Raw genomic sequence first — 107040 nt, 5'->3', positions numbered from 1 at the left:
CTTCGGTCTTGCGTTTCCGACTCTATCAGATCTTTTCTCGACCCGATTTCCTCGGTGCTTTCCAGGTTTCCGCTTCCGCGTTTCCCTTTCCGGCGACTCCGACTCTATCAGTGATTTTCCGTCTCTCTGACCACCGTCCTGCAGGCATGCAGAAGATGACCCCGAGATAGGATCTGACAAGTTGGGTTCCGCTGAGCGAGGGCGTCGAGTGGCGCCGCTCGTTCTCAAGCAGGGGTACGACTGTACACGGGGCTGCGGAGCGGGTGCAAATCGATTCGGGATGTGGTCTAGACCATGATTCCGGAGCTCTCGTGCGGAACCGGCACTTCATATGACATACCCTGCTGCCCAGTGCGCCGTTCGATACAAGCCGGGACGGCCCCTATGCAGCTCCATCTCCCGGGAGGCTTCCCATGACCACCGTGACGTCCCCTATCGCAGGACGCGCCATCGGACTGGCGGCTGTGCCGGATCCGGTCTTCTCCGGGGCCATGGTCGGCCCGGGGACCGCCATCGACCCCGTGCGCGAGCCTTCGGAGGCGGTCGCTCCGGTGGACGGAGTCATCGTCTCCCTTCACCCGCACGCGTTCGTCGTCGTCGACGAGAGCGGTCACGGGGTCCTCACCCACCTCGGGATCGACACCGTGCAGCTCAACGGCGAGGGCTTCGAACTCCTCGTCAACAAGGGCGACACCGTTACTCGCGGCCAGGCCGTGATCCGCTGGAACCCGGCCGCCGTCGAGACCGCCGGCAAGTCCCCGATCTGCCCGATCGTGGCACTGGAGGCCACGGCCGAGGCGCTCTCCGAGCTCCGTGACGACGGCGACGTCAAGGCCGGCGACAGCCTCTTCCTCTGGAGCTGACGTCCGTGCCGTCGTACGACGGCACGTAGGACAACCACCGCGGCGGCGGGACCCGCCGCACTATCGGAGACGGGTGAGATGGAGACAACGCTGCGAGGCGTCGGCGTGAGCCACGGTGTGGCGATCGGCGAGGTTCGGCACATGGGAACGGCGGTGCTCGAACCGCCGGCCAAGCAGATCCGGGCGGAAGAGGCGGAGCGCGAGCAGGGGCGGGCCCGACAGGCCGTCGAGGCTGTGGCGGCCGACCTGATGGCGCGCGGCAATCTGGCGGGCGGCGAAGCGCAAGCGGTGCTCGAGGCGCAGGCCATGATGGCCCAGGACCCCGAGCTGATGGCGGACGTGGACCGGCGGGTGGCCGTCGGCAGCACCGCCGAGCGGGCGGTGTACGACGCGTTCGCTTCCTACCGCGAACTGCTCGCGAACGCCGGTGAATACCTGGCCGGCCGGGTGGCGGACCTCGACGACGTGCGGAATCGTATCGTCGCCCGGCTTCTGGGGGTGCCCATGCCGGGTGTCCCCGACAGCGACGAGCCCTACGTGCTGGTCGCGCGTGACCTCGCCCCGGCCGACACGGCTCTGCTGGACCCGACCCTGGTGCTCGGCTTCGTCACGGAGGAGGGCGGGCCGACCAGCCACAGCGCGATCCTGGCGCGGGCGCTGGGCGTTCCGGCCGTAGTGGCGCTGCCGGGTGCCGGTGAGCTGGCCGAGGGAACGCTGATCGCCGTCGACGGCAGCACCGGCGAGATCTTCGTGAACCCGAGCGACGAGAAGAAGGCTCAGTTGCGGGCCGCGGCCGCCGAGCGCACGGCCGCGCTGGCGGCCTCGACCGGACCGGGTGCCACCGCCGACGGTCACAAGGTGCCGCTGCTGGCGAACGTCGGAGGTCCGTCCGACGTGCCGGCCGCCGTCGCGGCCGGTGCCGAGGGTGTCGGCCTCTTCCGGACCGAGTTCCTCTTCCTGGACGACAGCAAGAACGCTCCGTCCGAGGAGAAGCAGATCGAGGCCTATCGCCAGGTCCTCGAAGCGTTTCCCGAGGGACGGGTCGTCGTCCGTGTGCTGGACGCGGGTGCGGACAAGCCGTTGGACTTCCTGACCCCGGCCGACGAGCCGAACCCGGCGCTCGGCGTGCGCGGCCTTCGGACCCTGCTGGACCATCCCGACGTGCTGCGCACCCAGCTCACCGCGCTGGCGAAGGCGGCCGAGGGCCTGCCCGTCTACCTCGAGGTGATGGCCCCGATGGTGGCGGACCGTGCCGACGCCAAGGCGTTCGCCGACGCCTGTCGCGAGGCCGGGCTGCGGGCCAAGTTCGGCGCGATGGTGGAGATTCCCTCTGCTGCGCTTCGGGCGCGTTCGATCCTTCAGGAGGTCGAGTTCCTGTCGCTGGGGACGAACGATCTCGCGCAGTACACGTTCGCCGCCGACCGTCAGGTGGGCGCGGTGTCCCGGCTCCAGGACCCGTGGCAGCCCGCGCTGCTCGACCTGGTCGCGATGTCCGCGGAGTCGGCGACTGCCGAGGGAAAGAGCTGTGGTGTCTGCGGTGAGGCGGCGTCCGACCCGCTGCTCGCCTGTGTACTGACCGGTTTGGGCGTCACCTCCCTTTCGATGGGTGCGGCGTCGATTCCCTATGTCCGCGCGGCTCTGGCGAAGTACACGCTGGCCCAGTGCGAGCGGGCCGCGGCGGCGGCGCGGGCCGCGGACAGCGCCGAGGAGGCGCGTGAGGCGGCTCTGGCGGTGCTGTCCGGCGAGTAGTCGGACCGCGTCGGCCGTCGGCTCTTCGTCAGGGGCGCCCCACCCTCGGGTGGGGCGCCCCCGCCGTGTTCAGTGGTGGTGGCCCTGCTTCGGCTCCTCGTCCCCTAGGCCGGGTGGTTCGCAGTAGTCGACGTCGGACTCCGGGGAGATGAGGTCGCCGTTCTCGACGTCCGTGCAGTAGGCGTCGAACACCTCGCCCGCGGTCAGGGGTGCGAGACCGTCACCGCGCAGCCGCCATCCGTAGATCCGGTCGGGGCTGCCGGGTGCGCTGGTCCTCATGACCAGTCCGCCGGGGCTGTGGGTGGCGATGCCCAGGGCGAGCACCGTGGTGAATTCGAGTGCTTCCACCTCGTCGAGTTGTGCGGTGCCGTCGATGTCGTCGTCGGCGTGGAGTACGGCGGCGAGTGTTTCCGGAGTGCCCGAGACGCTGCACACGAGGTGTCGGTCGCCCGGTGGGGCCGTGTCGAGGATGCGGGCCAAGAGGTTCGACGCGTTGGTGAAGGCCGCGCGGCCGATGTCCTCGCCGCAGGACGCGCAGGCGCCGAGACGGGCGAGGAGCGTCGTCGCGTACTCCCAGGTGGCCTGCCGGACGGCTTCGTCGACGAGGTCCGGCACCAGGTCGCTGAGGGGCTGGCCCTCGTAGGCGACCGTGGGGCCGGTGGCCGCGAGTTCGGCGGTGAAGCGTGTGCGGCTCGACGGGGTGTCGGGGTCGAGGCCGCCGGCCGTGCAGTACTCGGCGTAGTCCTGTGGGTCGAAGAGGGCGATCGTGGTGTGGTTGCCCTCGGCCGCCCGGGTCTTGAGGAGCGTCTCGACCTGTTCGAGGTAGGTCGTGTGGTCGTCGAAGGTGAAGCTGCGGTAGTGCCGCATGGCGTGGAAGTCGTGTTCGTCGGTCAGCAGGCCGATGGTGCCGGCGATTTCGCGGCGCAGGACGCGTCGCATGGTCTGGTGGTCGGTGTGCGCCATGTTTCCCCCTGTGCACGGTCGATCAATGCTCACTCACAGTAACCGGCGGCACTGACAGTGAGACTCCGGCCAGGGGGTCACGGCCTGCTCGACGCGTGATCGTGCAGGTCGGAGGGCCGACGTGCGTCGGACCGCGTCGGACTTCGCCGTCGGGCTCAGCGCGGTCCGACGCGGGCTGCGGGAGGTGACCGACCGCCGCTCGGCGGAACGGTCAGGCGCGTTTGCGGGCCAGGTCCTCGTAGAAGTGCAGCAGGTCCAGGTTGTCGATGGAACCCGGGTTGACCGCCTTCTCCAGCGGAGTGCCCTGCAGCAGGCGCTTGACCGGGACCTCGATGCGCTTTCCGGTCAGGGTGTGCGGGATTCCCGGGACCTCGATGACCTCGTCGGGGACGTGGCGTGGTGAGAGCTGTTCCCGGATGGTCCGCTTGATGCGCTCCAGGAGGGCGTCGTCGAGCGCCGCGCCGGGGGCCAGGTGCACGAAGAGGGGCATCCAGTAGCCGCCGTCGGGCTGTTCGACGCCGATGACGAGGGACTCCTTGATCTCGGGGAGGCGTTCGACGGCTTCGTAGATGTCGGCCGAGCCCATCCGGACACCTTGGCGGTTGAGCGTGGAGTCGGAGCGGCCGTGGATCACGACGGAACCTCGGGAGGTGACCGTGATCCAGTCGCCGTGGCGCCATACGCCGGGATAGGTGTCGAAGTAACTGTCGTGGTAGCGGGTGCCGTCGGGGTCGTTCCAGAAGCGGATCGGCATCGACGGCATGGGGTTGGTGACGACGAGTTCGCCGACCTCGTCGACGACGGGCCGGCCGTTCGGGTCCCAGGACTGGAGGTCGGTGCCCAAGCCCGGTGCCTGGAGTTCTCCGACGTACACGGGGAGGGTGGGTACGGCTCCCGCGAAGCAGGAGCAGACGTCCGTGCCGCCGCTGACGGACGCGATCCAGAGGTCGTCGCGTACCTCGTCGTGCAGCCACCGGAACCCGTCGGGCGGCAGGGGCGAGCCGGTCGTGGCGACGCATCGCACCCGGGAGAGGTCGAAGTCCCGCGCCGGATGTACGCCCGCCTTGCGGCATGCCATGACGTACGCGGCCGAGGTTCCGTAGAGCGTGGCTCCGGTGCGTTCGGCCACCCGCCACTGGGCACCGGTGTCCGGGTAACCGGGGCTGCCGTCGTAGAGGACGATCGTCGTGCCGGTCAGCAGGCCGGAGACGAGGAAGTTCCACATCATCCAGCCGGTCGAGGTGTACCAGAAGAAACGGTCCTCGGGGCCCAGGTCGCAGTGCAGGCCGAGCTGTTTGAGGTGCTCGATCAGGATGCCGCCCTGGGACTGGACGATGGCTTTGGGCAGGCCTGTCGTACCGGAGGAGTACAACACCCAGAGGGGGTGGTCGAAGGGGACCTGTTCGAAGACGGGGTCCACGTCCGCGGCGGTCAGCGCCGACCACTCCAGCGCCCCTTCGGGGGCCTCGGTGCCGAGGAGGGGGATGTGGACGACGGCACGCACGGTCGGCAGCTCGCGGCGCAGTTCGGCGACGGTCTCGCGGCGGTCGTGCCGCTTGCCTCCGTAGCGGTAGCCGTCGACGGTGAACAGGACGACGGGTTCAACCTGCTGGAAGCGGTCCAGGACGCTGCGGGCGCCGAAGTCGGGGGCACAGGACGTCCAGACGGCGCCCACGGCGGCTGTCGCCAGGAGCGCGACGACGGCTTCCGGGATGTTCGGGAGGTATCCGCTGACGCGGTCTCCCGGGCGTACGCCGAGCGCGCGCAGCTCGGCGGCCAGGGAACCGACCTGGCGGCGCAGTTCGGTCCAGCTGACGGGGCGCGGCTCGTGGGTCTCGTCGACGTACAGGAGGGCCGGTTCGTCCGTGCGGGTGGCGGTCGCGCGCAGTGCGTGCTCGGCGTAGTTCAGCGTCGCCCCGGGGAACCACCGCGCGCCGGGCATCGACCGGTCGCCCAGCACGCGCGCGTAGGGCGTCGAGAACCGTACGTCGAACCACTCCGTGAGGGCCTGCCAGAACGTCTCGAGCTCGTCGACGGACCAGCGGTGCAGCGCCGCGTAGCCGCCCTCGGCCGGGCCCGCGTGTCGTTCCGCCGCCCAGGCCTGGAACCTTGTGACCTGGGCTTTGGCCATATGATCCGGATCGGGCTGCCAGAGAGGCTGGGGGTTCACGGTCGACATGGGGCGGCTCCCGGACTGTGCGCTTCGTGTGCGTCGGTCGCGCACGGGCAGGGGGTGTGCGCGTGACGCGGCTGACACGGACGATGCCATGTGATCGACTTCTGCACCAGGGTGCGCTCCACATAGTCCGCGCCATGAAGGTGTGGTCCCGTCACGGGTGAACGGAAGTTGAACGGCACGCATGCGTGGGGCAGTCAATGGCAGGGTGAGCAGCATGGACGGTCGTGACCTGGTGCGTTCGGTGAAGGTGGTCGGCTCCGCGGGGGCGGCCCAGAGGTTGCGTACGGTCCGGGCCGCCTGGCGCAGGAGGCGTGCCGACGCCGCCGCGCTGCCGTCGCGGGGCGCCGAGCGTGCCCGGGTACCCGGTGCCGTCCAGGGCGCGGAGCCGGGGCCCGGGGGCGGCACGGTCCGGTTCAGTCGGTCCGAGCTGCGGATTCTCGTCGCCGTCAACGGCGCGGTGTTCTGGGGGTGGGACGGGGCGGGACCCGAGCCGTCATACGCGCTGGCGGGGCGTTGCCCGGAGCCCGATCCGCGGGCGGTGCTGGAGCCGGACAAGGACGGCGGCTGGCGGGTCGTGGCCGAGCGGGTGACGGTCACCGTCTCGCGGCACGGCGCGGTCGAGGTGCGTACGCCGGGAGGCGTGACCCTGCGCCGCGATCTGCCGCCCCGTTGGTGGGAGCCCGTAGGTGGCGGCCCGGCGCGCTGGATGCAGCGGTCCGAGGTGTCCGCCGACGCGCGGTTCTTCGGGCTCGGGGGGCGGTCGTCGGGGCCCCGTCTGCGGGACGGCACGTACCGTCTGTGGAACTCCGATCCGGGTCGTCCCTTCGCGTCCGGCGACGACCCGCTGCACCTGACGATGCCGGTGCAGCTCGTGGTGGCCGACGCGGCCACCCACCTGGTGTTCCACGACACCTCGTGGGACGGCACGGTGGCCCTGCGGGAGGGCGAGGAGGGCGCGGGTTCCGGGCACGACCGGGCCGGCCGGTGCGAACTGCGCATGGACGGCGGTCCACTGCGCTGCTGGGTGATGGTGGGCACCCCCGCGCGCGTGCTGCTGGCCTGGGCGTCGCTCACCGGTGCGCCCGCGCTGCCGCCGGCGTGGGCTCTGGGTCACCAGCACGCCCGCCGGGGGTCCGGTGACGAGCAGGAGCTGAGACGGGCCGTCGCGGGTTACCGGGAGCACGGTCTGGCGCTCGACGCCGTCCACCTCGACGGCGCCCACTTCGACGAGCACCAGGGGTTCACCGTCGATCCCGGCCGCTTTCCCAAGTTGTCGGCGTTCGCCAAGGAACTGCGCCGGGACGGAATCCGTCTGGTCTCGGTCGTCGATCCAGCGGTCGGAGTCGCGCCCGGGAACTCCGTGTACGACAGCGGTGAAGCCCTGGGTGCCTTCGTACGGGACGCCTCTGGGGAGCTCGTCCACGGGGTGGCGCGGCTCGGGGAGGCGGTGTACCCGGACTTCACCCACGCGCGCGTGCGCAAGTGGTGGGGCGGTCTGTACGCGGAGCGGCTGACGGAGGGCTTCGCGGGTTTCTGGCACGACATGAACGAGCCGACCTCGTTCACCGCTTTCGGGGAGTCGACGTTGCCTCGGTCGGCCCGCCACTCCCTCGACGAGCGGGGCGGTGACCACCGCGAGGCGCACAACGTCTACGCGCTGTGCATGGCCAGGGCGGCGTATGAGGGGTTGCGTGAACTGGCTCCCCAGGAGCGTCCGTTCGTCGTCTCCCGCTCCGGATGGGCGGGCTTGCAGCGGTACGGGGGCGCGTGGTCGGGCGGGGTGGCCACGGGCTGGCCCGGGTTGCGGGCCTCGCTGGCGCTGGTCATGGGGCTGGGGCTGTGCGGAGTGCCGTACTCGGGGCCGGACGTGGGTGGCCACGACGGGACCGGGTCGCCCGAGCTCTACCTGCGCTGGTTCCAGCTGAGCTCGTATCTGCCCTTGTTCCGCACACAGGCGAGCCCGCGCGCGGGACGCCGGGAGCCGTGGGAGTTCGGTGCCGACACGCTGGAGCACGCGCGCGTGGCACTCGCCGAGCGCCGGCGGCTGCTGCCGTACTTCATGACGCTGGCGCATCTCGCCCGGCGTACCGGAGCGCCGTATGTGCGGCCGTTGTGGTGGAGCGCGCCCGAGGACCGCGTACTGCGTGACTGCGGGGACGCGTTCCTGCTGGGTGACTGTCTGCTGGTGGCGCCGGTGCTCGATCCGGGGGCGGACCGGCGTGCGGTCCAACTGCCGCGGGGGCTCTGGTACGACACGGCGACGGAGCAGGCTTACGAAGGGCCCGGCCAGGTGCTCGTCGACGCCCCCGTGGCACGCATACCGGTGCTCGCGCGCGCGGGTTCCGTCATCCCCGTGCGCGGCGAGGACGGCTCCCTGGAACTGGAGGTGTGGGCACCGGACCGGGGACGCACGGGAGGCGGCCTGGTGGTCCAGGACGGGGGCGACGGCTGGGACGAGCCGGAGATCGAGCGCTATACGGCCCGCTGGGAGGGCCGGCGCGTGGTCGTCGAGCGCGAGGGTGAGCACGGCGGGCGCGAGCCGTCCCACCCGGTGCGCGTGCGAGGGCTCGCGGGGCGCGAGGCTCAGACGTAGCGGCCCTCGAAGAACGCGCGCACGGCGAGCGTGTGCAGGGGGAAGGCGAGCTCCTCCGGCCTGCGCAGGAGATGCCAGCCCTCCGTCTCGTCCGTGGCGACCGACTCCGGAAGGCGGTCGGCCGGGTACTCCGGGAGGAGGCCGAACAGCAGCAGGTGGCCGTCGGGGGAGCTCATCGCGTCGGCGAGCCGTACCTCGCGGCTCACGGCGTCGATGCCGGTCTCCTCCTTGAGCTCGCGGACGACGGCACCCCGCCAGTCCTCACGGTCGTCCAGATATCCACCCGGCAACGCGATGCCTCCGCGCGCGGGGGCGATGGTTCGGGTGATGACGACCAGTGCGGTGCCCTTCGTGTCGTACACGGGTTGGAGGGCGACCGCCACGGGAAGCGGATTGCGGTAGGCCAGGGTGCCGCAGGCCGGGCAGGTGCGTGGCCAGCCGGAGATGCCCTCTCCGAAGGGCGATCCGCAGCTCGAACAGTGAGAGCCGAGGGCGGAGTTGGGAGCGGAGTGTTGGGTTTCGGACACGCGGCGGACTGTATCCGATCACGCAGATGACGTCTTCCCCGGGCTGCCCGGTGGTGCACGACGGGCGACTCGACGGGCGCGGGGAGGCCGTGGCGGGGGCAGGGAAGCAGAGTGGGGGGAAGCCGTCGGGTGCGGTCCTGCCCAATTCCGATGACCCGTGGCACACTGCTGACGATCCGTCAGATACGTAGCCGGGGAGGCATCGTGGGGCGTACGCGGACACCCGTGGTTCCGGGGTGGTTCACCGGCGGCGCGCAGGACTTCAGGCTGCTCGGCACCCGTTGTGCGGCCTGCGCCTGCGTTTTCTTCCCCCGCGAGGACATCCACTGCCGCAACCCCGGGTGTCCCGGGGGCGAACTGGCGGAGGTGCCGCTGTCACGGCGCGGGCGCGTTTGGTCGTACACGGACAGCAGATACCGGCCACCGTCACCCTACGTGACCGACCCGGAACTTCCGTGGGAGCCGTACGCGTTGATCGCTGTGGAGCTGGAGTCCGAGCGGATCGTGGTGCTGGGACAGGCTGCTCCCGGGGTCACCGTCGCCGATCTGACGGTGGGCATGGAGGTGGAGGTCGTCCCCGGAGTGCTGCACGAGGACGCGGAGACGACCTGGACGACCTGGCAGTGGCGGCCGACGGGGGTGTGACGGCATGACGGACGACGTGGCGGTGCTCGGCGCGGGAATGCACCCGTGGGGCAAGTGGGGACGCGGTTTCGTGGAGTACGGCACGGTGGCGGCTCGCGCGGCCCTCGCCGACGCCGGTCTGGACTGGCGGGACATCGGCTCGATCGTGGGCGCGGACACGGTCCGTGGCGGCTATCCGGGATACGTGGCGGGGGCGACGTTCGCGAAGGCACTGGGCTGGCAGGGCGCCCGGGTCACCAGCGTGTACGCGGCCTGCGCGTCCGGGGCGCAGGCCGTGAACACCGCGCGGGCGCAGATCCTCGCGGGCCTGGCGGATGTCGTGCTCGTGGTGGGGGCGGACGCCGCGCCCAAGGGGTTCTTCCGGCCCGCCGGCGGTGACCGGCCCGACGATCCCGACTGGCTGCGCTTCCGGCTGCTCGGGGCGACGAATCCGATATATTTCGGGCTGTACGCGCGCAGGCGCATGGCCCTGCACGGGGACACAGTGGAGGACTTCGCCCAGGTGAAGGTGAAGAACGCGGCGATGGGATCGCTCAATCCGTACGCACGCTACCGCGCGCGGGTCACCGCCGAGGAGGTCGCCGCCTCCGCCGTGGTGGCCGATCCGCTCCGACTGCTCGACATCTGCGCGACCTCGGACGGCGGGGCGGCTCTGGTGCTGTCCAGCATGGAGTTCGCACGCCGGAACGGGCAGGGCGAACCGGTGCGGATCCGCGCGGTGTCGACGGTGACGCCGCGCTACCCCAGTACCGTGCTGGACCTTCCGGACATCGCCACGGACTCGGCCGCGGCGGTGGAACCGGCCGCCGAGCCGTTCCGCGCGTCGATCGGACTGGCCGCCTACGAGGAAGCCGGTATCGGTCCCGAGGACCTGTCCCTGGCCGAGGTCTACGACCTGTCCACCGCACTGGAGTTGCAGTGGTACGAGGATCTGGGCCTGTGCGCCGGGGGCGAGGCCGTGAAGTTGCTGCGCGAGGGTGCGACGGGACCGGGCGGACGCATACCCGTCAACGCGAGCGGGGGGCTGGCTTCCTTCGGGGAAGCGGTTCCGGCCCAGGCGATCGCCCAGGTGTGCGAGCTGACCTGGCAGTTGAGAGGGACCGCGGGCGAGCGCCAGGTCGTGGGAGCGCGTGTGGGGATCAGCGCCAACCAAGGATTGTTCGGGCACGGCTCGGCGGTGATCGCCGTACGCTGAGCGAAGGAGGACGGGGAGACGGGGGCCGGCGAGGGACGTGGTCCCGGTCGCGCGGACCCCTTTACGCACGCTGTGTGATCACCTCGGAATCCTGCGTGAACGTCTTATGAACTGGGCCTGGGCGCTCTCCGGTAGGGCCATCATGCTTCCCGTGGCCTCCTGGACGGATACTCTCCGTTTCGCCTTTCAACCGGTGATCAACCTCTCGACCGGCGGGGTCGCGGGGCTGGAGATCCTTGCCCGACCGGAGACCGGCGACATCCTGGCCGAGGCCCGTCGTGACCCCGAACTCGACGGCAGACTGGCGGTGTTGGCGGTCCGTGCGGCGACGCGCAAGGAGACACTGCTGCCGTTGCACGTGAACGTGTTCGCCGGCACCCTGGCCGACCTCGGCGGGCTCACCCCGCTGCACGACGCGGTGCGCCAGGCCGGCCGCCTGCCCTGGGAGGTGACCGTCGACGTCGGACCACCGTTCACACATGTGCCGCGGCGCGCGCTCCTGGAGGCGGTGAACACCCTGCGGGCACAGGGATTCCGGATCTGCGCGGACGGCGTGGGCGACGGGGACATACCCCTGCGGCTCCTCGCGGACATGGCACCGGACCTGGTGAAACTCGACGCGTCGTTGCTGGCGCGGCCGGCGGCGGTACGGTCGATGCGCACGCTGTGCGACGGGCTGGGCGCGCTGCTGTGCGTCGAGGCCGTGGAGACCGAGGTGCAGTACGCCACGGCGCTCTCGGCGGGGGCCCAACTGGCGCAGGGTGCCCTGTTCGCACCGCCGTCCAGGCTGCCCGCGGTGGACGTATACGTTCCGCCGCGTTCTCCCGGCACCCTGCCCCACCCGCGGTCGGGTCCGTCGATCCGGGAGTTCGTGCGGCCGGCCGCCCTGTTGCCCCTGACGGCGTCCGCGATTCAGGTACGGACGCTGCTGACCGGGTCGCCGGACGTGTCCGGGGTGCTGCTCGTGGACCGCTCCGGGGTCCCGGTCCGCTCCGTGCACCGGTCCAGGTTCCTGCTGTCGATGTCGGGACGGTACGGACATGCCCTGTACGCCGACCGGCCGGCCGCCAAGTTGGGGGACCCGCCGCGCACGGTCGGCATCGACGCCACGGCGTGGGAGGTGCTCGACGTGGTGGCGGTCGGCGGTCAGGGCCGTACCTCGGACGATGTGGCCGTGGTCGACCAGCACGGGCGATGCGTGGGCGTCGTACGGTTCGCGGACCTGGTCCGGGCGCTGGCCGAGTCCCGGGTCGAGGAGGCGGCCGGTCTCAATCCGCTGACGCGACTGCCCGGCTCCGACGCGATCACCTGGGAGGTCGACCGCCGGATCGCGGATGGGCTGGCGTTCGCGCTCAGTTGGCTGGACGTGGACCACTTCAAGCAGGTCAACGACGGTGCCGGGTTCGCGGCGGGCGACGAACTGATCCGCTCGGTCGGACGGGCGTTGCAGCGGGCCGCGTCCGGCAGCACCCAGGTGGGGCACATCGGCGGGGACGACTTCCTGGTGCTCGCGGACCCGGAGGGTCTTGATCCGTTGGCCGCCTCCCTGCTGGACGCGCCCTGGTCCGCGGGCGGGCGTCTCGTCACGCTGTCCCTTGCCACCGTCATGTGCGTTCCGGGCAGCGTGGCGGACCATCGGCAGGTGGCCGCCTGGCTGGCCCCGCTGAAGAAGACCGCGAAGGCGTTGCACGGTGCGAGCTGGGTTCTGGGGCGGGCGGGGCTGCCGGGGCACGAGATCCTGCGGGGTTCAGGTGCGGCGCCGGCCGGAACGCGGTGGGCGGTGGCCGAACCTGGGACCGGGTGACCGGCTGACCGGCTGACCGGCTGACCGGCTGACCGGCTGACCGGCTGACCGGCTGGACAACTCCGGGGCGCGGGCCGCGAACCGGGTCGGCCGCTCAGGGCTGAGCGAGGTAGGCGCGCCTCGTCGCCGCAGGCCAGGCGGCTGTTCACGGCTGGATCTGCCTGACGGGCCCCTGCGCCCGGGGCGAGGTAGCCTGACTCTGAAGGTCGCTGCGCCACAGCGAGCTCACCGGGCGACGACGGGTTGAGGCGGCACGCTCCGCCGGGCCGGGCTCAACCGTTGCTGTCGGTGCGCTTGACGCTCCTTGGGTGCCGGTGAACACTTCCCGGTGTCAGTCGACATCGCCGTACATTCTCGGCGTATTCCGGCACTGCGCCGCGCGGGCCTGCGAGCCAAGGCTCGTTCCCTCATGGGCGGTTCGACTGCGACGGCACGCTCGTCATGGACGCCGGGCGGGGCGCGGGACTCCCTGCCCGGCAGCAGTCGCCACGGGAAGCGCACCCCGCACGGAGCACCCGGACCGATCCCCGGGGCTCGGCCTAGGAGCCGCCATGAGCAATGGAGACATATTCGTCGGCGAGACCATCGGCACAGCGATCCTGATCCTCTTCGGCGCCGGAGTCTGCGCCGCGGTCACCCTCAGGTACTCCAAGGCGCGGGCCTCGGGCTGGGTGGTGATCGCGTTCGGCTGGGGGTTCGGCGTACTGGCGGGTGCGTACACCGCCGCTCCGCTCTCCGGCGGGCAGCTCAACCCGGCCGTCACCATCGGCATCGCGGTCGACACCGGCAAGTGGGACAAGGTCTGGGTCTACCTGCTGGGCCAGATCGTCGGCGCGGTGCTGGGTGCCGTACTCGCCTATCTGGTCTACTTCGCGCAGTTCCAGGCGAACGTCCCGGAGAAGGGCGCCACCGAGGACACGGCGGACGGACCCACCCCGACGCTCGGCATCTTCTCCACGATTCCCGAGATCCGGAATCCGGCGGCCAACCTGATCACGGAGGTCATCGCGACGGTCGCGCTCGTGCTGCCGATCCTCGCCTTCGGCCTGGTCGACGGGCTCGGCGAGTCCGGCACGCTCGTGTTGATCGTGTCGCTGCTCGTCGTCGGCATCGGTCTCTCGCTCGGCGGCCCGACGGGATATGCCATCAACCCGGCGCGCGACCTCGGTCCCCGTGTCGTGCACACCTTCCTGCCGATCCCGAACAAGGGCACCTCCGACTGGGGCTATGCCTGGATCCCGGTCGTCGGTCCGCTGGCCGGCGGAGCGCTGGCCGGTCTCATCTACAACGCAGCCTTCTGAACCGAGCTCAAGGGGTAGCCATGACCGACAACGTCGAGAAGTACGTCGCCGCGATCGACCAGGGCACCACGTCAAGCCGCTGCATCGTCTTCAACCAGGACGGCGCGATCGTCGCCGTCGACCAGCGTGAACACCGGCAGATCTTCCCCAAACCCGGCTGGGTGGAGCACGACGCCACGGAGATCTGGGCCAAGGTGCAGGCGGTCGTCGCCGGGGCGCTCGCCAACGCCGGCCTGCGTGCCGACCAGCTCAGCGCGCTCGGTATCACCAACCAGCGTGAGACGACGGTGCTGTGGGACCGGGCCACGGGCAAGCCGGTGCACAACGCCATCGTGTGGCAGGACACCCGCACCGCCTCCCTGTGCCACGAACTGGGCGGCACCGACGGGCAGGACCGCTTCCGTGAGCAGACCGGGCTGCCGTTGGCCAGCTACTTCTCCGGCCCGAAGGCGGCCTGGCTGCTCGACAACGTGCCGGGCCTCAGGGACCGTGCCGAGCGCGGCGAGATCGCCTTCGGCACGATCGACTCCTGGCTGATCTGGAACCTGACCGGTGGCACCGACGGCGGACAGCACGTCACCGACGTCACCAACGCCGGCCGCACCATGCTGATGAACCTCGAGACCCTTCAGTGGGATCCCTCCATCCTGTCCGCGATGAACGTGCCGGAAGCCGTCCTGCCCGAGATCAGGTCGTCCGCCGAGGTGTACGGAACCGGCGTCGGCCAGCTCGCCGGGGTGCCGGTCGCCTCGGCGCTGGGCGACCAGCAGGCGGCCGTCTTCGGACAGGCCTGCTACGACGTCGGAACGGCGAAGAACACCTACGGCACGGGGAGTTTCCTGCTGCTCAACACCGGCAACCGGCCGGTGCCGTCCAAGAACGGGCTGTTGACGACGATGGGCTACAAGATCGGCACCGAGGCGCCGGTCTACTGTCTCGAGGGCTCCATCGCGATAACGGGTGCGCTGGTGCAGTGGTTCCGCGACCAGCTCGGCATCATCCGGACCGCCGACGAGATCGAGACGCTGGCGGAGAGCGTCGAGGACAACGGCGGCGCGTACATCGTGCCCGCGTTCTCCGGACTGTTCGCGCCGTACTGGCGCTCCGACGCGCGCGGTGTCGTCACGGGCCTGACCCGGTACGTCACGAAGGGCCATCTGGCGCGCGCGGTGCTGGAGGCGACGAGCTGGCAGACGCGCGAGGTCGTGGACGCCATGTTCCAGGACTCGGGAGTGCAGATCACGACCCTGAAGGTGGACGGCGGCATGACCAAGAACAACCTGCTCATGCAGCATCAGGCCGACGTGCTCGACGTACCCGTGATCCGGCCCAAGGTCTCCGAGACGACCTGCCTGGGCGCCGCGTACGCGGCCGGCCTGGCCACGGGTGTGTGGAACGACCTCGACGAGCTCAAGGCGCACTGGCAGAAGGACGTCGAGTGGACGCCGTCCATGGACGCCTCGGTGCGCGACCGCGAGTACCACAACTGGCGCAAGGCGGTGGAGAAGAGCTTCGGCTGGATGGAGGAGGGCGACCACTAGACACACCCGCGTACACCGGTCGTGCGGCACACGCGCGTGGGTGTACGCGCAGAGCAGCGGCCCGTACCCCGGTCGGCGGGGGTACGGGCCGCGCGCGTGCGGACGGGGTGGCGAGGGGGCGTGCGGTCGGGATGACGAGGGAACACGCGCCCAGGTGGTGAGGCCACGCTGGTCAGTCGGTGGCGGCGTGCGGTCAGGGGGTGAGGGCCTGGCGGCGCTCCGCGGCGTACGCCATCGCGTGCTCCACCACACCGATCAGGATGTCCTTGACCGACTCGCGCTCGCGGGCGTCGCACAGCAGCAGCGGCACGTCGTCGTCGAGATCGAGGGCCCTGCGGATGTCCTCGGCCGGATAACGGTCGGTGCCCTCGAAGCAGTTGACGCCGACGAGGAAGGGTATGGCCCGCCGCTCGAAGTAGTCGATGGCGGCGAAACAGTCCTCCAGGCGGCGCGTGTCGGCGAGGACGACCGCACCGAGCGCACCCTCGGAGAGCTCGTCCCACATGAACCAGAAACGCTCCTGGCCCGGCGTGCCGAAGAGGTACAGCACCAGGTCCTCGCGCAGGGTGATGCGCCCGAAGTCCATGGCGACGGTGGTGGTGTGCTTGCCCTCCACGCCACTGGTGTCGTCGACAGGACGGCCTGCCTCGGTGAGCAGTTCCTCGGTGCGCAACGGCCGGATCTCGCTGACCGCGCCGACGAGGGTCGTCTTGCCCACGCCGAAGCCGCCGGCCACCAGGATCTTGAGCGTGACGGGCTCGACCGGGTGCTTGCCGCGCTCAGTACGCCCGAAGGTCATCGATCTCTTCTCCTGCTTGATGGGGGTCAGCCGACGGGGGGCCGTAGCCGCCGCCGCCGGGGGTTTCGACGACGAGTACGTCATCGGGACGGACGTCCACCGAGTCGCTTCCGCGGAGTCGGACGATCGTGCCGTCCGCGCGTTCCACTCGGTTGGCGCCCAGGGCGCCGGGTTCGCCGCCGGCCATGCCGTACGGCGGCACCCTGCGGTGCTGGGACAGTGTGGAGACGGTCATGGGCTCGGTGAACCGGATGCGGCGCACGGCTCCGTCGCCGCCGCGCCATCGTCCGGCACCGCCGCTGCCGGGCCGGACCGCGAACTCGTCGAGCCGTACGGGCAGCCGCCATTCCAGGACTTCGGGATCGGTCAGGCGCGAGTTGGTCATGTGCGTCTGGACGACGCTCGCGCCCGGGAAGCCCTCCCCCGCACCCGATCCGGAGGCGATCGTCTCGTAGTACTGATGGCGCTCGTTGCCGAAGGTCACGTTGTTCATCGTGCCGGAGCCCTCCGCCTGCACGCCGAGCGCCGCGTAGAGGGCCCCGGTGATCGCCTGCGAGGTCTCCACGTTGCCCGCGACGACGGCGGCCGGCGGCCGTGGCGCGAGCATGGAGCCTGGCGGCACGACGATGTTCAGGGGCCGCAGGCAGCCGTCGTTGAGCGGGATGTCGTCGTCGACCAGGGTGCGGAACACGTACAGGACGGCCGCGTCGACCACGGCGGACGGCGCGTTGAAGTTGGTGGTGAGCTGCTCCGAGGTGCCGGTGAAGTCGACGGTGGCGGAGCGGTTTTCGCGATCCACGCGCACGTGCACGCGGATGACGGCGCCCGAGTCGGTCTCGTAGGCGTACTCACCGTCGTCCAGGGCGTCGATGACCCGGCGCACCGCTTCCTCGGCGTTGTCCTGGACGTGGCGCATGTAGGCCTGCACGACGTCGAGGCCGAAGTCCTCGATCATGCGGGCGACTTCCTCGACGCCCTTGCGGTTGGCGGCGATCTGGGCCCGAAGGTCGGCGAGGTTGGTCCTCGGGTTGCGAGAGGGGTGGGACGCCTCGGTGAGCAGGCGGAGCGTCTCCCGCTCCCGGAAGCGGCCGTGCTCGGTGAGCTGCCAGTTGTCGAAGAGGACGCCCTCCTCCTCGATGGTGCGGCTGTCGGCCGGCATGGACCCCGGGGCGATGCCGCCGATCTCGGCGTGGTGGCCGCGGGAGGCGACGTAGAAGAGGATCCGGTCACCCTGCGTGGTGCCGTCGGTCCCGGTGTCGAAGACCGGGGTGATCACCGTGACGTCCGGAAGGTGGGTGCCACCGTGGTACGGGTCGTTGACCGCGTAGGTGTCCCCGGGCCGCATCGCGTCGCGCCGGCGACGGATGACCTCCTTGACGCTCGTGCCCATGGAGCCCAGGTGGACGGGGATGTGCGGGGCGTTGGCGACCAGGTTCCCGTCCGGGTCGAACAGGGCGCAGGAGAAGTCCAGCCGCTCCTTGATGTTGACGGACTGGGCCGTGGACTCGAGGCGGGCGCCCATCTGTTCGGCGATCGACATGAAGAGGTTGTTGAAGACCTCGAGGAGAACCGGATCGGCTCTCGTGTCGAGATCGGAACTCTGCGTGACCGTCGCGCGTTCCATGACCAGATGCCCGTCGTCGGTCGTCGCGGCCCGCCAGCCGTCGTCGACGACGGTCGTCGCACTGGCCTCGGTGATGATCGCGGGGCCGGTGACGGTCTCGCCGGGAGGCAGTCCCTCGCGGCGGTGCAGGGGGACGTCGCGCCAGGCGCCGCCGGTGTGGAGGCGGACCGTCTCGGGTGGGACGGGGCGGCCTTCGTAGGGGGCGAGGGCGGACAGATCGGGGGGTTGGGTGATGCCGGTGGCTTCGACGGAGAGCGCCTCGACGACGATCGGGCGGTCCAGGACGAAGGAGTACGTGGCGCGATGACGTTCTTCGAAGGCGTGGCTCATGGCGTCGGGCTCGGTCAGCTCGACGGTGAGGGTGGTGTCGGTGCCGTCGTAGCGGAGTTGGGCGTGACGGGTGATGTGGATGCGCTCGGTGGGGACGTCCTCGGCGAGGAGTTCGGCGCGGGCGGCGGCTTCGAGGTCGTCGGCCGTCTTGTGGACGCCGGGCATGGCGGCGGCTTCCAGCGGCGCCTCGACGGACTGTTCGCGCATGGCCGTGGTGTCGGCCAGGCCGATGCCGAGCGCGGACAGGACACCGGCCATGGGCGGCACGAGGACCGTACGGATGCCGAGCGAGTCGGCGACCTTGCAGGCGTGCTGACCGCCCGCGCCACCGAAGGTGGTGAGCGCGTAGCGGGTGACGTCGTGGCCCTTCTGGACCGAGATCCGTTTCACGGCGTTGGCGATGTTGGCCACGGCGATCTGGAGGTAGCCCTCGGCGACCTGCTCGGGGCTGCGGTCGTCGCCGGTCTGTTCCCGGATCCCGTGCGCGAGGGTGATGAAACGGTCGCGGACGAGCCCCGCGTCGAGGGGCTGGTCGCCGTCGGGGCCGAACACCTGGGGGAAGTGGGCGGGCTGGACGCGGCCGAGCATGACGTTGGCGTCGGTGACGGTGAGCGGGCCACCGCCGCGGTAGCAGGCGGGGCCCGGGTCCGCGCCCGCCGAGTCCGGCCCCACGCGGTAGCGGGAGCCGTCGAAGTGCAGGACCGAGCCGCCACCGGCGGCGACGGTGTCGATGTCCAGCATGGGCGCGCGCAGCCGCACCCCCGCGATCTGCGTGGTGAAGACCCGTTCGTACTCGCCCGCGAAGTGCGAGACGTCGGTGGAGGTGCCGCCCATGTCGAAGCCGATGACACGGTCGAAACCGGCGAGCTTCGACATGCGGGCCATGCCGACGATGCCGCCCGCGGGGCCGGAGAGGACGGCGTCCTTGCCGCGGAACTGTCCGGCTTCGGTGAGTCCTCCGTTGGACTGCATGAACATCATGCGTACGCCGTCGAGTTCGCCGGCCACGTGCTGGACGTAGCGGCGCAGCACGGGCGAGAGGTAGGCGTCGACGACGGCGGTGTCGCCTCGGGGGACGAGCTTCATCAGCGGGCTGACCTCGCTGGACAGCGAGATCTGCGGGAAGCCGACGCGGGCGGCCAGCTCGCGGACGGCGTGTTCGTGCCCGGGGTGGAGGTGGCTGTGCATGCAGACCACCGCGACGGCCCGGATCCCGTCGTCGTAGGCCTGTCGGAGGGGGCCCGCGAGGGAGTCCAGGTCGGGGGTGCGCAGGACCGTGCCGTCGGCGGCGATGCGTTCGTCGATCTCGATGACACGTTCGTACAGCGGCTCGGGCAGTTCGATGCGGCGGGCGAAGATGCGGGGCCGGTTCTGGTAGGCGATGCGCAGGGCGTCGCGGAAGCCGCGGGTGATGATCAGCAGGGTGCGCTCGCCCTTGCGCTCCAGGAGTGCGTTGGTGGCGACCGTGGTCCCCATGCGGACGGACTCCACGGGCTCCCCCGAGCCGTCGAGCAACTCGCGTACGCCCGCCACCGCCGCGTCGGCGTAGCGCGCGGGATGGTCCGAGAGCAGCTTGTGCGTCAGCAGCCGGCCGTCCGGGCGCCGCGCGACGATGTCGGTGAAGGTACCGCCCCGGTCCACCCAGAACTGCCAGCCTGTCACGTCTTCACTCCGCTTCCGCGCTGCTCACAGCGCCCGGAGGCCGTTGATCACGTCGCGCAGAATACTCTCGTCCGGCAGTTCGGCCGGAGGAACGGGCCGGGTCACATGGACGAATTCCCCGGCGACCAGATCCCCGATGAGGACCCGCACCACTCCGATGGGCAGGTCGAGTCCGGCGGCGAGTTCGGCGACCGACTGCGGGGTGCCTCGGCACAGCTCGACGATGTCCACGTGTTCCGGGGACAGGCTGTGGTCCACCTCCGGGTCGTCCCCGTGGGGCTCGGTGACGACCACCGCGATCAGATCGAGTCGGTGCTGAGCCGCACTGGTGGTGCGGCCGCGCGTCATGGCGTACGGACGGACAACCGGTCCGGCGTCGTCGTCGAACCAGTGGCGTCTGCGCTGACCGTCTGTGCTCATGACATCTCACTACCCGCCCGAGGACAGATCGGTGCGCGGGGCGGCGCCCAGATGTACGCCCACTCGCTTCACCAGCAGCGTCATCTCGTAGGCGACCTGGCCCACGTCCGAGTCGGCGTCCGCGAGGACGGCGAGGCAGCTGCCGTCACCGGCGGCCGTCACGAAGAGGAAGGCCTCGTCGAGTTCCACGACCGTCTGACGGACGTTGCCGGCCTCGAAGTGACGGCCCACGCCCTTGGCGAGACTGTGGAAGCCCGACGCGACGGCGGCGAGGTGCTCGCCGTCCTCGCGGGTGAGGTCCTTGGACACGCCGGTGGCGAGCCCGTCGCCGGAGAGCACGACGGCCTTGCGAATGCTCGCGACGCGGTCCACCAGTTCGTCGAGGAGCCAGTTCAGCTCGCCCTTGCCGGTCGCGCTGTCGTCGGTCGCCTTCGGTGCGGTCATCGACCGTCCCCCTTTGTCGTTCGTTGTGGTGCTGTGCCGCTGTCTGCGTCGTCGCCCACGGCATTCTCCTCGCGGCCGCGTTGCCAGCCGCGCTGGAGCGAGGCCATGCGGCTGCGTACCTCGTCGGCGTCGCGCTCCGCGAGCTCCGTGCGGTCCTCGCGCCGCGCCTGGGTCTGTTTCAGCTGCGGAGCCAGGTTGGCCTGCCGTACGCGGCGGGGCAGGACGGCGCTGCCGGAGCCTGCCTCGTGAGGCGCTGTGCCGCGGGGCGGAGCGGTGTCGTCCGGGCGGTTCGACGGGAGGGCGGCGGGCCTGGTGGCCCTCCTGGGGAGCGCCGGGCCATCCGGCGACTCGTCCGAGGTGTGGGTCTGCGGGGCAGCGGGCTCGGTGAGCTCGGTGCCGTGGTCGGCCACACCGGTCCCGCGTCGCAGTGGCGTCGTGGCACCGCGGCGGCGGGTCGGCAGGGGGGCTGGGCCGTCCTGCCGGGCACCGCGCGGGCCGGGGAGCGCGGAGCGTTCCTCGTCCGCCTCCGCGCGTCGCGAGCGCTGTTCGGTGACCGGGCGTCCGTGGGAGCTGACCAGCTTGGGCGTGCTCCGGCGGGGCAGCGGGACGGGAGCGCTCAGGTGCTCGTCGGGGTCGATGCGCTCGTCCGCGCCGTGTGGGTCGGGCAGGCGGCGGTGTCGCTCGTCGGTGTGTCCGCTCGCGCCGTCCGCTACAGGGGCGACCGTGCGACGCGGACGGAACAGTCCGCCGCGCTCGCTGTCCTCGCTGTCGAGCACGCCGGGGAATCCGTCCAGGGCGTCGAGATCGACGGGTGCCTCCAGCTCGACCGGCCCGTTCAGCAGCGAGGGCAGGCCCGGAAGCTGCACGGGCAGCTGGGCGAGCGCGGCCCGTCGGCTCTCGGCGGGCGTCTCCTCCTTCGGCGGATGCGGCCGGTCGAGGCGGAAGCCGATGCCGTTGGTGTCGGGGACGTCGTCCGTCAGCAGGATGTCGGGGATGAAGACGACGGCGGTGGTGCCGCCGTAGGGGGACGGCTGGAGGGAGACCCGGACGTTCTGCCGCTGGGCGAGCCGGCTGACGACGAACAGTCCGAGCCGGTCGGTGTCGGACAGCTCGAACTCCGGCGTCTCGGCGAGCCGGAGGTTGGCGTCCAGGAGCGCTTCGGCGGTCATGCCGAGACCACGGTCGTGGATCTCCAGGGTGAAGCCGTTGGCGACGCGTTCGCCCAGCACCTGGACGGCGGTGTGGGGCGGCGAGAACACCGTGGCGTTCTCCAGGAGTTCGGCGACGAGGTGGGTGAGGTCGGTGACCGCCGGGCCGGTGATGGCCGTCCGGGGCAGTCTGCGGACCTCGATGCGTTCGTAGTCCTCGACCTCGGCGACGGCCGCGCGCACGATGTCCATGAGCTGGATGGGCTTGCGCCACTGCCGCGAGGGGGCGGCGCCGGAGAGGATCACCAGTCCCTCGGCGTGCCGACGCATGCGGGTCGTGAGGTGGTCGAGGCGGAACAGGTCGGCGAGTTCCTCGGTGTCGTCGGTCCGGCGCTCCATGGTGTCGAGCAACGTCAGCTGCTTGTGCAGGAGGACCTGGCTGCGGCGGGCGAGGTTGACGAAGACCTCGGAGACCCCGGACCGCAGCTGGGACTGTTTGACGGCGGCCTCGACGGCGGCCCGTTGCAGGGTGTTGAGGGCCCGTCCGACCTCACCGATCTCGTTCCTGTCGAACTCCAGGCGCGGTACTTCGGTCTCGACGTCGACCTGTTCCCCGGCGGACAGCCGGCGCATCACGCTGGGCAGCCGCACACCGGATGCCTCGTGGGCCTCCAGTCGCAGCTGGCGCAGGTCTCGGATGAGGCCGCGGCCGACGCGCACGGACAGGAAGAGCGAGAACATCACGGCGATCAGACCGAGCACGCCGACGGCGGCGGCCTGGACGATGACGCCCATCGCGACCGGGCGGGCCCGGTCCTGGTAGCGGTCGCCGGCCTGGGCGTCGAGGGTCCCGAGTTCGTCGAGCACGCTCCCCGCCGCGGTGTCCCAGTTCTTGGCGGTGACGCCGCGGGGCATGCGGTCGGGCCTGGCCGCGATCACGGACTGCTCGGCCGTCCGCAGCGGAGCCGTGGTGGCGTTCTTCCAGAACCGCTCGTAACGGTCCCGCTCCGCGGTGGGCAGTTGGGCGAGGCTGATGTCGTACACCGCGTCCCGCTGGGCCTCGAAGTCGGAGACGTCGCGGATCTCGTCGTGGGTGATCCGGCCGACGACCAGGGCGGAGCCGAGCAGCGCGTCTTCCCGCGAGAGCAGTTCCCGGGCGCGGGCCACGTTGACGAGCGCCCGGTACTGCTTGTCCATCTCGACGCTGTCGACCACGTCCAGGGTGGACAGCAGGGCGTAGCAGGGGTCGATCAGCCGGTTGTAGAGGTCGAGGGCCTGGGCCCGGGAGACGGTGCCCTCCTCGACGCTCCGGCGCAGGGAGTCGACTCCGTCGAAGGCGTCGAGGACGGCGGTGAGTGCCTCGGCGTCGTCCTGGTCGAGGACGTCACGGATGCCGGCGTCGTCGGCGTTGCCACGGATCTCGGCGATGGCGCGGTCCGTCGCGGCCCGGTTGCGATGGAGCGCGGACAGCGCGTCGGAGGCCCGGGGGTCGGCCAGATAGACGAGGGTCTGGCGACGCTCCTGCTGGACGACGTGGACGGTGTCCTCGATCGGGTATCCGATCTTCTCCACCACCGACGACGCGGTGAACAGCCGGTTCGCCTCGCGACCCGTGAGTACCGTGGCGAAACCCCAGACGGCGGTCAGGGACACCAGCGGCACGAGAAGCAGCGCCACGATCTTCCGACGGATCGACTTCCCGCGAAAGCGCATGGCCTCCCCCAGCTCGACCCCCGTACGGAAGGGGGTACACAGTGCGTCAACAAACGGCGCGAGCCTACTACTGACGCACAGGTAACTCGAAGGGCCGTCCGGAGGCCGAACTTCCGTACCCGCGGCAAGACATACGGAGTTGTCCGGTCATTGCGGGAGATTGCCTCCCGGGATCCCCTCGGGTCCGAGGAGCCGGATCCGCCCTACGTCTTTGGCCAGTTGGCCAGAATTTTGCGCCTGTTGGGAATCTTCGGGCGACTTCGTTCGTCTATCTCTACGGGAACCGGGGGCGGAATCGGCCACAGGAGCCGCATCCCGCACCCGGGCGGCGTAAAACAGCGCAAGCCGGGCAGCCACTGGGGAGTCGGGGTCTTCGGACCGAACACGCGGTCTGCTGGCGGTGGGGAGTGACACGGTGATGGGCACGGTGGAGCGGCACGAGGCGCCTCAGGAAAGCGCGGTGGCGCACAGGATGGCGCAGCGGCGCCCCGAGGCACCGGATCGCGACATTCCGGCGGACGGGGGCCCGGCGCGAGCGGCCGTGCCCCAGGCTCGCGGATCGGTTGAGGACCTGGCGCGGGAGCGACCTCGGTATCGGCCGTTGTGGGTCGAGGAGCCCGCGCGGCGGCGTCGGATGCCCGACCCGGTGCGTACGGCGGCCGTGCGCGCGGTGATCATCATCGCCGTGACGCTGATACAGGCGATGACGGCCTTCCTGTGCACCCTGGCCGGGTCGTGGCTGGCCTTCCCGATGGTGATCAGCAGTGTGGCCGGCACCGTGGTCGCCACGTGGGGCGCGCTCGACGTCTGGGTGACCCGCCAGGTGTGGAACCAGCGCAACGGCGTCGTGTCGGCCCCGAACAGCACCGCCCGGTCACTGCGCCGCGAGCGTCGCAGGGCTCGGCGGCAGGCACGCACCACCGAGCGGGCCAACGAGCGGATACGCCGGGCAGGAGGCACCGGGCAGTTGTCGCACTCCTGAGGCCACGGCCGTCCGCACCACGTCCCGGTATCGCGTGGCGGCCCCGGCCTCAGAGCACGGCCGACGCCACTCGGCCCTCCCCACGCGACAGCTCGCGCCGTGCGCGTGTGAAGGGGCGCGGCCGGTCCACGGAGAGCACCGCGGTCGTCCGGCCGTCCCGTTCGTAGCGCGCGAGGAAGCCGTCGTCGGCCGGTGCGCCCTCCGCGAGGGCGCCCTCGGTGATACGGACACGGTCGCCGTCCCGGCGCCGGCCGGCGAACTGGATACGGGTGCCGTACTGGTCCGACCAGAAGTACGGCACCGACCGCGCGGTCTCGACGGTTCGCCCGGCCAGCAGGTTGGTCACGGCGACGCGCGGCTGCTCCGTCGCGGAGGTCCAGTGTTCGGCGCGGATCCCGCCGACGCGGGCCACGTCGCCGACGGCGACCACCTGCGACAGCGCGGTCACACAGCCGTCGTCGCAGCGGACGCCGTCCGCCACGGCGAGCGTCGAGCCCGCCAGCCAGCCGGTGTTGGGGGTGGCGCCGATGCCGACGATCACGATGTCGGCGGGGAGGGTACGGCCGTCGGAGAGTTCCACGCCGGCGACGGCGACCGCGCCGCGCAGTCCCGCGACGCCGATGCCTGTCACCAGTTCCGTCCCGCCCCGGCGGTGCAGGGCGGCGCATACGGCGGCCATCTCGGCGCCGAGTTGGGGGACGAGCGGGAGCGGGGCGGCCTCGACGACCGTCACGCGGTGGCCGAGGGCGGCGCACGAGGAGGCGGTCTCGGCGCCGATGAAGCCACCGCCGATGACGACGACCTGGCGCGGGCCGCGGACGAGTTCCGCGCGCAGGGCGCGGGCGTCGTCGAGGGTGCGCAGGGTGTGGACGCCGGCGAGGCCATCACTGGGAAGGCGACGGGCGCAGGCGCCGGTGGCGATGACGACACCGTCGGTGGAGACGGTACGACCGTCGTCGAGGAGCACGGCGCGGCCGCGGGTGTCGAGGCTCCGGGCCCGGACGCCGAGGACCCATTCGGCGTCGAGTCCGGCCGATTCCTCGCCGTCGGTGAGGGCGAGGTCGTCCTCGCTCGCACGGCCGGTGAGAAAGTCCTTGGAGAGGGGAGGGCGGTCATAAGGGTGGTGGGGCTCGTCGCCGACGATCACGAGTCGTCCGTCGAATCCCTGAGTGCGCAGTTCCCGGGCGGCGTACAGGCCCGAGAGCGAGGCGCCGACGACGGTGACGGTCCTCACGCGGCGCTGCCCTCCCGCGCGATGAGGTGGACGTGGATGACGCCGTCGTCGACGGTGACCCGGTGGGTGCGCACGGGACGGCGGGCCGGTAGGCAGGTCGGCTGGCCGGTGCGGAGATCGAACGAGGCGGCGTGCAGCGGGCATTCGACGACGCAGCCCTCCAGCCATCCCTCGGAAAGGGAGGCGTCCTGGTGGGTGCAGGTGTCGTCGATGGCGTAGAGCTCACCGTCGTCGGTGCGGAACACAGCGACGGGCGGGGTGGTCTCGACGCGGACGGACTCACCCGCGGGGAGGTCTTCGAGGCGGCAGACGGGAATCACGGGCCCCCCTCTCGGCCCCGGGACGCACGGTCCGGGACCTGCTCGGTCCAGGCGGTCAGGGAGCTCGGACCATTGCGGTCCGGGCGGTGAAAGCAGCAGAAACGGCAACGCGGACAGCGGAGCGCGACCAGCGGAAGGCGGAGTCGGCAGACGGCAGACGGCAGACGGCAGACGGCAGACGGCAGACGGCAGACGGCAGACACGGAAGCGGAAGGGTGAACGCGTGGCAGAGCCGAAGTGCGGACGCGCGGCAGAGCGGAGATGCCGGGCGGGGGAAGCGGACGGAGCGACGGAGCGTCCTTGGTCCGGCTTGCGCGGAGCCCTTCCGAGATCCGGACGCTTCGGTAACATGATGTTTCGTATGACGCATGAACGCGCGCTATGCGCAACAGAATCCGGGCGAGGCGACCGTCGCGTCAAGGGTTTCCCGCAGATGCGGCCCAAACAGGGCTGTCAGGTGGTGAGAGTCGAGCCATGACCCGCACGCAGAAGCAGTCCGACCGCGGCGCGGAGAACGAGGCGAATCAGGAGCGGCCCGGCGGCAGAGGCGCGGCGAGCGCCGTGCAGTCGGTGGACCGCGCCGTGAGTGTGCTGGAGATCCTCGCCCGGCACGGCGAGGCCGGCGTCACCGAGATCGCCGAGGAGTTGGACGTGCACAAGTCCACCGCGTTCCGGCTGCTCGGTGTCCTGGAGAACCGTGGCCTGGTGGCCCAGGCCAAGGACCGCGGGAAGTACTACCTGGGAGCAGGCGTACTGCGCCTGGCGGGGGCGGCGGCCGTGCGGCTGGACATCTCGCAGGAGGGTGTCCCGGTGTGCCGGGAGCTCGCCGACGAGCTGGGCGAGACGGTGAACATCGCGGTCCTGGACGACGACGCGGCCGTCAACATCATGCAGGCCCGCGGCACCGCGTCCGTGACGGCGCAGAACTGGCTCGGCAGACGCACTCCGCTGCACGCCACCTCCAGCGGGAAGGTGCTGCTGGCGCACACCACGCCGACCCTGCGCGAAGGTCTGCTGGCACGCCCCCTGCCGCGCTTCACCGAGCGCACGATCACCGGTGCGTCGATGCTCCGCGGCGAACTGGAGGCCGTGGTTCAGGAGGGCTACGGAATCACCGTCGAGGAACTCGAACTCGGCCTGACCGCGGTGGCCGCGCCGGTCCGGTCCCACGACGGCAAGGTGATCGCCGCGATCAGCGTCTCGGGACCGGTGTACCGGTTGAACAGCGACCGTCTGCCGGAGCTGGCGAAGCGGACGGTGGCGGCGGGGGCCGAGCTGTCCCGCCGGATGGGGTACGGCTTCTGACGTAGGGCGCGTCCCCTGCGAAGTGCGGCACGGGGCCGGGTTTCGACCGGCCCGCCGCCGCTGTGTGTCCGTCAGGTTTCGTCCGCCCGGCTCCTTTTGCCAAGGGTTAACTCGCGCCTCTTGACGGCTGCTTGATGGCGTTCTCAAGATGTCCCTCATCGCGCAACCGATCGTGCACTGCGCAACAGCAGAGGAGCTTGGTCGTGCCTCACGAGGTCCGTGCCGTAGTCGCTGTGAAGCGGGAGGGCGCGATCACGGACGACTTCCCGTGCCTCATCGACCAGTACCTGTACCGGCTGTTGGACCTCCCCGCCTTCGTGACCACGACGCTCGACCCGTGAGTGATCCCGACCCCTCGCAATCCATGAGCCCGACTCCGCTCGACCCATGAGCCCGACCCTCGCAACGCGACTCCCCGACGGACCGCAGGGCCCCGCCCAGCCCACCAACCGCCCAGCCCCCGAACCGACTCCCCGCGCTCTCCGCAGCACCCCACCCCGGCAAGGAGGGGCATGTCCGGCATCCCCGTACACCGTGCCCACGAGAACCGCCCCCCGTCCCCGCGTGTGATCGTCATCGGCGCCGGGATCGTCGGCTGCTCCCTCGCCGACGAGCTGACCGCCCGTGGCTGGACCGACGTCACGGTCCTCGAACAGGGCCCCCTGCCCGCGCCCGGCGGCTCCACCTCGCACGCGCCGGGCCTCGTCTTCCGGACCAACCCGTCCAGGACGCTCGCGGAGTTCGCCAAGTACACGGTCGAGAAGTTCGGCGCGCTGGAGGTCGACGGCGTCCCCTGCTTCCACCAGGTCGGCGGCCTGGAACTGGCCACCACCCCCGAGCGCCTGGCCGACCTGCACCGCCGGGCCGGCTACGCCGCCGCCTGGGGCATCCGGGGCGAGGTGGTCGACGCCGCCCGCTGCAAGGAACTCTGGCCGCTCATCGACGAGTCGACCGTCCTGGGCGGCTTCCACACTCCCGAGGACGGCCTGGCCCGCGCGCTGCTCGCCTCGCGCGCGCAGCTGGACCGGGCCACCGCCCGCGGCGCCCGCTTCCTGGACCGCCACACGGTCACCGGGATCGAGCGGGAGCACGGCAGGGTCACCGCCGTGGTCACCGACCAGGGCACCTTCCCGGCGGACCACGTCGTCTCCGCGGCCGGTTTCTGGGGCCCGGTCATCGGCCGTATGGCCGGGGTCGACGTACCTCTCCAGCCGCTGGCCCACCAGTACGCGAAGACCCCGAGGCTGCCCGAACTGGCCGACGCCGCCTCCGAGGCGTCGATGCCGATCCTCCGCCTCCAGGACCGGGACCTCTACTTCCGCGAGCACACCGACCGTATCGGCATCGGTTCGTACGCCCACCGGCCGCTGCCCGTCGATCCGTTCGCGGTGCTGCCGTACGACGAGGCGCGCGCACGGCACGGGGACATGCCGTCCTCGTATCCGTTCACCGCCGAGGACTGGGCCCCGAGCTGGGAGGACTGCCGTCGGCTGTTCCCCGCGCTGCGGGACGTCGACGCGGCCGACGTCGAGGAGGGCTTCAACGGCGTCTTCTCCTTCACCCCCGACGGCATGCCGGTCCTCGGCGAGTCACGCCGACTGCGCGGCTTCTGGCTGGCCGAGGCCGTCTGGGTGACCCACTCCGCCGGGGTGGCGAGGGCCGTCGCCGAGTGGATGGTCGACGGGCGCCCGTCCCTGGACCTGCACGAATGCGAGCTCACGCGGTTCGAGGAGGCGCAGCGTTCACCGTCGTACGTCCGTGAACGCGGTGCTCAGCAGTTCGTGGAGGTGTACGACGTCCTCCACCCCCTGCAGCCGATGGAACGGCCACGCCCGCTCCGTGTGAGCCCCTTCCACGCCCGTCAGCAGCAGCTCGGCGCGTACTTCCTGGAGGGCGGCGGCTGGGAGCGCCCGCACTGGTACGAGGCGAACGCCCCGCTCGTCGACGCGCTCGGCCCCCTCCCCGAACGCGACGCCTGGTCGGCCCGGCACTGGTCGCCGATCGCGGCCGCCGAGGCGAGGGCCACGCGCGAGAGGGTCGCCCTGTACGACATGACCCCCCTGCGGCGCCTGGAGGTCACCGGCCCCGGAGCCCTCGGCTTCCTGGACCGCATGACCAGCAACAACCTCCGCAAGAAGCCCGGCGCGGTCACCTACACGCTGCTCCTGGACGAGACGGGCGGCGTCCGCTCCGACCTCACCGTGGCCCGCCTCGCCCCCGACCTCTTCCAGGTCGGCGCCAACTCCCCCGCCGACCTGGACCGGCTGCTGCGCCACGCCCCGGCGGACGTACAGGTCCGGGACGTCACCGCCGGCACCTGCTGCGTCGGGGTCTGGGGCCCGCTGGCCCGCGATCTCGTACAGCCGCTGAGCCACGACGACTTCTCGCACGAGGGGTTCGGCTACTTCCGCGCGAAGCAGACGTACATCGGGCACGTGCCGGTCACGGCGCTGCGTCTGTCGTACGTCGGCGAGCTGGGCTGGGAGTTGTACACCACCGCCGACCTGGGGCTGAGGCTCTGGGACACGCTGTGGGAGGCCGGCCAGGAGCACGGCGTGGTCGCGGCCGGGCGCTCGGCCTTCAACTCCCTGCGGCTGGAGAAGGGATACCGCGCCTGGGGCACCGACATGACCGACGAGCACCACCCGTTCGAGGCGGGCGTCGGCTTCGCCGTCCGCATGGACAAGGACGGCTTCGTCGGCCAGGAGGCCCTGCGCGCGCTCCGGACCCGGCCCGGCCCACCGCGCAGGCTCACCCCCCTCCTGCTCGACGACCCCGCCGCCGTGGTCCTCGGCAAAGAGCCCGTGTACGCCCCCGCCCCCGGCTCCGCCCGACCGGGAGACGACCCCTCCGGGTACGTGACCAGCGCCGGTTACGGCTACACGCTGGGCCGCTGCGTCGCGTACGCCTGGCTGCCGGTGCTGGCCACCGGCACCGGCGTGCACATCGAGTACTTCGGCGAGAGGATCCCGGCGACCGTCGCCGACGAGCCGCTCTTCGACCCGAAGATGACCCGCATCCGCCGATAGGAGACGCGCATGTCCCCCACGTACGACGTGATCGTGATCGGTCTCGGCGGAATGGGCAGCGCCGCCGCGCACCATCTGTCCGCGCGCGGCGCGCGGGTGCTCGGCCTGGAGAAGTTCGGCCCGGTCCACAACCGGGGTTCCAGCCACGGCGGCTCGCGGATCACCCGGCAGTCCTACTTCGAGGACCCGGCCTACGTGCCATTGCTGCTTCGCGCGTACGAGCTGTACGACGAGCTGGAGCGGGCGACCGGCCGGCAGATCGCCACCCTGTGCGGTGGGGTGATGGTCGGGCGGCCCGACTCGCGGACCGTCGCCGGCTCACTGCGCTCCGCGCGGCAGTGGGATCTGCCGCACGAGATGCTGGACGCGCGCGAGATCCGCCGCCGCTTCCCGACGCTGACGCCGAGGGACGACGAAGTGGCGCTCTTCGAGACGAAGGCGGGGCTCGTCCGGCCCGAGAACACGGTCGCGGCCCATCTCCAGCTGGCCACCCGGCAGGGCGCCGAGCTGCATTTCGAGGAGCCGATGACGCGCTGGGAGCCGTACCGGGACGGCGTTCGCGTGCACACGGCCGAGAACACCTACACGGCGAGCCACCTGGTGGTCTGCCCGGGCGCGTGGGCACCGCGGCTGCTCACCGACCTCGGGGTGCCGTTCACCATCGAGCGGCAGGTCATGTACTGGTTCGAACCCCGGGGCGGTGTCGAGCGGTTCCTGCCGGAGAAGCATCCGATCTACGTCTGGGAGGCCGCGGACGGCGTCCAGGTCTACGGATTCCCGGCCATCGACGGCCCCGGCCTCGGCGCCAAGGTCGCCTTCTTCCGCAAGGGGCGGGTCACCACCCCGGAGACGATCGACCGGACGGTCCACGAGGAGGAGATCGGGGCGATGGCCGACCACATGTCCGGCCGCATCCCGGACCTCCCCGGCACCTTCCTGAAGGCCGTGACCTGCATGTACTCCACCACCCCCGACGAGCACTTCGTCATCGCCCGCCATCCCGCGCACCCGGAGTCGGTGACCGTGGCCTGCGGGTTCTCCGGGCACGGCTTCAAGTTCGTGCCGGTGGTCGGGGAGATCCTCGCCGACCTGGCGCTGACCGGCTCCACCGCGCACCCGATCGGTCTGTTCGACCCCGCCCGCCTCGCCACCGCGTCCGCCTGAGGAGCCCGCACGTGACGACGACCCCCGGCTCCCCGAGCCTGATCGCCACCCTCCCCGGGCGCTACTACACCGACCCGGAGATCTTCCGACAGGAACAGGAACTTCTGTTCGAGTCCATGTGGTTCTGTGCCGTGCGCGGCGCCGACCTGGCCGCACCGGGCACCTTCCGCACCGTCCAGGTGGGCCGCGAGAGCGTCATCGTGACCCGCACCCGCACCGGCGAGCTGCGCGCCTTCCTGAACGTCTGCCGGCACCGCGGGGCCCGGCTGTGCACGCAGGAGTCCGGCGAGGTCCGCCGCACCCTCCAGTGCCCGTACCACGCGTGGACCTACGACCTCGACGGCAAGTTGGTCGCCGCGCCCAACCTGAGCAGGATGCCGGACGTCGACCGGGAGGCGTACGGCCTGATCAAGGTGGCCCTGCGCGAGTGGCTCGGCTACGCCTGGGTGTCCCTGGCCGCCGAACCGCCGTCCTTCGAAGAGACCGTGGAGCACGCGGCCGTCGAACGGCTCGGCGACGCGGCGGCGATCGGCCACTACGGCGCCGAGCGCCTCGCCCTCGGCCGGCGGATCACCTACGACGTGCGGGCGAACTGGAAGCTGATCGTCGAGAACTTCATGGAGTGCTACCACTGCGCGACGATCCACCCCGAGCTCACCGACGTCCTGCCGGAGTTCGCCGACGGCTACGCGGCCCAGTACTACGTCGGCCACGGCGCCGCGTTCGGTGACGGCGTCCGGGGCTTCACGGTCGACGGCAGCGAGGGCTTCGCGCGACTGCCGGACGTCTCCGACGACCAGGACCGGCGCTACTACGCGATCACCGTGAAACCGACGGTCTTCATCAACCTCGTGCCGGACCACGTCATACTGCACCGCATGTTCCCGCTCGCGCAGGACCGCACGGTCGTCGAGTGCGACTGGCTGTACGCGCCGGAGATCGTCGCGTCGGGTACGGACGTGTCGAAGTCGGTGGAGCTGTTCCACCGGGTGAACGAACAGGACTTCGAGGCGTGTGAACGCACCCAGCCCGCCATGACCTCGCGGGCGTACCGCGACGGTGGTGTGCTCGTCCCGAACGAGCATCACCTCGGGATCTTCCACGAGTGGCTCATCGACCAGCTCGGAGGCGGCCATGCCTGACCTGTTCATCGACGGTGAGTGGCGGTCGGCTCTCGACGCGCGCACCCGCGAGATCCGCTGTCCCGCCGACGGCTCGCTGGTCGGGGTCGTGGACGAGGCCGGCGGCAAGGACACGGTCGAGGCGATCGCCGCCGCGCGCCGCGCCTTCGACGCGGGGCCCTGGCCGCACACCTCGGCCGACGAGCGCGGCGCGCTGCTGCTGCGCGTGGCCGGCCTCCTGGTCCGCGACAAGGCCGCGCTCGCCCGCGCCGAGTCCCTCGACACCGGCAAGCGGCTGGTGGAGAGCGAGTACGACATCGACGACGTCGCGCACTGCTTCCGCTACTTCGGCCGGCTGGTCGCGAGCGAGACCGGCCGGGTCGTCGACACCGGCACGGAAGGCGTCGACAGCAGGGTCGTGTACGAGCCCGTCGGGGTCTGCGCGCTGATCACGCCCTGGAACTATCCGCTTCTTCAGACCGCGTGGAAGGTCGCCCCGGCGCTCGCGGCGGGCAACACCTTCGTGCTGAAGCCGAGCGAGCTGACCCCGCACACCGCGATCCATCTCATGCGGCTGCTCACCGAGGCGGGGCTGCCGCCGGGCGCGGGCAACCTGATCCTGGGCGCCGGCCCGGAGGCGGGCGCTCCGCTCGGCGATCACCCGGACGTCGACCTGGTGTCCTTCACCGGCGGCCTCGGGACGGGCCGCCGGCTGATGGCGGCCGCCGCCGCGACGGTGAAGAAGGTCGCCCTCGAACTCGGTGGCAAGAACCCCAACATCGTCTTCGCGGACGCCGACTTCGACGCGGCCGTCGACATGGCGCTGACGGCCGTGTTCCTGCACTCCGGGCAGGTCTGCTCGGCGGGGGCGCGGCTGCTGGTCGAGGATCAGCTGCACGACCGATTCGTGGACGAGGTCGTGCGGCGGGCCGCGGAGATCAGGCTCGGCGGGCCGTTCGACGATCAGGCCCGGACCGGGCCGTTGATCTCCGCCGCCCACCGGGCGAAGGTCGAGGCCTACGTGGCCCGGGGGCTGGCCGAGGGAGCCGTGCTGCGGTGCGGTGGCGCCCGCCCGACGGGGGACGGTTTCGACGAGGGGTTCTACTACCTGCCCACCGTGCTGGACGAGTGCGCGGCCGGGATGTCCGTGGTCCAGGAGGAGTCCTTCGGCCCGGTCCTGACCGTCGAGCGCTTCACCGGCGAGGCCGAGGCCGTCCGGCTCGCCAACGACACGATCTACGGGCTGGCCGGCGCGGTCTGGACGAGCGACGAGGCGAGGGCCGCGCGCGTCGCGGCCCGGCTGCGGCTCGGCACGGTCTGGATCAACGACTACCACCCCTACGTCCCGCAGGCCGAGTGGGGCGGTTTCAAACAGTCCGGCTCCGGGCGCGAACTCGGGCCCTCGGGGCTCGCCGAGTACCGCGAGGCGAAGCACATCTGGCGCAACACCGCGCCCCGCGCGCAGGGGTGGTTCACGTGACGCCCCCGCGCGAGCGGACCCACGCGCGCTGAGGAGACCCACCCGCGCCAGAGAGCCCGACCGCAATAGGAGACCCACCCGTAGGAGGGGACCCACCCGCAGAGGCGGACTCACCCGCCGCAGCGGGCCCTCCGTCACCGCGAACGAACCCCCCAACCCCCCGCACCGATCCAGGCACCCGCACGAGCCGCTCCATCCCTCCTCCCCAGGCCCACCAGGAGTCCGCTCATGACGACAACCGAACGACCCTCGTCCGGACCACAAGGCCACGACGACGCCGAGCTCGCCGAGTTCGGCTACCGGCCCGAACTCAAGCGCACCCTCGGCAACTTCCACACCTTCGCCGCCGGGATCAGCTACATCTCGATCCTGACCGGCACCTTCCAGCTGTTCTACTTCGGCTACGGCAGCGGCGGCCCCGCCTACTGGTGGTCGTGGCCGATTGTCTTCGTCGGCCAGTTCATGGTCGCCCTGTGCTTCGCGGAACTGGCCGCCCGCTACCCCGTCGCGGGCTCGGTCTACAACTGGTCGAAGAAGATAGGCAATCCGCACCTGGGCTGGCTCGCCGGCTGGATGATGCTGATCGCCTCGATCGTGACGATCTCCGCCGTGGCACTGGCGTACCAGCTGACGCTGCCGCAGATCTCCTCGTTCTTCCAGTTCGTGGGCGACGGCACCGGCAAGTACGACGTGGCGACGAACGCGGTCATCCTGGCCGCGGTGTTGATCCTGTTCACCACGCTGGTGAACGCCTTCGGCGTCAAGCTGATGGCCACCATCAACACGGCGGGCGTGTTCATCGAGCTGGTCGCCACGGTCGTACTGATCGTCCTGTTCGCGGTGCACATCACCCGCGGTCCGCAGGTGGTCATGGACACCCAGGGGACGGGGGCCGGTTACTCGACCGGCTACCTCGGCGCCTTCCTGGTGGCCTCGCTCGCGTCCGCGTACGTCATGTACGGCTTCGACACGGCCGCCTCGCTCGGTGAGGAGTCCCTGAACCCGTCCCGCAACGCGCCGCGCGCCATCATCCGTGCCATCGTCGCCTCGTTCGTCCTGGGCGGGCTGGTGCTGCTGCTCGCGCTGATGAGCGTCTCCAGCCTGAAGAACGGCAAACTGTCCACGGACGGCCTGCAGTTCGTCGTGCTGGACGTGCTCGGCCCGACGGCCGGCAAGGCCATGCTGTGGTGCGTGCTGATCGCGGTCACGGTCTGCGCGCTGGCCGTGCACACGGCGGCGATCCGGCTGGCGTTCGCGATGTCCCGGGACAACAACCTGCCCGCCTCCGCGCTGCTGGCCAAGGTGAGCCCGCGCTTCAAGACCCCGGTGCTGCCGGCCGTGATCATCGGGATCCTGGCGCTGGCGATCCTCGTGGTCAACATCCGCCAGCCGCAGATCTTCACCGTCGTCACCAGCATCGGCATCGTCATGATCTACCTCGCCTACCTCGGGGTCACCGGCCCGATGCTGGTGGCCCGGCTGCGCGGCAGATGGCAGCCGGCGGGCGACGGCAAGTTCTCGCTGGGCCGCTGGGGACTGCTGGTCAACATCGTCGCGGTGCTGTGGGGCGGTGCGATGACCCTCAACCTGATCTGGCCGCGTGCCGCGGTCTACAACGCGGCCGCCCCCTTCCACTGGTACCTGAAGTGGGGCGCGGTCCTGTTCGTCGTGGTCATCGCGGGCGGTGGCTACGCCTACTACTGGTTCGTCCAGCGCCACCGCACCGGCGTGCTCGCCGACCACCGGCTGGACGACACCCCGGCCCCGCCGGCTCCGCTCGCCGCCCCGGCGGCCGACTGACGGAAGGAGGCCCCTGCTCATGAACGTCGATGAGTTCGACTACGTCGTGGTCGGCGGCGGCACCGCCGGCAACGTGGTGGCGGCCCGGCTCTCCGAGGATCCGTCGGTCACGGTGTGCGTCCTGGAGGCGGGTCCCAGCGATGTCGGCGACGACGACATCCTCCGGCTGGAACGCTGGATGGGCCTGCTGGAGTCCGGCTACGACTGGGACTACCCGGTCGAGCCGCAGGCCGCCGGCAACAGCTTCCTGCGGCACGCGCGGGCGAGGGTGCTCGGCGGCTGTTCGTCGCACAACTCCTGTATCGCCTTCTGGGCCCCGGCCGAGGACCTCGACGACTGGGCGGCCGCGGGCTGTACGGGCTGGAGCGCCGCCGACCTCTTCCCGCTGTACCGGCGGCTGGAGAACAACGACGCCCCCGGCGACCACCACGGCCGCACGGGACCGGTGAGGCTGCGCACGCTGAAGAGCGACGACCCGTGCGGCACCGCGCTGCTCCAGGCGTGCGCGCAGGCCGGGATCCCGACGGTCGCGTTCAACACCGGCACGACGGTGGTGCGCGGCGCCAACTGGTTCCAGATCAACTCCGACGAGGACAACATCCGCCAGTCGTCGTCCGTGGCGTACCTGCACCCCGTCATGGGCAAGCGGCCCAACCTGGAGGTCCGCACGGGGGTGCGGGCCAAGAAGCTGGTGCTGCGGGGGCGGCGCTGCGTCGGCGCCGAGTACCTGGACCCCGACCTGGTCCACACCCGCGCGGTCGGGGCCCGGCGCGAGGTGATCGTGTCGTGCGGCGCCATCGACTCCCCCAAGCTGCTGATGCTGTCCGGCATCGGACCGGCCGCCCACCTGCGCGAGGTCGGCGTCGAGGTGGCCGTGGACGCCGCGGGCGTCGGGGAGAACCTCCAGGACCACCCCGAGGGCGTGATCATGTGGGAGGCCGGCCGGCCGATGACCACCACGTCGAGCCAGTGGTGGGAGGCGGGCGTCTTCTACGACACCGAGCCCGGCCTGGACCGGCCGGACCTGATGTTCCACTACGGCTCCGTGCCGTTCGACATGAACACCGCCCGGCACGGCTACCCCACCTCCGAGAACGCCTTCTGCCTCACCCCCAACGTGACGCGGGCGAAGTCGCGGGGCACGGTACGGCTGCGGACCCGGGACCACCGGGACAAGCCCCGGGTGGATCCGCGGTACTTCACCCACGAGCACGACGTGCGGGTGATGACGTACGGGCTGCGTCTGGCCCGGCGGATCGCCGAGCAGCCCGCGCTGAGCGGCTGGACGGGTGCCGAACTGGCCCCCGGCCCGGACGTGCGCACCGACGACGAACTGCTCGACTACATCCACAAGACGCACAACACCGTCTACCACCCGTCCTGCACCGTGCGGATGGGTGCGGACGGCGACCCCTCGGCCCCGCTCGACGCGCGGCTGCGGGTCAAGGGGGTCGAGGGCCTCAGGGTCGCCGACGGTTCGGTGATGCCGGATCTCGTCTCCGTCAATCCGTGCATCACGACGATGATGATCGGCGAGAAGTGCGCGGACCTGCTGAAGGAGGACGCGTGACGACTAGGCGGGCCGTCTGAACATCCGGGTCGCCGTGATCTCGCTGTGCACCGACGCGTCGTCCCCGGCCGGGGCCTGCTGCGGCAGCCCCGGCCGGAGGTGTTCCTCCACGCTGATGTACTTCAGGCCCGCGCGCAGGTCGGCGTCGTTGCGCAACCGGATGACCAGCGGGAACTCCGCGAGCGCCGTGGTGTCGAACAGGCCGGTGGTGTAGAGGAGCTGGACGCCGAGCGCGTCGGACACCGCCCGCTGGAGCTCCAGCAGGTAGGTGGCGTTGGCGCGCCCGATGGGGTTGTCGAGGAAGAGCGTGCCGGCGTGCCGGTGCTTGTCGCGGCCCCGGTCGTTGGAGCGCAGGGCCGCCATCGTGCAGTACAGCGCGATGGCGGCGGTGAGCAGCTGGCCGCCGGAGAACACGTCGCCCATCTGGCCGACGGGCACCCGCTCGGCGCGCAGTACGGCGTCGGGCTTGAGGATCTCGACGGCGACGCCCTTGGGCTGGAGGGCGGCGGCGACTCCGCGCAGCAGCAGGGACATGCCGTCGCGGCGCAGGTCGGAGTTCTTCTTCACGGCGGCGCGGGTGGCCTCGTCGACGACCTCGCCGAGCCGTTCGGTGAGGACGGCCTGGTCGGGCTCCTCGAAGCGGATACGCAGGAACTCCTGCCCGGACCACTCGCCGAGCCCCTCGGGCAGCCGGGAGAGCCGCTGGGCCGAGCGCAGGGTGGCGAGGGCCGACTCCACGAGTCCGCGCAGCCGGTCCACGATCGAGTCCCGGTTGCGCTCCAGCTGCGCCAGCTCGTCGGTGAGGACGCGCAGCCGGGGCGCGAAGGCGTCCGCCCACTTCTGCGCGTGCTCGGGCAGGGCGGCGGCGGGCAGTTCGCGGATCTGCTGCCGGGCCGGGGTGCGCACCTGCTCGTAGCGCGTGGAGTTGGCGTGCCGGACGAGGATGTCGCTCGCCTCGCGCACGGACGCCTCGGCGGCGGACAGGTCGGCGGCGCAGCCGCGCAGCGAGCGGCGGGACTCGGCGGCCGTCTGCCGGGCCTCCTCCAGGCTGCCGGGATACGGCTCCGGCTCCTCCTGCTCCTCCTCGGACGCGTGCTCGCGCAGCAGGTCACGCAGCAGGGCGGCGGTCTCCTCGAAGCCGCCGACGGCGTCCTCGGCCGCCCGGTGCGTGTCCAGGAGTTCGGCGTGCGCCTCACGGGCCTGGGCCAACGCCTCGGTGCGGGAGGCGAGTTCCGCGGTGGCGGTCCGGCGCAGGGCCTGCGCGTGCTCGGCGTCGCGCGGCTGGAGCTCCTCGGACAGTTCGGTGTGCGCCGCGCCGTCCTCGGGGGCGTGTCGCTCGGCCTCGCCGCGCAGCCGTCCGAGCTGCTCGCTCGCCTGGGACATCCGGGTCTCCAGGAGCGCGACCAGTTCCTCGGCGCGCGCGGCGGCGGCCTGCCGGGACGGTCCGTCGGCGCCGTCCGTCGACTGGAGCAGTTGCTCCGCGCGCGTGCGGACCTTGTTGCTCAGCCGGTCCAGCTCGGCCCGTGCCGCGCTCTCGTCGCTCTCCGCGCGGGCCTGCTCGGCGCGCAGGTCGGCGCCGACGCCGACCTTCTCGTAGACCTGGGAGGCGGCCCGGTAGGCCTCGCGCAGCGCGGGCAGGGACGCCCTGGAGGCGTCCGGGTCGCCCTGCGGTACGTCGTCGGGGGCACCGGCGATCTCGGCGCGCTCGGCGCGCAGCGCACGGGCCGTACGCCGGGTGTCGTCGGCGGCTCGCTGGGCCGCGCGGCGGTCCTCGTCGGCGGCGCGGGCGCGCTCCAGGCAGGTCTGCGCGCGGGCCTCCGACTCGGTGGCCTCGTCGGCGAGTTCACGCAGCTTGACCTGCCAGCCGGCCCGTTCGCGCAGCCGGAAGGCGAGCCCGGCCAGGGCGTCCGCGGCGCGCCGCGCCTTCTGTGCGGCCTCCTGCCGCTCGTCGCGCACCCGCGCGGCCTCGGCGGCGGTCTCCTCCGCCTCGGCCCGCACGGTCCGCGCCTCGGCGCGTTCGGCCTCGGCCTCCTCGGCGCACGCGCGGGCGTCGCCGGCGGCCCGCTCCAGTTCCACCAGCCGTCCGGCGGGGCAGCCGGTACGCCACGAGGCGAGCCGGGCGGCGAGCTCGCGGTCCTTGCCCAGGCGCGCGGCGAGCGCCCGGATGTCGTCGTCGCGCTCCGTCGCCCGCGCCCGCAGCGCCTGCCGCTCCTCGTCGGCGGCGTGCTCGTCGTGCATGGCCGGGTTCGGCGGTACGAGGAAGACGTCGCCGTCCTGCGAGTCCGCGGCCGGGGTGGGGGCGAGCAGGGCGGCCGCGGTGCCGACCGCCACGGCCGACCGGGGCAGCAGCGCGGCGTCGCCGAGCGCCTCCCGGGCCCGGCTGTGCGAGGCCGGGTCGGTGATGATCACGCCGTCGACCAGTTCGGGGCGGGCGGCCAGCACGCGGGCGTGGTCGGCGGGGTCGACGGCCTGGGCGAGATAACGCCAGCCGGGCAGCGCGGGGATGCCGTGCTCACCGAGGAACTCCACGGTGGCCAGCACGTCCGGGCCGGGCGGCAGCAGTCCGCCGTCGCCGAGCGCGGCGAGGATGCGGGAGTCGTCGGCGGCGGCCGTGCGCAGCTCGAAGAGCTGCCGTTCGGCGGCGGAGACGGCGTCGTCGAGCAGCTCGCGCAGTTCGTCGGCGCAGCGGTCGAGCTCGGCGGGGGTGAACGCGCCGCCGGGGCCCTCCCCGTCGGCGTCCTGCCGGGGCTGGGGGATCCCCCGGTGCGCGTCGCCGGTGGTCAGGCTCAGCAGCTCCGCGAGCCGCTCCTCGCCCGCCAGTGCCTCGGCGATGCGGAGTTCGGCCTCGCGCGAGCGTTCGGTGGCGGTCGCGGCGTCCGCGGCGCGGGCCGCGGCCAGTTCCGCGCGGGACTCCGCGGCGGCCGCCTCGCGCGCGTGTTCGGTGGCCCGGCGCGAGGTCTCCCGCGCGGTGTCCCAGGCGGCGACGGCGGTCTTCTCCGCGTCGCTGGCGGCGAGGGCCGCGCGCGCGGGGTCGGCGTCGGGCGCGCTGTCGTCCAGCCAGCCCGCGCGCACCGCCTCGGCCGTCTCCTGCTCGACCTCGGTGAGGCGCTGGCGCAGGTGGCCGATCTCGCTGCGGGCGCGCTGCGACTCGGTCGCGGCGGACGTGGCGTCCCGGTGCGCCGTGTCGCTGACCTCCTGGAGGGCGGCGGACCGCTCCTCCTCCTCGTTGGCGAGGGTCTCGGCGCTCTCGGCGGCCGTGTGCAGGGCCCGTACGAGGTCTATGGCGGCCTTGGCGCGGGCGGCGAGCGCCGGGGCGGCGTCCCGCTCGGCCTCCTGGATCGCGGCGGAGACCCGGGTGACCCGGTCGGCGGCCGCGCGGTGGCGCAGCGCGGCCTCGGCGGCCTGCCAGGCGGAGTGCAGGGTGCGGGCCTCGGCGAGCTCGCGCTTCTGCGCGGCGGCGGACTTCTCGGCGACGGCGAGCGCCAGCGACGCGTGCCGGTAGGCGAGTTCCGCGGCGACCAGGGCACCGCGCCCGCGCGCGCCCTCGGCGTGGGTGACGGCGTAGGCGGCGGCCGTGACCCGCTGGGCGAGGTCGGTGGCACGCGTGCGTTCGCGCACGGCGCGGGCGGACAGCCGGCGGGCCAGGGCGCGGGTGCGCCGCTCGGCGGCCGTGTGGATGTCACGCGCGCGTGAGCGCCCCTCCGCGGCCTCGACGATCCGGCCGAGCAGGTCGGCCGACCCGGCGGTGAAGTCCCGTTCGGCGATCAGTTCGGCGCGCCGGCCCAGCTTGTTGCCGAAGCCGCCGACGAGGTCGGCGAGTCCGTCGGTGTCACGGGTGTCCGTGACGGCGCGCAGCAGCAGGTCGGTGAAGTCGGAGTCCTTCTTGACCGCGAACAGGCCCGCGGCCTCGCCCTCGTCGGCGTTCATCTCCCGCTGGTAGCGGAAGAGTTCCGGGTCGAGACCGAGGTCGCCGAGGTGCTCGATCCAGCGGTCGTGGATCTCCTCCCAGTGCACCTCCAGATGCGGGTAGGCCTTGCCGGCCTCGGTGATGGCGTCCCGGAAGCCCTTCATGGTGCGCCTGCGCCCCTGTGCGCCGGACTGGCCCTCGACCGACGGCCGTACGGCGGTGGCCTCGGCGACCGGCAGGTTGTCCAGGCTCAGCCCGGGGCCGGGCCGGAAGGAGTACCAGGCCTCGGCGAACTTCCGCGGGTCGTTGGAGACCTGGCGCCCGCGCCACTCACTGGCCTTGCCGACCACGACGCACTCGCCGGTCAGCACGTGCTGCCACTCCAGTGCCACGTGCCCGCAGTCGTCGGCGAGCAGAAACTTGCGCAGCACGCCGGAGCTGGCGCCGCCGAGCGTGTTGCGGTGGCCCGGCAGCATCACCGAGAAGATCAGCTTGAGCAGGACCGACTTGCCGCCGCCGTTCTCCAGGAAGAGCACTCCGGCGGGCGCCGGCCTGCGGGGCGGGCCGACGGGCTCGTCCTCGAAGAACTCCGCCTGGGTGGGCGCGGGATCGGGCACGGGCTCGCCCACGCCCCGCAGGTCAAGCACGGTGTCGGCGTAGCGCGCACCGGCGGGACCGATGGAGTAGAGGCGGACCCGGGACAGCTCGTACATGGCGGACTCTCGTAAGTCTTCGGCAGATCGGGGGATCGGGCGGTTCGGGGGCTTCAGGAGTGGAACGGGAGCCCGGCGTCGGCCACCAGGTCCAGGTCGTCCGTCTCCTCGGCGGGCAGCAGGGTCGGTGTGCCGTCGGTGACCGGGACGACGCCCAGTTCGATCAGCTCGGCCATGGCCGCGCCGCCGGCCATGTCGCGCACCTGGAGCTGGTAGCGGGCCGTCGTGCGGTAGGTGCCGCCGTTGTCGTCGCCGGTGCGCTGGAGGAAGCCGGAGTCGGTGAGGAAGGCGGCGGCCTTGCCGACGATGCCGGTGGTGGAGCCGGCCAGCCGGCGCGCGTCCTTGGTGGCGCCGGTCGCGCTGCGTCTGATCCAGATCCGCCAGGCGGCCTCCAGGCCGGGGGCGTCGGTGGCGGGGTCGGTGTTCTCGCCCTGTTCGTCGGCGCGCTCCTCCAGCCGGCGGCAGGCCTGCCGGACGAAGGCGTCGACCCCGTTGACGCTGACCCGGCCGATGTAGCCGTCGTCGGCGAGGTCCTCCGGCCGCGGGAACGCCATGGCGGCGACCGCGAGGTGGGCCAGCCCGTGCAGGAACCGGTCGGCGGAGTCGGCGGACGTGCGCCGCGCGTAGTCGCCCATGCGAACGGCGAACACGGAGTCCTCGGCCGCGGTCACGGCCATCCCCGCGCGCGGGGACACCTCGAGGACGACGAGCCCGAGCCCGGCGGCGACGGCGTCGGCGAGCCGCGCGAACGGCGGATCCTCCCGGTAGCGCCGCAGCAGCTCCGTGTACTCCTGGTCGCGCGCGGGCTGGAGCTTGGGCTGCAGTCCGAAGGCGACGAGCCGCGCCGCGTCGGCGGCGTCGGCGGGGGTGACGGCGGCGGTCGCCGGCGCGGGACCGGCGTCCGGCTCACTCCACTCGACGTGCTCGGTCACGGTCGGGGCTCCTCGCTGCGCTGATGGTCGTTCATGGGGTTCTCGGCCCGGTTCACGCCGCCTCCGTCCGGTCCGCCGCCATCCCGGCGGCGTCCAGGAGGGCGGTGCCGACGATCAGGTCGGCCCCGCCGAACTCCGGGTCGTCCAGCTCCGTCCCGTCGTCCACCGCGAACAGGAGTTTCTGTTCGCCCTGGCGGTAGGCCGTGCCGACCGGCGGGCTGGCCGCGTGCACGGCCAGCAGCGCCACCAGGTAGGGCAGTTCGGCATCGCGTCGGCGCGCTTCGGCGAGGAGGCCCGACAGCCGCCGCGGCGCGTCCGCCGGCAGGTCGAGCAGTTCCATCGCCGTCGCCAGCTGGCCTTCGCTGAACCGGCTGTCGTCCGGTGTGGCGATCAGCTCGGGCTCGGGCATCTCCGCCCCGAGGTGCTCGCGTTCCACCGGTGGCGTCAGCAGGATGTCGACCAGGTCCCCGACCCGGACCGACACCGGTGTGCGCAGGCCGGTGCCCCGGGCGAAGAACGCGTCGGTGACCCGGACCGTCCGCTCCAGCGGCAGCGGCAGGACCGGCGCGACGAGGTGGCCGTACAGGTCGATGCCGGACGTGGTCATCGGTGTGGCGAAGGCCTGCCGGTCCTGCTCGGCGCGGAACAGCGGCCCGGCCTCCAGCAGTCGCGACTGCAACTGCGTGTGGCGCCGGATGCAGTCCTTCACGATGTCGACGAGTTCGGCGGCCCGCCGCTTGTGCTCGGGGTCCTCGGACTCGTCGCGCGCTCTGCGGATGTTCGTCAGGATCGCGTTCTCGTGGCGGTAGCGGTCGGCGACGTGGTCGAGGGCCTCGGCGATCATGTCGGGCACGGTGTTGAGCCAGTCCACGGCCCGTACGTTGCGCCGGGTCGCGTCGAGCGCCCGGCGCAGGGTCTCGGCGTACTGCACGGTCCGGTACCGGGCCTGCTCGGCGGCGAGCTGGGCGTCGGCGAGCCGGCCGCGGCTGATGAGCACCTCCAGCTTGACCTCGGCGGCGATCTGGGCGCTGGTGACGTCGGTGTCGAGGGCGCCGACGAGGACGTTCACCGCCTCGTCGGTGGTCCGCAGGTAGACGCTGCCGCCCGGGCCGGGAACCTCTTCGATCAGCTTGAAGTCGTAGTCGCGGCGCACATAGCTGCCGTCGGTGGCGAACGTGCCGTACACGGCGCGGAAGCCGCGGTCGACGCTGCCGACGTTGATCAGGTTCTCCAGGACCCAGCGGCCCACGCGCTCGTGCTCGGCGGCGGACCGCCCCGGGGCCTGCGCGGCGATGCGCGGGATGAGCCTGGCCACTATCTGGTCGTGGTCGGCGCCCGTGTCGAAGTCCATGTTCAGGGTGACGAGGTCGATCGCGGCGAGGGCGAGTTCCGCCATGCCGTACACCGAGTACTCACCCGCGAGGTTGGCCTTGCGCGCGTCGAGGTCGTGGATCGGCGCGGTGCAGGCGAGCGCGCGCAGCCGCCGCGCCAGCCCCTCGTCGGCGGCCGGCCCCGGTGCGAGCCGCGCCGCCGCGCTGAGCTGGGGCGGAACACGGTCCGTCGATGCAGGCGAAGTCACGGTGCACAGACTAGGTCCTCCGTGTGACAACGGCCCAAACGACGCAGATGCCCCCCGGGGTCGCGGTCGTCACACCGCCCTGGTGAGGGCACGCCGCCCGGACCGGCCGCCTTCCCGGACCCACCGCCCGGCCTGCTCGCCCCGCCCTGGACCCGTCGCCCCGGCCGCTCGCCCTCGCCCAGCCACCGCCCGGGCCAGTCGCCCTCCCGGACCCACCGCCCGGCCCACTCGCCCTCGCCGAGCCGCCGCCCGGGCTACTCCCCCTCGCCGACCCGCCGCCGGTACACCTCGACGACCCGCTCCAGCGAATCCGCGAGGTAGATCTGGAGCAGCTTCTCGGCGCCCTCCTTGTCCCGCGTCTGGAGGGCCTGGAGGATCTGTCGGTTGCGGGCGAGGTAGGGCTCGTGGAGCCGCCGGGGGTCGTCCACGATGTGGAAGGCCAGGCGCAGCTCCGCGAAGACGCTGCGCATCAGCTCGTCGGTGCGCTCGCTGCCGGCCAGGGCGACGAGTTCCCGGTGGAAGTGGATATTGGCCGTACCCACCGCTTTCCAGTCATCCTCAAGCGCGGCCGTCTGCCCCGCGGTGACCGCGGCGGCCAGGTCCTGGACCGCGTACGGCGGCTCGCCGAGCCCGCGTACGACGGCGCACTCGACGAGGGCCCGGGTGCGGTAGATGTCCTCGACGTCCTCGACGCTCAGGACCCGCACGAAGACGCCCCGGTTGAGTTCGTGGACCAGCAGGCGTTCGTGGGTGAGCAGCCGGAACGCCTCGCGCAGGGTGTTGCGGGAGACGCCGAGCGCCCCGCCGATGCTGTCCTCCGACAGGCGCGTGCCCGGCGGGAAGTAGCCGTCGGCGATCCGGCTTCTGAGGATGTCGGAGACCCGTTCGGCGGTGCTGGTGCGCCCGAGGAGCGCGCGGTCGTCGGCCAGTCCCGTCAGCTGCTCTGCCATGCCCGGAATTCAATCGCAGATACAAGGACGAAACAACGGGGGTATTGAAGGATCGTTGAACGATCCCCTACGGTGCTACGCACGGTGCCGCCCCCGTCCCCAGGGCGACGCCCGCGCTCCCGCACGGCACGGCTCAGTCCCAGCACCCTCTGTCATCCCACTGCGAGGTGCCCATGAGCACGACTCCCCCAGCTCGGTCCCTGACCCCCGAAAGCCCCACCGCCACGGGCGAACGCTCCCCCGAGGACGGCGCGTTGGGCTGGCTGCACGCCCTCGGTCCGCGTGGCCGCCGCGCCTTCGGCGGCGCGTTCGGCGGCTACGCCCTGGACTCCTACGACTACTTCACCCTCCCGCTGAGCATGGTCGCGCTGGCGGCCTACTTCGGCCTGGACAGCGGCCAGACAGGCCTGTTCACCACCGTCACGCTGGTGGTCTCGGCGATCGGCGGCGCCCTCGCGGGGGTCTTCGCCGACCGGGTCGGCCGGGTCAAGGCGCTGATGGTCACGGTGATCACCTACGCCGTGTTCACGGTCGCCTGCGGCTTCGCGCCGAACTACGAGACACTGCTGGTCTTCCGGGCCCTCCAGGGCCTCGGCTTCGGCGGCGAGTGGGCGGTCGGCGCGATCCTGGTCGCCGAGTACGCGAGCGCCAGACACCGCGGCCGCACGCTGGGCGCGGTCCAGAGTTCGTGGGCCGTGGGCTGGGCGCTGGCCGCGGTCGTCTACACGCTGGTCTTCTCCTTCCTGGGCGACGACCTGGCCTGGCGCGTGATGTTCTGGACCGGCGCCCTGCCCGCGCTGCTCGTCGTGTGGGTCCGGCGCCGGGTGGAGGACGCGCCCGAGGCGGCCGAGGCGCGGGAGAGGAACCCGCGCAAGGGCTCGTTCGCCGCGATCTTCAAGCCGGGCACGGCCGGCGCGCCGGGCCTGCTGCGCACGACGGTCTTCGCGGTCCTGCTCTCCACGGGTGTCCAGGGCGGCTACTACACCCTCGCCACCTGGGTGCCGACCTACCTGAAGTCGGAACGCGGGCTGTCGGTCGTCGGCACGGGCGGCTATCTGACCTTCCTGATCTCGGGTGCCTTCATCGGCTACCTCACCGGCGGCTACCTCACCGACCGGCTGGGCCGCCGGCGCAACATCTGGCTCTTCGCCCTGCTGTCGGCGGTGTGCATCCTGGCGTACGCCAACATCCCGGACGGCGCCAACACCCTGCTCCTGGTGCTCGGTTTCCCGCTCGGCTTCTGCATGTCGGCGATCTTCAGCGGCTTCGGCTCGTACCTGAGCGAGCTGTACCCCACCGAGGTGCGGGGCACGGGACAGGGCTTCACGTACAACACCGGCCGCGCCGTGGGCGCCGTCTTCCCCACCACCGTCGGTTTCCTGGCCGACAGCTGGGGCGTGGGCGGCGCGCTGGTCTTCGGCGCGATCGGCTACGGCCTGGCGGCACTCGCGCTGCTGGGGCTGCCGGAGACGCGCGGGAAGGAACTGGAGTGAACCGCACGCAGGACCGTCCCACGCCCGGCACGGTGGATCGTCCCCTGACCCTCGTCGACGCGTACGCGCACGCGTGGAGCCCGAGGACCGCCCGCGACCGTTTCCGCGCGGGCCTGTCCGGTCCGACGGCCGGGGTCGCGGCCGGCCACACCCAGGTCAACCTGATCTCGGTGCCCGCCGACTGGGCCTACGACATGCTGCTGTTCTGCCAGCGCAACCCCAAGCCCTGCCCCGTGCTGGACGTCACGGACGCGGGCGCGTGGACCACCGTCCTCGCGGACGGCGCCGACCTGCGCACCGATCTGCCGCGCTACCGGGTGTGGCGGGACGGCAAGCTGGTGGACGAGCCGACGGACGTGCGCGGCTACTGGCGCGAGGACCTGGTGACGTTCCTGATCGGCTGCAGCTTCACCTTCGAGTGGGCGCTGGCCGGGGCGGGCGTACCGGTCCGGCACATCGAGCAGGGGCGCAACGTCCCGATGTACGTGACGTCCCGGCAGTGCCGGCCGGCGGGACGGCTGCACGGCCCCTTGGTGGTGTCCATGCGCCCGGTGCCGCCGGAGCATCTGGCGGCCGCCATCCGGGAGAGCAGTCTGCTCCCGGCGGTGCACGGCAGCCCCGTCCACTGCGGCGACCCCGCGGGGCTCGGCATCGGCGACCTCACCCGTCCCGACTTCGGTGACCCGGTGGAGGCGGACCCGGACGACATCCCGGTGTTCTGGGCCTGCGGAGTGACCCCGCAGGCCGCCGTGATGGCCTCGCGTCCGCCGTTCGCCCTCACCCACGCCCCGGGACAGATGTTCCTCACCGACGCCCGCGACGAGCAGTACCGCGTGGCCTGAGCAGGAGAGACTACGAAGCCATGACCTCCATCGATCTCAACGCCGACCTCGGCGAGGGCTTCGGCCGCTGGCGGCTGACCGACGACGAGCAGCTGTTGTCCGTCGTGACCAGCGCCAATGTGGCGTGCGGCTTCCACGCCGGGGACGCGGTCACCATGCGGCGCGTGTGCGAACTGGCGGCCGAGCGCGGTGTGACGATCGGCGCCCAGGTCTCCTACCGGGACCTGGCCGGGTTCGGGCGGCGCGCGATGGACGTGCCGTCCGCCGAGCTGGCCGCCGAAGTGGCGTACCAGATCGGCGCCTTGGAGGTCTTCGCCCGCGCGGCCGGCGCGCGCGTGGCGTACGTCAAGCCGCACGGCGCGCTCTACCACCGTGTCGTGCGGGACGAGGAGCAGGCCGGCGCCGTCGTCGCCGGCGTGCTCCTCGCCGACGCGGCGCTGCCGGTGCTCGGGCTGCCCGGCTCGCGCCTGCTGGAACTGGCCGCGGAGGCGGGCCTGCCGGCCGTCACGGAGGCGTTCGCGGACCGCGCGTACACCGAGCGGGGCACGCTCGTGCCGCGCGGCCGGGACGGTGCCGTGGTCACCGACCCGGAGGCCGTGGTGGAGCGCTCGGTGGGCCTGGCCCGTCTCGGCGTGGTCACCGCCGACACCGGGGCGCGGATCGAGGTACGCGCGCGTTCCCTGTGCCTGCACGGCGACACGCCCGGCGCGGTGGAGCTGGCCCGACGGGTCCGGCGGCACCTGGAGGAGGCGGGCGTCCGGGTGGAGGCCTTCGTATGAGGGCGCTGCCCGTCGGTGACGACGCGCTGCTCGTGGAGGTCTCCTCGGACGCGGAGGCCCAGGCCCTGCACGCCGAGTTGCTGCGCCGCCGGGCGCGGGGCCTGCTCGTGGTCCGCGAGATCGTCCCGGCGGCCCGCACGGTCCTGCTCGACGGCGTCGAGGCACCGGCCCGGCTGGCGTCCGAACTGACCTCCGCCGAGGTGCCGTCCGCCGCCTCGCCCGCCGCGGACTCCGTCGAGATCCCGGTGCGCTACGACGGCCCCGACCTCGCCGACGTCGCCTCCCACTGGGGTGTGGAGGCGCCGGAGGTGGCCCGCGTCCACGCGGCCACCGAGTTCCGCGTCGCCTTCTGCGGCTTCGCCCCGGGCTTCGGCTATCTCACCGGTCTGCCCCCGCGCTACGACGTCCCGCGCCGGGCCACCCCGCGCACGGCGGTCCCGGCCGGGGCGGTGGCGCTGGCGGGTCCTTACACGGGTGTCTACCCGCGCGCGTCGCCCGGCGGCTGGCAACTGATCGGGCGCACGGACGCGGTGCTGTGGGACCACACGCGCGTGCCGGCCGCGCTGTTGACACCCGGCACGCGCGTCCGCTTCGTCGCGGTGGGGGGCGTATGACCGACCGCGCGCTCGCCGTCGTACGGGCCGGGGCGCTGACGACCGTGCAGGACCTGGGGCGCCTGGGACACGCCCATCTCGGCGTGCCCCGCTCGGGGGCGCTCGACGCGCCCGCGGCGGCGCTCGTCAACCGGCTGGTCGGCAACCCGCCGGAGGCCGCCGTACTGGAGACCACGCTGAACGGCTGCGCGCTGCGTCCGCGATCCACGGTCACCGTGGCGGTCGGGGGCGCGCCCTGCCCGGTCACCGTGGGCGGCCGCCCGGCCGCCTGGGGGGCACCGGTGCGCGTCCCCGCGGGCGCGCTCCTGGAGGTGGGTGCGGCCGTGTGCGGCATCCGCAGTTACGTGGCGGTCTGCGGCGGCATCTCGGTCGAGCCGGTGCTCGGCAGCCGTTCCACGGATCTGCTCTCGGGCCTCGGCCCGCCACCGCTCACGGACGACTCCGTGCTGCCCCTCGGCCCGGTCACCGGTCCGCACGCGCGCGTGGACGCCGCCCCGCAGCCGGGGCCGCCGACGGAACTCGTCCTGCGGGTGACGCTCGGTCCGCGCGACGACTGGTTCACGCCGGAGGCGGTGGGGGTCTTCACGTCCCGCGTCTACCGGGTGTCGTCCGCGAGCAACCGCATCGGCCTGCGGACGGAGGGGCCCGCGCTCCAGCGGGCGCGCCCCGGCGAACTGCCCAGCGAGGGCGTGGTGCTGGGCGCGGTCCAGGTCCCGCCGGACGGCCGCCCGGTGGTCTTCCTCGCCGATCACCCGACCACCGGGGGCTACCCGGTGATCGGGGTCGTGCGTGCCGTCGACCTCCCGTCGGCCGCGCAGGCCCGGCCCGGCATCCCGGTCCGGTTCGTGGCCGTGCGCCGCCGCTGAGGCCCTACGCGACGTCCGCCTGCTCCACCGCCGTGAGCGCGGCGAGCGCGGTGGACACCGCGGCCGAGGCCCGCAGGTCGAGCCGGGCGCTCGTACCGCGGGCCCGGTGACGCATCTCGTCGGCGGCGAGCGTGAGCAGCTGCGGCAGCAGGTCGGTGCACCGCCGGGCCACCCAGGCGGTGCCCGCGGTGGCCAGCCACAACAGGCTCGCCGACTTGGTCGGCGTCGGGAACTCGGGCTCGGGCGCGGGCTCGACGCCGCTCGCGCGGCCCTTCTCCGCCAGCAGCGCGTGGAAGCGCGTGGCCAGCTGCCGGTGCCCCCGCTCGCCGGGGTGCAGCCGGTCCGCGCTCCACATGGCGCGGTCGGTGAGCCACGCGCCCTCGGCCGCGTGCAGGTGCACCGCCCCGTACCGCTCGGACAGCGCGTGCACCACGGCGTTGACCGCGCGCTGCCGCCGGGCCAGCGGCCGGGCCAGGGCGCCCGGGAGCCGGAGCATCGCCCCGGGATCGGGCAGGCACGCCGTGAGCAGCACCGCGCCCCGTGCGGTGAAGGCCGCGTACACCTTGTCCAGCCGTGCGGCGACGGCGTGGATGTCGAAGGTGCAGCGCAGCGTGTCGTTGACGCCGATGACGACGGACACCACGTCCGGGTCCAGGGCGAGCCCGTCCGGTGTCTGCCGTTCCAGCACGTCCCGCGTCTGCGCCCCGCTGACCGCGAGGTTGGTGAAGTCGACGGGCCCGGCGGCGAGCCCGCCGGCGAGCAGCGCGGCCCAGCCACGCCACCCCTCCCCCACGGGGTCGCCCACCCCCTCGGTCAGCGAGTCCCCGAGTGCCACGAAGCGGACCGGTCTCATGCGGCACTCCCCGGCACGACGGGGCTCATCCGTACGGTCGGTGCCGGCGCGTCGTGCGCGGCCAGGAACGCGTCGACCGCGATGTTCCAGCCGAAGCACTCCGCACGCGCGCGTGCGGCTTCCCGTCGCTCCGCCTCGGAGCGGGTGAGGAGCTGCTCCACCGCGTCCGCGAAGGCGTCACCGTTGTCGGCGGCGGTGGCACCGGCCGACCCGATGACCTCGGGCAGCGCGGACGAGGCACTCGCCACGACCGGCGTGCCGCAGGCCATCGCCTCCAGCGCGGCGAGCCCGAACGTCTCGGCGGGCCCCGGGGCCAGACAGACGTCGGCGGACGCCTGGAGCCCGCCCAGCAGCGCGCGGTCGGCGACGTGCCCGAGGAAGGTGACCGGCAGTCCGCGCTCCCGCGCGCGCTGTTCGAGCCGGGCCCGCAGGGGGCCGTCCCCGGCCACCACCAGCACCGTGCGCCGGCCGCGCCGCAGCAGCGCCTCCAAGGCGTCGAGTGCCGTGCCGGGCCGCTTCTCCACGGACAGCCGGGAGCACATCACCAGCAGCGTCTCGTCCTCGCGTGCGTGCCGGTCCCGCAGCCCCGGGTCGCGCAGCGTGGGGTGCCGGTCCACCAGATCGACGCCCAGGGGAGCCCGTACGACGTTGCGGGCCCCGATCCGGATGAACTCGCGCTCGGCGAACTCGGTGGTGCACACCACGCGCGCGTAGGTGTGCGCCGTACGGACGTTGAGGGCGTCGGAGGCGCGGCGGGCCGCTCCTTCCGACAGCCCCCAGGTGCGCAGGACCCCGTCGGCGGTCTCGTGGGAGACCATCACGGCGGGGACCCGGGCGCGCCGCGCCCACTTGCCGGTCCACCGCAGGGTGGTGCGGTCGGACACCTCCAGCCGGTCGGGTCCGAGCTCTTCGAGGAGCCGGGCCACCCGCCGCTTGTCGGTGAGCACGCGGTAGCCGCCGGTGCCGGGCAGCAGCGGCCCGGGCAGGGTGATCACCCGGCCCTGCTCGGTCTCGCGGTCGGTGTGCCGCTCGCCGGGGACGATGAGGACGGGCTCGTGCCCCGCCTCCTTGAAGCCCTTGCCCAGCTCGCGCAGCGCGGTGCGCAGTCCGCCGGAGGCGGGGGCGACGAAGTTGGCGAGTCTGACGATGCGCAGGCCGCTCATGCCGCCACCACCGGCTTCCGCTTCCGCGCGGCGAGGACGTCCGCGTAGTGCCCGATGAGCAGGTCGCCGACGGCCGACCAGGTCCGCCCCTTCACCATCTCGTGTCCCGCGGCGCCGTAGGCGGCGCGCAGGGCGGGGTCGGCGGCCAGCGCGGCCACCGCGTTCCGTACGGCGTCGGCGTCGCGCGGCGGCACCAGGAGCCCGGTGCGGCCGTGGGCCACCAGGTCCAGCGGACCGCCCGCGGCCGGCGCCACGACGGGCACACCGCTGGCCATGGCCTCCTGCACGGTCTGGCAGAAGGTCTCGAAGGGGCCGGTGTGCACGAAGACGTCCAGGGAGGCGAAGGTGCGGGCGAGGTCGTGGCCGGTCTGGCGTCCCAGGAAGACCGCGCCGGGCAGCGCCTCGCCGAGGCTCGTCCGGCTGGGTCCGTCGCCCACCACCACGACCCGTACGCCGTCCAGGCCGCAGACACCGGACAGGAGCTCGATCTGCTTCTCGGGCGCGAGCCGTCCGACGTAGCCGACGATCAGCTCGCCGTTGGGGGCGAGTTCGCGCCGCAGTGCCTCGTCCCGGTGCTCGGGGCGGAAGCGGGTGCTCTCCACCCCGCGGGGCCACAGCTTCACCCGGGGCACCGCATGGGCCTCGAGGTCGTGCTGGGCCGAGGTCGACGGGGCGAGGGTGAGGTCGGCGGCGGCGTGGACGGAGCGGATGCGCCGCCAGGCCGCGGCCTCGCCCGCGCCCATGTAGGTGCGGGCGTATCCGGCGAGGTCGGTCTGGTAGACGGCGACGGCCGGGAGGCCGAGCCGGGCCGCGGCCGCCATCCCGCGCACGCCGAGGACGAAGGGGCTGGCCAGATGGACGATGTCGGCGCGGTGCTCGGTGATGGCCGCGGCAACGCGTCGGCTGGGGAGGGCGACGCGGACCTGCGGGTAGCCGGGGAGCGGGATGGAGGGGACACGGACGACGGGGCACGGCGCTAGAGCGTCGGGCCCGTTGCCGGCGGCGGTGGCCGGGGCGACGACGATGGGAGCGTGACCGCGATCGACGAGGTGCCGGACGGTCTGGAGCGCGCAGTGGGCCACGCCGTTCACATCGGGGGGAAAGGATTCGGTCACGATGACGACACGCATACGGGTGTTCTCGCCGTGCTGGACGTGGTCGCGTCAACGTGGATCTTTCCGTACGAGGAACGTCCCATTGACGTTGGGCTGCACGCCCGAGCAGGTCAGGCCCCGTCCATGCCCGCCTGACCCGCGAGTCACCCGCTGTTCACACTGAGGGGATGTCCGGCCCGATCCGGCTGCGTACGGCTGTCTGGACCTCGTCCTCCTCGGCCGGGTCGGCGGCGAGCCGGCGCAGCCGCTCCACCACTCGCGCATCACCCGTCTCGGCGTGCCGGGCGGCGACCTCGCGGGTGGTCTCCTCGCAGTCCCACAGGCACTCGACGGCGAAGCCTGTTGCGTAGGAGGGGTCGGTGGCGGCCAGGGCCCGGGCGCAGCGCCCCCGGAGGTGGGAGGAGGCCGTCTCGCGGTAGATATGGCGCAGGACGGGGGCCGCGCAGGCGATGCCGAGCCGTCCGGTGCCGTCGACGAGGGTCCACAGGGTCGGCGCGTCGGGACCTTCGCCTCGTACGGCCTCGCGCAGGGCGCCGAGGACCAGGTCGCTGTCCTGGGCGCCGCCGCGACAGGCCAGCACGCGTCCGGCGGCGGCCCCGAGCCGATCGGGCCTGCGGGCCCAGCGGCGGGCCCGCTCGACGGCGTCGACACCGCGCATGCGTTCGAAGGCGTCGACGGCGGCCTCCACGACCGCCACCGAGCCGGTGGCCACGGCACCCTCGATCAGGCCGAGCGCCTCCGGGTCGTCGCTGTCGGCGAGATAGCGCAGGGCGGTGCAGCGGGCTCCGTCGTCGCCGTCCCGCGCCGCCTGGAGGATCTCGGGCCGGTCCTCGGGTCCCGCCACGGCGACGAGACAGCGGGCGGCCGGCACATGCAGGGCGGCACCTCGCTCGATGCCCTGCTGGGCCCACTCGAAGACGGCCCGCACGCTCCATCCCGGACGGGGCCCGGTCGGACTCAGCTGGCGTTGCCAGCGGTCGAAGCAGCCGGCTTCCTGGGCGGCACGCACGCGTGCGGAGACGTATTCGCGCGGATCCTCCGCCCACAGCCGCCAGGGCCGGGGCTCGAAGGCGTCGCGGACCACGACGGCGAGTTCGGCCTCGCCCTCGGCGTCGGTGGCGAACCGCGCGAGCACGGGGGCCGCGAGGGCCCGCAGACCCGCGTCGTCGTCGCGCAGGGCCAGCTCGTCCAGGGCCCAGGCCCAGTTCGAGCCGGAGGCGGCGTATCGGCGCAGCAGTTCGAGGGCGTCCCGCCTGCCGTAGGAGGCGAGGTGGCCGAGCACGGCGAGGGCCAGCCCGGTGCGGGACTCCTCGGTGTCGAGGGCGTCCTCGACGTCGAAGAGGTGTGTCTCGATCTGGGCGAGATCGCCGCCGAGATCGAGGTACAGGCGGGCGTAGTAGAGGGAGCGGTTCTCCACCTGCCAGTCGTGGCGGGGGTCGCGCAGCACACAGTGGTTCAGGGCCGCGAGCGCTTCGGCTCGCGGAGCGGTGAGCGCGTGCAGAGTGCCGTCGCCCCGCCCCCGCTGGAGCAGGCCGAGCAGCGTACCGCTGGGCGCTATGACCGGATCGAACATGGGAAACAGCCTCACATCAAGCGTCGACGCAACCGGGGACGTGCATTACCTGGCCGCGTGACAACACGTCGGGGCGCCCGCCGCTTCCTGCTTGCTGTAGACCATTTTCCTCTGCCTCTCGTCGGTGGCCCATGCGGACCGCGTCACGGCCCGCGCGGTGCGGCAACACCTGCCCGGCCATCGCGTCCGTGAATCACGTCGTCATGATGACCCGGCGGTTCAGTCCGCCGCGACCGAAATTTCCGGCGGCCCCGTTCCGCCTCCCCCGTGCTCCGTGCCGTACCTGATCAGGAAGTCTCCTGCGCCCGCTCGGCGCGGTCGGTCAACGCGCGATCACAGCGTGGTCACAGCGCGATCGACACCCGGCCAACGTGCGGCCAACGCACGGTCGACACGCGGCCGACGCGTGGTCAACTCGCGCCGAACAGTTCGAGCAGCTCGGCCTTGCCGAACATACGCGCGGTGTCGACGGCCGAGGGAGTACCGGCCTCCGGGTCGGCGCCGCCTTCCAGCAGGGCCTTGATGACCTCGGTCTCGCCCTTGAAGACGGCTCCGGCGAGCGGGGTCTGGCCCCGGTCGTTCACCCGGTCGACCTCGGCCCCGCGGGCCAGCAGCGCGCGCACCGCCTCCGCGTGACCGTGGTACGCGGCCAGCATGACCAGACAGTCGCCCCGGTCGTTGGTGAGGTTGGCCGGAACGCCCGCGTCGACGTACGCCACGAGCTCCTCCGTCCGCCCCTGCCGAGCCAGATCGAAGATCTTGGTCGCCAGCTCCACGACCTCGGGGTCGGGGACATCAGCCATCGGCCGGACCGCCTCTCGCTACGCACGACGAACGTGGGGGACTGTTGAGGACTGCTGGGGAGCAAGCCTACGGCCGCGAGCGGTGCAGCCGTACGGGTGAATCGCCAGCGTACTGGCTCGGCCCGCACATGACGGGGGCCGCCCGAGGCAAAGATCACCACACGACCCGTTCGACGCAACACACCTGCTCAGGCAGCCCACCAGAGCTCCCCCGTGAGGGGGAAAACAGCCAGAATTCACCCGGTTGCACCTTTTATCGTATGGATACATCCTGTGATCCTGGAAGTACTCATGGTGACTGTCCCCACGAACCAGGAGAGCTCAAATGATCCTGTCCATCTCAGGTGTGGTCCTGCTCGGCATCGTCGTCTTCCTCTTCTTCCGCAAGGACGGCCTCAAGCCGTCCCACTGCCTGGCGTCGACGCTGTTCGGCTTCTACCTGGCGAGCACCGCGATCGCCCCGAGCATCAAGGCCGGCGGCGAGAGCCTGGCGAGCCTCCTCGGCGGCATCAAGTTCTGACCCCGCCCCACCCGCCCGTACGCACCTCCAGGAGACAGCAGTGGTTCGGCGCCCCCTCCCCCGCATCCTGAGCAACGGCCGCGCACAGATCGCCCGGAGCCGAGAGGTGGCCCGGACGGCGGCCGACAGCGCCACCGATGTCCTCCACCCGCTCATCACGATCACGCGCGGGCTGCGCCGGCTGGCCTCGGCCGGACGGCGCAAGGTGGCCGACACTCCCAAGGACAAGCGGGGGCCCCTGCTGTTCCTGGCGGCCTCGGTCGTCATGGTGGTGGCGCTCCTGCCGTACGGGCCGCTGCTCGCCGCCATCACCCTGATGGCGGCGAGCGCCTGGCACGGCCGGGACCGCACCCCGCCGGAGCCCGAGGGCCCCGACGAGGCGCAGACCCAGCGGCTCCAGTCGCTGCACGAGGCGCTGGTCCCGTACTTCTCGACGGCCGAGGACCCCGCTCCCCTGTACGCCCACGGCGGCGACTGGGAGAAGACCTTCCCGTCGTACGAGTTCGACGACACGGGCCGCGTCACCCACCTGGTGATCCGCTACCCGGCGTACTTCACCGACGGCGAGGCCGAGTCCCGCGCGCGGATCGAGCACCTGCTCACCGCGAAGTCGGGCCGCGGCCGCGAGTACCACTTCGCCTGGGACGAGGAGGGCAACCAGGTCACGGTCACGGTCCTCGGCCCGCTGCCCACCGACATCGCCGCCCAGCGCTTCGTCACGGCGCCGGGCGAAACGGTGCTCGGCTTCACCGACCCCACCCAGGTCCAGCGCACCCTCCCCCTCGCCTACGGCGAGGAGCGGCGTGACGTCCCGCCGGTCGTCTGGCGCACCGGCATCCGTTCCACCGAACCGCACCTGCTGGCGGTGGGCCAGCCCGGCAGCGGCACCTCCACCCTGCTGCGCTCCGTGGCGCTCCAGGCCCTGCAGTACGGCGACGTGCTGGTCGTCGAGGGCGGCGGCACCGGCGAGTACGCCTGCCTGACCGGCCGGGACGGCGTCCTGGGGGTCGAGTGCGGGCTGACCGGGGCGCTGGCCGGCCTCGAATGGGCGGCGCACGAGACGGAACGCCGCCTGATGTCCGCGAACCGGGCCCGCCAGGAGGGCCACCCGCCGCCGGAGGACACCAAGCGGCCCCTGTGGATCGTCCTCGACCGCCCGAGCGTGTTCACCCACCTGGCCGCCGCCGACGACCGCACGGACCCCCAGTCCCTGCTCCAGGTCCCGCTGCGGCACGGCCGCGCGGCGAACGTGACGGTGGTCGTCGCCGAGCAGTTCGACAGCCTGGACGCGCTCGGCGACGCGGTACGCCAGCACACCCGCGCGCGGGTCGTCCTCGGTCCGGCGACGACGCAGCAACTGGAAGCCGTCCTGGGCGTTCCCCCGCACACGACGGCCGCCGCGCACGTCCCGCCCGGCCGGGGGTACGCCCGCATGGGCGCGGGCCCGGTGCACCGACTCCAGGTCCCGGCCACACCCGACCCCTACGACGACGCGACCTCCGACACCCAGCGGCAGGCCGTGCTGGACCTGCTGCCGCCGCGCTCGGCACCGGCGGAGCCGCAGACCGAACCGCGGCCGGAGTCGTCGCCGGCGGCGCAGTCGACCCCGCTGACAAAGGCGGTGATCGTGGAGCAGGCGTGAACCGCGAGGACGCACGCCCGGCCGGGCGCCGCTACGCCACGAACGTACGCGGCGCCTCCGCCCCCGCGGACCCGCCCTTCTCCACCAGCCGCGCGGCGGCCGCCAGCCGTACCGCGGCCTCCTCCGCCACCGCGCCGCTCACGGTGAACGGCAGCCGCACATAGCCCTCGAAGGCCCCGTCCACCCCGAAGCGCGGCCCCGACGGCACCCGCACGCCGACCCGCTCCCCCACCTCGGCCAGCCGCGACCCGGAAAGGCCGCCGGCCCGCACCCACAGCGTGAGGCCGCCCCTGGGCACCTCGAACTCCCAGCTCGGTAGCTCCCGCCGGACCGCCGCCACCAGCGCGTCCCGGTTCTCCCGGGCCTGGGCCCGGCGCAGCTCCGCGGCCTGCGCCCATCCACCGGTACTGAACAGCCAGTTCACGGCGAGTTGCTCCAGCACGGGAGTGCCGAGGTCGGCGTAGGCCCGCGCGGCGACCAGGCTGCGGATCACGTCCGGGGCGGCACGCACCCAGCCGATGCGCATCCCCGCCCAGAAGGCCTTGCTGGCGGACCCGACGGTGATCACCGTGGACCCGGCGGGGTCGAAGCCGCACACGGGCCGCGGCATCTCGACGTCCTCGTCCAGCCACAACTCGGTCATGGTCTCGTCGGCGACCAGCACGGTCCCCGCCGAGCGGGCCGCCTCCACCAGCCGCCGGCGCTGGTCCTCGTCGGCCAGGGCGCCGGTCGGGTTGTGGAAGTCGGCGACGACGTAGGCGATGCGCGGCGCGGCCTCCCGCAGCACCTGGCGCCAGCGGTCCATGTCCCACCCGGCCAGCCCCTCGGCCATGGCCACCGGCACCAGCCGGGCACCCGCCTCCCGCATCAGCTGGAGGATGTTGGCGTACGACGGCGACTCGACGGCGATGCGCTCGCCGCGGCCGCCGAAGAGATGACAGATCGCGTCGATGGCTCCCATGGCGCCGGTCGTCACCATGATCTGCTCGGGCATCGTCGGGATCCCGCGCGCGGTGTAGCGCTCGGCGATCATCGCCCGTAGGGCGGGCAGCCCGGCCGGATAGTCGCCGTGCGTGTGGGCGTACGGCGGCAGTTCCTCCAGCGCGCCCCGCACGGCCCGGGTGAGCCACGGCTCGGGCGCGGGCAGCGCGGCGCAGCCGAGGTCGATCACCGAGCCGAGCGCCTCGGGCGGCAGGGGTTCGAGACCGCGCGCGGGCAGCGGGTTGCCGGCCGGCACGGAGGTCCAGCTGCCCGCGCCGCGCCGGGACTCCAGGAAGCCCTCGCCGCGCAGCGCCTCGTAGGCGGTGGCGACCGTGGTGCGGCTGACGGCCAGGGAGACGGCCAGTTCGCGTTCGGCGGGCAGCCGGGCGGCGACCGGGACCCGGCCCTCCAGCACCAGCAGCCGGATGCCGTCGGCCAGCGCGCGGTAGGCGGGCGGGCGGCGCGTGCCGGGGCCCGCCGGGCGGTCCTGCTGCGACTTGAGCAGCCGGGCCAGCTGAGCCGCGCCCACCGCGGAGGTCCACTGCGCCATGGTTACCAGTCCACCTTCCCCGAATTGGCCATGGATGGTTGTCGAATCCAAGCCACAGAGTGACATGAGCCAGGCCAACAACACCACAGGGGGACCCCTTGTCCGCACCACGGCGTCGGGCCCGACGTCTGATCCAGCTGTACGCCGGACTCGCGCTGTACGGCGCGAGCTCCGCGCTCCTCGTGCGGGCGGACCTCGGCATGGAGCCCTGGAACGTGCTCCACCAGGGGATCGCGGAACGCACCGGCCTGACGATCGGCGTCGTGTCGATCGTCGTCGGCGCGGTGGTGTTGCTGCTGTGGATCCCGCTGCGCCAGCGCCCCGGGCTCGGCACGGTGTCCAACGTCTTCGTGGTCGGGATCGCGATGGACGGCACGCTCGCGCTGGTGCCGGAGGCGCACGGCACGACGGCACGCGTCGCGCTGCTGCTGACCGGCATCCTGCTCAACGGAGCCGCCACCGGGCTCTACATCTCGGCCCGCTTCGGGCCGGGGCCGCGCGACGGGCTGATGACGGGACTGCACCGCCGTACGGGCAGGTCGATCAGGCTGATGCGGACGTCCGTCGAGGTGGCTGTCGTGGTCACCGGCTTCGCCCTGGGCGGGACCATCGGTGTGGGCACCGTCCTGTACGCGGTGTCGATCGGCCCGCTCGCCCAGCTCTTCCTGCGCGTGTTCGCCGTTCCGGCGGCATCCGACGGCAGCACGGTGGTTGCCGACGGGACACCCCACGGCGCCATACTGCGTCCGTGACCACGCTCATACGCCACCCGTACCTGGACCACCCCGGTCCGCTGGCCTTCGCGCACCGCGGCGGGGCCGCCGACGGCCTGGAGAACACCCTGGCGCAGTTCCGCCGGGCGGTCGAGACGGGCTACCGGTACATCGAGACCGACGTCCACGCCACGCGCGACGGGAAGCTCGTCGCCTTCCACGACGCGACGCTGGACCGGGTGACCGACGGCGCGGGCCGGATAGCGGACCTGCGCTGGGACGACGTACGGCACGCGCGCGTGGGCGGCAAGGAACCGGTGCCGCTGTTCGAGGAGCTCCTGGAGGCCTTTCCCCAGGTGCGCTGGAACGTCGACATCAAGGCGGAGCCGGCGCTGCACCCGCTGCTGAACCTGATCGCCCGGACCGACTCCTGGGACCGGGTCTGCGTCGGTTCGTTCTCCGAGGCGAGGGTCGTGCGCGCCCAGCGGCTGGCCGGACCCCGGCTGGCGACCTCGTACGGCACCCGGGGGGTGCTCAACCTGCGGCTGCGCTCCTGGGGCGTCCCGGCCGCGCTGCGTGGCTCCGCCATCGCCGCCCAGGTGCCGGAGACACAGTCGGGCATCCACGTGGTGGACCGCCGCTTCGTGCGCGCCGCCCACGCGCGCGGCCTCCAGGTGCACGTGTGGACGATCAACGAGGCGGATCGGATGCACCGGCTCCTGGACCTGGGAGTCGATGGCATCATGACCGATCACATCGACACGTTGCGCGCGGTCATGGAGGACCGGGGCGTCTGGGTCTGAGCCCGATCCGGGTCCGAGCCCGGGACGCCGGGCCCTTTCCCCACGCACACCACCTCCAGCGGAAAAGCGACGGAAAAGCGAGGGCACGGGTGGGCATCGACACCGTGCGGACGACGGCTGCCGACGAGGCCGCCGACCGGCGGCGCGAGCAGCGCGGCTGGTACTTCTACGACTGGGCCTGCTCCGTCTATTCGACGAGCGTGCTCACCGTGTTCCTGGGCCCCTATCTGACGTCGGTCGCGAAGGCGGCGGCGGACTCCGACGGGTACGTCCACCCCTTGGGCGTGCCCGTGCGCGCCGGGTCGTTCTTCGCCTACTCGGTGTCCCTGTCGGTGATCGTGGCCGTCCTGGTGATGCCCCTGGTCGGCGCCGCCGCCGACCGCACGGGCCGCAAGAAGCCCCTGCTGGGCGCGGCGGCCTACGTGGGGGCCGCCGCGACGACGGGCATGTTCTTCCTGGGCGGCGAGCGCTACCTGCTCGGCGGGGTCCTGCTGATCGTCGCCAACGCCGCGCAGTCCGTGGCGATGATGCTCTACAACTCCTACCTGCCGCAGATCGCGCCCCCCGAGGAGCGCGACGCGGTGTCCTCGCGGGGCTGGGCCTTCGGCTACGCGGCGGGCGCGCTGGTCCTGATCGTGAACCTGGTGCTGTACCTGGCCCATGACTCCTTCGGCGTCTCGGAGACCACCGCCGTACGCATCTGTCTGGCGTCGGCGGGCCTGTGGTGGGGCGCCTTCACCCTCATACCGCTGCGGCGGCTGCGCGACCGCCGCTCGGCGCCGCCGCGCGAGGCCACCGCCCCCGGGCTGCGGCAGCTCGTGGCGACCGTCCGCGACATGCGCCGGCACCCGCTGACCCTGTCCTTCCTGCTGGCGTACCTCATCTACAACGACGGCATCCAGACGGTGATCTCGCAGGCGTCGGTCTACGGCTCCGAGGAGCTGGGGCTCGAACAGTCGACGCTCATCGGGGCCGTGCTGCTGGTCCAGGTGCTGGCGGTGGCGGGCGCGCTGGCGATGGGCCGACTGGCCCGCACGTACGGGGCCAAGCGGACGATTCTCGGCTCGCTGGTGGCCTGGACGGTCACCCTGGGCGCCGGGTACTTCCTGCCGGCCGGCGCGCCCGTGGGGTTCTTCGCCCTGGCGGCCGCGATCGGACTGGTGCTCGGCGGCAGCCAGGCCCTGTCCCGCTCGCTGTTCTCCCATCTCGTCCCGCCCGGCAAGGAGGCCGAGTACTTCTCCGCGTACGAGATGAGCGACCGGGGCATGAGCTGGCTGGGCCCCCTGCTGTTCGGAATCACCTACCAGCTCACCGGCAGCTACCGGGACGCGATCATCTCCCTGGTGATCTTCTTCGTCCTCGGGTTCGCCCTGCTCGCCCGGGTCCCGGTACGGCGGGCGATCGGCGACGCGGGCAATCCCGTACCCGAGAAGATTTAGCGCTCAGGGCGAAAGGGCGGTAGTGTACGCGTTTGGCCTGCCAGGCGGACCGTTACTGCGCGTCAAAGATGCCGAAACGCTGGGTGACATCTGCTAGCAGATGTGACAAACCGGACGCTGGTGGGTACAACAAGGGGCGGCTACGACGGCGAGCACGACCCGGAACGGGACCCGGAACGGGAATCTTTACCGCCGACCGGACGTTGACCGGATGACGACGACAGCGACACCTGTCCTGTGGGCGACAAGCCCGGGAGGCACGATTCATGAGTGAGCGAGCTCTTCGCGGCACGCGCCTCGTGGTGACCAGCTACGAGACGGACCGCGGCATCGACTTGGCTCCGCGCCAGGCCGTGGAGTACGCATGCGAGAAGGGACATCGCTTCGAGATGCCCTTCTCGGTCGAGGCGGAGATTCCGCCGGAGTGGGAGTGCAAGGTCTGCGGGGCCACAGCACTCCTGGTGGACGGCGACGGCCCTGAAGAGAAAAAGGCCAAGCCCGCGCGTACACACTGGGACATGCTGATGGAGCGGCGCACCCGCGAGGAACTCGAAGAGGTCCTCGAGGAGCGTCTGGCAGTTCTGCGGTCCGGGGCGATGAACCTTGCGGTTCATCCCCGCGACAGCCGCAAGTCCGCGTAGTCCCCACCGGGGTCTGGGCGGATACAGCGCACAAAGCGACACGACCGCGGGCGCCGTACGGGAAGTTTCCGTGCGGCGCCCGCGGTCGTCGTCGTTCCCGGAGCCCGGCGGGCCCGGATCCAAGGGCCCCGCAGGCCCACAGGCGGGCCCAGCGGCGGCCCCGCAGGAAGGCTCAGCTCACGCGGCTCGCGGGCGGGCCCCGGCTCCCGGACAGCGGCGCCCGGGGCGTCAGTTCGTCAGCGGCGGCCTGGGAGCCTCGGGCGCCCCTCCCGGCTCGTCCCTGATGACCTCGCCCTGCACCACCTTGCCGTCCGGACGGCGCATACGGGCCTGCTGGAAGGCGTCACCGAGGGTGCCGGGGCCGGCCTGGCGCAGCGAGCGCTCGACGGTGCGTTCCGCGTACCGGGCCACGGCCTTCTGGACCGGCGGGATCAGCAGCAGCAGACCCACCGCGTCGGAGATCAGGCCCGGGATCATCAGCAGCAGGCCGCCGAGCATCATCAGGCCGTTGCCGCCGCCCTTGGCGGGGGAACCGCCGCGCTGGATCGCCGCGTTCAGATTCTGGAAGGCGCGCCGACCCGCCCGCTTGATGACCACCGCGCCGAGCATGAACCCGGCGAGCAGCAACAGGAACACGGTGAAGCCGCTCGTCGCGCCCGCGACCACGGTCAGCAGCCAGACCTCCAGCACCAGCCAGGCGGCGACACCGAGCGGCAGACAGGTCCGCAGCCGGGAACGCGGGGGCCGGACGGGTGAAACGGGTGAAGAGGGGGTCGGAGCGCCTGTCGTCATGCTCCCAGTGTGCCCGGGGCGGGCTCAGCGCGGGATAAGGGGTCGATCAACAGGTCCCACCGCTAGCGCCGCGGCCGCCCGGCCGGTCCGCTCCGGCCCGTGATCTTGCCGACCCGCTCCCCCACGCCCCACGCCGTGACCCGCCACAGCGCCTCGACGAGGATGTCCTTGCTCATCTTGGAGTCGCCGAGTTCGCGCTCCACGAAGGTGATGGGGACCTCGACGACGTGATAGCCGGCCTTGACCGCGCGGCGGGCCAGGTCGACCTGGAAGCAGTAGCCCTGCGAGGAGACCTCGTCGAGGCCGAGGCCCGCCAGGGTCTCACGCCGGAAGGCGCGGTAGCCGCCGGTGATGTCGCGCAGCGGCAGGTCGAGGGCGAGGCGCGAGTAGAGGCTGCCGCCGCGGGAGATGAACTCCCGGGACCTCGGCCAGTTCACCACCCGGCCGCCCGGCACCCAGCGGGAGCCGAGGACGACGTCCGCGCCCTTGAGCGCGGTCAGCAGACGCGGCAGTTCCTCGGGCTGGTGCGAGCCGTCGGCGTCCATCTCGATCAGGACGCCGTAGTCGTGCTCCATGCCCCAGCGGAAGCCCGCGAGGTAGGCGGCGCCGAGACCTTCCTTGCCCTTGCGGTGCAACACGTGGACCTGACGGTCCTCGGCCACCAGTTCGTCCACGAGTTTGCCCGTGCCGTCGGGGCTGTTGTCGTCGGCCACGAGCACGTGCGCCTCGGGGACCGCCTTCCGCACCCGGCCGACGATCGCCTTGATGTTCTCCGCCTCGTTGTAGGTCGGAATGATCACCAAGGCGGTGCCGAGCGGACCGAACTGCCTGCCCCGGGCCTGTCCCGCAAGGGTCCCGTCGCCGTCGTTCACTACTGCCCCTTCGTGTCCGTACGCAGAGGTCCACCATAGTGGCCCCGGCCTGCGATGACGGGACAGCACGTTCCTCTGGTGGTGTCGATTCCGCAAGGGCGGGGTAAGAGAGTGCTTTTGGGCTCGTATGTACGCCGCCGTACGGCGGATGGGGGCCCGGCGCTCTTCGGGCCGACCTGGGGCCCGCTGGCTGCGGGTCGACCGAAAGCCGTTGTCTACTGAGCACCCGGGCCCCACCCCGGTCACACCTTGCCGACCGGCCGGAACGTTCCCTCGTCGGCGCGGACGCTGAGCCTGGCTCCCAGCGACGGTGCCCCGGTGCGGCACACCGTCCCTGACCCAGCGGCGCTGCGGCGAGTGCGCGGACGTTCCCCGGTCGGGCGTCCGGTGGTGGACCCGGCAGAACCTACCGGCCCCCCGCCGTCGCCTGTCAACACCCCTGCGAGCTGCGCACTCTCACTGAACCCGCTGGTCAGCGCGGAGGATGCGCAGGTCGCGCGACGCGGTGGCGGGGCCTGACCGGGGCCCCGCCGCCCCGTAGATCACTCGCCCGGCCGTACGAAAACCGTCCGTCCGCCGACCACGGTGCGCAGGCAGACGGGGAGGTCGGCGCCCGGGGTGAGGTCGGGCAGTCCGGGGGTGCCCGAGCGGGGGTCGGTGGACCAGCGGGCGACCCGGTCGTCGGGGGCCTGCACGACGAGGGCGTCGGTGCGCCACACGGCGTAGTCCGCGGGCGCGCCCGGCACCAGGACACCCGCGTCGTCCCGCCCGACCGCCCGCCAGCCGCCGCGCGTGTGCGCCGTGAACGCGGCGCGCACCGACACACGGTGCTCGGGCGTGCGGTGGAAGGCGGCGGCCCGGACCGTGCCCCACGGGTCGAGGGGCGTGACCGGGCTGTCGGAGCCGAAGGCGAGCGGCACACCGGCCCGCAGCAGCGCCGCGAAGGGGTTCAGCGTGCGGGCCCGCTCGGCGCCCAGGCGCTCGGCGTACATGCCGTCCTCGCCACCCCACAGCGCGTCGAAGGCGGGCTGCACGGAGGCGGTCAGACCGAGCTCGGCGAAGGCGGCGACGGTCTCCGGGGTGAGCATCTCGGCGTGCTCGACACGGTGCCGGGCGGCCCGTACGCGGGTCAGGCCGACCTTCTCGGCGGCCGCGCGGACGCCTTCGACGACCGAGGTCACGGCGGCGTCGCCGATGGCGTGGAAGCCCGCCTGGAGGCCCGTCTCGGTGCAGGCGACGACATGCGCGGCGACGGCGGCGGCGTCGAGGTAGGCGGTGCCCGTGTGGTCGGCGTCCCCGTAGGGCTGGTGCAGGCAGGCGGTGTGGGAGCCGAGGGCGCCGTCGACGAACAGGTCCCCGGCGGCCCCGGTCGCGCCCAGCTCGCGTGCCTTGTCGACGTCCTGCTCGGCCCAGTAGCCGATCACGCGCGGTCCGGGCTGCTCGGCGGCGAGCCGCAGCAGGCCCGTGAAGTCGTCCTCGCTGGAGATCTCCGGTCCGCCGCACTCGTGGACGGAGCCGATGCCCAGGGAGGCGGCGCGGGCGAGGGCGGCGCGCTGGGCCGCGACGCGCTGTCCCTCCGTCACGGCCGCGAACGCGGCGGCGCGCACGGCGTGGTGGGCCTCGCGGGTCAGGGGCTCCCCGGCCACGAAGCCGGCCTCGGTCCGTGCGCGCGGCGCCAGTTCCAGCAGGGCGGTGGTGACGACGGCCGAGTGGACGTCGATCCGGCTGAGGTAGAGCGGCCGGCCACCGGTGGCCTCGTCCAGTTCGTCCCGCCGGGGAGCGCGCCGTTCGGGCCAGCGGGCGGCGTCCCAGCCGTGGCCGAGCAGGACCCGGTCCCGCGGCCGGGCCGCGGCGAAGTCCCGCACGAGGCCGAGCGCCGCCGCGAGGGAGGGCGCGGACGAGAGGTCCAGGCCGGTCAGCGCGAGCCCCGTGGCGGTGCTGTGCACATGGGCGTCGGTGAAGGCCGGGGTGACCAGCGCGCCGTCCAGGTCGACCACCTCGTCGACGCCGTCCGCGAAGGCGTCGGCCGCGCCTTCGGAGCCGACCCAGGCGACCTGGCCGCGTTCGACGACCATCGCGGTCGCGAAGGGGTCGGCGGGGCTGTGGACCTCTCCGCGGCGGAGCAGGACGGTCTTCGGTTCGGCGGTGCGCTCACTCATGGGGAACAGTCTCGCGCCTGTCCGCGCCGGCCTCGCACGCAGGTGGGTCAGACGCGCGGCGGCCGCGCCTCGTACGGCGTCGACAGGACCACGGTCGTCCGGGTGGACACGCCGGCCAGCGACCGCAGCCGGGCCAGCAGTTCCTCGAGTTCGTGCGGGGTCGCCACCCGCACCTTGAGGATGTAGTTCTCGTCGCCCGCGACGCTGTGGCAGGCCTCGATCTCGGGGACGCCGGCGAGGCGGTCGGCGATGTCGTCGGGGGCGCTGGGGTCGAACGGTTTGACCGAGATGAAGGCGGTCATGGGCAGCCCCACGGCCTCGGGGTCGACGACGGCCGCGTAGCCGCGGATGACGCCACGCTGCTCCAGCCGGCGTACGCGCTGGTGCACGGCCGAGGTGGACAGGCCGGTGGCCTTGCCGAGGTCTGTGTAGCTCATCCGCCCGTCCTTGACGAGCAGCTGCACGATCTGACGGTCGAGCTCCTCCATGGCGCAAGAACCTACAGGGCGGTTGATCTCCTCCGATACCTGAGCGGCCCAGGTCACACCCGGTTCGTGATGTGAGCGGGAGCCGTCGAGCGGTCGGCCTGGAGCCGGTGCGGGAGTCGGTAGGGCGACAAATCCACCGTGTGGGGCATCTGCGAGCGGCATGTGACGAACGCCACAGCATCCGGGCCGTCTGCGTGATGCCCTCGTGATTACCGCCGAGAGCGGACGGGAAGTGCTTGCTGTGGTCGAGGCCGCAGTGCCTTCACGGCCCAGCCCGAGGGGGAGAATCCCATGCAGAGTCTTAAGCGCCCTGGTCGTACCGTTCCCAAGCGGCAGCAGCCGCTGGTCGAGCCCACGCCGGAGGGCGTCGAACCCGACGACTTCGACGGCGACGAGCTCGACGCGTACGACACCTTCGAGATGTTCCGGGTGATCTGCCCGGACTGCGCGCAGCCCATCGCGCTGCTGGCCGACGAGGAGGTCCTGCCGGAGCACGCGCTGTGCGCCTCGCCGTGGAACCCGTTCGGGCTCACGGTGTGCGCCGGTACGGGCCGGGAGGCCGCCACGGCGCGGCCCGCGGACGAGTCCGTCGAGCTCCAGGAGCAGGACACCGCCCTCCTGTTGACGCTCCCCCAGGGACTCGACTGGCGGACGCAGCCCTTCTCGCACGTCGGCGGCCCGGGCTCGCGCCCGATGCGTGTGCCGGTGATGCGCCGGGCCGCCGCCTGAGGCGTCCCGCTCAGTCCCGCTGACCGCCCTGCACCATGGCACGCAGGCTGCCGTGGTGCAGGATCAGTGTGTCCGGATCCGCCGGGACGGCGGCCTCGCCGAAGTACACCTGCCGGTAGGCGACCCGCAGCATGACGATGGCGTGCCGCAGGGCCGCGTACAGGATGTGGAAGTCCATGTCGCGCGGTATGTGGCCGGTGAGTTCGGCGTACCGCCGCTCCACCCGGTCGCGGCGCAGGAGGTCGGGCAGCCCGCGCTGTCCGGACGCGACGGTGAGGTCCTGGAAGAAGCGGTGCAGGTAGATCGTCCAGCCGAGGTCCACCTCGCGCGGGGCGAGTGCCGCCATCTCCCAGTCCAGTACGGCCGCGGGTTCGAAGCCGTCGTAGACGACGTTTCCGATGCGGGCGTCACCCCAGTTCAGTACGGGCGTGCCGGGATCGCGCGGCCACAGTTCCTCCAGCCGGGCGAAGGCGTCCTCGATGAGCGGTGAGCGGGGAAGTCCGTCGACGACCCAGTCGTAGTAGGCGCGTTGGGCGGTGACATGGCGGCGCAGCGCGTCTCCCTGTCCCGGCGTCGCGAGGAAGTCGGCGCGGGTCGCAGGCACTTGGTCGTGCAGCCGGGCCAACAGCCCGACGGTCGCGGCCTCCAGGTGCTCCCGCTCGGCGTCGCTCGCCGCGTGCAGCCAGTTCCCCTCGTAGGTGTACGGCATCACGTCCGGCGGCACGCGCCCCTCGACGCGTTCCATCACGAAGAAGGGCGCGCCGAGCGGCCCCGGGTCCTCCTCCAGCCGGCCCACCCGGGGCACCGGGAGGTCCGTACGGTCGGCGACCAGGCGCATCGTGCGGTGCTGGCGGCCCATGTCGTAGACCGGGAACACCGTGTACGCCGCCGGGTCCGCCGCGAGCCGCAACGCGCAGGCGCGGAAGGGTGGTTCGGGGTGCTCGATGTCGAAGAGCAGGGTCTCGCTGGACATGCCGTTGGACGCGGGGGCGGTGACGCCGGTGGCCCTGGCGCCGGGCAGGAAGGTGCCGAGCCAGGCGGTGAGGCGGGCGGTGAGTTCCCGCGGGTCGCGGGTGGTGGTGCGCGGGCGCGGCGGCGTGGTCATGCGGTCGGCCTCCTCATCGTGCGACCGAGTCGAAGCCGGTGAAGCCGCTCGGGTCGTGGCGGCCGAAGGAGCCGTGTTCGAAGATGCCGTGGCCGATCCGGCCGTCGAGCCGGAAGCGGGCCGCGTGGTCGGTGACGCCGTAGGCGGCGAGGGGGTCCGCGGAGGGGTCCGACAGGTCGTAGGTACGGCTGTCGGTCCAGCCGGGCCCGCGCCAGCCGCCGTGCTGCCAGTCGTCGGCGGGCGGGTAGCCGGCGCCGATCGCGAGCGGGGAGGAGGTCAGGATCTCGGCCTCCAGTTCCTGCGGCTCGCGCGGGTCGCCGAGGTGGACGACGGCGCGCTCGGGGTGGCGGGTGCCGGGCCGGTAGGTGATCTCGGCCCGGGGCCAGCCGAGTTGGCGGTCCGGGTGGCCGGGCCGGACGAGGGTGGCGTCGTTCAGGGTGCGGTAGCCGTCGGCGTCCTCCTGCACGGCGACCATCAGGAAGCGGTCCTCGAAGCGGACCGGGCACCAGATCCAGTGGAAGCCCTCGGTCGGATGGTCCTGGGCCAGCCGCCCGCCGTCCTCTCCCGGGACGGGGCGCACACCCCAGCTGCGGTCACGGGTGCCGGTCCACTCCGTGGCGCTCACCCGCAGTTCCTGGCCGCCGGCCCGGATCACGCCCTCGGCGTGGCCTGCCTGCACGAAGCGGCGGCCTTCCAGGATGAGCCTGCCGCCGCGGCGCTGGAGGTGGTGGGGCTCCCACAGGGCGGGGAAGTCGGCGGTCCAGGTCAGGTCGTACGACAGCGTGTCGTCGCATCTCAGGCGCAGCCGGCGCAAGGGCTCCTCGACCTCGATGCGCAGCGGTCCGACCTCGAGCAGCATCCGGTCCTCGCCGAGGGCGTCGCAGGCCCGTACCGCGTGCAGCGTGTCGCCCAGGCGCAGCGTCGCGTAGGCGTCGATCACCCCGAGGTTCGGGTAGACCCCGAGCCCGAGGATCAGCAGGGCGCGCCCCTGATGGTCGAGGACGTGGAAGATGCAGCGGTCGTAGGCGTTGCGGTCCCCGGTCGCGACGTGCCTCATCGACAGGGGCACCTGATGCACGGGGTACTCGTCGAGCGGCACCGGACGGTCGTCGGCCATGGCCCACCTCCCTGGACGCAAGGGAGTTGACGGTACGTCAGACAGGCGTGGCCGGCCAGACACAGGACGGCCCCGAACCCGGGGTCACGGAGCGAACTCACGGTCGATTACGCGGGCAGGTGACCTGTCAACCCACCGCCGCGTTGCCCTGGTATGACCCCCACCGAGCAGGCGCCCGGACGCATCCGTCGTGTGTTCGTCCCCGCCCCGGCGGAATCGGTTCCGCTGCCGCCCCCACAGCCCCAGGACCCGCCCATCTACCGCGCCCTGCTGCGCACCTGGGCGGACCGGGGCCGCACCCTGCCGGGCCGCCACGACCCGGAGTGGGCCAGGCTGGCGGCCCCGCAGGTGCGGCCCGGTCAGTTCAGCGGGTCTCCGGACCCGCGAGGTGACGGGCGATGACCATCCGCTGGATCTGGTTGGTGCCCTCGACGATCTGGAGGACCTTGGCCTCGCGCAGGTACCGCTCGGCCGGGAAGTCCGCGGTGTAGCCGTACCCGCCGAGGACCTGGACGGCGTCGATGGTGACCTTCATCGCGGTGTCGGTGCAGTGCAGCTTCGCCATGGCCGCCTGCTTGGCGAACGGCCGTCCGGCGTCCCGCAGCCGCGCCGCCGCCAGGTACAGGGCCCGGCCCGCCTCGATCTGCGTCGCCATGTCGGCCAGCATGAAGCGCAGCCCCTGGAAGTCGGCGATGGGCCGCCCGAACTGCTGCCGCCCGGTGGCGTACGCGACCGCCTCGTCGAGCGCCGCCTGGGCCACGCCGATCGCGCAAGCCGCGATGCCGAGCCGGCCGGAGTCGAGGGCGGACAGGGCGATGGCGAAGCCCTGGCCCTCCTCGCCGATCCGCCGGGCGTCGCTGACGCGGACGCCGTCGAAGTTGACCTGCGCGGTGGGCGAGCCCTTCATGCCCATCTTCTTCTCCGGCGCGCCGGCGCCGAGTCCCTCGGCGCCGGCGGGCACCAGGAACGCGGTGATCCCGCGCGGGCCGTCCTCGCCGGTGCGGGCCATGACCGTGTAGAAGTCGGCGACCCCGCCATGGGTGATCCAGGCCTTGGTCCCGGTGATCACCCAGTCGTCGCCGTCGCGCACCGCCCGGGTGCGCAGGGACGCGGCGTCCGAACCGGACGAGGGCTCGGAGAGGCAGTACGCGCCCAGCAGGCCGCCGCCCAGCATCGCCGGCAGGTGCTCGACCTGCTGTTCCTTCGTGCCGTAGGCCGCGAGGGCGTAGGAGGCGAGGGTGTGCACGCTGACGCCGAGACCGACGGTCAGCCGGGCCGCGGCGAGTTCCTCCAGGACCTGGAGGTAGACCTCGTAGGACTGGTCGCCGCCGTCGTACTCGGAGTCGTAGGGCAGGCCGAGCAGGCCCGCTTCGGAGAGCAGGGTGAAGACCTCGCGCGGGAAGCGTCCGGCGTCCTCCTCCTCGGCCGCCTTCGGCGCGATCTCGCGCTGCGCGATGTCGCGGACGAGCGAGATCAGATCCCGGGCCTCGTCCGTGGGCAGTTGCCGTTCCACCGGCTGCGGGGGGCGCTCAGACATGACGACGCTCTCCTCCCTGTCGGGCACCTCGGCGGAGTGCGCCTTGGGTGGAGGCGGCTCCGCCAGGTCTGTTTCGGTCCGGCCACGGCCTGGCTCCCGGGTCGCGGAAGCGGCTGACCAGCGGCTGTGCGCAGTGAGTATGCCCGATTGGGGACATCCAGTCACCAGTTAACGACCGCTTACTTCAAGAATTTCATACCTTGATCGAATGTCGCGAAATCGGCCGGAACCGTGACCCCACTGGTCCAGTCCCTGCCCGTAGGGGACCACGGACCCCGGACCTCGGGCGGTCAGCCGTTGCGGCGGGCGGGCGGCGGCGCGGGGCAGGAGGGGTCGAGTTCCTCGATGGCGCGCAGGGTGCCGCCGAGCGTCTTGACCAGGAGCTCACCCATGGCCGTACGGGACAGCACGGGACGGTCGATCCAGTCGAGGGTGGCGCCCTCGACGCTGCACACCCAGGCGACCAGGCCCATCCGGGCCAGCGGCCCGATGTCGCCGCGGCCGTACGCGCCGTCGGCGATGGTCGCCACGATCGCCTCACGCACCCCGTCCCGGATGGCGTGCACCTCGGCGTCGAAGCCGACACCGCCGCTGACGATCGTGCGGTAGGCGGCCTGGTGGTGCTCGGCGTAGCGCAGATAGCTGTCGATGGTGCGGTGGACCCGGTCGACCTGGGCCAGTTCGAGACCGCTCGCCGCGTAGGAGACCAGGTCGGCGACGGAGTCCTGGATGATCGCCAGGTAGTAGCCGCGCTTGGACTGGAAGTAGTAGTAGATCAGCCCCTTGGCCACGTGCGCCTGCCGGGCGATGTCGTCCATCGAGAGGGCGTCGTACGACGTGTCGGCGAACAGTCTCCGCCCGATGGCGATGAGTTCGGCGCGGCGCGCCACCGAACGCTCGGTGCCGCGTGCCCGGGGACGGGCGGCGGCATCGGGCTGTTGACTGATATTCAATATCGACCCTGGTCTCCAACGGGCGGCGGGACATCCGCAGTATGGCAGGTCGAATATGCCTCAGGTCACAGCAGTCCGAGCTGGGTGACGAGCATCGCGATCACCACGACGAGGGCCCAGCCCACGACGTGTTCGAGGATCTTCGGGCCGTCTTCCCGGGGGCCGCCGGTGCGGGCGCGGGCGGTGGTGGCTGACTGTGCGGTCATGGCTTCTCACTGCTCTCGGAGGTCTGCGACGAACTCCCCCACCGGCCCTTCTCCGCTCCCCGACCGGTATGTCCACCTTGCCACCGTGAGGCACGTGTGCGGCGGAGAGCTTGGTCACAGCCGTCGACGGCCCCCGGGGTCGCCGGGGGCCGTCGACGGCCGCCGGGGCCGCGTGCGGCCCGGGGCGCGGCCCGAGGTCAGCAGATGACGCCGACCGCTTCGAGGGCCTTGCGCTGACGCGAGGTCGGGTGCGCCGGGAAGTAGAGGTAGCAGACGCCACCGGTGCCCGAGGCGACGTTCCCACTGGCGTTGTACCGCTTGGTCCTGAGCCAGATGTTCTCCCACTCGGACCGCTTGTAGACGCGGCGCACCGCCTGGTCGTCCGGCGAGGCCGGGTCGTTGGCGATCACATCGCCGTCGGCGGTGAAGCCGATCACCGTCATGAGATGCCCGGAGGTGCCGTAGCCGGCCCCCGTCAGCTCGGTCTTCAGAAACGACTGGGACGTGATGGCCGGGATGCCCGCGGCGATCAGCGTCTCCAGGTCGGTGAGGGAGCCGAGCCGGGTGACCACGCCCTGGAGGTCCTTGAAGGTGGCCGCGTAGGCCGCGTTGAACGGCCAGTTGCCGCAGCCGCGGTACTGGTGGTCGTAGGTGTACCGCGCCGCGTGGCACACCTGCGGGTCGGCGTACGAGGGGTCGATCCAGGCCAGCTGCTCGGGGGTGAGCCGGCCGCCCCAGTACTCGACGATCATCTGCGAGGAGGTCGGGCTGCACCAGGCCTCGCCGCCGTTGTCGAACTCGGGGTACTGGCCCGCGTGGATCTCCTGCGAGTAGCGCGGGACGGCCAGTTCCCTGGCGAGGCCCGGCGTGGAGGCGGGGACCGTGAAGCGGTCGGGGATGTCGGAGCCCATGGCGCCGAGCCGCCAGACGGTGGGCGTGAGCTTGGTGCCGGGCTTGCGGTGGAGGGTCAGCCGCAGCCGGTACGAGACCAGGCGCAGACCCGACGCCGCGTCGTCGATGGAGAAGGTGTCGGTCCAGATGGTGCTCTTGCCGTCGGTCTGGTCGTCGACGGAGGTCCGCTTGATGTCCTGGTCGCCGGCGGCCCAGCGCCCCATCACGTACCAGGGAGTGGCCGTGCCGTCCGAGTACGTGCCCTGGAGCTCGATCTGGAGCCAGGTGCCGGCCGGGGTGTGGGCGTTCCAGGAGGCGATGACCTCGGTGGCGGGCACGGTGAGCCGGTGGACCGGGGAGGTCCAGGTCCCGTACTCCCAGGCGGCGGTGGTGCCGGTGTGCGGGTCCGTGTAGTCGGCGGTGCCCGCGGCGGTGCCGATCACGAGGCCCGGCCGGACGCCCGCGACGGCCCGGGTGCCGTGGGAGGCGCCGCGGCGCCAGTCGCTGTACGTGGTCCAGGCGTGGTTGTCGACCAAGCGGGCCGGAGCTCCTTCGGCGGCGCGGGAGGATGCGGTGTCGGCGGTCGCCGGTCCCGCGCCGCCCACCACGGCGGCGGCGACCGCGGCGGCCAGGACGGTTCTCCGGGACGGGTGTTCGGCTCTGCTCATGGGCGGAAGACTCCCAGGTGTCCGAGTCGGGTTGGATCACTGCACGGCAGTGCGCCCACTATGGCCGCAGGCGGCATGCTCCTGCCAGCACTTCGACCCATGCCGCGCCCACCAATATTGGTCTCGACCACTGGCATGACCTGCGACGAGCTGATACGGCGGGGGTACGCGGCACCACGCGGGACGGCGGCTAGACTCCTGCGGCGAACCCGCACCCGCACCCCCAGGAACGGCCATCCAGCACCTCGCCTCCCGGCTCCGCCGCCTCGCCCCGTCCTGCGGTCCGGTCCGTCTGATCGGGATCGACGGGCACGCCGGCTCCGGAAAGTCCACGTTCGCCGGGCAGTTGGCCGACGCCCTCGGCGGCGCACCGGTGCTGCACCTCGACGACATCGCCTGCCACGACGCGTTGTTCGCCTGGACCGGACGGCTGGCGACCCAGGTGATCGAGCCGCTCGGCCGGGGCGAGACGGCGCGCTACGCCCCCTACGACTGGCGGACCCGGCGCTTCGGTCCGCCGCGCGCGCTGCCGCCGGCCCCCGTGATCCTCGTCGAGGGCGTCGGCGCGGGCCGCCGCGCACTGCGCCCGTGGCTGGCGTGCCTGCTGTGGATGGAGTTGCCGCGGGAGGAGTCCTGGGCGCGTGGACGCTCGCGGGACGGCGAGGAGCAGCGGGACTTCTGGGACGGGTGGGTCGGGGCGGAACGCCGGCACTTCGCCGACGACCCCTCCCGTTCGTTCGCCGACCTCCTGGTGCGTCAGGGACGGAAGGGATACGAGGTGCTGGCGGGGCCTGCCGCAACCGTTGGACCGGACCAGAAAATCACGCACGGTGACGGACCACCCGCAGTGTGGTGAACCTGTGAAGACCGTCGTGTGCGAACTTCCGAGAGTGCTTCAACTCGGCTTGACCGAGGGCCCGTACAGGACTTACGTTCTGAATGTGCGGCATGCGAAGCCGCCTCAGAGACGCGAAGCCCCCGGTTGTTCCCCCGTGATCGGGGGCTTCGTTCTGTCCTCAGACCGTTTTCCGGGCTCGTTCCGGCTGCCGCGAGGCGCGATCCGCTCACCCTCGGTCACCACCGTCGGCGCGCGCCCGTCCGCTCCCACCTCGCCAAACGGCCGCTCCCGCACCCTTCGATGGGTGACGCCCCCGCAGGTACGATGCCCTCGGTGCGACCTGCGGACGACTGCTTCGCGCACCGGGCAACTCCGGTCCGCGGCACAGCGGTTCGACCAGGGCACCGACGGGCGACGGCCCGGCGGCATACCGACGGGGGCACGGTTTGTGGGGGACGTGACGTGATGGACTTCGGCACGCAGGGCCCAAAGGCCCCGGCCGACCTCGCCTGGCTGCGAGGCGTGGACGCCTACACGATGGGGGCCTACCCCCAGGCGGAGGAGGAGTTCCGCGCCGCGGTGCGGATCGATCCCGGGATGGCCGACGGCTGGCTCGGCCTGCACGCGCTGCGCATCGACACCACGACCGCGCTGCTGCGGATGTTCCGGCACCGCGAGCGCTTCGGCGAACAGCGCACCCGGCACCGGCGCACCCTCAACTCCTGGTACTGGCTCGGCTGGTGGGTGCAGCCGGTACTGGAGAGCCCGCGCGACCTGCTGCTCGCGCACGCCTCCCACTGGCTCGACGGCCGCCATGTCCCGGAGCTGGACCGGGCGCTCGCCGGGCTTCCGCCCGTCGACGCCGATCCCCAGGTCCGCTTCCTGCACGCCTGCCGCGCCTACCTGGTCAAGGACTGGGAGCAGCTCGTCCGGCACACCGACCCGCTGATCGACGACGCCATGCTGGGCATCGAGGCCGGCCTGTTCGGCGGCATGGCCCGGGTCCGCCTGGAGATGTACGGACAGGCCGAACCGCTGCTGTCCTCGGCCCTGATGCGCTGCCGCAGCGAGCAGCCGCAGCGCAAGGAGCTGCGGTACTGGCTGGCACGGGCCCACGAGGGCACGGGCCGGTCGGCGGCCGCGCTGCCCCTCTACCGGGCGGTGCACCGCGTCGACCCGGCCTTCATGGACACCTCGGCCCGGCTGGCCGCCATCTCCGAGGGCGACGGCTACGACGACCACACCGACCTCGCGGCGATCACCCTGACCGGCACCGGGCAGGACACCGTGGACGGCCCGGACGTCCTCGACCCGCTCTTCGGCGGCGAGGGCCGTGACCTGAAGTTCCCCGGCGCCGACCTGCCGCCGGCCGGCCCCCTGCCGTCGGCGACCGACCCGGCGGTGCGGGAGAAGTCCGCGGTCCCCTCTGCCTCGCTGCCGGCCGGCCCCACCGACCCCGGATTACTCGAGGAGGCGCTCGCCGAGCTCGAGCGCATGGTGGGCCTGGAGCCGGTGAAACGGCAGGTCAAGGCGCTATCGGCACAGCTGAACATGGCCCGGCTGCGGACCGGGCAGGGTCTGCCGGTGCAGCCGCCCAAGCGGCACTTCGTCTTCTCCGGCCCCTCCGGCACCGGCAAGACCACGGTGGCCCGCATCCTCGGCCGGGTCTTCTACGCCCTCGGTCTGCTCGGCGGCGACCATCTCGTGGAGGCCCAGCGGGCCGACCTGGTCGGCGAGTACCTCGGCCAGACGGCCGTGAAGGCCAACGAACTGATCGACTCGGCCCTCGGTGGCGTCCTCTTCGTCGACGAGGCCTACTCGCTGTCCAACTCGGGGTACGGCAAGGGCGACGCGTACGGCGACGAGGCCTTGCAGGTCCTGCTGAAGCGGGCGGAGGACAACCGGGACCACCTGGTGGTCATCCTGGCCGGCTACCCCGAGGGCATGGACCGTCTGCTCGCCGCGAACCCCGGGCTGTCGTCCCGCTTCACGACCCGCGTCGACTTCCCCTCGTACCGTCCCCTGGAACTGACCTCCATCGGCGAGGTGCTGGCCACCGAGAACGGTGACGTGTGGGACGAGGAGGCGCTCGACGAGCTGCGCTCCATCGCCGGGCACGTGGTCGACCAGGGGTGGATCGACGAGCTGGGCAACGGGCGGTTCCTGCGGACGCTGTACGAGAAGAGCTGCGCCTACCGCGATCTGCGACTGTCGATGTATCCGGGGAGCCTGTCGCGGGACGACCTGTCGACGCTGCGGCTGCCCGACCTGATGCAGGCGTACGGCGAGGTGCTGTCGGGGCGGGGGCCGCAGGATCCGTCGGCGATGTGACGGACCCCGCGGCCCCGGCTCCGGGTCAGCTCGCCAGGGCCCCCTCCGGTGAGGCGGGTCCCGCCTGCTCCAGCGCGGCCGGCACCGGCACGGCGCTCACCCGGGGCTCGGTCACCCTGACCTCCGGGAGCTCCCGGTGCGCCGGGTCCCGTACCTCGCCGACCAGCAGCTCCAGCACGTCCTCCAGCGCGACCAGGCCGAGCACCTTCCCCGCGCCGTCGGCGACCTGCGCCAGGTGCGTCGCCGCCCGGCGCATGACCGTCAACGCGTCGTCCAGCGGCAGTTCGCACCGCAGGGTCGTCATCGGCCGCCAGATGTGCTGCGGCACGGCCCGCTGGGACTCCTCCAGGTCGAGGACGTCCTTGACGTGCAGGTAGCCCATGAAGGCGCCGGTCTCGGCCGCGATCGGGAAGCGGGAGTAGCCGGTGCGGCCGGTGAGCTCCACGATCTGCCCCGGGGTGACCGACGGGCTGACCGTCACCAGGGAAGCGCGCGGCAGCAGCACGTCCATGACCGGGCGGGAGCCCAGTTCGAGGGCGTCCCCCAGCCGCTCCCGCTCCTCCGGGGCGAGCAGCCCGGCCTGGCCGGAGTCCTCCACCAGCCGGTTCAGCTGCTCACTGGTGAAGACGGCCTCGACCTCGTCCTTGAGATCGACGCGGAAGAGCCTGAGGATGCCCTGGGCGCAGGCGCCGAGGGCCACCGTGATCGGCCGGCACATCCGGGCGAAGGCGACCAGGCCGGGGCCGAGCCACAGCGCGGCCTTCTCCGGGTCCGCCATGGCCAGGTTCTTCGGGACCATCTCGCCGATCACGAGGTGGAAGAAGACCACGGCCGCGAGCGCGATGACGTAGCCCAGAGGGTGGATCACCCCCTGCGGCAGATGGACCGCTTCGAACAGCGGTTCCAGCAGGTGGGCGACCGTCGGTTCGGCGACCGCGCCCAGGGTCAGCGAGCAGACGGTGATGCCGAACTGGGTGGCGGCCATCATCTGCGGCAGCCGCTCCAGGCCGTAGAGCACCTGGCGGGCCCGGGCGGTGCCCAACGGCTCGATCTGGCTGCGGCGGACGGACACGAGCGCGAACTCGGCGCCGACGAAGAAACCGTTGGCGAGCACGAGCAGCGCGGCGAAGAACAGTTGCAGCACGCTCATCGGACGGCCTCCCGCACGACCGCGGTCCTGACCAGCCGGACCCGCTCCGCGCGATAGTGGCCGACCCGGCGCACGGACAGCCGCCAGCCCGGCAGCTCCGTCCGGTCGCCGGGGGCCGGGATACGGCCCAGGAGGTCGGCCACGAGCCCGGCGACGGTCTCGTACGGGCCGTCGGGCGCGTCGAGACCTATGCGCCGCAGGACGTCGACCCGGCAGCTGCCGTCGACGTCCCAGGCGGGCTTGCCGTCCTCGGGCGGGGCGGCGGCCAGTTCGGGCACGTCCTGGCGGTCGTGCTCGTCGCGGACCTCGCCGACGAGTTCCTCGACGATGTCCTCCAGGGTGACCACGCCTGCCGTGCCGCCGTACTCGTCGACGACGACCGCGATGGGCTGCTCGCTGCGCAGCCTCGCGAGCAGCGGCTGCACCGGCAGCGTCTCGGGGACGAGCAACGCGTGGCGGGCGATTCGGCCGACCGGGGTACGCAGCCGGTCGTGCGCGGTGATCGCCAGCGCGTCCTTGAGGTGGACCATGCCGACGATCTCGTCGATCTTCTCCCGGTAGACCGGGAAACGGGACAGGCCGGTGGCCCGGGTGAGGTTGACCACGTCCTCGGCGGTCGCCGACGACTGGAGCGCGCTCACCCTGACGCGGGGCGTCATGACGTGCTGCGCGGTGAGCTCGGCCAGCGACAGCGTCCGCACGAACAGGTCGGCCGTGTCCTGCTCCAGGGCGCCGGCCCTGGCCGAGTGCCGGGCGAGCGAGACGAGCTCACCGGGGGTGCGGGCGGAGGCCAGCTCCTCGGCGGGCTCGATGCCGAGGGCTCGCACGAGCCGGTTGGCGACGGCGTTGAGAGCGGAGATCACCGGCCTGAACAGGCGGGCGAAGAGATGCTGCGGGCCCGCGACGAAGCGGGCGACCTGCAGGGGCTTGGAGATCGCCCAGTTCTTCGGCACGAGTTCGCCGATCACCATCTGCACGGCCGCCGCCAGCAGCATGCCGGCGACCACGGCGACACCGGAGGCCGCGCCCTCGGGCACGCCCACCGCGGTGAACGGGCCGTGCAGCAGCCGGGCGAGCGCCGGTTCGGCGAGCATGCCCACGACGAGCGAGGTGATGGTGATGCCGAGCTGGGTGCCGGAGAGCTGGAAGGAGAGCTCCTTGAGCGACTCGACGACCGTGCGGGCCCGTCGGTCGCCCTCGGCGGCCGCCTTCTCGGCCTCCGGGCGCTCGACCGTCACCAGGCCGAACTCCGCCGCCACGAAGAATCCGTTGGCGAGAATGAGCAGGAACGCCGCTCCGAGGAGCAGCAGGGGGATGGTCATGATGCCGCCGCCTCCGCAATGCCGCGGACGTGGTCCGCGCTATGTCGGGAGGGGGCGGCGCAGGTACTACAGGACGATCCGTCCATCGCCGGAGAGGGTCACTCCTCGGGTTGCAGGAACCCCTGTGCGCCGGGGTGGCACCACAGGGGCGGAGGCGCAGCGAAAAACGCCTCCGCCACCAGATTAATCAAGACACCGGCATGTGCGGCAGGGTGGACGTCCCCGAGTCAGTCCTGATGTCGCTCGGGATCGTGGCTGGAACGGGCCTCGACGAGCGCCCGCAGGGCGCGCGCGTCGGCGATGGCACGCTGCTTCGCGATGCCCGGCTGGATGCCGAGCGCGGGCAGGCTGGTGCCGTCGCTGAGGTCGAGGAACACCCAGGGATCTCCGGCGCGCAGGTTCACCCGGAGGATCTCCGCCCAGGCCAGGCGCCGCTTGCCGGCGATGTTCACGACGGTGACGCCGGACTCGTCGGCGACGACCTTCACCCGGGCGAGCTGGGCCAGCACCCAGAAGATGAGGGCTCCGGTGACGATGAAGGTGATCCGGTCCCCCGGGCCGAGCTGCTCCAGGAGCAGCGGGACCGCGGTGAGGACCACGAAGATCGCGACACCGGCGCCGAGCAGCACCGCGCGGGTGCGGCCCGGCCGGAAGGTGACGGGAAGGCTGGTGGGCTGGTCGGACATCGCTGTGCGGTTCCCCGGGCTCAGAGGCGGCAGGCGTGGATGGCCGTGGTCAGGATGGCCCGGGCGCCGATGTCGTAGAGGTCGTCCATGATCCGCTGGGCTTCCTTGGCGGGGACCATCGCGCGGACGGCGACCCAGCCCTCGTTGTGCAGCGGGGAGACGGTCGGGGACTCCAGGCCCGGAGTCAGCGCGACGGCCTTCTCCAGCTGCTCGACCCGGCAGTCGTAGTCCATCATCACGTAGGTGCGGGCCACCAGGACGCCCTGGAGGCGGCGCAGGAACTGCTCGACCTTGGGCTCCTCGACATCCGCGCCGGAACGGCGGATGACGACGGCCTCGGACTTCATGATGGGGTCCCCGAAGACCTCCAGGCCCGCGTTGCGCAGCGAGGTACCGGTCTCGACCACGTCCGCGATGACCTCGGCGACGCCGAGTTCGATCGCGGTCTCGACGGCGCCGTCGAGGTGGACCACGGAGGCCTCGATGCCCTGGTCGTCGAGGTAGGCCGCGACGATGCCCTCGTAGGAGGTGGCGACCGTCCTGCCCTTCAGGTCCGCCACGCTGTTCACGGTGCCGGGCTTGGTGGCGAAGCGGAAGGTGGAGCGGGCGAAGCCGAGCGGCAGGATCACCTCGGCCTTGGCCGCGGAGTCGACCAGCAGGTCGCGGCCGGTGATGCCGATGTCGAGGCGGCCGGAGGAGACGTAGATCGCGATGTCGCGCGGGCGGAGGTAGAAGAACTCGACCTCGTTGACCGGGTCGACGACCCGCAGTTCCTTGGACTCGCGGCGCTGCTGGTAGCCGGCCTCATGCAGCATGTCCGCCGCAGGTCCGGACAGGGAACCCTTGTTCGGGACGGCGATGCGCAGCATGAGGACGGCTTCCTTTGCTTGTTTCGAACGGGGTGGAGCGGGGCGGAACGGGGTGAGGGCGCGCGTACGGCTCAGAGATGGGCGTAGACGTCGTCCAGCGAGATCCCGCGGGCGACCATCATCACCTGGACGTGGTACAGCAGCTGCGAGATCTCCTCGGCCGCCGCCTCCTTGCCCTCGTACTCGGCGGCCATCCAGACCTCGGCGGCCTCCTCGACGACCTTCTTGCCGATGGCATGAACCCCCTTGCCGACCAGTTCCGCGGTACGGGAAGTGGCGGGATCGCCGTTGGCTGCCTTGTGCTGGAGCTCGGTGAAGAGCTCCTCGAAAGTCTTCTTGGACATGGTGGTCCTCACCCTACGCGGTCCGCGCGGTGCCTCAGTGCCAGGGTTCGGATACCGAGCGCAGGGTGGCCGCGGTCGCCACCGCCGCGGTCACCGCCTCGTGTCCCTTGTCCTCGCTGGACCCCTCGATGCCCGCCCGGTCCAGTGCCTGCTCCTCGGTGTCGCAGGTCAGCACGCCGAAGCCGACGGGGACGCCGGTCTCGACGGAGACCTGGGTGAGGCCCTGGGTGACGCCCTGGCACACGTACTCGAAGTGGGGTGTGCCTCCGCGGATGACGACACCCAGCGCCACGACGGCGTCGTAGCCGCGGCCCGCGAGGACCTTGGCGGCCACCGGGAGCTCCCAGCTGCCGGGGACCCTGAGCAGGGTCGGCTCGTCGATGCCCAGGTCGTGCAGGGCGCGCAGCGCGCCGTCCACCAGACCGTCCATCACCTTCTCGTGCCACTGTGCCGCGATGACGGCGACCCGCAGGTCACCCACATTGCGTACGGACAGTTCCGGTGCGCCCTTGCCGCTCACGTCTCTCCTCAGTGCTCTGTTCTTGCTGGTCTTGCTGGTCTTGCTGGTTTTACTGGTTGCCGCAGGTGGACGCGGTGGGCGCGTCCAGCCAGGGCAGGTCGTGACCCATCCGGTCCCGCTTGGTGCGCAGGTAGCGGAGATTGTGCTCACCCGCCTGTACGGGCATCGGCTCGCGGCCGGTGACCCTGAGGCCGTGGCGCACCATCGCGTCGGTCTTGTCGGGGTTGTTGGTCATCAGCCGCACGCTGCGCACGCCGAGGTCCTCGAGGATCTGCGCGCCGGCGCCGTAGTCGCGGGCGTCGGCGGGCAGGCCGAGTTCGAGGTTGGCGTCGAGGGTGTCGTGGCCGCGCTCCTGGAGCTCGTACGCGCGCAGCTTGGACAGCAGGCCGATGCCGCGGCCCTCGTGTCCGCGCAGGTAGACCACCACGCCCCGGCCCTCGCTCTGGATGCGTTCCAGGGAGGCGTCCAGCTGGGGGCCGCAGTCGCAGCGCTGGGAGCCGAAGACGTCGCCGGTGAGGCACTCGGAGTGGACGCGGACCAGGACGTCCTCGCCGTCGCCGATCTCGCCGTGGACCAGGGCGACGTGCTCGACGCCGTCGACGGTCGAGCGGTAGCCGTACGCCGTGAACGCGCCGTGGACGGTGGGCAGGCGGACCTGGGCCTCGCGCCGGACGGTGGGCTCGGCGGAGCGGCGGTAGGCGATCAGGTCCTCGATGGAGATGATCGTCAGTCCGTGCTTGCGGGCGAACGGGATCAGCTCGGGCAGGCGCAGCATACGGCCGTCCTCGCCGGCGATCTCGACGATCGCGCCGGCCGGGCGCAGGCCCGCGAGACGGGCGAGGTCGACGGCGGCCTCGGTGTGGCCGTTGCGGACCAGGACGCCTCCGGACCTGGCGCGCAGCGGGAAGACGTGGCCGGGGCGGACCAGGTCGGTCGGCTCCGCCGTGCCGCTCGCGAGGACGCGCAGCGTGGCGGCGCGGTCGGAGGCCGAGATGCCGGTGCTCACGCCGTGGGCGGCGGAGGCGTCCACGGAGACGGTGAACGCCGTCTTCATGGACTCGGTGTTGTCCTCGACCATCTGCGGGAGCTGGAGCCGGTCCAGTTCGGCGCCCTCCATGGGGGCGCAGATCAGGCCGCGGCACTCGCTCATCATGAAGGCGATGATCTCGGGGGTGGCCTTCTCGGCGGCGATGACGAGGTCGCCCTCGTTCTCGCGGTCCTCGTCGTCGACGACCACGATCGGCCGGCCGGCCGCGATGTCCGCGATGGCCTGCTCGATCGGGTCGAGCGCGAGGTCCTCGACGCCGTCGGTGCTGTACAGGATCGGTGCCGCGCTCATGCCGGCGCTCCTTCCAGAGCGGGCTGGGGCCCCTTGCGGGACCGCAGCCACCAGTCGCGCGCGCCCCACAGGACGAGCGCGCCGTAGATGACGTAGACGAAGCCGGAGAAGGCGAAGCCGTTGGCGAAGTTCAGGGGGACGCCGACGACGTCGACCAGCAGCCAGGCGAACCAGAACTCGACCATGCCGCGGGCCTGTGCGTACATGGCGACGACGGTGCCGACGAAGATGTACGCGTCCGGCCACGGGTCCCAGGACAGGGACGGGTAGGCCTTGAAGAGCACGGCCACCGCGACCGTGCCGACGGCGGCGGCCGCGACCAGCGCCCCGCGCTCGCGCCAGGTGGCGAAGCGGACGGCGATGTGGCCGTCCTCGCCCTGGCCCCGGCCGCGGTTCCACTGCCACCAGCCGTATCCGGCGACGACCATCACGACGACCTGCTTGCCGGCGCTGCCGGAGAGGTGGGCGTCGGCGAAGGCCGCGAAGAGGATGAGGCCGGAGACGAACTGGGCGGGCCAGCTCCAGATGGAGCGCCGCCAGCCGAAGGCGAGAGCGATCAGGCCGATCACGTTGCCGATCATGTCCGACCACTTGATGTGCTGGTCGAACAGGACGAAGGCCTCGGAATTCAGCCAGGTCACTTCCCGGCCCCCTGACCGGCCGCGAGCAGGCGCTCGACGTACTTGGCGACGATGTCCACCTCGAGGTTGACCGGGTCGCCGGGCTGCTTCAGGCCGAGCGTGGTCACGGCGAGCGTGGTGGGGATGAGGCTGACGGTGAAGTGGTCGGAGCCGGCCTCGACGACGGTGAGGCTGATGCCGTCGACCGTGATGGAGCCCTTCTCGACGACGTAGCGGGCGAGGTCCGCGGGGAGCGAGACCTTCACGATCTCCCAGTGCTCGGACGGCCTGCGCTCCAGTACCCGGCCGGTGCCGTCGACGTGTCCCTGCACGATGTGGCCGCCCAGACGGGCGCCGACGGCGGTGGGACGTTCGAGGTTGACGCGGGAGCCGGCGCTCAGGGCACCGAGGCTGGAGCGGTCGAGCGTCTCGGCCATGACGTCGGCGGTGAACTCGTCACCCTCGTGCTCGACGACGGTGAGGCAGACGCCGTTCACGGCGATGGAGTCGCCGTGCTTCGCGCCCTCGGTCACGACGGGGCCGCGCAGCCGGAAGCGTGAGGCGTCGCCGAGGTTCTCGACGGCGGTGATCTCGCCCAGCTCTTCGACGATTCCGGTGAACACTTCCCGGGTCCTCCTGCCACATAGGGGCACGGACTCCGGGGCCTGTCGATGACGACAGAGAGTACGGACTACGACACCGGGGGCGACGCCGGACAGACTCGTCCACTCGGACGAGAAAATACGGCGACGCGCACGAATGCCCGCCCGCCGCGCACTGCCTCCCATCCGGACTTTAACCGTCGGTCCAGGAATTTCACCTGGTCAACCGGCCGCTGGAAGCGACCGGGTCGCGGACTATAACCGCCGGTTCGGACTTTCACCGACCCCGGAGTGCGCTGCTTTAGGTACAGGGCCAGTGTGCCACGCCCGGTCGGCGTCCATGCGGGCGAACCGTGTGGGCTCGCTCACAGGGCGCGCCGCCGGTCTTTCCGGACGAGTCGTCAGGAATCCAACTGCGGCTGACCTGGGGCGCCTTGAGATGGTCCGTACCTATTGACGGAGTGGTCTAGTCCTCTTTAGGGTCTGCCCACGCCCGGCGGCGGTGACGACGGCCCTTGCCCGCCGTCGGGCTCTCCATCCGCTCTCCATCCGCTCTCGTCCGCCGGTCCCCCTCGCCCCTGTCACCGCGCTCTCCCGCTTCCGCTCCTCCCACCCGCCTCACTCCCTCGCGTTCTGGCAGGGTGAACGCATGACGACCGCGACCGCCGAGGAGTTCGAGCGGCACCGTGCCCGGCTGTTCGGTCTGGCGTACCGCATGCTCGGCTCCGCCGACGAGGCCGAGGACACCGTCCAGGACGCCTCTCTGCGCTTCGGCCGCGCCGACCGGGCCCGCATCGAACACACCGGTCCCTGGCTCGCCAAGGTCGTCGTCGGCGTCTGCCTGAGCCGGCTCACGACCGCCCGGTTCCGGCGCGAGCAGTACGTCGGGGCCTGGCTGCCGGAGCCCGTGCTCACCTCCGACGGCACGCTCGGCCCGCTGGAGTCGGCCGAGCAGCGCGACGCGGTGTCCATGACCCTGCTGGTGCTGCTGGAGCGGCTCACGCCGAGCGAACGGGCCGTGTACGTCCTGCGGGAGGCGTTCGGCCACGGCCACCGGGAGATCGCCGGGCTGCTGGACCTGACGGAGGCCGACTGCCGTCAGCTGCACCGGCGGGCGGTGCAGCGCGTGGCGGCGCCGCGGGGGCGGCTCGAGCCCGACCCCGAGCGGCAGGCGGAGCTGGTCACCTCGTTCGTCACGGCGGCCCGGAGCGGCGACCCGTCCTGCCTGGAGAAGCTGCTCGCCGCCGACGTGATCTGGTGGGGCGACGCCGGCGGCAGGATCCCGGGCGCCCGGCGGCCGGTGGAGGGGCGCGAGAAGGTCGTCCGGTTCCTGGTCGGCGGGGCCCGAAGGGCCACGGAGGGCCTCGACTTCACGGTGGCCGAGATCAACGGCGCGAACGGGCTGGCCGCCTGGGCGGGCGACCGCCTGGTCGGCGTGGTCACGTTCGAGCTGCGCTATGAGCTGATCACGCGACTGCGGGCCGTGATGAACCCGGACAAGCTGGACTTCGTACGGCGCCAGCTCGGACAGCCGTAGCCGGAACCACGGTCATGGCCGGAGCCGCGGTCATAGCCGGAGCCGCGGTCATAGCCGGAGCCGCGGTCGTAGCCGAGCCGTAGCGACAACAGGCTTCGTCCGCCTGCCCCTACGCCCCGAACAACTCCCGCTGGGCCGACTCCCGCGCCGTCAACAGCGCCCCTCGCAGCACCGCCGCGCCCCCCAGTACGCCGGGGCGTACCTCCGTGGGCAGCGGTGACATCCGGCCGACCCGTTGCTCGACCCGTGCGGCGAGCACCTCGCCGCCGGCCTGTCCGACCTCGCCGCCGAGGACCACACAGCCGGGGTCCAGTACGGCGACGACCGAGGCGACACCGACGGCGACGCGGTCGGCGAGGGCGTCCAGGAAGCGGTCGGCGGCCGGGCCGCGCGCCGCCACGGCCTCGCGCACGATGCCCGCGGCCGGCGGTTCGTGATCCGCCGGCGGGGCCTGGAAGCCGTACTCCCGGGCCAGTTCGGTGATCGCCGCGGACCCCGCCAGGGAGTGGAAGCCGCCCTCGCACCCGGTGGCCGACGGCAGGCCGTCCGTGCCCGGCACCGGCAGGAAGCCGATCTCCCCGGTGCCGCCGGAGGCGCCGCGGCGCAGAACTCCGTCCAGTACCACGGCCGCGCCGGCGCCGTGGCCGAGCCAGAGCAGGACGAAGGTGTCACGGTCGTGGGCCGCGCCGTCGCGCTGCTCGGCCAGGGCGGCGAGGTTGGTCTCGTTCTCGACGAGGACACGGGCGTCCGGGAGCCGTTCCTGGAGCACGGCCACCAGACGGCGGTGCCATTCGGGCAGGCCGGTGGAGTCACGCAGTTCGCCGGTGGCCGGGGTGATGAGGCCGGGCGCGCCGATGCCGACGGTGTGCAGCCGGTCGGCGCCCGCCTCCTTCGCCGCCCGCTCGACCAGCGCGACCGCCCGCTCCAGCGCCGGTCCGGTGCCCGTGTCTCCGCCGATCGGCACCGACGCCTCGGCGAGGACCTCGCCGAGCAGATCGGACACGACCACGGCGACGCCCTCCGTGCGGACGTCGAGGGCCGCGAGCTGGGCGAGACCGGCGACGATTCCGTACAACCGCGCGTTGGGGCCCCGTCGTTGCTCCCCGGACTCCCCCACCACCGCGATCAGACCGGATGCCGTGAGGCGTTCGACGAGGTCGGCCACGGTCGGCCGGGACAGGCCGGTGAGCTGCTTCAACTGCCCTGCCGTCAAAGGACCTTCCTGCAACAGCCGCAGGGCGAGCCGGTCGTTGATGGCCCGGGCGGTGCTCGGGGATGCGGGCATGCCGGGAATCCTCCCAGATCGGCGGGACCGGCACGGCGGGTGACCTGCGCCCCCTCGCACCGTGTGCCCTCATATCCCCTATCTATCAGGCAGGGTTCCTGATAGTTTACGGCAGCGCTGCGGGGAAAAACACGTCCGGGAGGGGCCCCGAGAATGAGTGAACTGGCCTACGAGGCGTCGGAGGTACGGCGCGCCCGGTACGCCGTGGCGGCCGTGTTCGCCGTGCACGGCGCCGTCACCGGGTCGTTCGCGACCCGGGTGCCGTGGATCCAGGACCACGCCTCGCTCAGCACCGGCCAGCTCGGGCTGGCCCTGGCCTTCACGGCGTTCGGCGCCTCCTGTTCCATGCCGCTGGCCGGCCGGATCAGTCACACCTTCGGCAGCCGTAACGCCCTGCGCGGGCTGATCGCGCTGTGGACGGCGTCCCTGGTCCTGCCCGCGCTGGCGCCGAACCTGTACACGTTGTGCCTGGCGATGTTCGTCTACGGGGCGAGCGCGGGCATGGCGGACGTCGCGATGAACGCGCTGGGCGTCGAGGTCGAGCGGCTGCTCGACAAGTCGATCATGTCCGGGCTGCACGGCATGTGGAGCGCGGGGGCCCTGCTCGGCTCGGCGGGCGGCACGCTCGCCGCGCACCTCGGATCGGACGCGCGCCTGCACTTCGCGCTGGCGGCCGTGACCCTCACCCTGCTCGGCGTGCTCGCCTGCCGCTGGGTGCTCGACCTCCAGCCGGCCGAGGACGAGGAGCCGCCGCCCCGGTTCGCGCTGCCGCCGCGGTCGGCGCTGCTGATCGGCGCGGTCGGTTTCTGCGCGGTGTTCGCGGAGGGTGCCAGCCTGGACTGGTCGGCGGTCTACCTGCGTGACCGGCTGGAGGCGTCGGCCGGTCTCGCGGCGGCCACGACGACCGGGTTCATGCTGACCATGGCGGTGGCCCGGATCGCCGGTGACGCGGTGGTGGACCGATTCGGCGCGGTCCGCACGGTCCGGCTGGGCGGTGTCCTCGCCGCGGTCGGCGGGCTGCTCGTCGTGGTCGCCGGTCACCCGGCCGTGGCGATGGGCGGCTTCGCCCTGATGGGCCTCGGCATCGCCGTGGTCGTACCGCTGTGCTTCGCGGCGGCGGGCCACAGCGGCCCGAACCCCAGCCAGGCCATCGCGGGCGTCGCGACGATCACGTACACCTCGGGGCTGATCGCGCCGAGCCTGATCGGCGGGGTGGCCCAGGCGACCAGTCTGATGGTGTCGTTCTGCGTGGTGAGCGCGCTGTCCGGCGGGCTCGCGGTGTTCGCGGGCGTGCTGCGCACCGGTGAGCGCGACCGGCCGAAGGTCAGTCCGCCGGCCGCAGCAGTTCCCGACCCGCGGCCCTGAACGCCTCGCTCCACGGCGCCGGTCGCAGTGTCCCCGCGTCGAGCCGGACCAGCACCCGGGCGCCCCGCGCGTACGTCACCGCCGCGTCGGCCGAGCAGAACCGGAAGCCGTACGTCAGCCCGGTGGTGCCGAGCCGTTCCAGCCAGAGGTGGACGGCGTACGCGCCGGGGCGGGTGACCGGGGCCTCGTAGGTGATCCGGAGTTCCTTGACCGCGTTGCACGCGTCGCCGGCCGCCGCCCAGTCGCCGTCGAAGCGGATCCCGCGCTCCTGCCACAGTTCGGTCCAGGCCCGCTCGACCAGCAGGGGGTAGCGGGCGTTGTGCAGCAGTCCGAGGGCGTCGAGATCGTCGAAGTGGACGGTGACGGGGATCAGCCGGCCGGAGGACGACAGGACGGGGGCCATCGGGGCTTCGGCGGTCACGGGTGGTGCTCCTGACACTGATGAGACGCGCGCGTCCGCGGACACCGTGGAGACCGGACCCCGTGGCGACGCACGCGTCCCTTGACACTGATGAGACGCTCACCGCCATCCTAAGCGGACGCTCAGGCGACCCCGCCGGTCGGCCCGGTCCGGCCCGGCTCCGGGAAGGCCCTGACCAGCCCTGTCCCCGACAATGGTGCCGACACCCGCACGCACGACGAAAGCGAAACCGCACCATGGATCTCGGCGTCCGCTGGAAACTGCACGGCGACGGACGCACCCCGGCCCCGGGAGCGGTGGTCCGGCCCGACGAGCGGCTCTCCTGGCCGCGCACGGTCGGGCTCGGCGCCCAGCACGTGGTGGCGATGTTCGGAGCGTCGTTCGTGGCCCCGGTCCTGATGGGCCTGGACCCGAACCTCGCCATCATGATGTCGGGCGTCGCCACCGTGATCTTCCTGCTCGCGACCCGCGGCCGGGTGCCCAGCTACCTGGGCTGTTCGCTGTCCTTCGTCGGGGTCGCCGCGGTGATCCGCGCCCAGGGCGGGACGAGCGCCACGGTGACCGGCGCGGTCTTCGTCGTCGGTGCCGCCCTGTTCCTGGTCGGTCTCGCCGTGCAGCGCTTCGGCGCGCGGATCATCCACGCCGCGATGCCGCCGATCGTGACGGGCGCGGTCGTGATGCTGATCGGCTTCAACCTCGCCCCGGTCACCGCCTCCACCTACTGGCCGCAGGACCAGTGGACCGCCGTGCTGGTCATGCTGTTCACCGGGATGGCGGTCGTCTGTCTGCGTGGTTTCTGGTCCCGGATCGCGATCTTCCTGGGCCTGGTCTTCGGGTACGGCATCTCCTGGGTCTTCGACCTGGTCTTCGGGAAAATCCACTCGGTGGACGCGAGCGGCAGGCTCACCGACCACCGGCGCCTGGACCTCTCCGCCGTGGGCGAGGCCGACTGGGTCGGACTGCCGTCCTTCCACGTGCCGTCGTTCCAGTGGTCGGCGATCCTGGTCGCGCTGCCGGTCGTCATCGCGCTGGTCGCGGAGAACGCCGGGCACGTCAAGGCGGTCGGCGAGATGACCGGCGACCCGCTCGACGACAAGCTCGGCACGGCGATCTCGGCGGACGGCGTCGGCTCCATGCTGTCGACCGCGGTGGGCGGCCCGCCCAACACCACGTACTCCGAGAACATCGGCGTGATGGCCGCGACCCGGGTCTACTCGACCGCCGCCTACTGGGCCGCCGCCTGCTTCGCGCTGCTGTTCGGTCTGTGCCCGAAGTTCGGCGCGGTCGTGGCGGGCATCCCGGGCGGCGTGCTCGGCGGCATCACCGTCATCCTCTACGGCATGATCGGCCTGCTCGGTGCCCAGATCTGGCTGAACGCCAGGGTCGACCTGCGCAATCCGCTCAACCTGGTGCCCGCCGCGGCGGGCATCATCATCGGCGTCGGCAACGTCACCATGAAGTTCGGCGACAACTTCTCGCTGAGCGGTATCGCCCTGGGCACCCTGGTGGTGATCACCGGTTACCACGCGCTGCGCGCGTTCGCCCCGGCCCACCTCAAGACGCAGGACGCGCTGCTGGACGAGGGCACGTCGTCCTACGACGAGGGCGACGGCGGTCAGCGCGCCAGGTCGTAGGCGTACGACGCGGTGAACATCCCCGGCTCTCCCTTGCAGCCGTCCGACTCCCCCGGCAGCTTCACCCACAGGTAGGCGTCGACACGTGCCTCGCCGGTGTCCAGCGTGGGGGCCCGGCCGATCTTCCGTCCGGCCGGGTCGCACCACTGCCCGTCGGGCGGGGCGCCGTTGCCGTTGCGGCTGGTGTCGATGACCGCGCCGAGGTCCGCCGGACCGCCGAGGGCGTCCAGGACCTCCCGGTCGTAGGCGATCTCGTCGGCCGTGCGGTGGAAGTTGGAGACGTTGCTGAAGACGCCGTCGGAGGAGGCGGCGGACGCGGCGCCCGCCTCCTTCAGCAGGGCCGCCTGCTTCGCCGCCGGGTTCCAGGCGGAGTGCCCCGCGTCGTAGTACACGCGGGCCCGTGGGTTCGCCGTCTTCAGGACCCGGCCCGCGCGGGCCAGCGCGGCGAAGCGGTCCGCGCGGTCGGTGGCGGAGAGGCAGTCGGCCTGCGCGACGGAGTCCGGCTCCAGGATCACCATGACCTCGCGGGTGCCCAGCCCGCCGGCGAAGTCGTCGATCCAGCGGTCGTACGTGTCGAGGTCGGCCGCCCCGCCCTCGGAGGCCCCGCCGCAGTCACGGCCCGGGATCGCGTACACGACGACGGCCGGCACCCGGCCCTGCGCGGCGGCGGAGGCCGTGACCGCCCGGACCCGGGACGCGGTGGCCGTGGAGTCGGCGTCGGTGAACCACACCGCCGCCGGCTGTTCGGCGATACGGGTCTCGATGACGGCCGCGCGGGGATCCGCGGGGTGGTCGCGCACCCACTCGGTCACCTGGGAGTCGGGGTGGTGGTACAGCCGGGGTGACACGGCGGCGGTCTCCCGGCTCCGCTCGGACCTGCGCGGCGCGGAGGTGCCGCCGGCCTTCTCCTTCGGGGACGGCGAGGCGGACGTCGTCGCGCTCGCCGAGGGCGGGACCGAGGGCACGACGGGCAGTGCCGCGAGGCGCGGCGAACCGCTCACGTCGGGCCGGGCCTCGTCGGCCCCCCGGCCGTCGTCCAGCGCGGACAGCATCCCGGTCACGGTGCCGACGGCGACCACCAGGGCGGCGGCCGCGACCATCGCGCCACGCCCGACGGCCCGCCTGCGCCGGGCCCTGCGTACGGCCAGGCGCCGGGCACGTAAACCTGCCACTGTGCTGTTCCCCCTCCCGTGTGACGAGACCGTTCCCCCGTTCCGGGGAAGCGTCGGCCCGCCGACACCCGGGAAAGCCTAGGACTGGGACCCTGCCCCCATGGCGCAATTGGAACAGTTCACCACTCCCGTGGACGCGGTGGTCGCCCGCCTGCGCGCCCTGGACAGGGCCCTGCCGGCGCGGGACGGGATCGCGGTCTTCAACCGCGTCTACCTCGCGGTGACCGAGGCGGTCGACCGGCGCATCGACACCGGGGAGTTCACCGACGCGCGAGCCGCGATCACGCTGGATGTGCGGTTCGCGGAGCGCTATCTGGCGGCGGTCGACGCGGTGGCCGACGAGCGGCGCCCACCGGCCTGCTGGCGCCCGCTGTTCCAGTTCCGCCGTCATCCCGGAGTACGACCGCTTCAGTTCGCGCTCGCGGGCATCAACGCGCACATCGGCCACGATCTCGCGCTCGCCGTCGTGGACGCCTGTCGTACGCTCGACTGCGAACCCGCCGAGCTGGAGGACGAGTTCGACCGCGTGGGCGATCTCCTCATCTCGCTGGAGGAGCGCATCCGCGAGGATCTGATGCCGGGTCCCGACCTCTTCCAGATCGCCGACCCGCTCACGCACCTGCTCGGCGCCTGGAGCCTGGAGCGCGCCCGGGAGGCCACCTGGTCGGCGGCGCGGGCGCTGTGGGCGCTGCGCCGACTGCCGGACGTGGCCGAGGAGTTCGCCGGACGCCTGGACGCGGCGGTCGGCTTCGCGGGCCGCATGCTGCTGACACCGCTGCCGGACTGACGCGCCACGCCGGTGGCCGGTTCGCGCCGTCGTCCCCGGGCACCGCCGGACCGGCGTTGTACGTTCGACAGAACCGCACCTGGTGTCGAAGGAGCAGTGGGCATGGCGACAAGGCTCGGACTCGGCCTCCCTCAGAGCAGGCGCTACGACCTCGGCCGGGACGTCCCCGACGTGGCGCGCGCCGCCGAGGCCGTCGGTTACGACAGCCTCTGGGTGTACGAGCGGCTCCTCGTCCCCGACCCGGCCACGCAGGGGCTGTACGGCATCGAGGGCCTCCCCTGGCCGGACGAGTACCGCGGGGTCGCCGAGCCGCTGGTCACGCTGACGCTCGCCGCGGCGGCCACCGAACGGGTCCGGCTGGGCAGCAGCGTGCTGGTCGCACCGCTGCACGTACCCGTCCAGCTCGCCAAGGCCCTGGCCACGCTGGACGCGGCGAGCGGCGGCCGGGTGATCGCGGGCTTCGGCACGGGCTGGTCGCACGACGAGTACGCGGCCGCGTCGGTGCGCCCGTTCGCGGAGCGCGGCGCGGCCCTGGACGAGCTGATCGGCGTGTGCCGCGCGGTCTGGGGCCCGGACCCGGTGTCGTACGACGGGCGGGTCACGAAGATCGCCCCGGCGGTCGTCGGCCCGAAGCCCGCCCGGCCGATCCCCCTCCTGCTGGCCGCGGGCGCCGGGCGGGCCCAGCGCCGTCTGGTCGATCACGCCGACGGCTGGCTGCCGGTCGGCATGGGCGCCGAGGCGCTCGCCGCCCAGTGGCGCGCGCTGCGGGAACTGGCCGCCGAGCGCGGGCGCGCGGCACCCATCCAGACGGTGCTGCGCACCAACGCCCGCTACCTGGCCAAGGGGCACACCGGGCCCCGCCGGGGCCCCTTCGAGGGCAGTGTCGACCAGATCGTCGCGGACCTGGCCGCGCACGCCGAGGTCGGGCTCGACGAGATCCTCGTCGACCTCCAGAGCGGCACGCGGGACGCGCGGGAACTCGAGGACGTCGCCGCGGAGGTGTACGAGAAGGCGCGCGCGGCCGGCATCTGAGCCCGGCGGCGCGCGCCGTGGGAGGTCAGTCCTCCGGGAGTTCCACCGGGGCGATCTCGTCGTAGACGTCGCCCGGGCCCGGGTTGGTCGCGTCGGTCGCTCCGTCGAAGTGGTGCATGACGCCCCAGACCGCGTTCAGCGCGGTCTGGATCGCGCCCTCGGCCCAGCCGGCCGTCCAGGAGATGTCGTCGCCGGCGAGGAAGATGCCCCGCTTGTCCACGGGCAGCCGGTCCTGCATGAAGTGCGTGAACAGGCGCCGCTGGTAGCGGTAGTGGCCGGGCAGGTTGGCCTTGAACGCGCCCATGAAGTAGGGCTCGTTCTCCCAGGAGACCGTCACCGGGTTGCCGATGATGTGCTTCCTGATGTCGACCTTGGGATAGATCTCGCCGAGCGACTTCAGCATGACCTCCATCCGCTCGTTCGCGGACAGCGGCAGCCACTTCAGGCTGTCGTCGCACCAGGTGTACGACAGGCAGATGACGGCGGGCTTGTCCGGGCCGTCGTCCAGCAGGTAGGTGCCACGCGTCATCCGGTCGGTGAGCGTCATCGACATGACGTCACGGCCGGTCGGGTTCCCCTCGTCGTCGACGGCCGGGTCCAGCCAGAAGGGCCGGTCGACCGGCACGAACAGCTTCGAGGACTCCATGTAGTGGGTGCGCTCGATCGCGGTCCAGTGGTCGATCGGGAAGAGCGAGTCGTCGCAGTCGATCTTCGACAGCAGCATCCAGGACTGGGCGGTGAAGATCGCCGCCTGGTAGGTGCGGATGTCGCCGTTCGCGTCCGTCACGGTGATCTGGTTTCCGGCGGTGCGGTGCAGCCGGGTCACCGCCGGGCGCGGTTCGCCGCCCGCGTGCAGGGACTTCAGCGAGGTCCCGTACGGCCAGTGGACGATCTTCTCCGGCTCACGCTCCCACAGGCGCAGCGGCAGCTGCTGGGAGCCGCCGACGATGCCGCGGTGGTGGTCGTCGGCCTCGGTGTAGACGACCCGCAGGATCTCCAGGATGGAGTTGGGGAAGTCGGTGTCCCAGCCGCCGGTCCCGAAGCCGACCTGGCCGAAGATCTCGCGGTGCCGGAACGACTTGAAGGACTCGGAGTCGCACAGAAACCCGTAGAACGTCTGGTTGTCGAGCTTCTCGACGAGCCGGGACCAGATCTCGCGGATGCGCGGCACGTCCCGCTCGCGCATGGCCCGGTTCATGTCGGAGAAGTCGGCGCCGTCCTCCAGACAGGCGTTCCAGGCGTTCATCACGTCGCGGTAGACCTGCGGCAGGTCGTCGACGCTGGTCGCGTAGTGCGACTCGCCCTTGAGGTCGACGACGGTCGAGGGGGTCGTCTCGGCGAGGGGGTTGGGGAAGGGCCGGGTCTCCAGTCCCACCAGGTCGATGTAGTGCTGGAGCGCGGTGGACGACGGCGGGAAGCGCATCGCGCCCATCTCGGCGGTGAGCGCGGGGTCGCAGCCGTCGAAGCCGACGGTCCGCAGCCGGCCGCCGATCTGGTCCGCCTCGTAGACGACGGGCCTGAGGCCCATCTTCATCAGCTCGTACGCGGCCACGATGCCGGACAGGCCGCCGCCGATGACCGCGACCTCGGTGCCGTGCCCGGTCGCGGGTATCTGGCCGAGGCCCGCGGGGTGGGCGAGGAAGTCGTCGTACGCGTACGGGAAGTCCGGGCCGAACATGGTGATCGGCGGCTGGTGCTCGTCTGCGTGCTCGACGGCGTTGGGCACGGTGGACGTCATGGGGTACGGACTCCTTGCGCGAAGACCCGGGGAGGCGGGGGGAGAGCGGCGGGGCGGGGCGGGCTTCAGACGAGGGACCCGTAGAGGCCGGGGCGGCGGTCCTTCAGATACGGGTTCGCCGCGCGGGCGGCGGCGAGGAAGTCGGGGTCGACATCGGCGAGGAGGAGCTCGTCGGCGCGGCCGGCGCGGGTACGGGCGACTCCGTCGGGACCCGCGAGGGTGGAGAGTCCGACGAACTCGAACTCCCCTTCCTGGCCCACCCGGTTGACGTAGGCGACGTACATCTGGTTCTCGAAGGCGCGCACCGGTACGACGGACTCGGCGACGAACTGGAAGGGGTGCATCTGCGCCGTCGGCACCACCAGGAAGTCCGTGCCGGCCAGGGCGTGGGCGCGGACGTTCTCCGGGAACTCGACGTCGTAGCAGATCATGATGCCGACGCGCAGTCCGTCCAGGTCGGCCTGGACGACCGGCGTCCCGCCCGGCGTGAAGTGGTCGCGCTCGAAGCAGCCGAAGAGGTGGGTCTTGCGGTAGTTGGCGAGGCGGGCGCCGTCGGCGGAGATCAGCTGGGCGGAGTTGAAGACGGCGTCGCCGTCGCGCTCGGGGTATCCGTAGGCGATCGCGAGGCCGTGCCGGGTGGCGATCTCGGCGATCGCGTCCGCGGAGTCGCCGTCGGCGGGCTCGGCCAGGCCGGCGATGTCGTCGCCGATCGCGTACCCGGTGAGGAACATCTCCGGCGCGGCCAGCAGCGCGGCTCCAGCGGCGGCGGCCCGGCCCGAGGCCTCGTCGAGGACCTTGAGGTTCTCGACGACGGAGCCGGGGCGGCCGGAGCTCTGGAGCAGGGCGGTGCGCATGCGTGTTCCTCACCGGTACGAGGGGTTCGGGGGGCCAGGTAGACGGTACGGGCGGCCGAGCGGGCCGGACAAGAAGGAGCCGTTGCGCGCGGGTGAGCGGTTCGTTGCGTGGTGCGCGGGGCGGGCGGCGATTCGTTGCGTGGGCGCGTTCGCGCCTGCGCTCGGGCCGGGCTCGCCCTGGTCAGAGCTCGCGCAGCCGCGCCACGATCTCGCGCAGCAGCTCGGGGTCGGTGGCCGGGCCCGCCACGACCTGCCGTGCCGCGTCCACCCGCACCACCCCGGCCGCGGCCAGGTCGCCGAGCAGGACGCGGACGACGGTCAGCGGCAGGTCGGCGTCCGCGGCGAGCTCCACGACCGGTCGCGGCCCGCGGCGCACCAGGTCGAGCAGAGAGGTCCGGGCATGGTCCAGGGCCGGGCCGCCGTCCGCCAGGTCCAGGGCGGTGACCTGGGACATCAGATCGATGACGGGTCCGGCGCAGGGCCGGGTCCGGCCGTGTGTCACGGCGTACGGGCGGACCATCGGCCCGCTCTCGTCCTCGTACCAGTGGTCGTCGGCCACCGGAGGATCAGGCGCCGGCCGGACCGGCGGGGGCGGCGGCCTCACGCACGGCGGCGTCCAGGTGCCGGCCGACCCGGCGGACGAGCAGTTCCATCTCGTGGGCGAGCTGGCCGACGTCGGTCTCCGCCTCGCTCAGCACGGCCAGGCGGCTGCCGTTGCCCGCCGGGGTGATGAAGAGGTAGGCGTCATCGAGCATGACCATGGTCTGCCGCACCCTCCCCACCTCGAACCGCTCCCCCGCCGCGTGGGCCAGGCTGTGGAAGCCGGAACAGACGGCGGCCAGGTGTTCGATGTCCCGTCTGCGGATCCCCTCCGAGCAGCACAGCGGCAGCCCGTCCGCGGTGAGCAGTACGGCCTGACGCACGTGGTCGGTCCTGGCCACGAGGTCGTCGAGCAGCCAGCCGAGGTCCGTCCCGGGCTGTTCGGAGGTCTTGTCAGGGCGCATCGTCGGCACCCCTCCCTTCGTCGGTGCCGGTCGGCTCAGTGGGGGTGTCGGTGGGGGTGCCGGGGTGCCCGGTGCCGGACTCGGCTCCTCGGCGCCCGCGGTCCAGCCCGCGCTGGAAGGCACCGAAGATCGCCCGCATGTCCTCGGGGCTCACCTCGCGCTCCGGGGCGCCGCCGGGCGCCGAGGGCGCTTCGCGGCGCAGTTCGGCGGCCAGGGCGGCCTGGCGTACCCGGGTGGGGAGAGCTGAGGCGGGGGGTGCGGCCTCGGCGCCGTCGGGCTCTCCGGCGGCCGGCTCACCGGAACCGGGCCGTACGGCGGCCGAGGCGGGCCGGGCCGCGCCGGTCCCGGCCGACCTCACCGACACCGCGCCGGTCCCGGCCGGCCTCACCGACAGCGCGCCCGCCGGGACGCCTCCCGACAGCGCACCGGCCGGCACCGCGGGCTCCCCTTCCGCCCTGTCCGCCTCCGTCGGCCGCGCCTCCGCCGACACCGTCTCCGCCAGCACCGTCTCCGGCAGCAGCACCACCGCCGTGGTGCCCCCGTACGGGGAGCGGCACAGGGTGACCTCGATGCCCTGGCGGGCGGCGAGGCGGCTCACCACGTACAGGCCGAGGCGGTCGTGGCGGGTCGGGTCGAAGTCGTCGGGGCGGGTGAGGGTGCGGTGGGCCTCCGCCAGCTGTTCCGGGGCGAGGCCGAGGCCCCGGTCGTCGATCTCCAGGACGAAGCCGCCGCGGGCCCGCCCGGTGCGCAGTGTCACCTGGGTGCGGGGCGGGGAGAACACGGTCGCGTTCTCCAGGAGTTCGGCGATCAGATGGACCACGTCCGCGACGGCGTCCGCGGTGACACCGACCGGTTCCATCGGCGGGACGACCACGCGCGCGTAGTCCTCGATCTCGCTGACCGCGGCGGAGACGACGTCGGCGACCGGTACCGGGCGCCGCCATCTGCGGCCTGGGGCCGCTCCGGACAGGATGATCAGGCTCTCCGCGTGCCGCCGCATCCGGGTGGTGAGGTGGTCGATGCGGAACAGCTCCTGGAGGACGTCCGGATCGTCGGTCCGCCGCTCCAGCGTGTCCACGAGCTTCAACTGCCGGTGCACCAGCGCCTGGTTGCGGCGCGCGATGTTGAGCAGTACCGCGAACAGCCCGCGCCGCAGGGTGGCCTGCTGGACGGCCGCCTCGACGGCCGCGAGCCGGGCGGCGTTGAAGGACCGGCCGACGTCTCCGATCTCGTCGGCGCCGACCTCCCCGTCCGCCAGCGGCGGCGCCTCGGCGGCCGCGTCCACGTCGTCCCCGGCGCTCAACCTCCGTATGACGGAGGGAAGCTGGTGGGTGGTGAGCAGGTCGGCGGCGTCCCGCAGCGTCTCCAGCCGGCGCGAGATGCGGCGGGCGCCGCGCACCGCGAACCACAGCGACAGCGCCACCGCGGCGAGCCCCAGCACCGCTACGACGGCGGCCTTGGTCAGCTCGTGGTAGGCGAACGCCCGCCCGCGCACCGCCGAGTTCTGCGCGGCGCGCGTGCACAACTGCATGTAGCGCTTGACCGCCCGGTCCGTGGTGGTGCGCCAGGAGTCGGCCGCGACGGCCTCGGCCGCCCCGCCCGCCCCCGCCCGCAGCAGCGCGTCCTCGCTCGTCGTCAGCCGCCGGTGCAGGTCGCCGCGCTGGAACTCCTCGAACAGCGACCGCGAGTCGGACGGCAGATCGGGCACGTAGGTCCGCTCGAAGACCCGGCGGTCCTCGATCGTCGCCGTCAGCGTGTCGTACTGGGTGTCGGTCAGCGTGCCCGCGGCCCGCGCCCCGGCGACCAGGGCGTCCTCGCGCGAGACGAACTCCCGGACCCGGACGAGCTCGACGACGACCTGGGCCTCGCGCGCCAACTGCCCCGCCTGGAGCGCGGTGAGCGCGGACGGGACGTCGAAGCCGGGCTCCACGAGTGCGCTGTAGTCGCGCACGGCCCGGTCCCACGAGACGGCGCGGGTCAGCACGCGCTCGCGCAGCCCGTCGAGCCGGCCGACGGAGGCGACCACGGCGTCCAGTACCTGCCGCTGCCGGACGGAGAGCAGGTCGCGGTCGCCGTTCTCGACGGCCTCGCGCATCGCGTCGACCGCGCGGTCGGTGCGTCGTTGCTGCGCCATCAGGTCCAGGGCGGCCACCGTACGGTGGTCCGCGCCCAGGTAGGCGGCGGAGAGCCGGCGCTCGATCTGGATCTGCCCGACCGCCGTGTCGACGGGCGTGCCGAACTCCTCGTAGACCCCCTGGAGTCTGATCAGGGCGCGCAGCTCGCCGGTGACGGACACCATGGCGAAGGTCCACAGCGTCATCAGGGCGAGCACCGGAGCGAGCGCGAGGGCCACGATCCGCGCGCGTACGGTGGTGGGACGGCCGAAGGACCAGCGCATGGTCTCCCCAGGACGGCGGTACGGTCGGGCGGCTGGGCGACGATCGGACACCCGTGGGGGTTACCCGCGGGTAGCGAGCGGCGCTCAACCTACGGGATCAGCCACCGCGACCGCAATGGTTACCTGAGGTAACTCAGCGTCACCGGGGTCGCGGCACGGCGAACTCGGTGACCACCGCCGCGTGGTCGGAGGGCCAGTCGTTGCCCGCCACGTCCGGCCACGGGCTCGGGGTCCCGGCGACGAGCGTGCGCGAGCCGAGCACGCTCAGACCGCGGTGCAGGACGTAGTCGATGCGGTCCTGCGGTTCGGGCCGCCCGCTGCCGTCCTCGTGCACCGGGTGGACCGGCGACCAGGTGTGACCGGGGTCGGCCACCGGATCCGGGTGGGCCTCCCGGTAGGAGTCGCGCAGGCCCGCCTCCTGCGCCGCCATCGTCACCGGCCACGCGACCTCCGGCCGGTCCAGGTGGGAGGGGCAGTTGAAGTCGCCGACGAGGACGACCGGCACCCCGTCGGACGCCGCCTCGTCGATCCGCCGCAGGGCGTCCCGCAGCTGCGTGAGCCGCACCTGCTCGTGGGCGATCAGCTCGGCCTCGGCGAGCCCGTCGAAGACCGACTCGTAGGGACCGTACGGCGTGTAGTGGAGGTGGGCCGTCCACACGTCGACCTGCCGGCCCGCGCCGAGCTCGATCCGGACCCCGGCCGCGCCGTAGAAGCCGACGTCGGGGTCGCCGTGGCGGGCCGTGATCGGGTGGCGGCTGATGATGCCGAGGTTCTCACCGGCCCGGTGGTGGTGCCAGCCGAGGGCGTCGGCCAGCTCCTGGGCCGCGGTGCCGCCCGTCTCCTGGAGACCGACGACGTCCGCCCCGCTCTCCAGGACCGTCTTGAGCTGCTTGGCCCGGTGGTCGTCGACCAGGCTGCCGCCGAGCCAGAGGTTCCAGCTCATGACGCACAGTCCGTACGCGACCAGGCCGCGCAGTTCCTCCGGGGTGATCCCGGCGAGGGTGGTGCGCAGGGTCCGGCCGGGGGCCGCCTCGATCGGCGCGAGCGAGGGCACGGCGAGCACCGCGCACCCGGCCGCCTCGGCGGAGGCGACGCCGGTCTCGGTGTCCTCGACGGCCACGCAGGCCGCCGGGTCCACGCCGAGGGCACGGCAGGCGGCGAGATAGGGGTCGGGGGCGGGCTTGGTGCGCTCGGTGTCGTCGGCGGTGACGGACACCGCGAAACGGTGCGCGCCGAGCGCTTCCAGCACGATGTCGGCGACGGCTCGGGGGGACGCCGTGACGAGGGCGGTGGGGACGCCTTCGCGGGCCAGCGCGTCCAGCAGGTCGAGCGCGCCGGGGCGCGGTTCGATGCCGGCCCGGACGCGGTCGGCGAACTCACGGTGCAGGACGTCGGCGACAGCCGCGGCCGGCGTGCCCGTGGCGGCGCTCAGCCAGGCGGCGGTGTGCTCGACGGGACGGCCGAGCACCTCCGTCTGGTCCGCCGCGGTCAGGGGCCGGCCGGCGACCTGTGACACCGCGTCCCACCACAGTCGCTCGGTGTCGACGAGCGTGCCGTCCATGTCGAACAGGACGGCCTGGAGCGGGAGTCGGAGGTGGGGGGTCACGTTTCTCTCTTTCGTCAAAGTGCTACGCGTCGTGCTGTGCCGTCACCGTTCGGTGCGTTCCGCCACCAGCATCGGCCGCTCCGGAAGCGACACGCTCACGGCGGTTCCGGCGCCGAGCGGTCCGGCCTCGTGGGCGGGCAGGTCGGCCTTCAGCTCGGTGCCGTCGCCGAGCCGGACGGTGAGCCGGACGACCGCGCCGAGGAAGGCCCCGGCGACCACCCGCGCGTCGCCCGACTCGTCGGCGCGCACCGACAGCGCCTCGGGCCGCACCAGTACGTCCACGTCGGGTCCGGCCGGCGCCTCCCCGTCGACCGGCAGCGACCGGCCGAGCACCTCCACCGAGGCGCCCTTGAGCGTCCCCGGTATCCGGTTCATCGTGCCGACGAACTCGGCGACGAACGCGGTGGCGGGGCGCCCGTACAACTCGGCGGGCTCGGCGCACTGTTCGAGCCTCCCGGCCCGCATCACCGCGACCCGGTCGGCCATGGACAGCGCCTCCTCCTGGTCGTGCGTGACGAAGAGGGTGGTGATGCCCAGTTCCAGCTGGAGCCGCCGGATCTCCTCGCGCAGGCTGAGGCGCACCTTGGCGTCGAGCGCCGACAGCGGCTCGTCGAGGAGCAGGACGCGGGGCCGCAGGGCGAGCGCGCGGGCGAGCGCGACGCGCTGCTGCTGGCCGCCGGAGAGCTGGTGCGGGTAGCGCTCGGCCTTGTCGCCGAGCCCGACCAGGTCCAGCAACTCGGCCGCCTGTGCGCGCCGTTCGGCCGTACGCACCTTGCGCATCCGCATCCCGAAGGCCACGTTGTCGAGGGCGCTGAGGTGCGGGAAGAGGCTGTACGACTGGAAGACCATCCCGGCGTCGCGGCGGTGCGCCGGGACACCGGTGACGTCCCGGCCGTCCACCAGGACCTCGCCCGAGTCCGGGTGCTCGAAGCCGGCGAGCATGCGCAGCGCGGTGGTCTTGCCGCAGCCTGACGGGCCGAGCAGCGCGAGGAACTCCCCGGGCCGGACGGTCAGGTCGAGCCCGTCGAGGGCGACGGTCGCGCCGAACTCCCGGCGCAGGCCGCGGAACTCGACGGTGGCGGCCTTCTCCGACGTGGTCTTCTCACGTGTGGTGGCGGTCATGAGTCATCCCTGGGAAGCGGTACGGGAGCGGCCGCCGACTCCGGCGAGCGCGAGGAGCAGGGCCCATGTGACGAGCAGGCTGAGCACGGACACGGCGACGGAGAGCTGGGCCTGCGAGCCGCCGACGCTGTAGATCCACACGGCGAACGGCCGGAAGCCCAGCAGCTGGGCCACGGTGAACTCGCCGAGCACCAGCGCCAGCGTGAGGAAGCCCGCGTTCAGCAGCGCCCCGCGCAGATTGGGCAGCACGGCCCGCACCAGGGCCTGCGGCCAGCTCGCCCCACAACTGCGGGCGGCCTCGACGAGGGTACGGACGTCGATGGCGCGCAGCCCGGAGTCCAGGGCCCGGTACACGAACGGCAGCGCCATCACCACGTAGGCGAGGACGAGCACGAACGGGAAGTCGGGGTTCTGGATGGCCACGAACGTCTGGAACAGCGGGGTGCGCGAAAGGTGGTCGGGCCCCCACTTCAGGACCGTGGCGATGCCCGCCACGAACGCGATCGGCGGGACGACCAGGGGCAGCGAGCAGACCACCTCGACCACCGGCCGCAGCCGGGGCGCGCCGAGCCGCAGCGCGACCATGGCGGGCACCATCAGCAGCAGCACCAGGGCGATGGTGGCGGCGGCCAGTTCCAGGGAGAGCACCAGGCTGGAGACGAAGCCGTCGGTGGAGACGATCTGGCTGTAGGCGTCGAAGCTGATCCCGCCCGGCACGTCGACCGTGAAGACCAGGGACGCGCCGAGCGGCACCAGGAAGTAGACGGCGGCGAGGGCGAGGACGACCCAGCGCCACAGATTCAGGCGAGCCATCGCGCGCTCCGTCGTTGCAGGGGCAGGTACACCGCCATGACGAGGCCCGCGATGAGGACCATGTCGAGGCTGAGGGCGAGCGCCACGTTCTCCTGGCCGACCAGCACGTTGCCGGAGATGGCGTCGGCGATCTGGAGGGTGACCAGCGGCACCGAACTGCCCACCATGGCCGCGGCGGTGGCGTACGCGGCGAACGCGCTGCCGAAGAGCAGGACGAAGCCGCCGAGCAGGGACGGCGCGAGGACCGGGAGGGCGATGTGCCGCCAGTACTGGACGCCGGTGGCGCCGTTGTTCTGCGCCGCCTCGCGCCACTGGGAGCGCAGGCCCTCCAGGGCCGGCGTGATGGTGAGGACCATCAGCGGGATCAGGAAGTACAGGTAGACGAGAACGAGTCCCCAGAAGCTGTACAGGTCCCAGCCCTTGTCCTTCAGGCCCAGGTGGGTGGTCAGCACACCAGCGTTGCCGAGGGTGGCGACGAACGCGAACGCGAGCGGGACCCCGCCGAAGTTGGCGAGGACACCGGAGGCGGTGAGCACGGCCTCGCGCAGCGCACGGGAGCGGGAGGTCACCACGGCCTGGGCGAGCGGCAGTCCGAGGACGGTCGCGATGCCCGCGGCCAGGGCCGACAGCTTGACGCTGCCGAGGAGCGCGGTGAGATAGGCCCCCCGCACGGAGGTGCTCAGGTTCGCCGCGGTGTACGACGTGGCGCCCGTCGTCTGGTCCTTGACCGTGAAGGCGCCGTTCAGCATCGCCAGGGCGGGGATCCCGAAGGCGATCGCGGTGAAGACCAGCAGCGGGACCACCGCGAGCCAGCCGGGGGCGCGGCGCCGCCGCTTCGGTGAGGAAGCGGCGGGCGCCACGTCCGCCCTCGTGAGAGTGGCGGTCATCCGGAGACGGCCTTCGCCCAGCCCTGCGCGAGGACCGTCTTGGCCTTGCTCTGCTGGGCCTCGCTCGGGAAGGACGGGGTGCCGGTGACCTTCGGGAGCTTGGCGGCGGCGGCCGTGTCGAGCGTGCCGGCCTTGTCCATGGCGGGCATCAGGGTCGGGCGGGCGTACCCCTTGAGCCACAGGTTCTGGCCCTCGGCGCTGTAGAGGTACTCCTCCCACAGGCGGGCGGCCGCCGGGTGCGGGGCGTCCTTGTTGATGGCCTGGGAGTAGTACTGCGAGAACTGGCCGTCGCTGGGCACCGAGACCTTCCAGTCCACGCCCTTGGACTTGAACTCGTCGGCGTAGCCGGCGTTGAGGTAGTCCCAGTCGATGCTGATCGGCGTCTCGCCCTTCTCGACGGTCGCCGGGGTCGACTCGACGGGCGTGTAGTTGCCGTTCTTCTTGAGCTTGGCGAAGAAGTCCAGGCCGGGCTGGATGTCGTCGAAGGAGCCGCCGCCCGCGACCGCGGCCGCGTACACGCCGCCGAACGCCGAACCCGACTTGGTGGGGTTGCCGTTGAGGGCGACCTGGCCCTTGTACTGCGGCTTGAGCAGGTCGGCGAAGGTGGTCGGGCAGGTCTTGACCCGCTTGGCGTCGCAGCCGATGGAGATGTAGCCGCCGTAGTCGTTGTACCAGCGGGCCTGGGCGTCCTTCTGCTCGGCCGGGATGTCGGCGTAGGAGGCCACCTTGTACGGCGCGAGCAGCCCCTGCTGGGCGGCGCTGAGGGCGAAGGAGCTGCCCACGTCGAGCACGTCCGGCGCGCGGTCCTGGCCCTTGCGCGAGGTCACCGCGGTGATCTCGTCCTGGCTGGAACCGTCCGGGTTCTCGACCTCGATCTTGATGCCGTACTTCTTCTGGAAGCCGTCGATGAGGGCACCGTAGTTGGCCCAGTCGCGGGGAATCGCGATGGCGTGGAGCGTGCCCTCCTTCTTCGCGGCGGCGACGAGCTGGGACATGCCGCCGAAGTCGGCGGCGGAGGTGGCGGTGGCGGCGTTCTTGCCGTCGGTGGTGGTCGACGCGTTGTCGGGAGCGGCGCCGCAGGCGCTCAGGGCGAGCACGGCGACGACGGCGAGGGCACCGCCGAGGGCGGTGGTTCTCGACAGGGACACGGTCACAGCTTCTCCAGGGGACGCACGAGGGTTCAGGAGGACGAACAGTCGAGCAGCAACTCGTCCGACGAACTTGTCTGAACAAGTTGGCCTCAGTACGCCCGCTGCCGGTGTCGTGACGGTAAACAGTGCCGAAACCCTGGGCCCCGATCTCCTGCACGTTCGTGCCGTGCGACCGGCCGGGCAATAAGTCGATTAGGCTGCTCACGCTGTGCACAGGGGTTGATTCAGAGGGGACGTATGGCGGCACGACACGAGGAGATCGCCGAGGAACTGCGGCAGGCGATCGACCGCGAGGAGTACACCGTCGGCAGCCTGCTGCCCGCGGAGACGGAGCTCGCGGCCCACTACGGCGTCTCGCGCGGCACGGTCCGCCAGGCCGTCGCGGCCCTCACCGCCGAAGGCCTCATCGGATCACGTCAGGGCGCCCGCCGGGTGGTCCTCGCCAGCCGCCGCAGCCAGAGCTTCGAGGAGCTGCGCTCCTTCGCCCAGTGGGCGCGCGCGATGGGCCGCGTCGCGAGTGGACAGGTGGTCGCGCAGGAGTACCGTCCGGCCACCAAGGAGGACGCGGTACGCCTCCAACTGCGCGAGTCGGCCCCGGTGTTGCACGTCCTACGGGTGCGCGGGCTGGACGGCGAGCCGGTGCTGCTGGAGCGGACGGTGTACGCGGACTGGATCTCCCCTGCGGTCGAGGCCGTGGAGCCGGACTGCCCGTCCGTCACCCAGCGCCTCTTCGACGACACGGGTCTGGTCTTCGCCTACGGCGAGCACGTCATCGACGCGGTGGCCGCGGGCGCCCAGGACGCGGAGCTGCTCGGCATCCGCCGGACGAGCCCGCTGCTCCGGGTCCGCCGGGTGACGACCACCCGGGACGGGCGTCCGGTGGAGTGGTCGGACGACCGCTACCGCTCGGACGCGGTGAGCTTCAGCGTGCACAACTCGATAGGGAACAACGCGCTGGCCCGCAAGACGGCCGGCTGAGCCGTTCCAGGGACGGTCGACGGGGCGGCTCAGGGCAGGTCAGGGACGGTCGACGGGCCGGCTCAGCGCAGGTCAGGGGCGGGTCGGCTCAGGTGACGTCGTGTCCCGTCACGTCACGTCGGGGAACCCGAGGAGAACCGTC

The 107040-nt window shown here is 72.4% G+C and carries 91 protein-coding genes and 1 riboswitch (1 of these 92 only partly in view); of the genes, 38 read left to right on the top strand and 53 right to left on the bottom strand.

All coding sequences use genetic code 11. The features are described 5' to 3' along the window. The first annotated feature begins 413 nt into the window (after nucleotides 1-413). Nucleotides 414-863, top strand: a complete 450-nt coding sequence (locus tag ACWCQK_RS20815; protein WP_451156862.1) for a PTS sugar transporter subunit IIA — start codon at nucleotides 414-416, stop codon at nucleotides 861-863. 78 nt (nucleotides 864-941) lie between these two features. Then, the gene (ptsP, locus tag ACWCQK_RS20810; RefSeq protein ID WP_451156860.1) at nucleotides 942-2612 is read left to right on the top strand and encodes a phosphoenolpyruvate--protein phosphotransferase; all 1671 of its coding nucleotides are present in this window, start codon (nucleotides 942-944) and stop codon (nucleotides 2610-2612) included. 69 nt (nucleotides 2613-2681) lie between these two features. Here ptsP and ACWCQK_RS20805 read toward each other — a convergent pair whose 3' ends face one another. Both ACWCQK_RS20805 and ACWCQK_RS20800 read right to left on the bottom strand, forming a co-directional pair. Beyond that, entirely contained in the window at nucleotides 2682-3575 is an 894-nt protein-coding gene (locus ACWCQK_RS20805) for a hypothetical protein (protein WP_451156858.1), read from the bottom strand. Nucleotides 3576-3786: 211 nt separating this feature from the next. After that, the gene (locus tag ACWCQK_RS20800) at nucleotides 3787-5754 is read right to left on the bottom strand and encodes an acetoacetate--CoA ligase (protein WP_451156856.1); all 1968 of its coding nucleotides are present in this window, start codon (nucleotides 5752-5754) and stop codon (nucleotides 3787-3789) included. A 214-nt stretch (nucleotides 5755-5968) separates the two neighbouring features. Between ACWCQK_RS20800 and ACWCQK_RS20795 the strand changes: the two genes are divergently transcribed. Then, nucleotides 5969-8347, top strand: a complete 2379-nt coding sequence (locus ACWCQK_RS20795; RefSeq protein WP_451156854.1) for a glycoside hydrolase family 31 protein — start codon at nucleotides 5969-5971, stop codon at nucleotides 8345-8347. On the opposite strand, the gene ACWCQK_RS20790 is transcribed toward ACWCQK_RS20795, so the two are convergent. After that, entirely contained in the window at nucleotides 8338-8874 is a 537-nt protein-coding gene (locus ACWCQK_RS20790) for an NUDIX domain-containing protein (protein WP_451156852.1), read from the bottom strand. The two genes, ACWCQK_RS20795 and ACWCQK_RS20790, sit on opposite strands and share 10 nt — an antisense overlap. Before the next feature lie 225 nt (nucleotides 8875-9099). Here ACWCQK_RS20790 and ACWCQK_RS20785 point away from each other — a divergent pair, with 225 nt between their 5' ends. The 5 genes from ACWCQK_RS20785 to glpK all read left to right on the top strand — a co-directional run bounded on the left by ACWCQK_RS20785 (nucleotide 9100) and on the right by glpK (nucleotide 15360). After that, nucleotides 9100-9519, top strand: a complete 420-nt coding sequence (locus ACWCQK_RS20785) for a Zn-ribbon domain-containing OB-fold protein (protein WP_451156880.1) — start codon at nucleotides 9100-9102, stop codon at nucleotides 9517-9519. A 4-nt stretch (nucleotides 9520-9523) separates the two neighbouring features. After that, complete coding sequence (locus ACWCQK_RS20780) at nucleotides 9524-10714, top strand: lipid-transfer protein (RefSeq protein WP_451156850.1); 1191 nt, start codon at nucleotides 9524-9526, stop codon at nucleotides 10712-10714. 151 nt (nucleotides 10715-10865) lie between these two features. Next, nucleotides 10866-12518 (top strand): EAL domain-containing protein, encoded by a 1653-nt coding sequence (locus ACWCQK_RS20775; protein ID WP_451156848.1) that lies wholly within the window; start codon nucleotides 10866-10868, stop codon nucleotides 12516-12518. A 551-nt stretch (nucleotides 12519-13069) separates the two neighbouring features. Next, nucleotides 13070-13819 carry an MIP/aquaporin family protein gene (locus ACWCQK_RS20770; protein ID WP_451156846.1) on the top strand — a complete coding sequence of 250 codons (750 nt, stop codon included), beginning with the start codon at nucleotides 13070-13072 and terminating at the stop codon, nucleotides 13817-13819. 20 nt (nucleotides 13820-13839) lie between these two features. After that, the gene (glpK, locus tag ACWCQK_RS20765) at nucleotides 13840-15360 is read left to right on the top strand and encodes a glycerol kinase GlpK (protein WP_451156844.1); all 1521 of its coding nucleotides are present in this window, start codon (nucleotides 13840-13842) and stop codon (nucleotides 15358-15360) included. A gap of 193 nt (nucleotides 15361-15553) precedes the next feature. On the opposite strand, the gene ACWCQK_RS20760 is transcribed toward glpK, so the two are convergent. The 5 genes from ACWCQK_RS20760 to ACWCQK_RS20740 are packed head-to-tail and all read right to left on the bottom strand — an operon-like array spanning nucleotide 15554 to nucleotide 23500. Then, nucleotides 15554-16159, bottom strand: a complete 606-nt coding sequence (locus tag ACWCQK_RS20760) for a GTP-binding protein (protein ID WP_451156842.1) — start codon at nucleotides 16157-16159, stop codon at nucleotides 15554-15556. Continuing rightward, on the bottom strand, nucleotides 16140-19775 hold the full coding sequence (locus ACWCQK_RS20755) for a hydantoinase B/oxoprolinase family protein (protein ID WP_451156840.1): 3636 nt from the start codon (nucleotides 19773-19775) through the stop codon (nucleotides 16140-16142). The genes ACWCQK_RS20760 and ACWCQK_RS20755 overlap by 20 nt, the downstream gene beginning before the upstream one ends. Nucleotides 19776-19799: 24 nt before the next feature. After that, complete coding sequence (locus ACWCQK_RS20750) at nucleotides 19800-20195, bottom strand: DUF742 domain-containing protein (protein ID WP_451156838.1); 396 nt, start codon at nucleotides 20193-20195, stop codon at nucleotides 19800-19802. A 9-nt stretch (nucleotides 20196-20204) separates the two neighbouring features. Next, nucleotides 20205-20639, bottom strand: coding sequence for a roadblock/LC7 domain-containing protein (locus tag ACWCQK_RS20745; protein ID WP_451156836.1), 435 nt, complete (start codon nucleotides 20637-20639; stop codon nucleotides 20205-20207). Beyond that, the gene (locus ACWCQK_RS20740; RefSeq protein WP_451156834.1) at nucleotides 20636-23500 is read right to left on the bottom strand and encodes a nitrate- and nitrite sensing domain-containing protein; all 2865 of its coding nucleotides are present in this window, start codon (nucleotides 23498-23500) and stop codon (nucleotides 20636-20638) included. The genes ACWCQK_RS20745 and ACWCQK_RS20740 overlap by 4 nt, the downstream gene beginning before the upstream one ends. Nucleotides 23501-23918: 418 nt before the next feature. Here ACWCQK_RS20740 and ACWCQK_RS20735 point away from each other — a divergent pair, with 418 nt between their 5' ends. Continuing rightward, nucleotides 23919-24482 carry a hypothetical protein gene (locus ACWCQK_RS20735; protein ID WP_451156832.1) on the top strand — a complete coding sequence of 188 codons (564 nt, stop codon included), beginning with the start codon at nucleotides 23919-23921 and terminating at the stop codon, nucleotides 24480-24482. 49 nt (nucleotides 24483-24531) lie between these two features. On the opposite strand, the gene ACWCQK_RS20730 is transcribed toward ACWCQK_RS20735, so the two are convergent. Both ACWCQK_RS20730 and ACWCQK_RS20725 read right to left on the bottom strand, forming a co-directional pair. Beyond that, a complete protein-coding gene (locus ACWCQK_RS20730) occupies nucleotides 24532-25716 on the bottom strand; it encodes an NAD(P)/FAD-dependent oxidoreductase (protein ID WP_451156830.1) in 1185 nt (394 codons plus the stop codon). Then, nucleotides 25713-26036, bottom strand: coding sequence for a bifunctional 3-phenylpropionate/cinnamic acid dioxygenase ferredoxin subunit (locus ACWCQK_RS20725; protein WP_451156828.1), 324 nt, complete (start codon nucleotides 26034-26036; stop codon nucleotides 25713-25715). The genes ACWCQK_RS20730 and ACWCQK_RS20725 overlap by 4 nt, the downstream gene beginning before the upstream one ends. A 474-nt stretch (nucleotides 26037-26510) precedes the next feature. Between ACWCQK_RS20725 and ACWCQK_RS20720 the strand changes: the two genes are divergently transcribed. The 8 genes from ACWCQK_RS20720 to ACWCQK_RS20685 all read left to right on the top strand — a co-directional run bounded on the left by ACWCQK_RS20720 (nucleotide 26511) and on the right by ACWCQK_RS20685 (nucleotide 37505). Next, on the top strand, nucleotides 26511-27341 hold the full coding sequence (locus tag ACWCQK_RS20720; protein WP_451156826.1) for an IclR family transcriptional regulator: 831 nt from the start codon (nucleotides 26511-26513) through the stop codon (nucleotides 27339-27341). 203 nt (nucleotides 27342-27544) lie between these two features. Further along, complete coding sequence (locus ACWCQK_RS20715) at nucleotides 27545-27682, top strand: hypothetical protein (protein ID WP_451156824.1); 138 nt, start codon at nucleotides 27545-27547, stop codon at nucleotides 27680-27682. A gap of 171 nt (nucleotides 27683-27853) precedes the next feature. Further along, on the top strand, nucleotides 27854-30370 hold the full coding sequence (locus ACWCQK_RS20710; protein ID WP_451156822.1) for a GcvT family protein: 2517 nt from the start codon (nucleotides 27854-27856) through the stop codon (nucleotides 30368-30370). 9 nt (nucleotides 30371-30379) lie between these two features. Then, entirely contained in the window at nucleotides 30380-31534 is a 1155-nt protein-coding gene (solA, locus tag ACWCQK_RS20705) for an N-methyl-L-tryptophan oxidase (protein ID WP_451156820.1), read from the top strand. Nucleotides 31535-31545: 11 nt separating this feature from the next. Continuing rightward, entirely contained in the window at nucleotides 31546-32676 is a 1131-nt protein-coding gene (locus ACWCQK_RS20700) for an aromatic ring-hydroxylating oxygenase subunit alpha (RefSeq protein ID WP_451156818.1), read from the top strand. Then, a complete protein-coding gene (locus ACWCQK_RS20695) occupies nucleotides 32669-34135 on the top strand; it encodes an aldehyde dehydrogenase family protein (RefSeq protein ID WP_451156816.1) in 1467 nt (488 codons plus the stop codon). The genes ACWCQK_RS20700 and ACWCQK_RS20695 overlap by 8 nt, the downstream gene beginning before the upstream one ends. Before the next feature lie 228 nt (nucleotides 34136-34363). Continuing rightward, nucleotides 34364-35935 (top strand): APC family permease, encoded by a 1572-nt coding sequence (locus ACWCQK_RS20690; RefSeq protein WP_451156814.1) that lies wholly within the window; start codon nucleotides 34364-34366, stop codon nucleotides 35933-35935. 19 nt (nucleotides 35936-35954) lie between these two features. Continuing rightward, a complete protein-coding gene (locus ACWCQK_RS20685; protein WP_451156812.1) occupies nucleotides 35955-37505 on the top strand; it encodes a GMC family oxidoreductase in 1551 nt (516 codons plus the stop codon). A 3-nt stretch (nucleotides 37506-37508) separates the two neighbouring features. Here ACWCQK_RS20685 and ACWCQK_RS20680 read toward each other — a convergent pair whose 3' ends face one another. From ACWCQK_RS20680 to ACWCQK_RS20665, 4 genes are all read right to left on the bottom strand, one after another. Further along, nucleotides 37509-42125 (bottom strand): hypothetical protein, encoded by a 4617-nt coding sequence (locus tag ACWCQK_RS20680; RefSeq protein ID WP_451156810.1) that lies wholly within the window; start codon nucleotides 42123-42125, stop codon nucleotides 37509-37511. Nucleotides 42126-42178: 53 nt separating this feature from the next. After that, nucleotides 42179-43057, bottom strand: a complete 879-nt coding sequence (locus ACWCQK_RS20675) for a hypothetical protein (RefSeq protein WP_451156808.1) — start codon at nucleotides 43055-43057, stop codon at nucleotides 42179-42181. Nucleotides 43058-43109: 52 nt separating this feature from the next. Then, on the bottom strand, nucleotides 43110-44636 hold the full coding sequence (locus ACWCQK_RS20670; RefSeq protein ID WP_451156806.1) for a hypothetical protein: 1527 nt from the start codon (nucleotides 44634-44636) through the stop codon (nucleotides 43110-43112). Between the two features lie 254 nt (nucleotides 44637-44890). Continuing rightward, nucleotides 44891-45586, bottom strand: a complete 696-nt coding sequence (locus ACWCQK_RS20665) for a GntR family transcriptional regulator (protein ID WP_451156804.1) — start codon at nucleotides 45584-45586, stop codon at nucleotides 44891-44893. 173 nt (nucleotides 45587-45759) lie between these two features. Between ACWCQK_RS20665 and ACWCQK_RS20660 the strand changes: the two genes are divergently transcribed. From ACWCQK_RS20660 to ACWCQK_RS20640, 5 genes are read left to right on the top strand one after another with little or no spacing between them, the layout of a single operon-like run. Further along, complete coding sequence (locus ACWCQK_RS20660) at nucleotides 45760-47079, top strand: MFS transporter (protein ID WP_451156802.1); 1320 nt, start codon at nucleotides 45760-45762, stop codon at nucleotides 47077-47079. After that, nucleotides 47076-47921 (top strand): putative hydro-lyase, encoded by an 846-nt coding sequence (locus tag ACWCQK_RS20655; protein WP_451156800.1) that lies wholly within the window; start codon nucleotides 47076-47078, stop codon nucleotides 47919-47921. The genes ACWCQK_RS20660 and ACWCQK_RS20655 overlap by 4 nt, the downstream gene beginning before the upstream one ends. A 20-nt stretch (nucleotides 47922-47941) precedes the next feature. Further along, on the top strand, nucleotides 47942-48700 hold the full coding sequence (locus tag ACWCQK_RS20650) for a LamB/YcsF family protein (protein ID WP_451156798.1): 759 nt from the start codon (nucleotides 47942-47944) through the stop codon (nucleotides 48698-48700). Beyond that, nucleotides 48697-49314 carry a 5-oxoprolinase subunit B family protein gene (locus ACWCQK_RS20645; RefSeq protein WP_451156796.1) on the top strand — a complete coding sequence of 206 codons (618 nt, stop codon included), beginning with the start codon at nucleotides 48697-48699 and terminating at the stop codon, nucleotides 49312-49314. The genes ACWCQK_RS20650 and ACWCQK_RS20645 overlap by 4 nt, the downstream gene beginning before the upstream one ends. Beyond that, nucleotides 49311-50180, top strand: a complete 870-nt coding sequence (locus tag ACWCQK_RS20640) for a 5-oxoprolinase subunit C family protein (RefSeq protein ID WP_451156794.1) — start codon at nucleotides 49311-49313, stop codon at nucleotides 50178-50180. Before ACWCQK_RS20645 ends, ACWCQK_RS20640 begins: the two co-directional genes overlap by 4 nt. 4 nt (nucleotides 50181-50184) lie before the next feature. Here ACWCQK_RS20640 and ACWCQK_RS20635 read toward each other — a convergent pair whose 3' ends face one another. The 5 genes from ACWCQK_RS20635 to ACWCQK_RS20615 all read right to left on the bottom strand — a co-directional run bounded on the left by ACWCQK_RS20635 (nucleotide 50185) and on the right by ACWCQK_RS20615 (nucleotide 55687). After that, nucleotides 50185-51033 carry an SGNH/GDSL hydrolase family protein gene (locus ACWCQK_RS20635; RefSeq protein ID WP_451156792.1) on the bottom strand — a complete coding sequence of 283 codons (849 nt, stop codon included), beginning with the start codon at nucleotides 51031-51033 and terminating at the stop codon, nucleotides 50185-50187. Beyond that, nucleotides 51030-52196, bottom strand: coding sequence for a glycosyltransferase (locus tag ACWCQK_RS20630; protein WP_451156790.1), 1167 nt, complete (start codon nucleotides 52194-52196; stop codon nucleotides 51030-51032). The genes ACWCQK_RS20635 and ACWCQK_RS20630 overlap by 4 nt, the downstream gene beginning before the upstream one ends. Continuing rightward, nucleotides 52193-53326 carry a glycosyltransferase family 4 protein gene (locus tag ACWCQK_RS20625; protein ID WP_451156788.1) on the bottom strand — a complete coding sequence of 378 codons (1134 nt, stop codon included), beginning with the start codon at nucleotides 53324-53326 and terminating at the stop codon, nucleotides 52193-52195. The genes ACWCQK_RS20630 and ACWCQK_RS20625 overlap by 4 nt, the downstream gene beginning before the upstream one ends. Nucleotides 53327-53465: 139 nt before the next feature. Beyond that, the gene (locus ACWCQK_RS20620; protein ID WP_451156786.1) at nucleotides 53466-54884 is read right to left on the bottom strand and encodes a HEAT repeat domain-containing protein; all 1419 of its coding nucleotides are present in this window, start codon (nucleotides 54882-54884) and stop codon (nucleotides 53466-53468) included. A gap of 410 nt (nucleotides 54885-55294) precedes the next feature. Next, nucleotides 55295-55687 carry an ankyrin repeat domain-containing protein gene (locus tag ACWCQK_RS20615; RefSeq protein WP_451156784.1) on the bottom strand — a complete coding sequence of 131 codons (393 nt, stop codon included), beginning with the start codon at nucleotides 55685-55687 and terminating at the stop codon, nucleotides 55295-55297. A gap of 325 nt (nucleotides 55688-56012) precedes the next feature. On the opposite strand from ACWCQK_RS20615, the gene ACWCQK_RS20610 reads away from it, so the two are divergent. Both ACWCQK_RS20610 and ACWCQK_RS20605 read left to right on the top strand, forming a co-directional pair. Then, nucleotides 56013-56207, top strand: coding sequence for a hypothetical protein (locus ACWCQK_RS20610; RefSeq protein ID WP_152894702.1), 195 nt, complete (start codon nucleotides 56013-56015; stop codon nucleotides 56205-56207). Between the two features lie 40 nt (nucleotides 56208-56247). Then, nucleotides 56248-57849, top strand: coding sequence for a hypothetical protein (locus tag ACWCQK_RS20605; RefSeq protein ID WP_451156782.1), 1602 nt, complete (start codon nucleotides 56248-56250; stop codon nucleotides 57847-57849). A gap of 31 nt (nucleotides 57850-57880) precedes the next feature. Here the strand turns inward: ACWCQK_RS20605 and ACWCQK_RS20600 are convergent, their stop codons facing one another. Beyond that, nucleotides 57881-59380 (bottom strand): SCO1417 family MocR-like transcription factor, encoded by a 1500-nt coding sequence (locus ACWCQK_RS20600; RefSeq protein WP_451156780.1) that lies wholly within the window; start codon nucleotides 59378-59380, stop codon nucleotides 57881-57883. A 98-nt stretch (nucleotides 59381-59478) separates the two neighbouring features. Between ACWCQK_RS20600 and yczE the strand changes: the two genes are divergently transcribed. The 4 genes from yczE to ACWCQK_RS20580 all read left to right on the top strand — a co-directional run bounded on the left by yczE (nucleotide 59479) and on the right by ACWCQK_RS20580 (nucleotide 62976). Continuing rightward, complete coding sequence (yczE, locus tag ACWCQK_RS20595) at nucleotides 59479-60132, top strand: membrane protein YczE (protein WP_451156778.1); 654 nt, start codon at nucleotides 59479-59481, stop codon at nucleotides 60130-60132. Then, nucleotides 60129-60896, top strand: coding sequence for a glycerophosphodiester phosphodiesterase (locus ACWCQK_RS20590; protein WP_451156777.1), 768 nt, complete (start codon nucleotides 60129-60131; stop codon nucleotides 60894-60896). The genes yczE and ACWCQK_RS20590 overlap by 4 nt, the downstream gene beginning before the upstream one ends. An 89-nt stretch (nucleotides 60897-60985) precedes the next feature. Continuing rightward, nucleotides 60986-62335, top strand: coding sequence for an MFS transporter (locus ACWCQK_RS20585; protein WP_451156776.1), 1350 nt, complete (start codon nucleotides 60986-60988; stop codon nucleotides 62333-62335). Between the two features lie 266 nt (nucleotides 62336-62601). Beyond that, complete coding sequence (locus tag ACWCQK_RS20580; RefSeq protein ID WP_055637205.1) at nucleotides 62602-62976, top strand: RNA polymerase-binding protein RbpA; 375 nt, start codon at nucleotides 62602-62604, stop codon at nucleotides 62974-62976. Nucleotides 62977-63204: 228 nt separating this feature from the next. On the opposite strand, the gene fxsA is transcribed toward ACWCQK_RS20580, so the two are convergent. The 4 genes from fxsA to ACWCQK_RS20560 all read right to left on the bottom strand — a co-directional run bounded on the left by fxsA (nucleotide 63205) and on the right by ACWCQK_RS20560 (nucleotide 67287). Beyond that, entirely contained in the window at nucleotides 63205-63768 is a 564-nt protein-coding gene (fxsA, locus tag ACWCQK_RS20575; protein WP_451156775.1) for an FxsA family membrane protein, read from the bottom strand. A 62-nt stretch (nucleotides 63769-63830) separates the two neighbouring features. Then, a complete protein-coding gene (locus ACWCQK_RS20570; RefSeq protein WP_451156774.1) occupies nucleotides 63831-64640 on the bottom strand; it encodes a polyprenol monophosphomannose synthase in 810 nt (269 codons plus the stop codon). Nucleotides 64641-65182: 542 nt separating this feature from the next. Continuing rightward, on the bottom strand, nucleotides 65183-66799 hold the full coding sequence (locus ACWCQK_RS20565) for an amidohydrolase (protein ID WP_451156773.1): 1617 nt from the start codon (nucleotides 66797-66799) through the stop codon (nucleotides 65183-65185). A 47-nt stretch (nucleotides 66800-66846) separates the two neighbouring features. Continuing rightward, complete coding sequence (locus ACWCQK_RS20560; RefSeq protein ID WP_016434164.1) at nucleotides 66847-67287, bottom strand: Lrp/AsnC family transcriptional regulator; 441 nt, start codon at nucleotides 67285-67287, stop codon at nucleotides 66847-66849. A gap of 291 nt (nucleotides 67288-67578) precedes the next feature. Between ACWCQK_RS20560 and ACWCQK_RS20555 the strand changes: the two genes are divergently transcribed. Next, a complete protein-coding gene (locus tag ACWCQK_RS20555) occupies nucleotides 67579-68016 on the top strand; it encodes a hypothetical protein (protein ID WP_451156772.1) in 438 nt (145 codons plus the stop codon). A gap of 10 nt (nucleotides 68017-68026) precedes the next feature. Here ACWCQK_RS20555 and ACWCQK_RS20550 read toward each other — a convergent pair whose 3' ends face one another. Continuing rightward, nucleotides 68027-69121 (bottom strand): phosphotransferase family protein, encoded by a 1095-nt coding sequence (locus ACWCQK_RS20550; protein ID WP_451156770.1) that lies wholly within the window; start codon nucleotides 69119-69121, stop codon nucleotides 68027-68029. A gap of 13 nt (nucleotides 69122-69134) precedes the next feature. After that, nucleotides 69135-70238 (bottom strand): hypothetical protein, encoded by a 1104-nt coding sequence (locus tag ACWCQK_RS20545; RefSeq protein ID WP_451156768.1) that lies wholly within the window; start codon nucleotides 70236-70238, stop codon nucleotides 69135-69137. Nucleotides 70239-70391: 153 nt separating this feature from the next. Here ACWCQK_RS20545 and ACWCQK_RS20540 point away from each other — a divergent pair, with 153 nt between their 5' ends. Beyond that, complete coding sequence (locus tag ACWCQK_RS20540) at nucleotides 70392-70640, top strand: hypothetical protein (RefSeq protein ID WP_451156766.1); 249 nt, start codon at nucleotides 70392-70394, stop codon at nucleotides 70638-70640. Here ACWCQK_RS20540 and ACWCQK_RS20535 read toward each other — a convergent pair. The 4 genes from ACWCQK_RS20535 to ACWCQK_RS20520 form a co-directional block, all read right to left on the bottom strand. Continuing rightward, nucleotides 70603-71775: an acyl-CoA dehydrogenase family protein gene (locus ACWCQK_RS20535; RefSeq protein ID WP_451156764.1), complete on the bottom strand. Its 1173-nt coding sequence runs from the start codon at nucleotides 71773-71775 to the stop codon at nucleotides 70603-70605. The two genes, ACWCQK_RS20540 and ACWCQK_RS20535, sit on opposite strands and share 38 nt — an antisense overlap. 290 nt (nucleotides 71776-72065) lie before the next feature. Further along, nucleotides 72066-72728: a TetR/AcrR family transcriptional regulator gene (locus tag ACWCQK_RS20530; protein WP_451156762.1), complete on the bottom strand. Its 663-nt coding sequence runs from the start codon at nucleotides 72726-72728 to the stop codon at nucleotides 72066-72068. A 65-nt stretch (nucleotides 72729-72793) separates the two neighbouring features. Then, on the bottom strand, nucleotides 72794-72934 hold the full coding sequence (locus tag ACWCQK_RS20525) for an SCO1431 family membrane protein (protein WP_451156760.1): 141 nt from the start codon (nucleotides 72932-72934) through the stop codon (nucleotides 72794-72796). Nucleotides 72935-73131: 197 nt separating this feature from the next. After that, complete coding sequence (locus ACWCQK_RS20520) at nucleotides 73132-74493, bottom strand: peptidase C39 family protein (protein WP_451156758.1); 1362 nt, start codon at nucleotides 74491-74493, stop codon at nucleotides 73132-73134. A gap of 235 nt (nucleotides 74494-74728) precedes the next feature. Between ACWCQK_RS20520 and ACWCQK_RS20515 the strand changes: the two genes are divergently transcribed. Together ACWCQK_RS20515 and ACWCQK_RS20510 are read left to right on the top strand one after the other, a co-directional pair. Further along, nucleotides 74729-75349, top strand: a complete 621-nt coding sequence (locus tag ACWCQK_RS20515) for a uridine kinase family protein (protein ID WP_451156878.1) — start codon at nucleotides 74729-74731, stop codon at nucleotides 75347-75349. 447 nt (nucleotides 75350-75796) lie between these two features. Beyond that, nucleotides 75797-77662 carry an AAA family ATPase gene (locus ACWCQK_RS20510; protein ID WP_451156756.1) on the top strand — a complete coding sequence of 622 codons (1866 nt, stop codon included), beginning with the start codon at nucleotides 75797-75799 and terminating at the stop codon, nucleotides 77660-77662. 25 nt (nucleotides 77663-77687) lie between these two features. On the opposite strand, the gene ACWCQK_RS20505 is transcribed toward ACWCQK_RS20510, so the two are convergent. The 9 genes from ACWCQK_RS20505 to ACWCQK_RS20465 all read right to left on the bottom strand — a co-directional run bounded on the left by ACWCQK_RS20505 (nucleotide 77688) and on the right by ACWCQK_RS20465 (nucleotide 85135). After that, nucleotides 77688-78812, bottom strand: a complete 1125-nt coding sequence (locus ACWCQK_RS20505; RefSeq protein ID WP_451156754.1) for a hemolysin family protein — start codon at nucleotides 78810-78812, stop codon at nucleotides 77688-77690. Next, a complete protein-coding gene (locus ACWCQK_RS20500; RefSeq protein ID WP_451156752.1) occupies nucleotides 78809-80134 on the bottom strand; it encodes a hemolysin family protein in 1326 nt (441 codons plus the stop codon). The genes ACWCQK_RS20505 and ACWCQK_RS20500 overlap by 4 nt, the downstream gene beginning before the upstream one ends. 227 nt (nucleotides 80135-80361) lie before the next feature. Continuing rightward, entirely contained in the window at nucleotides 80362-80820 is a 459-nt protein-coding gene (locus ACWCQK_RS20495) for a PH domain-containing protein (protein WP_451156750.1), read from the bottom strand. A 20-nt stretch (nucleotides 80821-80840) separates the two neighbouring features. Next, nucleotides 80841-81689, bottom strand: a complete 849-nt coding sequence (gene hisG, locus ACWCQK_RS20490; protein WP_451156748.1) for an ATP phosphoribosyltransferase — start codon at nucleotides 81687-81689, stop codon at nucleotides 80841-80843. Between the two features lie 71 nt (nucleotides 81690-81760). Then, nucleotides 81761-82033: a phosphoribosyl-ATP diphosphatase gene (locus ACWCQK_RS20485; RefSeq protein WP_031486114.1), complete on the bottom strand. Its 273-nt coding sequence runs from the start codon at nucleotides 82031-82033 to the stop codon at nucleotides 81761-81763. 34 nt (nucleotides 82034-82067) lie between these two features. Next, a complete protein-coding gene (ribH, locus tag ACWCQK_RS20480; protein ID WP_162469340.1) occupies nucleotides 82068-82553 on the bottom strand; it encodes a 6,7-dimethyl-8-ribityllumazine synthase in 486 nt (161 codons plus the stop codon). Nucleotides 82554-82602: 49 nt separating this feature from the next. After that, a complete protein-coding gene (locus tag ACWCQK_RS20475; RefSeq protein ID WP_451156746.1) occupies nucleotides 82603-83892 on the bottom strand; it encodes a bifunctional 3,4-dihydroxy-2-butanone-4-phosphate synthase/GTP cyclohydrolase II in 1290 nt (429 codons plus the stop codon). Beyond that, nucleotides 83889-84533 (bottom strand): nicotinamide riboside transporter PnuC, encoded by a 645-nt coding sequence (gene pnuC / locus ACWCQK_RS20470; protein ID WP_451156744.1) that lies wholly within the window; start codon nucleotides 84531-84533, stop codon nucleotides 83889-83891. Before pnuC ends, ACWCQK_RS20475 begins: the two co-directional genes overlap by 4 nt. Next, entirely contained in the window at nucleotides 84530-85135 is a 606-nt protein-coding gene (locus tag ACWCQK_RS20465) for a riboflavin synthase (RefSeq protein WP_451156742.1), read from the bottom strand. Before ACWCQK_RS20465 ends, pnuC begins: the two co-directional genes overlap by 4 nt. 147 nt (nucleotides 85136-85282) lie before the next feature. After that, a riboswitch (FMN riboswitch) is annotated at nucleotides 85283-85413 on the bottom strand. A gap of 350 nt (nucleotides 85414-85763) precedes the next feature. Between ACWCQK_RS20465 and sigJ the strand changes: the two genes are divergently transcribed. After that, nucleotides 85764-86651, top strand: coding sequence for an RNA polymerase sigma factor SigJ (gene sigJ, locus ACWCQK_RS20460; protein WP_451156740.1), 888 nt, complete (start codon nucleotides 85764-85766; stop codon nucleotides 86649-86651). A 109-nt stretch (nucleotides 86652-86760) separates the two neighbouring features. Here the strand turns inward: sigJ and ACWCQK_RS20455 are convergent, their stop codons facing one another. Next, on the bottom strand, nucleotides 86761-87936 hold the full coding sequence (locus tag ACWCQK_RS20455) for an ROK family transcriptional regulator (RefSeq protein ID WP_451156738.1): 1176 nt from the start codon (nucleotides 87934-87936) through the stop codon (nucleotides 86761-86763). 153 nt (nucleotides 87937-88089) lie between these two features. Here ACWCQK_RS20455 and ACWCQK_RS20450 point away from each other — a divergent pair, with 153 nt between their 5' ends. After that, nucleotides 88090-89301, top strand: a complete 1212-nt coding sequence (locus ACWCQK_RS20450; RefSeq protein WP_451156736.1) for an MFS transporter — start codon at nucleotides 88090-88092, stop codon at nucleotides 89299-89301. Here ACWCQK_RS20450 and ACWCQK_RS20445 read toward each other — a convergent pair. Continuing rightward, entirely contained in the window at nucleotides 89261-89722 is a 462-nt protein-coding gene (locus ACWCQK_RS20445; RefSeq protein WP_451156735.1) for an acyl-CoA thioesterase, read from the bottom strand. The two genes, ACWCQK_RS20450 and ACWCQK_RS20445, sit on opposite strands and share 41 nt — an antisense overlap. A 236-nt stretch (nucleotides 89723-89958) precedes the next feature. Here ACWCQK_RS20445 and ACWCQK_RS20440 point away from each other — a divergent pair, with 236 nt between their 5' ends. Next, nucleotides 89959-91356 (top strand): uracil-xanthine permease family protein, encoded by a 1398-nt coding sequence (locus ACWCQK_RS20440; protein ID WP_451156733.1) that lies wholly within the window; start codon nucleotides 89959-89961, stop codon nucleotides 91354-91356. Here the strand turns inward: ACWCQK_RS20440 and ACWCQK_RS20435 are convergent. After that, nucleotides 91338-92456 (bottom strand): glycoside hydrolase family 6 protein, encoded by a 1119-nt coding sequence (locus ACWCQK_RS20435; RefSeq protein ID WP_451156876.1) that lies wholly within the window; start codon nucleotides 92454-92456, stop codon nucleotides 91338-91340. The two genes, ACWCQK_RS20440 and ACWCQK_RS20435, sit on opposite strands and share 19 nt — an antisense overlap. A gap of 172 nt (nucleotides 92457-92628) precedes the next feature. On the opposite strand from ACWCQK_RS20435, the gene ACWCQK_RS20430 reads away from it, so the two are divergent. Together ACWCQK_RS20430 and ACWCQK_RS20425 are read left to right on the top strand one after the other, a co-directional pair. Next, nucleotides 92629-93315, top strand: a complete 687-nt coding sequence (locus ACWCQK_RS20430) for a DUF5995 family protein (RefSeq protein ID WP_451156731.1) — start codon at nucleotides 92629-92631, stop codon at nucleotides 93313-93315. Between the two features lie 102 nt (nucleotides 93316-93417). Further along, complete coding sequence (locus ACWCQK_RS20425) at nucleotides 93418-94347, top strand: LLM class F420-dependent oxidoreductase (RefSeq protein WP_451156729.1); 930 nt, start codon at nucleotides 93418-93420, stop codon at nucleotides 94345-94347. A gap of 25 nt (nucleotides 94348-94372) precedes the next feature. Here the strand turns inward: ACWCQK_RS20425 and ACWCQK_RS20420 are convergent, their stop codons facing one another. From ACWCQK_RS20420 to ACWCQK_RS20375, 10 genes are all read right to left on the bottom strand, one after another. Continuing rightward, entirely contained in the window at nucleotides 94373-96085 is a 1713-nt protein-coding gene (locus tag ACWCQK_RS20420) for a flavin monoamine oxidase family protein (protein ID WP_451156727.1), read from the bottom strand. Nucleotides 96086-96150: 65 nt separating this feature from the next. Further along, nucleotides 96151-96939 (bottom strand): carbon-nitrogen hydrolase family protein, encoded by a 789-nt coding sequence (locus tag ACWCQK_RS20415; protein ID WP_451156725.1) that lies wholly within the window; start codon nucleotides 96937-96939, stop codon nucleotides 96151-96153. 181 nt (nucleotides 96940-97120) lie between these two features. Then, a complete protein-coding gene (locus tag ACWCQK_RS20410; RefSeq protein ID WP_451156723.1) occupies nucleotides 97121-97498 on the bottom strand; it encodes a DUF742 domain-containing protein in 378 nt (125 codons plus the stop codon). 7 nt (nucleotides 97499-97505) lie between these two features. Continuing rightward, the gene (locus ACWCQK_RS20405) at nucleotides 97506-97943 is read right to left on the bottom strand and encodes a roadblock/LC7 domain-containing protein (protein ID WP_451156721.1); all 438 of its coding nucleotides are present in this window, start codon (nucleotides 97941-97943) and stop codon (nucleotides 97506-97508) included. Then, entirely contained in the window at nucleotides 97933-100341 is a 2409-nt protein-coding gene (locus ACWCQK_RS20400; protein WP_451156719.1) for a sensor histidine kinase, read from the bottom strand. Before ACWCQK_RS20400 ends, ACWCQK_RS20405 begins: the two co-directional genes overlap by 11 nt. A 139-nt stretch (nucleotides 100342-100480) precedes the next feature. Then, a complete protein-coding gene (locus tag ACWCQK_RS20395; protein WP_451156717.1) occupies nucleotides 100481-101947 on the bottom strand; it encodes an HAD-IA family hydrolase in 1467 nt (488 codons plus the stop codon). A gap of 42 nt (nucleotides 101948-101989) precedes the next feature. Further along, nucleotides 101990-103069, bottom strand: a complete 1080-nt coding sequence (locus tag ACWCQK_RS20390) for an ABC transporter ATP-binding protein (protein ID WP_451156715.1) — start codon at nucleotides 103067-103069, stop codon at nucleotides 101990-101992. A 3-nt stretch (nucleotides 103070-103072) separates the two neighbouring features. Next, on the bottom strand, nucleotides 103073-103882 hold the full coding sequence (locus ACWCQK_RS20385) for an ABC transporter permease (RefSeq protein WP_451156713.1): 810 nt from the start codon (nucleotides 103880-103882) through the stop codon (nucleotides 103073-103075). Then, nucleotides 103870-104769, bottom strand: coding sequence for an ABC transporter permease (locus tag ACWCQK_RS20380; RefSeq protein WP_451156711.1), 900 nt, complete (start codon nucleotides 104767-104769; stop codon nucleotides 103870-103872). Before ACWCQK_RS20380 ends, ACWCQK_RS20385 begins: the two co-directional genes overlap by 13 nt. Beyond that, on the bottom strand, nucleotides 104766-105923 hold the full coding sequence (locus ACWCQK_RS20375) for an ABC transporter substrate-binding protein (RefSeq protein WP_451156709.1): 1158 nt from the start codon (nucleotides 105921-105923) through the stop codon (nucleotides 104766-104768). Before ACWCQK_RS20375 ends, ACWCQK_RS20380 begins: the two co-directional genes overlap by 4 nt. A gap of 234 nt (nucleotides 105924-106157) precedes the next feature. Between ACWCQK_RS20375 and ACWCQK_RS20370 the strand changes: the two genes are divergently transcribed. After that, nucleotides 106158-106898 (top strand): GntR family transcriptional regulator, encoded by a 741-nt coding sequence (locus ACWCQK_RS20370; RefSeq protein ID WP_451156707.1) that lies wholly within the window; start codon nucleotides 106158-106160, stop codon nucleotides 106896-106898. A gap of 113 nt (nucleotides 106899-107011) precedes the next feature. On the opposite strand, the gene ACWCQK_RS20365 is transcribed toward ACWCQK_RS20370, so the two are convergent. Then, nucleotides 107012-107040: the final stretch of an Lrp/AsnC family transcriptional regulator gene (locus ACWCQK_RS20365; RefSeq protein ID WP_385789326.1), read on the bottom strand. Its footprint extends 424 nt past the window's final position; only the last 29 of its 453 coding nucleotides appear in the window; its start codon lies beyond the right edge, outside the window; it ends in the stop codon at nucleotides 107012-107014.

The organism is Streptomyces sp. NPDC002306, assembly GCF_053593435.1.
The sequence above is the reverse complement of the archived record's forward strand: the minus strand, read 5'-3'. Positions and strand labels throughout refer to the sequence as shown.

Excerpts from the sequence above, each read along its gene's own strand:
- ACWCQK_RS20815 (WP_451156862.1), top strand. The coding sequence starts at position 414 with ATGACCACCGTGACGTCCCCTATCGCAGGACGCGCCATCGGACTGGCG.
- ptsP (WP_451156860.1), top strand. The coding sequence starts at position 942 with ATGGAGACAACGCTGCGAGGCGTCGGCGTGAGCCACGGTGTGGCGATC.
- ACWCQK_RS20805 (WP_451156858.1), bottom strand. The coding sequence starts at position 3,575 with ATGGCGCACACCGACCACCAGACCATGCGACGCGTCCTGCGCCGCGAA.
- ACWCQK_RS20800 (WP_451156856.1), bottom strand. The coding sequence starts at position 5,754 with ATGTCGACCGTGAACCCCCAGCCTCTCTGGCAGCCCGATCCGGATCAT.
- ACWCQK_RS20795 (WP_451156854.1), top strand. The coding sequence starts at position 5,969 with ATGGACGGTCGTGACCTGGTGCGTTCGGTGAAGGTGGTCGGCTCCGCG.
- ACWCQK_RS20780 (WP_451156850.1), top strand. The coding sequence starts at position 9,524 with ATGACGGACGACGTGGCGGTGCTCGGCGCGGGAATGCACCCGTGGGGC.
- ACWCQK_RS20770 (WP_451156846.1), top strand. The coding sequence starts at position 13,070 with ATGAGCAATGGAGACATATTCGTCGGCGAGACCATCGGCACAGCGATC.
- glpK (WP_451156844.1), top strand. The coding sequence starts at position 13,840 with ATGACCGACAACGTCGAGAAGTACGTCGCCGCGATCGACCAGGGCACC.
- ACWCQK_RS20760 (WP_451156842.1), bottom strand. The coding sequence starts at position 16,159 with ATGACCTTCGGGCGTACTGAGCGCGGCAAGCACCCGGTCGAGCCCGTC.
- ACWCQK_RS20750 (WP_451156838.1), bottom strand. The coding sequence starts at position 20,195 with ATGAGCACAGACGGTCAGCGCAGACGCCACTGGTTCGACGACGACGCC.
- ACWCQK_RS20745 (WP_451156836.1), bottom strand. The coding sequence starts at position 20,639 with ATGACCGCACCGAAGGCGACCGACGACAGCGCGACCGGCAAGGGCGAG.
- ACWCQK_RS20740 (WP_451156834.1), bottom strand. The coding sequence starts at position 23,500 with ATGCGCTTTCGCGGGAAGTCGATCCGTCGGAAGATCGTGGCGCTGCTT.
- ACWCQK_RS20735 (WP_451156832.1), top strand. The coding sequence starts at position 23,919 with ATGGGCACGGTGGAGCGGCACGAGGCGCCTCAGGAAAGCGCGGTGGCG.
- ACWCQK_RS20720 (WP_451156826.1), top strand. The coding sequence starts at position 26,511 with ATGACCCGCACGCAGAAGCAGTCCGACCGCGGCGCGGAGAACGAGGCG.
- ACWCQK_RS20710 (WP_451156822.1), top strand. The coding sequence starts at position 27,854 with ATGTCCGGCATCCCCGTACACCGTGCCCACGAGAACCGCCCCCCGTCC.
- solA (WP_451156820.1), top strand. The coding sequence starts at position 30,380 with ATGTCCCCCACGTACGACGTGATCGTGATCGGTCTCGGCGGAATGGGC.
- ACWCQK_RS20695 (WP_451156816.1), top strand. The coding sequence starts at position 32,669 with ATGCCTGACCTGTTCATCGACGGTGAGTGGCGGTCGGCTCTCGACGCG.
- ACWCQK_RS20690 (WP_451156814.1), top strand. The coding sequence starts at position 34,364 with ATGACGACAACCGAACGACCCTCGTCCGGACCACAAGGCCACGACGAC.
- ACWCQK_RS20685 (WP_451156812.1), top strand. The coding sequence starts at position 35,955 with ATGAACGTCGATGAGTTCGACTACGTCGTGGTCGGCGGCGGCACCGCC.
- ACWCQK_RS20680 (WP_451156810.1), bottom strand. The coding sequence starts at position 42,125 with ATGTACGAGCTGTCCCGGGTCCGCCTCTACTCCATCGGTCCCGCCGGT.
- ACWCQK_RS20665 (WP_451156804.1), bottom strand. The coding sequence starts at position 45,586 with ATGGCAGAGCAGCTGACGGGACTGGCCGACGACCGCGCGCTCCTCGGG.
- ACWCQK_RS20660 (WP_451156802.1), top strand. The coding sequence starts at position 45,760 with ATGAGCACGACTCCCCCAGCTCGGTCCCTGACCCCCGAAAGCCCCACC.
- ACWCQK_RS20650 (WP_451156798.1), top strand. The coding sequence starts at position 47,942 with ATGACCTCCATCGATCTCAACGCCGACCTCGGCGAGGGCTTCGGCCGC.
- ACWCQK_RS20645 (WP_451156796.1), top strand. The coding sequence starts at position 48,697 with ATGAGGGCGCTGCCCGTCGGTGACGACGCGCTGCTCGTGGAGGTCTCC.
- ACWCQK_RS20640 (WP_451156794.1), top strand. The coding sequence starts at position 49,311 with ATGACCGACCGCGCGCTCGCCGTCGTACGGGCCGGGGCGCTGACGACC.
- ACWCQK_RS20635 (WP_451156792.1), bottom strand. The coding sequence starts at position 51,033 with ATGAGACCGGTCCGCTTCGTGGCACTCGGGGACTCGCTGACCGAGGGG.
- ACWCQK_RS20630 (WP_451156790.1), bottom strand. The coding sequence starts at position 52,196 with ATGAGCGGCCTGCGCATCGTCAGACTCGCCAACTTCGTCGCCCCCGCC.
- ACWCQK_RS20625 (WP_451156788.1), bottom strand. The coding sequence starts at position 53,326 with ATGCGTGTCGTCATCGTGACCGAATCCTTTCCCCCCGATGTGAACGGC.
- ACWCQK_RS20620 (WP_451156786.1), bottom strand. The coding sequence starts at position 54,884 with ATGTTCGATCCGGTCATAGCGCCCAGCGGTACGCTGCTCGGCCTGCTC.
- ACWCQK_RS20615 (WP_451156784.1), bottom strand. The coding sequence starts at position 55,687 with ATGGCTGATGTCCCCGACCCCGAGGTCGTGGAGCTGGCGACCAAGATC.
- ACWCQK_RS20610 (WP_152894702.1), top strand. The coding sequence starts at position 56,013 with ATGATCCTGTCCATCTCAGGTGTGGTCCTGCTCGGCATCGTCGTCTTC.
- ACWCQK_RS20600 (WP_451156780.1), bottom strand. The coding sequence starts at position 59,380 with ATGGCGCAGTGGACCTCCGCGGTGGGCGCGGCTCAGCTGGCCCGGCTG.
- ACWCQK_RS20580 (WP_055637205.1), top strand. The coding sequence starts at position 62,602 with ATGAGTGAGCGAGCTCTTCGCGGCACGCGCCTCGTGGTGACCAGCTAC.
- fxsA (WP_451156775.1), bottom strand. The coding sequence starts at position 63,768 with ATGACGACAGGCGCTCCGACCCCCTCTTCACCCGTTTCACCCGTCCGG.
- ACWCQK_RS20565 (WP_451156773.1), bottom strand. The coding sequence starts at position 66,799 with ATGAGTGAGCGCACCGCCGAACCGAAGACCGTCCTGCTCCGCCGCGGA.
- ACWCQK_RS20560 (WP_016434164.1), bottom strand. The coding sequence starts at position 67,287 with ATGGAGGAGCTCGACCGTCAGATCGTGCAGCTGCTCGTCAAGGACGGG.
- ACWCQK_RS20555 (WP_451156772.1), top strand. The coding sequence starts at position 67,579 with ATGCAGAGTCTTAAGCGCCCTGGTCGTACCGTTCCCAAGCGGCAGCAG.
- ACWCQK_RS20550 (WP_451156770.1), bottom strand. The coding sequence starts at position 69,121 with ATGACCACGCCGCCGCGCCCGCGCACCACCACCCGCGACCCGCGGGAA.
- ACWCQK_RS20545 (WP_451156768.1), bottom strand. The coding sequence starts at position 70,238 with ATGGCCGACGACCGTCCGGTGCCGCTCGACGAGTACCCCGTGCATCAG.
- ACWCQK_RS20540 (WP_451156766.1), top strand. The coding sequence starts at position 70,392 with ATGACCCCCACCGAGCAGGCGCCCGGACGCATCCGTCGTGTGTTCGTC.
- ACWCQK_RS20535 (WP_451156764.1), bottom strand. The coding sequence starts at position 71,775 with ATGTCTGAGCGCCCCCCGCAGCCGGTGGAACGGCAACTGCCCACGGAC.
- ACWCQK_RS20525 (WP_451156760.1), bottom strand. The coding sequence starts at position 72,934 with ATGACCGCACAGTCAGCCACCACCGCCCGCGCCCGCACCGGCGGCCCC.
- ACWCQK_RS20520 (WP_451156758.1), bottom strand. The coding sequence starts at position 74,493 with ATGAGCAGAGCCGAACACCCGTCCCGGAGAACCGTCCTGGCCGCCGCG.
- ACWCQK_RS20510 (WP_451156756.1), top strand. The coding sequence starts at position 75,797 with ATGGACTTCGGCACGCAGGGCCCAAAGGCCCCGGCCGACCTCGCCTGG.
- ACWCQK_RS20505 (WP_451156754.1), bottom strand. The coding sequence starts at position 78,812 with ATGAGCGTGCTGCAACTGTTCTTCGCCGCGCTGCTCGTGCTCGCCAAC.
- ACWCQK_RS20500 (WP_451156752.1), bottom strand. The coding sequence starts at position 80,134 with ATGACCATCCCCCTGCTGCTCCTCGGAGCGGCGTTCCTGCTCATTCTC.
- ACWCQK_RS20495 (WP_451156750.1), bottom strand. The coding sequence starts at position 80,820 with ATGTCCGACCAGCCCACCAGCCTTCCCGTCACCTTCCGGCCGGGCCGC.
- hisG (WP_451156748.1), bottom strand. The coding sequence starts at position 81,689 with ATGCTGCGCATCGCCGTCCCGAACAAGGGTTCCCTGTCCGGACCTGCG.
- ACWCQK_RS20485 (WP_031486114.1), bottom strand. The coding sequence starts at position 82,033 with ATGTCCAAGAAGACTTTCGAGGAGCTCTTCACCGAGCTCCAGCACAAG.
- ACWCQK_RS20475 (WP_451156746.1), bottom strand. The coding sequence starts at position 83,892 with ATGAGCGCGGCACCGATCCTGTACAGCACCGACGGCGTCGAGGACCTC.
- sigJ (WP_451156740.1), top strand. The coding sequence starts at position 85,764 with ATGACGACCGCGACCGCCGAGGAGTTCGAGCGGCACCGTGCCCGGCTG.
- ACWCQK_RS20455 (WP_451156738.1), bottom strand. The coding sequence starts at position 87,936 with ATGCCCGCATCCCCGAGCACCGCCCGGGCCATCAACGACCGGCTCGCC.
- ACWCQK_RS20450 (WP_451156736.1), top strand. The coding sequence starts at position 88,090 with ATGAGTGAACTGGCCTACGAGGCGTCGGAGGTACGGCGCGCCCGGTAC.
- ACWCQK_RS20440 (WP_451156733.1), top strand. The coding sequence starts at position 89,959 with ATGGATCTCGGCGTCCGCTGGAAACTGCACGGCGACGGACGCACCCCG.
- ACWCQK_RS20435 (WP_451156876.1), bottom strand. The coding sequence starts at position 92,456 with ATGGTCGCGGCCGCCGCCCTGGTGGTCGCCGTCGGCACCGTGACCGGG.
- ACWCQK_RS20430 (WP_451156731.1), top strand. The coding sequence starts at position 92,629 with ATGGCGCAATTGGAACAGTTCACCACTCCCGTGGACGCGGTGGTCGCC.
- ACWCQK_RS20425 (WP_451156729.1), top strand. The coding sequence starts at position 93,418 with ATGGCGACAAGGCTCGGACTCGGCCTCCCTCAGAGCAGGCGCTACGAC.
- ACWCQK_RS20420 (WP_451156727.1), bottom strand. The coding sequence starts at position 96,085 with ATGACGTCCACCGTGCCCAACGCCGTCGAGCACGCAGACGAGCACCAG.
- ACWCQK_RS20415 (WP_451156725.1), bottom strand. The coding sequence starts at position 96,939 with ATGCGCACCGCCCTGCTCCAGAGCTCCGGCCGCCCCGGCTCCGTCGTC.
- ACWCQK_RS20405 (WP_451156721.1), bottom strand. The coding sequence starts at position 97,943 with ATGCGCCCTGACAAGACCTCCGAACAGCCCGGGACGGACCTCGGCTGG.
- ACWCQK_RS20400 (WP_451156719.1), bottom strand. The coding sequence starts at position 100,341 with ATGCGCTGGTCCTTCGGCCGTCCCACCACCGTACGCGCGCGGATCGTG.
- ACWCQK_RS20390 (WP_451156715.1), bottom strand. The coding sequence starts at position 103,069 with ATGACCGCCACCACACGTGAGAAGACCACGTCGGAGAAGGCCGCCACC.
- ACWCQK_RS20385 (WP_451156713.1), bottom strand. The coding sequence starts at position 103,882 with ATGGCTCGCCTGAATCTGTGGCGCTGGGTCGTCCTCGCCCTCGCCGCC.
- ACWCQK_RS20380 (WP_451156711.1), bottom strand. The coding sequence starts at position 104,769 with ATGACCGCCACTCTCACGAGGGCGGACGTGGCGCCCGCCGCTTCCTCA.
- ACWCQK_RS20370 (WP_451156707.1), top strand. The coding sequence starts at position 106,158 with ATGGCGGCACGACACGAGGAGATCGCCGAGGAACTGCGGCAGGCGATC.